The following is a 114967-nucleotide window of genomic DNA, read 5'->3' as shown; positions in this document are numbered from 1 at the left end:
CCGCACTGATCCTCGCGGGCGTCTACTTCGCGCTGTCGCAGACCATCGTCGCCGCGCCGCTCGACCCCGTCACCGTCAAACGGTTCGAGAAGAAGTCCGACGGCAGCATCGCGTACAAGCCCGGCGAACAGTTCCAGGCGGCCGACCTCGACACGGTCCAGCACGCGGTGAACTTCACCGCCCTGCAGACGCTGCGGGACTACTCGGCGGTGGCGCTCGCGGTGATGTTCCTGCTCAGCGTGGCCGTCGGCTGGTGGGTCTCCGGGCGGGCGCTGCGGCCGGTCGAGGCCATCACCCGCACCGCCCAGGAGATCGGCGCGACCGACCTGTCCCGGCGGATCGGCGCCACCGGGCCGCGGGACGAGCTGCGCACCCTCGCCGACACGATCGACGGCATGCTCGACCGCCTGGACCGGGCGTTCACCGCGGAACGCAGGCTCATCGAGGACGTGTCCCACGAGCTGCGCAACCCGGTGATGGTGGTGCAGGCGAACGTCGAGGCGGTGCTCGGCAACGAGCAGGCCGACCGGGCGCAGCGGGCGGAGGCGACCGCCGTCGTCCTGGGCGCGACGAGCCGCATGTCCCGGCTGCTGGAGGACCTGCTGGCCACCGCGCGGTTCCGCTCGGAGGCCTTCGTGGACCGGGAGGTCGACCTCGCCGCGCTGGCCGAGGGCGCCGTCCGCGACAACCGCGCGGTCGCCGAGCGGCGGGGCGTGTCGATCGTCGAGCGGACCCACTCCGGCCCGGTCGCGTACGGCGACGCGAACGCGCTGGGCCGGGCGGTCGACAACCTGCTGTCCAACGCGGTGCGGCTCGCGCCGGTGGGCAGCGCGATCACCGTGGGCGTGGGGAGCCGGCAGGGCTGGGCCTGGATCGCCGTGGCCGACGAAGGGCCGGGGGTGCCGGCCGAGGCGCGGGACCGGATCTTCGACCGGTTCTACCGGGGAGAGGACGGCGACGGCGCCGGGTCGGCGGGCGGGCACGCGGACCGGCCGGACGGCTCGGGCCTCGGCCTGGCGATCGCCCGCCAGGTCGCCGAGAGCCACGACGGGCACCTGCGGCACACCGACCACGGCACGAGCGGCAGCACGTTCACGGTCTGGCTCCCCGACCGGACGCTGGACCGCGCGACGGACCGCGGCGACACGCCGCCCACGGGCGACCCGCTGGCTTCCTGAGCTTGCTCGCGCCGACGTCGGCCCGTACATGCCTAGGATCAGGGGAGCAGAGCCGGCAGGACACAGCGAGGAGCCAAGCGATGAGTGATGTGTGTACGCACCTGGACCAGGTTGCCGTCCTGGAGCCCGCCAGCCGTGAGGGTTGCCCCGAGTGCCTGGCGCACGGTGGCACGTGGGTGCACCTGCGCAGCTGCCTCGTGTGCGGGCAGGTGGGCTGCTGCGACTCCTCGCCGGCCAAGCACGCGACCGGACACTTCCAGGAGACCGGTCACCCGCTGATGCGCTCGATCGAGCCGGGCGAGGCCTGGGGCTGGTGCTTCGAGGACGAGGCGACCCTGCGGACGGTGGAGCTGCCCGGCCGCTAGCCGACGACCTCCCGGCCCACCGCACGCAGCGCGTCCAGCACCGTCCTGACCGCTAGCCGTTCGGCCCGGTCCGGTCGCAGGATCGCGACGATCCACCGCGCGGCGTCCATCCCGTGCACCGGCCGCAGGACTATGCCCGCGCCGGGCGTGGTGCTGTACCGGGGGAGCACTGCCACGCGGTCGCCCGACGCGACGAGCGCCTCGACCAGCCGGTTGTCGCGGAGCCGCTGGACCACCCGGACGGGAGTGCCGGTCACCGTCTCGACGGCGATGCGCAGGTCGTCGAACGGGTAACCGAGCGGCACCCCGTACCACTCGTGGAGCACCAGGTCCTGGGCCGTGACCCGCGCCTTGGTCGCCAGCGTGTGGTCGGCCCGCATGGCGATGTCGAGCGGTTCGCGCAGCAGCGCCGCGGTGACCAGGTGCTCCGCGCCCGCGGGCACGGGCCCGGTAAAGCTGTGGCCGACGACGATGTCGTGGTCGGCCACCATCCCCGGATACTCCGACTCGGCGATGTCGACGTCGGTGCACTCGAGGCTGACCGGCGTGTCCGCGAGCCGGCTCAGGACCTCGGGCAGCAGGACCGCCGCCGCGCTCGGCAGCGCTGCCAGGCGCACGGTGCCGGACGCCGATCCCAGGTACGCGTCCCATCGGGCCTGCACCTGGGCGATCGTCCGCGCGAGGTCGCGGCCGCCGTCGGCCAGGAGCCTGCCCGCCTCGGTGAGCCGCACGCCCCGGCCGTGCGGCTCCACCAGCGGGATCCCGCCCAGCTCGCGCTGCGCGGTGCGCAGCTGCTGGGACACGGCCGACGGCGTCCGATGGGTCGCCTCTGCGACCGCGGTCACGGAGTGCCGGTCGGCGAGCTCGCGGAGCAGGTCGAGGTGGCGAGGGTTCATGAAGGCAACCTACAAGGACCTGTAGAAACTTTCGCTTGTCCTTCAGAACCGTCGCCGCACACACTCGGGCCATGCCGATCTCCCACCGCCTGCTCGCCGCGTCCGTCGCGGTGATGTGGGGCCTCAACTTCATCGCGATCGACGCCTCGCTCGGGCAGTTCCCGCCGTTCCTGCTCGTCGCGCTCCGGTTCGCGATCATCGCCGTCCCGACCCTGCTCCTCGTGCCGCGGCCGCAGGTGCCGGTGCGCTGGCTGCTCGGGTACGGCATCGGCTTCGGCACGCTGCAGTTCCTGTTCCTGTACTGGGGGATGGCCGTCGGCATGCCGACGGGGCTGGCTTCGCTCGTGCTGCAGTCGTCGGCGCCGTTCACCGTGCTGCTCGGCGCGGTCGCGTTCCGGGACCGGGTGACCGCGCGGCAGCTGGTCGGGCTCGGCGTGGCGACGCTGGGGCTGGCGGTGGTCGGCTGGTCCCAGGCGCAGGCCGCCGCGTTCGCACCGTTCCTGCTGGTGCTGGCCGGCGGGTTCGGCTGGGCGATCGGCAACGTGTCCAACGCGCGCGCCAGGGCGGCGAACCCGCTGCACCTCACGCTGTGGATGTCGGTGGTGCCGCCCGTGCCGATGCTCGCGCTGTCCCTGGTCGTGGAGGGTCCGGACGCGATCGCCGCGGCGTTCGTCCCCGGACCGCACATGGTCCCGGCGCTGGTCGGGCTGGCCTACACGGTGCTGATCGGGACGCTCGTCGGATCCGGGATCTGGACGTGGCTGATGGCCCGGCACCCCGCGGGCGTCGTCGCGCCGTTCTCGATGCTGGTCCCCGTGGTGGGACTCAGCGCATCGGCGGTGCTGCTGGGCGAGCACATCGAGGTCGCGACCGCGCTCGGCGCGGCACTGGTGATCGGGGGTGTGCTCTGGGGGTCGCTGCGCAAGGGAGGCGCTCGCACCTCGCCGGCGTCGGGCCGAGCTCAGGAAACTGTGACCGCGCCGCCCTCGACGCCAGAGCCGGTCGGGTCATAAAGTGTGGAGAAAGCGTGATCGACTGTAGGTCCTCTACCGGAGGCGACAATGGATGTCGTACTACTGATCGGCCGGGTGCTCTTCGTGGCCCTCTTCCTGGGAAGCGCCTTCGGCCACCTGACGCAGACGGACGCCATGGCCGGCTACGCGGCGTCCAGGGGCGTCAAGATGGCCAGACCGGCGACCCTCGCCAGCGGGGTGATGATGGTGCTCGGCGGCCTGTCCGTCCTGCTCGGCGTCTGGGGTGACCTGGGCGCGCTGCTCCTCTTCGTCTTCCTCGTCCCGACGGCGTTCCTCATGCACGGGTTCTGGCGCGAGACCGACCCGACGGCCAAGCAGACGGAGATGGTCCAGTTCAACAAGGACGTGGCGCTCGCGGGTGCTGCGCTGGCGTTCTTCTGGGCGTTCAGCCAGGATCCGGGCCTGACCGTCACGGGGCCGCTGTTCTCGATGGGCTGACCGGCAGGTACGCCCACTGCACGCCCTCTCACCACAACTCAGCTCGGAGGCAGTCGTGAAGTCAGCTCTGATGGTGCTCGGTGCCGTCCTCGTCCTCATGGGTGCCGTCTTCGCCCTCCAGGGACTCGGCTACCTCGCCGGTAGCGCGATGACGGGCGTGACGCTGTGGGCGGTCGTCGGCCCGATCCTCGCGGTCGTCGGAGTGGTGCTCATCCTCTGGGGCGCCCGAGCGGGCAGGCCCGGTAAGCACGGCTGACGCAGGGGCGCTCGGGCGCTGCCGGGAAGGCCCGGCGGGACGGCCTCAGGCGGCCGGCCCGTCGGCGTCCTCCAGCTCCTCCGGGTTGGGCAGCCTGGACAGGAACCGGAACGACACGAGCGCGACCACCGTCGCGATGCCGCCCGCGATCAGGAACGGCGCCCGCAGGTCGATCCGGCCGAGCAGCCCGCCCAGCAGCGAGCCCAGCGGCATGGTGCCCCAGAGCAGGGTGCGCCACGTGCCGTGGACCCGGCCGAGCAGGCGGCTCGGGATCGCGGCCTGGCGCAGCGACATGACGAGGATGTTCCACGCCGTCGTGCCGCCTGCCGACAAGAAGAAGCCGAATGCGACGACGCCGAGCACGGGGACCGCGCCCATCAGGACCAGCGCCGCGAGCGAGAGGGTCTGGGCGACGGCCATCACCGGTCCGGCCCCGAACCGCTCCTTGAGCCGGTTGGCGATCGACGCCGCGCCGAGCGAGCCCACCGCACCGGCCAGGATGAACGCCCCGTACCAGGCCTCCGGCAGGCGGAGCTGGTTCAGCACGTAGAGCACCATCGTGGCCGTGGCGGCCGAGAAGCACAGGGCTATCACCACGCTGATCAGCCAGAGCCTCCGCAGCATCGGGTTGCCCGCGATGTACCGGAAGCCATCGGTGAACTGCCGGTACCAGGCGACGTGCGGCACGCCGCTCGGGTCGGTGTGGTGCCTGCCTGCCGCGGCGAGCGGCAGGAACACCGCCATGACGCTCGCCACCGCATAGGTCAGCACGTTGATCCCGAGCGGCACCACCACGGAGACCGCGAACAAGGCCGAGGTGAGCGGCCCGGACAGGAACTGCTGGACGACGATCTCCCCGGCCTCGACCCGCGAGTTGGCGCGCGGCAGGTCCTGCTTGGCGGCGATGGACGGCAGGACGGCGCGGAGCGCGCCGTCGTAGACCGTCTCGAACGCCCCGTACGCGAACACGACGCCGTAGAGCCACCAGATCGTGAGCTGGTCCGTGGCGAAGAGCGTCAGCATGAGGACCGCGAGCAGCGTCCGGACGCCGTTGGCGAGCGTCATGGCGCGCCGCCGGTCGATCCGGTCCAGCAGGATCCCGGCGGGGATCGAGAAGATCAGCCACGGCAGCATCGCCACGGCCGCGATCCCGGAGACGAGCAGCGGGTCGTCGGTCAGCCGAGCCGCCAGCAGGGGAGCCGCCACCCTGGCGATGCCGTCCCCGAGGCTGGAGCTGACGTTCGCGATGATGACGTTCCTCAACGCCCGCCCGAGCGGCTGCCTGTTCCCCACGACGCGAGCCTAGGGGAGGTTGCGTGTCGGCGAACGTAGGCCTGGTCGCTCGATCCGGCCGAACGTAGGCTTCGTCGCCCTTTCGCCGGCCGAGCGTAGGTGTGGTCGCACTCAGAGGGCTGACAGAGCGACCATTCCTACGTTCGACGACGGGGCTCGACGGCGGTGGGCTGCGCCGCAGGCGTGCCCTCCGGCGGCTCCTCCGCGAGGCGGGCCGCGATCGTGCCCGTGATCTCCGCCAGGGCGTCGAGCTGCTCGGGCGTGAGCGCGTCGATGACCAGCCGCCGCGCTGTCGCGATGTGCCCGGGGACCGAGCGGATCAGCTCGCGTCGGCCGGCGCTCGTCAGGCCCACGTTGGTGGCACGGCGGTCCTCGGGGCAGGGGGCGCGGGTGATGAGCCCGCGCTTCTCCAGGCGCCCGCAGACGTGGGACAGCCGGGGCAGGGTGGAGACGGTGGCCTCGGCGAGCGCCGTCATCCGCATCGTCGGCCCGTCGCTGAGCTGGAGCCGGGAGAGCACCACGAACTCGAAGTGCGTCATCCCGGAGTCGCGCTGGAGCTGTCGGTCCAGCGCGGCCGGCAGGAGGCTGAAGACGGTGGTCAGGCCGAGCCAGGCCGCCGACTCCTGCTCGTTCATCCGGGGTACGCGTCGCTTCACCAGCCCATCCTACCGTTTGGTTGACGCGACAAGTAATCGGTGCGAGACTCGGAGTGTTGGTTGTAGGAACAACTATTTTTGGGAGCGCACATGACCACGGTCACCGTCATCGGAGCAGGAAACTTCGGCAGTGTTGTCGCGGGCATCGCGGCGAAGGGCGGGACCGGCATCCAGGTGCTCGCCCGCGACGTCGAGAAGGCGCGTGCGGTCGCCGGCCCGCTGGGCGGCACGGCAGGCACCGTCGGCGACGAGGTGACCGGCGACGTCGTCGTGCTGGCCGTGCCCTACGGTGCCGTCGCGGACCTGGTCGAGGTGTACCCGACCGCGTTCGACGGCAAGGTCCTCGTCGACGTCACCAACCCCGTCGACTTCAGCACCTTTGACGACCTCGTCGTCCCGGCCGACTCCTCGGCGGCGAAGCAGCTGCAGGACGCCGTCCCGGGCGCGAAGGTCGTCAAGGCGTTCAACACGAACTTCGGCGGCACGCTCGCGAGCGGCGAGATCGGCTCCGTGCCGACGACCGTGCTCGTCGCCGGCGACGACGCGGACGCGAAGCAGACGCTCGTCGAGCTCGTGACCGCGGCCGGGCTGCGCGGGCTGGACGCCGGTTCGCTCAAGCGGGCCCGGGAGCTGGAGGCCGTCGGCCTGCTGCAGATGACCCTCGCCGGCGCCGAGAAGATCTCCTGGGGCGGCGGCCTCGCCCTGATCTCATGAGCACGCAGAACATCGTCCCCGCGTGGCGGCAGGGCAGTGTCGCCACCGCGGGGACGGCGCCCGACGGCACCCGGATGGACACCGTGGAGCTGCTCGTGCGCGACCTCGACGCCATGACCGCGTACTACCAGGACGCGGTGACCCTCGACGTCCTCGACCAGTCGGGCGCGAACGCGACGCTGGGCCGGGGCGGCGTGCCGATCATGGTGCTCCGCCAGGAGAAGGACCTGCCGGGCGCGGACCCGCGTGGCGCAGGGCTCTATCACACGGCGATCGTCTTCGAGGACGAGCGGCGTCTTGCCGCTTCGCTCGCGTCGATGGCGCAGCGCGTGCCGGAGATCTACACCGGCAGTGCCGACCACCTCGTGAGCGAGGCGTTCTACTTCACCGACCCCGAGGGCAACGGCGTCGAGCTGTACCGCGACCGCCCCCGCGAGGAGTGGACGGTCCGCCCGGACGGGACCGTCGCCATGGCCAGCGAGTACCTCGACCCGAACCAGTTCCTGCGGCGCTGGCACGACCCGGAGGCGTCCGACGCCGGCCCGTCCGCCGCCATCGGGCACGTGCACCTGCAGGTGGGCGACCTCGTGTCGGCGCGACAGTTCTACGTCGACACGCTCGGGTTCGACGTCACCGCCCAGCTGGGGGACTCCGCCCTGTTCGTCTCGGCAGGCGGCTACCACCACCACATCGGCATGAACACGTGGCGCAGCGCGGGGGCGGCGCCGCGCGCCTCGACGCTCGGCCTCGGCGACGTCCGGATCCTCGTGCCCACCCGGTCCGACGTCGAAGCCCTCGCCGACCGCCTCCGGTTCCACGGCATCCCGACGGCCGACGACGGCGCGACGCTCCGGTTCGCGGACCCGTGGAACACGCGGCTCGCCGTATCGCCGGAGACCGAGGGCTGATCGCCGGACTGGTCGGCGGGCCGGTCGCCGGGCCACCCGGCGGGCCACGGTCGTAGCCTGGTCGTATGCCGCGCGATCCGAACATCCCCGACGCGTTCGACGTCTACACCGTGGTCGTGCTGCGGCGTCCGCCGGACGCGCCGGAGATGTCGGACGAGGAGCTGGACGCGCTCCAGACGCGCCACCTCGCGTACCGCGCCGAGCTGGCCCGGCGGGGCGCCGCCGTTGCGAACGGTCCGTTCTTCGGTCAGAGCGACGAGTCCTACCGCGGCATGTCGATCTTCGCGTGCGACGCCGCCGAGGCCGCACGGCTCTCCGATGCCGACCCGTCGGTCCAGGCGGGTCGGCTCGCCTACGACGTCATGGAGTGGTGGGTGGCCGCCGGCTCGCTCGCCTTTCCGCACGCCGGCGGCCCGGTGGGCGACCGCCGCTCGATGCCCGACGACTGACGCCCGTCCGTCCGGGCGGTCACTGGTGGGGTACCCGCACCCCCGCGGCGCGCAGCCTCGCCTCGACGAGCGCGGTGAGCCGGGCCGACGTCGGCCACTCCTCCTGGCCGTGGGTGTTGACCATCCCGTACCGCGTAGCGGTGTCGGGCTGGGCCCGGAACCCCGCGGGCATCGCGAGCAGCTCGGGCTTGGCCAGCAGGTTGTCGGCGAGCGCGGACGCCAGCTCCTCGACCCGCGGGTCGTCCGGGTCCCACGACAGCGCGTCCCAGCTGCGCTGGGTCAGGTCGACGAACTCCGGGTCCTCCAGCCGGTGCTCGAGCTGGGTCACGAAGCTGTCGAAACCCTCCGGCACCAGCGCCCGGAACAGCACCAGCGCCTCGCGCTGGCCCGCGACGTAGTCGGGGCTGAAGCCGAGCTCGCGCATCCGGTCGAGGACCGCGCAGGCGCGGTCGGGGAGCAGCGCCCGGTCGTCGGCGAGCCGGTGCAGCGTGTCCCGCCGGGCGATCAGGTCCTCGATCCGGTCGGTGAGCTGCTGCTCGACGTCGGTGAGCGCCACGGCGAACCGCTCGGCGTCGGCGTCGAGCAGGGTGCCGATGTCGGCGAGCGGGACGCCGGCCGCGGCCAGCGTCCGCACCTGGACCAGCCGCAGCAGGTCGTCCGACCCGTACCGGCGGTACCCGGAGCTGTCCCGGCCCGGCTCCTCGACCAGACCCAGCTTGTGGTAGTGCCGCACGGTCTTGATGGTGACCCCGGCGAACGCCGCCGCCTGACCGATGGTGATGCCGCCCGCCGTCCGCCCGCTCATCGCCCCAGTCTGCCCCGCGCTCGCGGGGCGGCGGCGAGCTCGCGCACGGCGTCGGCGACGGCGGGGGAGTCCTTGCGCAGGATGCTGCCGTGGTTGCTGGAGACCTTCGCGCTGACCTGCAGGTTCGCGTTGAGGGGCAGCAGCGGGTCGAGGGTCTTGCGCATCTGGTCCTGCAGGTCGTCGCGGCTGCCCAGCCCTTCCCCGGAGGCGACGACGTACCGCACGGGCACGGGCAGTTCCGTCAGGATCGGCACGAGGTCGGCGTGCAGCTGGTGGGCCTCGATGGCGAGTTCGGCGTGCACCTCCGCCGAGAACCGCCCCGCCATGCCCAGCCGGCGGGCCAGCGGCAACATCGGCTTCATCCGCCGGAACACCCGGCGGATCTCCTCGTGGCCGGCCTCGTCGGTCCAGCCGGCCGGGAACGGGCCGTCGACACCGACCACGCCCAGGGTGCGCTCCGGGTGCCGGTTCGCCCAGTGCACCGCGAGCAGCGCACCGTAGGACCAGCCCACGAGCAGGGCGCTCTCGACGCCCCGGGCCGCGAGGACCGCGTCGATGTCGCGGACGCACGCCTCGAACGAGTAGTCGGCGGAGAGCTTCGACCGGCCGCGGGCCCGCTCGTCGAAGCTGATGTGCCGGTAGCCCGACCCTAGGTCGGCGACCACGCGCTTCCAGTGCCGCTGCGAGGCGTAGGAGCCGTTGAGGTAGACGACGGGGATGCCGGGGCCGCCTGAGTCGGTGACGGCCAGCGCCGTGTCGTCGACGGGGACCATGCCGGTCCAGGAGGCGCTGTTCGGACGGGGCGAGTTCACGTTGAGGTTGCTCATGCGGCGAGCCTCCAGCTTGACCTCGGGTCAAGGTCAAGCCCCGGAATCAGACGCGTTGCTGGGCCGGCGGCTGCCAGCCGGCGCTGCGTCGGTCCAGCTCGGCGGCCAGGTTCTCGAACGCCGCCCGGACGCGCTTCTCGTCGTCGGTGACCAGGAAGTCGACGAGCAGCCCGCGCAGCGTCGAGAGCAGCGACGTCGCCAGCGCGGAGGCCTCCGGCTCCGGGCAGCCGTGCCGCACCAGGCCCGCGGCCAGCAGGGCCGTCCGCTGCTGGATCGACCGCGCCACGGCGTCGCGCAGCTTCGGGTTGTCGTGCATGGCGTGCCCGGTGATCGCGGTGAAGAGCCGGATGTAGCGGCGCCCCTTGTCCGACGTCGCCCGTCGCCAGATGGTCTCCAGCGGCTCCGGGTCGTCGTCGACCAGGTCGGGCAGTGCGAGCGTCTGGGCGAGGACCAGGTCGACGATCGCGGCGACCAGGTCGTCCTTGGTCGTGAAGTGGTGCACCAGCGTCGCATGGCTGACGCCGACCGTCTGGGCCACCTTGCGCAGCGACAGGCCGGCCAGGCCGTGGTCGAGCGCGTGCTCGGTCGCGGCACGCAGGATCTCCCCACGGCGATGTTCGAAGCGCAGCTTGCGGCCGTCCACGTGCTCGTTCACGGGTCGACCCTAGTCAACGACCGCCGTGCATCAATCTCCAGAATGTCTTGACCGAGTGGTAGAGCTACTTTATCGTCGGTCCGGTCAGTAGTTGTCTCACCGATCTCGAAGGGGCGATTCATGAGGCATCTGATCCGCAAGGCTGGTGCAGCGCTCGTGACCGGGCTGCTGCTCGCCGGCACCGCCGTCGTGGGTATGCCGATAGCGCACGCCGACGACAACCCGTACGAACGTGGTCCCGATCCGACCGTGGCGAGCATCGAGGCTCGCCGTGGTTCGTTCGCTGTCGCCGACGTGGGCGTCTCGCGTCTTGCCGTCACCGGTTTCGGTGGCGGCACCATCTACTACCCGACCAGCACCGCCGAGGGCACGTTCGGGGCGGTGGCGGTCGCACCCGGCTACACGGCCAGCCAGTCGAGCATGGCCTGGCTCGGCCCGCGGCTCGCGTCGCAGGGGTTCGTCGTCTTCACCATCGACACGAACACCACCTCGGACCAGCCGTCCTCGCGCGGTGACCAGCTCCTGCGGGCGCTGGACTACCTGACGACGCGCAGCGTGGTCAGCAGCCGGATCGACGCCGACCGGCTGGCCGTCATGGGCCACTCGATGGGCGGCGGGGGATCGCTCGAGGCGGCCAAGGACCGGCCGTCGCTGCAGGCAGCGATCCCGCTCACGCCGTGGAACACGGACAAGACGTGGCCGGAGGTCAGCACGCCGACCCTGATCGTCGGCGCGGAGAACGACTCGATCGCCTCCGTCCGCTCGCACGCGGAGCCCTTCTACCAGTCCCTCCCCAGCGGCGCCGACAAGGCGTACCTGGAGCTGCGCGGTGCCAGCCACTTCGCGCCGAACACGGACAACACGACCATCGCCAAGTACAGCATCTCCTGGCTGAAGCGCTTCGTCGACGACGACCTGCGCTACGACCAGTTCCTGTGCCCGGCGCCGTCCACGAGCACGACGATCAGCGAGTACCGCAGCACCTGCCCGTACTAGGAGCTGGGCGTCGTCGGTCGAGCCACCTCCGCTGGTCGAGCTTGTCGAGACCCACCAAGGTCTCGACAAGCTCGACCAACTAGGCGGCTCGACCGGCGAAGGGCGCTACGCCGGCCTCGGGAGCGTGAGGATCTCCGCCCCGTCCTCGGTGATCGCGATGGTGTGCTCGCTGTGCGCCGTCCGGCAGCCCGTCACGCTGCGGAGGGTCCAGCCGTCGGCGTCGGTCACCAGCTCGTCGGTGTCCGACATGACCCAGGGCTCCAGCGCGAGCAGCAGCCCGGGCCGCAGCTTGTACCCGCGGCCGGGCCGGCCCGTGTTCGGGACGTGCGGGTCCTGGTGCATCGTCGATCCGATGCCGTGCCCGCCGAACTCGACGTTGATCGGGTACCCGTCCGCGCTGAGCACCGTGCCGATGGCGTCGGAGATGTCACCGATGCGAGCTCCGGGGCGGGCGACGGCTATCCCGGCCCGCAGCGCGCGCTCGGTCGTGTCGATCAAGGCGACGCTCTCGGCGGGCCGGCTGTCGCCGACGACGAAGCTGATGGCGGAGTCCGCGGCGATGCCGTCCAGCGAGACGGCGAGGTCGAGGGTCAGCAGGTCGCCGTCGGCGAGCCGGTAGTCGTGCGGCATCCCGTGGAGGACGGCGTCGTTGACGGCCGTGCAGATGTAGTGGCCGAAGGGCCCGCGCCCGAACGACGGCGCGTAGTCGACGTAGCAGGACTCCGCACCGGCGTCGACGATCATCGCCTTGGTCCACCGGTCGATGTCCAGCAGGTTCGTGCCGACCACGGACCGCTCGCGCATCGTCTGCAGGATGGTGCCGACCAGGGCGCCCGCGCCCCTCGCCCGGACCAGTTCGGTGGCGTTCAAGATCTCGATCATGTGGTGCCCTTCGCACGTCTTCCAATAACTATCCCGGCCATACTATCCCGGTACTATGATCGGCAGCATGGTCAGGTTGCCGCTCACACCCGCGGAGGTCGAGCGCGGACAGCGTCTCGGCGCTCTTTTGCGTCGCGCGAGGGGCGAGCGCTCGATGCTCGAGGTAGCGCTCGACGCCCGCGTCTCCCCGGAGACCCTCCGGAAGATCGAGTCGGGTCGGGTGGCTACTCCCGCCTTCCCGACGGTCGCGGCGATCGCGGAGGTCCTCGGGCTCTCCCTCGACGCGGTGTGGGCAGAGATGAACCCGGCCGACGACGGCGTCGGTTCCGCCAGGGCAGGCCGCAACGCGCGGGAGTGGCTGGCGTCCTAGGGGCTATCGCCAAGCGCCGCTGGGGCTCACATCTCTCGCGACGGCCTCCGATGGGATAGGCGCCGCGAGAGATGTGGCGGGAGCTCCGTCGGGTCAGCTCCGTGCAGCTTCGAGAATGACCCTGGCGACGGCGCTGGGCTGGGTCATCATGACGACGTGCGAGCTGTCGATCTGTACCGTCGTGGACCCAGCGCGTTCAGCCATCGCCCGTTCGGCCTCTGGCGGGATGATCCGGTCCTGGTTGGCGACGATGTACCAGCTGGGGATCTCTTCCCAGGCCGGCGGGCCGGACGAGATCAGCAGGGCGCCGAGGGCGCCCGGGCGCTGGCTCGCAGCCATGAAGCGGGCCTGGTCCCGGGGCAGGTCCTGGGCGAAGAGCCGGTGGAACCAGGCGGGGTCGATGTAGGCGTCGGCGTCGTTGGGCGGAGCCCCGGGGTAGGGGCGCAGGACCAGGTGGTCGGTGACGACGGTGTGGCCGCCGCCGAGCTGGTTGGCCGTGGCCACGTTCTCGCCCTCGGCAGGTGCGTAGGCGGCGACGTAGACGAGCGCCTTGACGTCGGGGTCGCCGGTCGCGGCGTTGGTGATGACCGCGCCGCCGTAGGAGTGCCCGACCAGCACGAGCGGGCCGGGGACGGTGTCGAGGAACTGGCGCAGGTACTCGCCGTCGGACACGGGGCCGCGCAGCGGGTTGGAGAACGCCAGGACGGGATAACCGCGGTCGGTGAGGCGGTCCGCGACCGCCTCCCAGCCGCTGGAGTCGGCGAACGCGCCGTGCACGAGGACGATGGTGGGCTTCGGGCCGTGATCCGGGTAACCGCCCTGGGCACCGCGCGTGCCGGCCGGCGAGGTCGAGCCGGCCACGGGCGAGAGGGCGAGCAGCGCCGTGGCGAGCGCGGCGATCAGAACGGTGGGGCGGGTGATGCGTCTCCTGGTCATCAGGGGGCCTCCTGTCGGTGTGGGGACACAAAAGATCATCCGCACTTGGGCGGGTGAACTGGACCACGTGAACCGCGTAGTCTCTCGCCGCCGGTCCTACCGTGGAGGGCATGGAAAACGCCGATGCGCTCCTGGGTCGCGATGAAGAGCAGCGTCGGTTGGCCGCGCTCCTGGGCGCAGCGCGCAACGGGCGTGGTGGCTCCTTGCTGGTCCTGGGAGAGCCAGGAATCGGCAAGACCTACCTCCTTGCCGAAGCGGCCCGGCAGGCAAGCGTCGACGTGATCCGGCTGGATGGTTACGAGTCGGAGTCGGCGATGCCGTTCGCCGCCGCGCAGCGGCTCGTAGCCATGCTGCAGCGGCACCACGCAGCGCTTCCGGAACGGCAACGGCAGGCGTTAGAGGTGGCGTCCGGTGTAGCTGACGGGCCCGCACCCGATCGGTTTCTCGTCGGACTGGGCATGCTCGGGCTGCTGGCGGCAGCAGGAGCCGACCAGCCGGTCGTGTGCCTGATCGACGACGCGCACCTGATCGACTCCGAGAGCTTGGATGCGCTCGCGTTCGTGGCACGCCGCATCGCGGTCGAGCACGTCGCGGTCGTGTTCGCGGCCCGCGACGAGGAGGGCTTCGCGGACCGGATCGGTGGTGTGCCACAGCTCGCACTGACCGGCCTCCACCTAGACGACGCCGTCCGGTTGCTGAACCGTTCGACGACCCGGCCGTTCGCGCCGTCCGCGGCCGCTGCCATAGCGCGAGCGACCGGCGGTAACCCGCTGGCCCTGATCGACCTGGCCGGTGACGCGCTCGTGCACGAGCTGCCCGACCTGGGGCTGGCCGGGGTCCCGCTGCCGGTCGGTCGGCACCTCGAGGCACACTACGTTCGCCAGGTACGGCGGTCCGACCCCGGCGTGCAGTCATGGGTGCTGCTGGCTGCCGCGGACTCGACGGGAAATGTCGACCTGCTGGGTGCGGCAGCGGTCCAGCTGGGGCTTCGTCCCGACGGCGGTGACCGCGCCGAGGTCGCCGGCCTCGTGGAGCTGGAACCGGTCGTGCGGTTCCGGCATCCGCTGGTGCGGTCCGCGGTCTACAACGCTGCTCCGGGCGCCGAGCGCCGACGGGTGCATGGCGCTCTCGCCCGCGCCGCGGAGCAGCTCGGCCTGGTGCAGACCGAGGCCTGGCACGCCGCCCGTGCCGTCCTGGGAACGGACCCCGAGGTGGCCGATCGGCTGGCCCATTCGGCAGACCTGGCGGCTCGGCGTGGTGGCCTGGCCTCCCAGGCCACCATCCTGACCCGCGCGGCCGAGCTCAGCCCGCCCGGACCGGTGCGCGATGCACGTCAGGTCGGTGCAGCGGAGGCGGCTCTGGCTGCTGGGGCGATCCATGTGGCCCACCGCCTTGTCGAGCAGATCGATCCCTCCGCGGCCGAAGCTGTCACCCAGGGGCGGGCCGTCTCCGTGCGCAGCGCGCTGGGCCTGTTCTCCGGTAACCCGGACGGAGTGCGTGGTGCCACCGCCGGGAACCTGCAGGCGGCCGACGCGTTCCACGGGCACGATCCCGAACGGGAGCAACGAGCGCTGCTCAGCGCGTTTCACACCGCCTGCACCGCCGAACGAATGATCCTGGGCACGACCCCGGACGCCCTCGGCCACCGCATGGTCGCGGGCGTCGGAGTGGCCGACGGCCCTGCATCGGTCATCCTCCGTGGTCTCGGCGCGCTGGTCCTGGAGCCCTACGAGCAGGCGGTGGTGCCCGCCCGGGCTGCGCTGGATGCGATCCTCGCGCTTCCTGATCACGACATGATGCAGATGGGCTCGGTGATCGCCTCCCTCGGAACGTTCCTCTGGGACAACGAGGGGCGTGCTGACGCTCTCACCCGAGCCGCCACCGCCGCTCGCGATGCCGGAGCGCTGCAGCTGGTCGACTCCCTGTTGTGGATCATGGCCCTGTCCGAGCTGTGGGGCGGCAGCCTGCGCCGTGCCGTGATGTTCGACGAACTGGTCCGCGAGGTACGGAGGGCCATGGGCTACGACGCCGAGAACGTCATCAACGCCGCCGTCATGGCCTGGACCGGATCACCGCTCGAGGTCGTGGCCGCGATCGCCGACGGGGCTGACGCAACCGGGTTCGGCGGCGTCAGCTCGGCCGCGCGCGCATCGATCGCGTCACGCCACCTCGCGGACGGGAGGTACCAGGAGGCGTACGACCAGCTGACCCCGCTCCTTGCCGACAATTTCCTGCACACCACACCCACCTACTACCCCGACTACGTCGAGGCCGCTGTACGCAGCGGGCACCACGGCGACGCCGAACGGGTCGCGACGTCTCTCGCGCAGCTGGCCGACGCCAACGGTTCGCCCTGGTGCCGCGGGCTCGCCGAGCGCGGGCTGGCGCTCGTCAGTACGCAGGACGCCGAGCCGCACTACACGGCCTCCATCGACACGCTGGGCAAGACGGGAGCCGAGGTGGACCTGGCCAGGTCCCACCTCGTCTACGGGGAGTGGCTCCGCCGCACCCGGCGACGTCGCGAGGCCGGTGAACAGCTGCGGCTCGCCCTCGAGCACTTCAGGCACAGCGGCGCCGACCTCTTCGTCGCACGCGCGACCACCGAACTGGCACCCCTCACCGACCCCGGGGACATCGGCAGTGCGCCACGGCAGTTCGACCTGACCACGCAGGAGCACACCATCGCGCAGCTCGCTGCGGCCGGGCGCACCAACCCCGAGATCGCCGCGAACCTGTTCATCAGCCCGAACACCGTCGACTACCACCTCCGTAAGGTCTTCCAGAAGCTCGGTGTCTCCTCCCGGCGCCAGCTGGCCGACCGCCTCACGCCGACGCCGACCGAAGAACGCCCTACGACGTCGTAGGAGAACGACGGACTACGAGGATCACGTGGTCCGCGACCAGCAGGCCCGGCGGCAAGGTCGAGATGTCAGAGCTCGACCGAACCGAGGAGGCCCACCATGCCTTACATCACCACCGACGACGGCGCCCAGATCTTCTACAAGGACTGGGGAACCGCGGGCACGCCCGTCCTGCTCAGTCACGGCTGGCCGCTGAACTCCGACGCCTGGGACGCCGCGGCGTTGTTCCTCGCCGAGCACGGCCACCGCGCCATCGCGCACGACCGGCGCGGGCACGGACGCTCCAGCCAGACCTGGGGCGGCAACGAGATGGACACCTACGCCGACGACCTTGCCTGCCTGATCGATGCCCTCGACCTGCGGGACCTGACCCTCGTCGGCCACTCCACCGGCGGGGGCGAGATCGTCAGGTACATCGGCCGGCACGGCACCAGCCGCGTGGCGAAGCTCGTGCTGGTCTCGGCCGTCCCGCCCCTGATGCTGCAGACCGATGACAACCCCGAAGGGCTGCCGATCGACGTGTTCGACGGGATCCGCGCGGGCGAGAAGGCCGACCGGTCCCAGCTGTATCGCGACCTGGCCGACGGACCGTTCTTCGGTCACAACCGGCGGAACGACGTCGACCAGGGGTTCCGCGACGCGTTCTGGCTGCAGAGCATGGCGTCCGGCCACCGTGGAGCCCACGAGTGCATCGCCGCGTTCTCCGCGACCGACTTCCGCCCCGACCTGGCCAAGGTGGACGTCCCGACCCTGGTCATCCACGGCGACGACGACCAGATCGTGCCCTTCGACGTCGGCGGCAAGCGGTCCGCCGCGATGGTCGACGGCGCGACGCTCACCGTCTACGAGGGCAGCAGCCACGCGCTGCCCGACACCGACCGCGACCGCCTCCACGCCGACCTTCTGGCGTTCGTCGACGCCTGACCGGCGTCGACCCACTCACCGACTGACCCTTTCACCAGAGGAGCACCACCATGAACGCAGCACAGCCAGACACCGTCGTCCTGGTCCACGGCCTGTGGATGACGCCGCGCAGCTGGGAAGGCTGGATCTCCCACTACGAGGCCAAGGGCCTCACCGTCCTGGCCCCCGGCTACCCAGGGTTCGAGATCGAGGTCGAGGCACTGCGCGAGAACCCCGAGATCATCGCCGACCTGACCGTCCCCGAGACCGTCGACCACCTTGCCGGCGTCATCGAGGCGCTGGACAGCCCGCCGATCATCATGGGGCACTCGTTCGGCGGCACGCTGACCCAGCTCCTGCTCGCTCGGGGCCTCGGTGCCGCGGCCGTCGTGGTCGACTCCGCGCCGACCGAGGGCGTCCGGGTCAACCCGCTGTCCCAGGCGAGGTCCCTGTTCCCCGCGCTGAAGAACCCCGCCAACCGGCACCGCGCCGTCGGGTTCACGCCCGAGGAGTTCCACTACGCGTTCACCAACACCCTCTCGGCCGAGGAGTCCCGGCAGGTCTGGGAGCGCTACGCCATCGCAGCGCCCGGCCACTGGGTGTGGGAGTACGGCCTCTTCGCCAACTTCAAGCCCGGACCCCAGGAGACATGGGTGGATTACACCGCCGACCGGGCTCCATTGCTGTTCATCGGCGGCAGCGAGGACCACATCATGCCGACCTCGGTGAACAAGGCCAACGCCAAGCACTACGACAAGTCGCCTGCGATCACCGAGTACTACGAGTTCGCGGGCCGCGACCACTGGACCTGCGCCGCACCCGGCTGGGAGGCCGTCGCCGACCACGCCCTCACCTGGGCGCTGGAGCACGCGACGGCGAGCGACCCCGTCGCCTGACCTGCGCCGACGTACGAGGCCGAGCCGGCCCGCGGCCGGCTCGGCCCACCTCAGTCCACCAGCGCGCCGCCGGTCAGGTTCACCACCGTCCCGGTCATGGCTCCGGCGCGATCCGAGGCGAGGAAGGCGGCGGTCATCACGTACCGGCGCGTCCGCTCCCGGATCGGTGGCATCGCCGGGACCATGGGCCGACTCAACGGACGGGCTGAGGGAGCAGATCCATGGGATTGACCGGACACATCGTCGTCGCGCGGAGCGACGGGCCGCTCGAGCAGGTGCCGTTGTTCGCATCGATCGCGGCGCCTCCGTCGCCTGAGGGGGATGTGACCTCGCGATGGCCGGTCACGACGGGGTGGCAGGCCGTGGAGTTCACTGACGGCTACTGGGACGAGATCCGGTTGACGGAGCTCACCGAGCTGGTCCGGGTGACGGGTGCTCCGGCGAGCAGCGCGTGGGTCCTGGACAGCGACTGCGCGATCGTGACCGGGCTTGCGCCAGGCGGCAGGCCTTGGCGCGTAGGGCTGAACGTCGACACCCTCGTCGAGTTCGGAAAGGACGATCCAGAGGCAATCCTGTGCACGTACGACACGGACATCGACGAGTACGGAGACCGCATCCGGGCGCACGTCCCACATGGTGCGGCCGACCTCCTGGCCTGGGCAGCGGCAGCCGGGTTCACTGGAGCATCCCAGCGGCAGATCGAGGACCTGCTGCGCTCGACGTCCGTCTTTGTCGAGGACATCTGGGAGGACATCCTCGTAGCGCTCGGCTTCCCGCTGCCGTGGACCGAAGCCCCTGCATCCTCATGAGCGAGGCCAACGGGTCTGACGCCGCCACTGGGCAGAGGCCCAGCGCTGCCGCACGGCGAATCACGCAACCAGCTGCATCGTGGTGGGATGTCGCGCATGCCTGTGATCCATGTGCTGAACGCATCACCCCGCGACGCCGACACCAAGCGCGAGCTCGTGGCGGAGCTGACCGCGACCTACGCCCGCGTGATGCGGATGAAGCCCGACACGATCCGGGTGGTCATCCAGGAGATCCCGCGCGAGAACTGGGGCGTGGGCGGTGTGACGCTCGCGGACTCGGGTCAGGACGAGAACCTTCCGCGGTAGCGCGACCGTTCGGCGGGCAGGGGGCCGGAAACCGAGTATTCCGTTGCCGGCCGAGGGCGGTGCCCGTGAGGCTGTCCGTCGATGATGCCGTTGACAGAGATCGATCGTCTGAAGCGAACAGTCACCTCCGCGTGGGAGAGCCCGGTCGCTGACCAGGTCGCCCTCGCCTGGGGGTACCCAGCGGGGACCGCGAAGTGGTGGCGCTCCAGCGCCTCCCACGTGTTCGTCCTGCCCGACCCGCGGGGCAAGCGCTACCTGCGGTTCGTGCCCGACACTTACCGGGCCGCCGGCGCGGTCGAGCCGGCGAGCGTCCTCATGCACCGGCTGGCCACGGACGGCGCGGCAGTGGTGCGCCCTGTTCCCACCGAGACGGGCAGCCTGACGGCGACCTTGCCGACGGAGCTGGGCACCATGCACGCCATGGTGGTCGAGGCCGCGGCGGGACACGAGATCGACGCGGAAGACCTCACGGACGACCTGGTGCGCGAGTGGGGCCGGGCCCTTGCCCTGGTGCACGACGGCGCGGCCGCCATCGACGTCGACCTCCCAGACGCCTTTGTCGAGCTAACCGAGGTCCCGGACCGGTTCGCCGAGGATCGCGCGCTCGTGAAGGCCGCCGCCCGGCTGGCCGACCGGCTCGCGCGCCTGCCGCGTGACCGATCGCGGTTCGGGGTGGTGCACGGCGACTTCGAGCTGGACAACCTGGCCTGGGACGCGGGCCGGGCGACCGCCTTCGACTTCGACGAGGCCGCGCAGTCCTGGTACGCCGCCGACGTCGCCTACGCCCTGCGCGACCTGACCGGTCCCGACGGGGAGCCGGACCCCGCGCGCCGGCACCTCGTCCACGCGTTCGTCGCCGGGTACCGCGGCGTGCGGGCGCTCGATGACTCCGACCTGGCGAACCTGCGGCTGTTCGCCGGCGCGCACGCGGCCTGCTCGGCGGTCCGCATCGCCCGCGCTCTCGACTCGTCCGGGGCTGACGAGCCTGGGTGGAGAGCGGAGCTCCGCGCCGACCTGACCGTCATGGCGGGGGCGCAGCGGGACCTCGCGGTCGCCGTCGCCGAACGCGACTAGCCCTCGAACGTAGGCCGGGACTGGCCCCCGAACGTAGGCCTGGTCGCGCCACGAGCCCTCACCAGGCGACCAGCCCTACGTTCGGGGCGTGCCGCTCGCAGAGAGCGACCAGCCTACGTTCGGGCGCGGCCGTTGGGGTCGAATCCGGGCCCGCACGCGGCTGCCCCGAGCGTCCAGTCCTTTTCGCCGCATACGTTCCAACGTTATAGAACCGTGATTTCCAATGCTTGACCGCATGGAGGCGTGCCCCCTACCCTCATGTTCACGTTAACTTGTTATCGTTAACATGCGAGCAACGATGCTCAGCGGCCTTCAACGGAGAGTGGCGCATGACAGAGATTCCGGTCGTCGAACCGGCTGAACGGCGATGGCTATGGCAGTCACGCTGACGGGGCCGGTCGTCCGGCCCGAGACGCCGACGGTGACGGTGAAGAAGCCGAAGTCGCTGCTGAAGAGCATCGCCCGCAACAAGGTGCTGCTCCTCATGTGCCTTCCGGCGATCGTGTTCTTCGTCGTCTTCAGCTACGGTCCGCTCCCCGGCGTGTGGATCGCATTCACGAGCTTCAACTACCGGGACGGGATCTTCGGCAGCGAGTTCGTGGGGATGCGGAACTTCGAGTTCCTCATCCAGTCCGGGCAGCTGTGGCAGCTCACGCGGAACACGCTGCTCTACAACCTGGCCTTCATCGTCCTGGGCAACATCCTGCAGATCGCGCTGGCGATCATGCTGAACGAGATCAGGTCGAAGTACTTCAAGAAGATCAGCCAGGCCATCATGTTCCTGCCGTACTTCATCTCGGTGGTCCTGGTCGGCGTCATCGCGTTCAACCTGCTCAACTTCGACACCGGCGCGATCAACGCGCTGATCGAGCAGACGGGCGGCGACCCGATCAAGATCTACAGCACGGCGGGCCTGTGGCCGATCATCATCATCCTGTTCCAGCTCTGGCAGAGCACCGGGTACGGATCGATCGTCTACTTCGCGGCAATCATGAGCATCGACAACTCGTTGTTCGAGGCCGCGGCCATCGACGGGGCCTCGGCCTGGCAGCGCATCCGGTACATCATCCTGCCGAGCCTGAAACCCACGTTCATCATCCTTCTGCTGTTCTCGCTCGGCGGGATCATGCACGGCAACTTCGGGCTGTTCTGGAACCTGGTGGGCAACAACGCTGCTCTGTTCGCCACCACCGACATCATCGAGACGTCCGTCTACCGCATGATCCTCTCGCAGAACAACTTCACCTCGTCGACGGCCGTGGGGCTCTACCAGTCCCTCTTCGGGTTCGCCCTCGTGATGCTGGCCAACTGGATCGTCCGAAGGATCAACAAGGACTATGCGCTGTTCTAACCTGCGCCGTTCTGACAGAGAGGGGGCGTGATGAGTCACGTCGTCGCAGTGAAGCGGCCGAGGAAGGTCAGGCTCGACAAGAGTGACTACATGCTGCGGGGTATCTCCTACTTCACGGTCACGCTCTTCACCTTGTTCTGTGCGCTGCCCTTCATCATGATCGTCTCCGCCTCCTTCTCCAGCGAGGGCGCGATCATGAGGGAAGGATTCGGGCTGCTGCCCAAGGAGTTCACGCTCGACGCCTACGAGTACATCTTCCGGGCGCCCCGGCAGATCATCGGCTCGTACGTCGTGACCATCCTGATGACCGTGTGCGGCACGGCCCTCGGATTGTTCATCATCGCGATGACCGGATACGCCCTACAGCGGCGTGACTTCCCGTTCCGGAACTGGATCTCGTTCTTCATCTACTTCACTACCCTCTTCTCCGCGGGTCTCGCGCCCACGTACCTCTGGGTGGCACGTGATCTCGGGCTCAAGGGGAGTTATCTGGCGGTATTCCTCCAGCTCCTGATGACGCCCTGGCTCATCATCCTGATGAAGAACTTCGCGCGCTCCATGCCCTACGAGATCATCGAGTCCGGAAAGGTCGACGGCGCGGGAGACTTCCGGATCTTCCTGCAGCTCGCGCTCCCGATGATGAAGCCGGCGCTGGCCACTCTCGGCCTGTTCCTGGCCCTCGGTTACTGGAACGAGTGGTATCTCTCCTCGCTGTATCTGGGCAGCACCGTGGAGTTCAAACCGCTCCAGTACCACCTGTACAACATCATCAACACCGCGAATGCGCTCAGAAACTCGGTGGCGGGCTCGAACGTGAGCATCACCGAGCTACCGAGCAACACCCTGAAGATGGCGAGCGCCGTCGTCGCCACCGGGCCGATCGTGCTCCTGTACCCCTTCGTCCAGAAGTATTTCGTCTCCGGAATCACGGTCGGAGCCGTGAAGGGCTGACGCCCGCTTCCATGACCGTTCGAAACATCCGCAAGAACATCTGCAGTACGAACCACAATTCGAGGGAGTCTCAACGATGAGAAAGTCTTTCGCGAGGGTCGGGGCCGCAACGCTCGCCCTGGCCATGAGCACCGCAACACTGGCCGCCTGCGGTCCGGGTGGTGGGTCCGACTCCGGTGAACCGACCGAGATCACCATGCTGGTCCTGGGTGACAAGCCGGAGAACGGCCGCCTGGAGGCGATGCTGGAGGAGCTGAACCCGCGCCTGATCGAGGAGGCGAACGCCACCCTGGACTTCTACTACGTGGAGTGGGCCGACTGGCAGACGCAGTACAACACCCAGCTCCTCTCTGGTGATGACAGCATCGACCTGATCACCACCGCCACGGACTGGCTGTTCGCCTGGGAGAACGCGGAGAAGGGTGCCTTCCTGCCGCTCTCCGCGGAGATGCTCCAGGAGCACGCCCCGCGGACGTGGGAGCAGGTCGAGGCGAACGGGAACTGGGACAAGGCGACGCTCGACGGGGAGATCTACTTCATCCCTGAGGACAACTACACCCAGTGGACCAACCACGGCTTCTTCTACCGCGGCGACTGGGCGAAGGAGGCGGGCTTCGAGGACGGCACGATCACGAAGTTCGAGGACTTCACCACCTACTTCGAGTGGGTCAAGGAGAACAAGAAGGACGCCTACCCCTGGGACGTCGCGGGGGCCAACGACCACGCGCTGTCCGGGTACCTCCAGGGTCACACCGACGGCCAGACGATCCAGCAGATCACCGCGGGCAACTACTGGCCGTTCCAGACCACCGAGGCGGACCCCAACACGGTGACCTCCTGGTACATGGAGGGTGACGAGCTGCTGGAGGCCGCGGAGCTGGCGAAGGAGTGGAACGACCTCGGCGTCTGGCGCGAGGACGCGCTGAACTACGACGGCGTCACGCGGGAGCTGTTCTACGCGGGCCTCTCCGGCGTCGACCAGCACCACGCGTCGACGTTCGTCAGCGCGATCGTCGACAACATGACCAAGAAGCAGCCCGGGTCCGACCCGAAGTTCTTCTACTGGGGTCAGGAGAACGGGAACTTCTTCCGGGACATCCCCACGCACGGAGCCATGGCGGTGAACGCCACCTCGGGCAACCCCGAGAAGGCGCTGGAGGTCTACGACGTCCTGCGCAACGACGAGGAGATCTACACGCTCCTCAACTACGGCATCGAGGGCACCGACTACGTCATGACGGAGGACGGCAAGCTGGACCGGCCCGAGGGCTGGGACGAGACCACCGACGCCCTGGGGTCGAACTTCTGGGGCGGCCGGATGGACGAGTTCGAGCCGGACCGGGTCACGGACGCGCCGAACAAGCAGGAGATCTACGACGGGCTCGACGCGGCGGCGAAGGACTACCCGTACACGACGCTCATGGTGAACAAGGACCTGATCGACCCCTACCTGGCGGCTATGGGCGGCGTGCTCTCCGAGTACATCCCGCAGCTCCAGTACGGCAAGTTCGACGACCCGGCCGCGGCGATCGCGGACATGCGCGCGGAGCTGGAGGCCGCGGGCTACGAGGACGCGCGGACCGCCGTCCAGGCAGACCTGGACGCCTGGGCAGAGACGCAGGGCTAGTCACCGGACCGGTGGTCGGTAGTCCGAAGGGCTACCGACCACCGACAGCCGTACCACCGGCCACATCAAGAGACAGGGCGATCGTGAGCAAGATCTTCCACCCGGACTCACCGCTCCTGCGGTTCCTGGACAAGGTCGCGGACGTGATGATCCTCAACCTCGTGTTCATCGCGACGGCGATCCCGGTCGTCACGCTCGGCGCCGCGCTGACCGCCCTGAACTACACCGCCATGAAGATCGTGTCCGGCGAGAGCACGTCGGTGGCGGGCGACTACCTCAGGTCGTTCCGGACGAACTTCAAGCAGGCGACGCTCCTGGGCCTGGCCGTCGTGGGCCTCGCCCTGGTCCTGGCGGCCTGGTACGTGGTCGTCGACAACCTCGACGTCCCGATCATCGTGCGGATCGTCCTGCTGGTGGTGTTCTACCTCGTCGCGTTCCGGTTCGTGCTCGCGATGCTGTACGTCTTCCCGTACAACGCGACGTTCGAGAACACCGTCCTGGAGGTACTGAACAACTCGCGCCTGATGTCGCTCCGGCACCTCTTCGGGTCCCTGGCCATCGCCGCGGTCACCGCGCTCCCCGTCGTCATCACCGTCTTCTACCCGAGGGTGGCGGTGTACGGGCTGCTCTGGTTCCTCATCGGGTTCGCGGGGATCGCCGTCGTGAACGCGGTCCTGTTCACGAGAATCTTCCGCACGTACATCACCGAGCCCACCACCGAACCCGCCGAGAGCGAAGGTACGAGATGACGACGCAGACGGACACCACCGTAGGGCTGAGCCCCTCCGGGCTCGTGCTCGACGGCGCCGAGCAGGTGCACCTGTGCGCCTCGCTGTTCTACTTCAGGGTGCCGCGCGAGGCCTGGGCGGACCGCCTGGCTCAGGTGGCGGCGTCCGGCTACACGCTCGTGGACGTCTACGTCCCGTGGAACTTCCACGAGACCGCGCCCGGCCGGTGGGACTTCGCCGGACGGCGCGACGTCGGCGAGTTCCTCGACCTGGCCCGCGACGCCGGGCTCGGCGTCGTCGCCCGGCCCGGCCCGTACATCTGCTCCGAGTGGGACGGCGGCGCGCTCCCCGCATGGCTGCCCCTCGAGGACGGCCTGGCCCTGCGGCAGGCCGAGCCGCGCTACCTGCGGCACGTCGAGGCCTGGTTCGACCAGGTGATGCCGCTGCTCGCGGCCCGGCAGCGCGACCGGGGCGGCGCCGTCGTCGCCGTCCAGGTGGAGAACGAGCTCGACTTCTTCGGCACTGCTGACCGGCCCGCCTACATGGCCCGGCTGCACGAGCTGACGCTCGGCCACGGCATCACGGTGCCCGTCGTGGCCTGCGCCGGGCAGGGCGACCTCGCGGGGGCCACCGGGGGAGTCGACGGCATCACTCCCGCGTTCAACTTCTACCCCGACGACCTGTCGCCGTACATCGAGGCGGAGGTGCGGCAGTACGCCGACCTCGTCGCCGGTCGCGGCGAGCCGCTGCTGGTCATGGAGACCAACCGCCGGCACGCGACGTTGCGCAGGCTGCTGGTCAGCGGCGCGAAGGTCATCGCGCCCTATCTCCAGGCCTCGGGATTCGACTTCGGCTACACGCCCTCGGTGGGCAACTGGGGCGACCCGGGCGGGTTCATGTCCCACGACTACGACTTCGGCGGGTACCTCGACCCGGTCGGCGTGCCCCGCCCCGAGATGGCCGAGGCCCGCGTCCTCGCCCGGGTGCTGCGCACCCTCGGGCCCGCGCTCGCCCGGTCGACCACCGCGTCCGCCGACGGCGCCTTCCGGGTCGACGTCGCCACCAGCGCGTCGCCGTCCAGGCTGGTGCTCGACGGCGGGGGCGAGCTGATCGGCATCCCGAACCTGACCGACGACGCCGGGACCGCCGCGTTCCCGGCCTGGTTCGGCGGACCCGAGGTCGCGGTGCCGCTGCCGGCGGCGTCGTGCCTGCTGGTGCTGCGGGACCTGCCGCTGGACCGGTTCGGTCTGCCGGGAACCCTGCGCCTGGCGAGCGCCGACCTCGTCGGCGCCGGACCGGACGGGATAGAGCTGGCGACGGCCGGCGCGAGCGTCGTCGTGCTGGAGGCTCCGGGCGGGCGGCCGGTGCTGGTCGAGCTGGAAGCCCCCGGACCCGGCGCCCCGGTCCGCGCACGGATCGAGGCGGGGGTCGACGGCGTGGCGTGGGCGGTCGTCGTCCGCCATCCCATCGACGTGGACGCGGATGCGCCGTCGGACGGCGGTACCGCCGGGGGCGATCCGCCCGTCGAGCACCCGCCGCTCACCACCCTGACCGGGCTCGACCTCGCCGCCCGCACCGGACGCACCACGCGGCACGAGGTGCCGCCGTCGTCGGAGGAGGTGGGTGTGCACCGCGGGCGTACGCACTACTCGACAGACCTCGACGGGGCGGACGAGCTGCTGGTCGAGGGTGCGTCGGACATCGTCGACCTCGCGCTCGACGGGGTGGCGCTGCCCACCGTCGCGGGCTTCGGGGCCACCTTCCTGCTGCCGGTGGCCGGGGCGGGACGCCTCGACGCGACGGTCGAGACCTGGGGGCACGCGAACTTCGACGACGTCCGCCTCCCGGCCCTGCGCCTGGGGTCGCTCCGCGGGCTCGGCAGGGTGTGGTCGGTCGTCGGCCGGTCCGACGTGTCCGCGCTGTGGCGCGTGACCGCGGCGGGCGGCTGGCCGGGCGAGCCGGCACCGCTGCGCACGCTCGGCGGCTGGAGCAGCACCCGCGTCGGAGAGCCGACCACCTACTCGCGCGGCCTCGCCATGGATGACGACGCAGGCGAGGCGCACCACCAGGCGTTGCGCCTGGCCGGGGTAGCGGGGTCGGTCCAGGTGAGCGTGGACGGCGTGGCGCACACCGTGACCGAGGACGATCCCTGGCTGCACCTGGCCCCCGGCGCGGGGCGCACGGTCGCGATCACCGTGCCGCACCGGCCGGGAGCGGACCTGACCGCCGAGCTGTTCCGTCTGGAACCGGTCAGCGGCTGGGACGTGGAGGCGCAGTCCGACGAGGCGATCCTCGACCTGTCACGCGCCGACGCCGCGGGGGAGACCGTCGCCCTGCCGCTGGAGCTGGCACCCGGCGAGGAGCGGTGGTTCGACGCAGCGGTGCCGCCGGGCGGGCTCTCGCTCGGGTTCGAGGGCGCACAGGTGCGGGTCAGCGCGTTCGCCGGCGGGGAGCTGCTGGGCCGGGTATGGCTCGACGACCCCGCACGGCCGCGGTTCACGGGCGGCGACGCAGGCCGGCTGTGGCTGCCTGCCGCGTGGAACGACGGGACCGTCCGGCTCCTGGTCCGCGCCACGCGCGGGGCCGAGGGGCCGGTGCTCGGGGGAGTGCGGCTCACCGCGACCCGGGGCTGAGCCGGTCGCGGAGACGAGACCGCGGAAACAAGCTCGGATGTGGGGTTGACCCTGACGCAGGGTCAACCCCGCATCCTCGTCGCATGAACACAAGAACGGACATCGGAACGAGTCCCGGAGCCGGCGCGGTAGCGCCCGCGATCCGCGTCCACGGGCTGGAGAAGTCGTACAAGGACCTGCACGTCCTGAAGGGCGTGGACCTCGAGGTCACGCGCGGCAGCATCTTCGCCCTGCTCGGCTCCAACGGGGCCGGCAAGACCACCGTCATCAAGATCCTGTCCACCCTGCTCAAGGCCGACGCCGGCAGCGCGAGTGTGAACGGGTACGACGTTGCCACCCACGCGGCGGAGGTGCGCGAGTCGATCAGCCTGACCGGCCAGTTCGCCGCCGTCGACGAGATCCTCACCGGGCGGGAGAACCTGGTCCTGGTCGCCCGGCTGCGGCACCTTGCAGACCCCGGCACGATCGCCGACGACCTCTTGGCCCGCTTCTCCCTGACCGAGGCCGGCAGCCGCAGGGCCACCACGTACTCCGGCGGGATGCGCCGTCGTCTCGACATCGCGATGAGCCTGATCGGCGACCCGGCGGTCATCTTCCTCGACGAGCCGACGACGGGCCTCGACCCCGAGGCACGCGTCGAGGTGTGGCGCACCGTCAAGAAGCTGGCCGACGGCGGCACGACGGTCCTGCTCACCACCCAGCACCTCGACGAGGCCGAGCAGCTGGCCGACCGGATAGCGATCCTGCACCAGGGCCGCATCATCGTCGACGGCACGCTCGCCGAGCTCAAGGCCCTGCTGCCCCCGGCCAAGGTCGAGTACGTCGAGAAGCAGCCCACCCTGGAGGACGTGTTCTTCGCCATAGTCGGCGCAGACGGTGCCGCCGCAGGCAACGGCACGAGCAGCGAGGACCAGCGATGACCAGCCACTTCTTCAGCGACACCCGCGTCCTGACCGGGCGCTCCCTGACCCACATCCTGCGCAGCATGGACACGATCCTCACCACCGCGGTCACCCCGATCGCGATGATGCTGATGTTCGTCTACGTCTTCGGGGGCGCGATCGAGGCCGGCACGGACAGCTATGTCAACTACCTGCTGCCCGGCATCCTGATCATCACCGTCGCCTCAGGCATCGCCTACACCGCGTTCCGGCTCTTCATGGACATGCAGAGCGGCATCTTCGAGCGGTTCCAGTCGATGCCCATCGCCCGGTCGTCGGTCCTCTGGGCGCACGTGCTGACCTCGATGGTCGCCAACCTCGTCTCGATAGCCGTCGTGATCCTGGTCGCGCTCCTGATGGGCTTCCGCTCCGGCGCAGGCCTCCTGGCCTGGCTCGCCGTGGCGGGCATCCTGGTCCTGTTCACGCTCGCGCTGACGTGGCTCGCCGTCATCCCCGGGCTCACCGCGAAGTCCGTCGACGGCGCGAGCTTCTTCTCCTACCCGCTCATCTTCCTGCCGTTCCTCAGCTCGGCCTTCGTGCCGACGGAGACCATGCCCGGCCCTGTGGGGTGGTTCGCCGAGAACCAGCCGGTGACGTCGATCGTCGACACGATCCGGGCCCTCCTGGCTCAGCAGCCGGTCGGCACCGACATCTGGGTCGCCCTGGGCTGGTGCGTCGGCATCCTGGTGGTCACGTACTTCTTCGCGATGGCCGCCTACCGCCGCAAGATCTCTTAGGGCACGCTGAACAGCATGCTGACGATCGGCCAGGTGGCGTCGTACGCCGGGGTGACGGTTCGCGCGGTTCGGCACTATCACCAGATCGGGCTGCTTCCGGAGCCGGAGCGGGACCGCTCCGGCTACCGGTCGTACGACGCCGCCACGCTGGTCCGGCTGATCCGGATCCGCACCCTTGCCGAGGCCGGTGTGCCCCTGGCCAGGGTGCAGGAGCTGCTCGACGCCACCCCGGAGGAGTTCGCCCGCGGCGTCGAGGAGATCGACACGGAGCTGCGTGCCGAGATGCGGCGGCTGCGGGAGAACCGCAAGCGGATCGCCAGGCTGGCGGCCGGCGAGAGCCTCGCGCTCCCGCGGAGCGTCCTGGACTATCTCGACCGGCTGCGTGACCTCGGGGTCGAGGAGCAGTACATAGTGCTCGAGCGGGACGCCTGGATCATGATGGCCGCCCGCATACCGGACGAGATCGATGCCGTGATGGCGATGAAGCACATGCAGCTCGACGACCCCGACATGGTGCTGCTCTACAAGCTGGTCACCGAGGCCCTCCACTGGCCGGCCGACGACTCGCGGATCGTCGAGCTCGTCGACGTCATGGAGCGGCTCGCGCGCCGGGCCATCGAGGCCGGCGAGGTGGTCGGGGCCGACGACGACGGCCTCGACCAGCCGTTCGTGGAACTGCTGGACGCGCTGCCGGCCGAGTCACCGGGCGGCAGGCGGATCATCGAGCTGCTGGAGGAGCGCGGCTGGAAGGGCTGGACCCGGATCGAGCAGGTGCCGCCGAGGTAGCCCGTGGCAGAATCGCCCGGTGCAGATCGGGATGATCGGGCCGCTCGAGGTGCGTCTGGACGACGGCGTCCTCGCCGATGTGCCGGGCTCGCGGCTGCGGGCGCTCCTGATTGCCCTTGCGCTCAATGCCGGCCGCACGGTCCACAAGGCGACGCTCGTCGACTGGATCTGGGGTGAGCAGCCGCCGTCCGACGCGACGAACGCCCTGCAGCGCCTGGTCTCCCGGCTGCGGAAGGTGCTGCCGGACGGATCGATAGCGGGGCAGCCGAGCGGCTACCGGCTGCTGGTGGACCCCGACGCCGTCGACGCGCTGCGGTTCGAGCGTCTGGTGGACCGGGCGCGCGCCGCGGACGGTCCACGGCGGGTGCAGCTGTTGCGCGAGGCGCTGCTGCTGTGGCGCGGGAAGGCCATGCAGGACGTCGGTCTGGAGGGCAGCGCGGCGTTCGACGCCGCGGTCACCCGGCTCGAAGGGCTGCGCCTGACCGCCATGGAGGACCGGTTCGACGCGGAGATCAGCCTGGGCCACGGCGCCGACCTGGTCCCGGAGCTGACGGATCTGGTGGCAGCCCACCCGTTGCGTGAACGGCTCGTCGCCGCCCTGATGCGGGGTCTCGCCGCTGCCGGCCGCGACACAGAAGCGCTGCTGGTCTACGAGCGCACGCGGGAGGCCCTGGCCGACGGGCTCGGCGTCGACCCCTCACCGGAGCTCTCCGACCTGCACGTCGCGCTGCTGCGGGGCGAGGTCGGACGGCGGGACGAGAGCCGCAGGACCAACCTTCGCGCCGAGCTGACCAGCTACGTCGGCAAGGACGCCGACGTCGGCGCGGTCCGCGCCATGGTCGGCGAGCACCGGCTGACCACCCTGACCGGGCCGGGCGGTGCGGGGAAGACCAGGCTCGCCACGGAGGCCGCCCGCACGCTGGTCGGCGACCTGCCGGACGGCGTCTGGCTGGTGGAGCTCGCGGTCATCGGCGCCGACGGCGACGTCGCGCAGGCGGCGCTTGCCGGTCTCGGCCTGCGGGACACGCTGCTCGGCGAGGCGACGGACATGGAACCGGTCGAACGGCTCGTCGCCGCGCTCCGCGAGCGGGAGATGGTCCTGGTCCTGGACAACTGCGAGCACGTGGTCGAGCAGGCGGCGGCGTTCGCCCACCGCCTGCTCGGGGAGTGCCGGCGGCTGCGGATACTGGCGACCAGCAGGGAGCCGCTCGGTATCACCGGCGAGGCGCTGTGGCCGGTGCTCCCGCTGGACCTGCCGACGCCGGACGCCGACCTCGGCGAGATCGAGTCGGCACCGGCCGTCCGGCTGCTGCGGGAGCGGGCGAGGGCTGCGCGCCAGGACCTCGTGGCCGATGCCGCGACGCTGGCGACCATGGCCCGCATCTGCCGGTTGCTGGACGGGATGCCCCTGGCGATCGAGCTGGCCGCGACCCGGCTCCGCACCATGTCCGTCGACCAGCTCGCCGACCGGCTCGACGACAGGTTCCGCGTGCTGACCGGCGGCAGCCGCACGGCGCTGCCCCGGCACCGCACGCTGCGCGCGATGGTCGACTGGAGCTGGGAGCTGCTGACCGACGCCGAACGAACGGTCCTGCGCAGGCTGTCGGTGTTCGTCGGCGGGGCGAGCCTGGACGCGGCCGAGCGGGTCTGCGCCGGCGAGGCTGCCGGCGACACAGCCGGGGAGGCGGAGGTACTCGACCTGCTCACGGCACTGACCGAGAAGTCGCTGCTGATCGCCGACGCCGGCCGCAGCCCGCGCTACCGGATGCTCGGCACGATCAAGGAGTACGCCGCACAACGCCTCGTGGAGGCGGGCGAGTCGGACCTGGCCCGCCGGGCGCACCTGGACTGGTTCGTCGAGCTCGCCGAGACCACAGAGCCGCAGCTGCGCCGGCCCGAGCAGCTGCAGGGGCTCACCACGCTCGCCGGCGAGCACGACAACATCGGCGCCGCGATGCGCGGTGCGCTCGCAGCGGGCCAGGTGCGGGCGGCGATGCGGCTCGCGGCCGGGGCCGGCTGGTACTGGTGGCTCAGCGGGCACAAGACCGAGGGCCTGGAGCTCATCACCGCGGCCGCCGAGCTGCCCGGCGAGGCCGACGACCGGACCCGGGCCGCCGTCTACTCGCTCGTCGTGATGTTCGCGAGCTCCGGGCGGGCCGCCGACGAGCGGCAGGCAGCGGAGTGGATCCACAAGGCCTACGAGATCAGTCTGCGCGACGGGCCGCACAGCCCGCTGCTGGGGCTGGTCGTGCCCCTGGAGCGCATGCTGCAGGGGGCTGATCCCGTGAGCGCGTGGGAATCGGTGCTGGACAGCGACGACCCCTGGGCGCGTGCGCTGGGCCGGCTGCAGCTCGGCAAGATGCGGGTCGTGCTCGGCCGTCCCGGACAGGACGCCGACGCCTACCTCGAGCAGGCGCTCGCCGAGTTCCGGGCGCTGGGCGAGCGGTTCGGGATCTCCTTCGCCCTGACCGAGCTGGCGGACCGGGTAGCGATGCGCGGCGAGTTCGCCGCGGCGTCCGGGTACTACGAGCAGGCGGTGGCGGTGGTGGCCGAGGTCGGCGCTGTCGAGGACGTCATCCGGATGCGGTCGGGGCAGGCGCGCCTGTACCGGCTGCTCGGCGACGAGGACGCGAGCGCTGCGGCGATAGCCGAGGCTGCGCAGCTCGCGGAGCGGGTCACGTGGCCGGAGGCGCTGGTGGAGGTGGCCCTGGCCAAGGCGGAGCTCGCACGATGGGCCGGCGACTTCGAGGAGGCTCGCCGGCAGCTCGGTCTCGTGCTGACGAGGCTGGGCGACGGGGCAGCGAATCTCAGCGCGGTGACGCACCACCAGCTCGGCTACCTCGCCGACGACCTCGGCGAGGCCCGCGCGCATCGCGCCGCGGCCTGCCGGGCAGCCGCCGAGGCGGGGTACGCGCCGATGCTCGCGCAGAGCCTCGTCGGGGTCGCGGACCTCGCGCTGCGGTACGGACGCCCCGAGGAGGCCGCACGGCTGCTCGGGGCCGGCACCGAGGTGCGCGGGCTGCCGGATCGAGCGGACCCGGACCTGGCGCGGATCGAGAAGGTGGCACGGAGCCACCTCGGCGACGGGGGGTTCGCCGAGGCGGCTCGGGTGGGTGCGGAGACGGGCTGGGACCAGCTGGTCGCGGTGCTGCTAGATGAGGCCCAGGATCAGGGCCAGGGTGCCGAACGTCGACAGCAGGAGGGTCGTGCCGACGTGCATGCCGATCGAGAGGCGGAGGTCCTTCTTCTTCCAGACGAACCAGGGTCCGGGGAAGAAGAAGATGATGCGGGACAGGAACACCCACGGTGACCAGAGGTGGTACAGCGAGAAGAGGACGGTGCTGAGCACCGGGGCCCACGCGCCGAGGTGCGCGAGCCGCGGCATCAGGAACCCGCGGAAGTAGTACTCCTCGATGAGCGGGAGCGAGAACCCGGTGAACGGGATGGACGCGGCCAGCGTGATGATCATGACCGTGCGGCTGTTCCCGTCGAGGTAGGTGGTGGCGCTCGCGCCGACGTCGTCGAACGGGAGCCACGTGAAGAACGCCTCGAAGACGACGGCGTCCAGGGCGGTGAGCGCGCTCGAGACCGCGACGAACCACACGATGAGCCCCGCGACCATCGCCACGAGCCTGCCGCGCGGCACCGGCTTGTCCAGGTAGCCCAGCACGCCGCGCAGCGAGTACCGCCCGGTGCGGCGTCGCCCCAGCCAGAGCAGGCCGAGCTGGAGCGGGAAGAGCACGACGGTCAGCGCGATCGCCCAGCCCAGGAACGACGGGTAGTCGAGGGCCCGGACCAGGGGCTGAGCGAGGACGAGGTAGACGGCGACGATCAGGACGCCCGGAACCAGGTGGAGCGCTATGGACAGCGGCAGTGAATGGCGCTCGGCGAGCAGCAGATCGACCATCCGGTTCTTTCGGGTCTCTGGTGCGGAGGCTGCGAGCCCCTGTGCGTTCTCCATGCCGGAGATGTTCGCCTGGTCCGCGGACACCGCCCTGACACGGCGCTGACACCGCCCGGGTCAGCGCTCGCAGACGAGCCCGTCCTCGAGGGCCGCCAGGTTCTCCCGCATCATGTCCATGTAGTCGGCGTCCGGGTCTGCCTGGCCCTCGATGGGGTCGAGCTTGGCGGAGTCGATCCCGAGGTCCTCGGCGAGCGCCCGTGCGACCTTCGGGCTGGTGATCACCTCGAAGAAGACGGTCTGCACGTCGTCGTCCTGGACCACGGAGCGCACGGCGCGCAGGCGGGCGGGGGAGGGTTCGGCCTCCGGGTCGATCCCGGAGATGCCTACCTGGACGAGGTCGTACCGCTCGGCCAGGTACCCGAATGCCTCGTGCGACACGACGAGGGTCGCCCCGGCGCACTGCGCGAGCCCGTCGCGGTAGTCCTGGTCCAGGGCGTCGAGCTCGGCGACCAGGGCGTCGGCGTTGGCGGCGTAGTCGGCCGCGTGCGCCGGGTCGGCCTCAGCGAGGTTGGTGGCGATGCCCTGTGCGACGTCCGCGAGCCGGGTGGGGTCCTGCCAGAAGTGGGGGTCGAGCGCGGTGCTGCCCGACGGCGCCGCGGCGGTGCCGTTGGGCCCGGCCTCCAGCCCTGCCGCCTCGGCGGTGTCGAGCAGCCGGTCGGGCGGGCTCGCCTCGATGGCCTCGTCCGTCGCGGGCTGCATGCCGGAGAGGTAGACGACGAGATCGGCCTGGCCCATCTCGCGCACCCGGGCCGGCGAGAGCTCGATGCTGTGCGGGTCGGCGGCGGCGGGCGTGAGGTTCGTGACGTTCACGTGCTCGCCGCCGACCTGCTCGGCGACGTACTGCAGCGGGTAGAACGACGTGAGGACGTCGACCGTGTCTTCCTGGGCGTCGGGTGAGCACGCGGCGGTCGTGGACAGGACCAGCAGTGCGGCTGCTGCGGCGGACAGCGAGCGGGCACGGGGGCGGGAGGTCATGAGGTTCCTCGGCGGTGTGGTGAGCGGTGGAGCAGTGCTGAGGGCAGGAGTGGTGGCCGCGACACCGGCGGTGTCGCGGCCACCACTCCTGCGGGGCGCCAGGGTCAGCCCTGGTCACTCGGGTCCGAGCGGGTCGCCGTCCTACTCCTCGGTGTGGTCGTCCTCGGGGTGCTCGTCGCTCTTGCCGAACTCGGTCGACCCCTCCTCGACGTTCCCGGAGATGCCGTTGATCTCGTTGGGCTCGACCTCGAGCTCCTTGGTCAGCCAGACCTCGCCCGTCTCGATGTCCACGGCGTGGATCGACCTGGTCGCGGGGTCGGTGACGTACGCCGAGCCGTCGAGCATGAAGATCGCCGGGCGGGGGGTCTGCCACTCGATGGGCTCCTCCCACTCGTCGATGACGGGGATCGACTTGACCAGCTTCTTCTTCTCCGGGTCGATGACGTGGATCTGGCCGTCGGTGCCCAGGACGAGCCCCTCACCGTCCGTGCCGCGCGCCAGCGACCGGAAGGTGTAGCTCGAGGGCAGGTCCACGAGCGTCAGCTCGCCGGTCTCGGTGTCGGTGAGCGAGATGCGCTCGGGACGCTCCAGCTCGGCGTCCTCGTCGACCTTGTAGTCGCCCAGCACGACGCCGGACTCCTCGCTGCCGGCCTGGTTGCCGACGCGCCCGTAGGAGTCAGGGCTGTCGACCTTGGTGATCTTGCCGTCCTTGTAGATCAGGACGCCGTTCTCGCAGCCGATCAGGACTGCCTCGTCGGCGGCGACGGCCTCGCCGTGCACGCCGGGGCACTCGTCGGACGACGCGATCTCCTTGTCGTCCTTGTCGAGCACGCGGATGCCGGTGCGCGCGTCCTCGGTGCCCTCGGAGACGACGAGGGAGCCGTCGTGCAGCTCGATCGCGACACCGTGGTGAGCCTCGGGTGTGGCGAACGAGCGGGTCTCGCGCTCCGGGTCGGCGACCTCGCTCGCGTCGAAGACCGTCACCTCGCCCGTGCCGTCGTCGAACAGCGCGACGCGGCCCTCGTGGGGAACGACGTGACCGGGGATCTCGGCGTCGAACTTGACGTCGGTCAGCTGCGGCTCGGCGGTGTAGTAGTGCGAGTGGTCACCGTGCGGCTCGGCCCACGCGGCGGCGTCCAGGACCTGGAACCCGCCCGTCGTGGAGACCAGGAGATGCCGGCCGTCGCCGACGTCGTTGAGGCGGTTGAAGCCGTCGAGCTCGAACTCACCGACGGAGTCCAACGTCCCGGCGTCGAGCACCTGGATGCCGCCGTCGTAGGTGATCGCGATACGAGGGGTGTAGGTGGCCTCCTCGGTTGCCGGGTTCTCCGCGGCTTCGCTGGTGGCCGGTGAGGCCGGTTCGTCGGAGCCGGCCCCGGCCTCGCCCGAGGAGCAGGCCGCCAGTGCCGTGAGGGGAAGAACGAGGCCGAGGGCGACCAGGGTCCTTGCCTGTGAGCGGGTTCGTGCGGTGAGTTTCATGCGTTTCTGAGCTCCGCGGGGGTATCGCGAGGGCGGAGCTTGCTCCTTTCAAGAACGGTTCATGGAGCGGCCTTGGCCGCGGCGCCGACCATATCAGAAGTGAGAATCATTATCAGTAACGTTCGGCCGGCACTCCGTGCACCGGCCCCACAGCTCGACGTGCGGCTCGATGTCGTTGAAGCCCTGCTGGGCCGCGACCGCGCGGAACCAGGTCGCCAGGTCGCCTGCTGGAACCGTGGCGGCCGTGCCGCATCCCACGCAGACGAGGTACGGCCCGGCCGCCCCGGGTGGCCGAGCCGGTAGGCCTGCCCGGCCGCGGGTGGGTGGACGATCTCGACCAGCCCGGAGTCCGCGAGCAGCGTCAGCGTCCGGTAGACCGTCGAACCGCCGCGCCGCGACACCCCGGTAGGGGGTGAACTTGGGGCGCCCACTCTTGATAATGGTTCTCAGCACTGCTTCACTCCTCGCGTGCATGAGAATCGTTCTCATTTGTCCGCGTTCGGGCGTGCACCGAGATGGAGGAATCAGATGATGATCGAGCGAAAGAGCGGGCGTCGGATCGCCACGGTGCTGGTCACGATGGGTGCGACCGCTGCGATGGCTGGGGCCCTCGCGGCACCGGCGGTCGCTGCCGACCGCACCTCTGGTCATTTCGACGTCGCCGCTGAGGTCGAGTGCGATGCGTTCGGCGGGGTGACCGCCGTCGAGGTGCACGTGCACGAGCACGTCGGTGGCACCGAGGTGGAGCTGCCCGCGGGTGACTGGCTGACCTTCACCGGCACCACCGGTCCCGAGGTCGGCTTCACGGTCGAGCCCGGCGCGTCGTGTGGCGTCCTCGACGTCGAGTTCGAGCCGAACGTGCTCGCCGGATCGAGCACGGGCGGGCGGGTCTCGGGGACGGGCGGCGCCGGCAGCTTCACGGCCACCAAGACGGCCGCCTCCGGCAGCCTCGTGCTGGACGGTTCCGGGCACGAGGACCTCGCGTGGTCCTTCAGCCGCACCGGGACCTACCGGCTGTCCTTCGACGTGAGCGTCAACGGCGGTGCGTCCGTGCTGTCCGAGACGCTTCCGCTCAAGCGTTCCTGACCTAGCCGGGATGGGTGAGCAGCTCGACCCCAACAGACTGCACGCGACACGCCGAGGATGCCGCGCAGTGTGTAGGGGTCGGGCTGCTCGCCCTCCTGCACCGAGACAGCCCGCACCGAGAGGAACGCCCTTCGTGGTCAGAACGTCCGTACCGGGTCGCCGCGCCGCGGCTGCCGCATTTGCCGCAGGGCTCGTCGCAGTCGGTATGCCTGTCGCAGCATCCGCCACGGCGTGGTCGGCGCTGGCCGGCGCCGAGAGCGAACCGCTGTCGCGCACCGTCCTCGACGAGGGCAACGCCTTTGTCAACGCGCTGCTCGTGGACGGTGAGCCGGTGATCGACGTCGGCTGGTCCGCGGATCCCGGCTACGAGACGATGGCTGACCGGTACGCGCCAGGCGATGTCGTTGTCTCCATACCGCGACCGCTGGCCATCACGACATCGGACGACCCAGGCCTGGCGTCGCTCGGCCCGCCCGGGACGGAGTTGTGGGGCACGAGCCAGGACTTCCCGACGCTCGACTACACGGGGACCGACGTCGTGCCGCGCCTGAACAACTACGGCCTGCCGCGCGACCAGGTGGCGCGCAACGGCGTCGCCTGGGAGCTCACCGACGTGCGTGGTGGCGACCTGGTGTCGATCGGTGGTCCGGTCCCGATGCCCGGCGTGACAATGAACCGGGTCTGGTACGCCGGCCACGGGCTGCGCTCCGACGTCGCCTGGACGCCCACCACCACCACCGTCTCGCCGCCGCAGAACCAGGGCTGGCTCTTCTCGGACCTCGGCCTGCACTGCCTGGACCTGCGGGTCTCGGTCACCGGCACCGACGGGCAGGTGCGGACCTCGCCCGTGGTGACGGTCCGCGTGGCGGTCGGGAACGTGCCCGACGTGGCGAACGCCGAGTGCGGCGCCGCCGTCGACCCGGACCTCCCGGTGCTCCCGCCCGACGGCCCTGGCGATCCCGACCCCGACCCCGACCCCGGCACCCCGGACCCGGACGACCTGACCGATCCGCGGAACAACGTGCTGCTGCCCGCCACGCACTCCGACCTGTCCCTGCGTCCCGGCGCCGACGAGCTGCGCCTGCTGGTGCGCGAGTCCCACGGCAACACGCTCAACTGGTACGACCCGGCGACGCTCGTGGTCCACGTGCCCGACGCCGCGCGGGTCACCGTGCCGGAGCCGACGGCGTCCGCCGACTCGACGTTCCTCGCGCCAGCGGGCTCGGTGATCCACCGGCTGCCCAAGGTGCCGAAGACCGGCCTGCCGTGGCTCGGCGTCTCCTCCGAGACGTTCAGCGCGCAGGACTACGAGAGCCTGCCGATGCTGCGGCTGGAGAGCGTGACCGGCGCGGACGGCGGTCCGGCGCCCGGCGAGTTCTTCCTCGGCGCCGACGAGGACCACGTCCGCTCCGGCGCGGCCCCCTGGTTCTCGACCCGGCAGGGCCTGCCCCAGGCCCATCCGGCGCTCGCGCCCGCGCTCGCCCACCAACACCTGAGCTGGGACTTCACCGCCCCGGGCACGTACTGCGTGCGGCTCACCTCCACCGCCGCGACCGCCCAGGGCAGCGCGCGCGACGACGACGCCGTGCTCACCTTCGTGGTCGGCGGCACTGCCTACGACCCGACGTCGGCGCCCACCTGCATGCAGCGCGACCTCGACCGGACGCGCAGCCATGACGACACCCCGGAGGACGCGGTTCCCGGCGAGGTGGCGCGCCTCCCCGCCCCTGAAGAGCGGGGGAGGGCGTCCTTCGCCGCGCTCGCACCGCGCCTGGCCGACGGCGACCTGCGTGCCGACCTGGTGACCGGGGACCTGCGCGGGCACGGCGTGCGCCACGACCCGGCGGACGTGGTGCTCGCGACGGGCACCACCTCGCGCGGCCTGCACGTCGAGCGGCTGCTCGAGAACTGGCGCGACGCCGAGCAGGAGTACGTGGACGGGTACCAGCTCGGGCCGGGTTCGGGCCTGCTCAACGCGGTGGACCTCGACCTGGCGCACCTGGACCGGGACGCGTGGCGCGGGGACCTGACCTGGACGCTTGACAGTGCGACGGGTCCCGGCGGGTTCCTCGTGGTCGACGACCAGCAGGCCCTCGTGGCGGGCCACAAGGGGGCGCTGCTCAGCACGGTTCCCGGCTACGAGGCGTCGGGCTCGACCGTCAGCCCCGGCGGGGTGCACCTGTTGCGCTGGGTCTTCACGGAGCCCGGCCGGTACTGCCTGACGACCACGCTCGCGGGCACCGCTGCAGACGGGACGGCGGCAGCGGCGACCACGACGCTGACCGTCGCGGCCGGCGTCGACCCGGCAGGGGTGGAGCCGTGCCCGCCCGGCGGCGACCCCGGCGACCCGGACCCGGGCGACCCCGGCGATCCGAATGACCCTGGCGACCCGGACGGGTGGCCCGTCACGGACCGCACGGTCCTGCGCAGCGGCCACGTCGACCTCCTGGCCCGCATCACCGCCGCCGGCCTCACCACGGTGGTGCGCGACGACGCCGCTGTCCCGTCCGAGGAGCACGACCCGTCCGACGTGGCGTTCGCGGTGCCGGACGGCGCGGGCGTCGTCGTACCCGACGACGAGCGGTACGCCTTCCTCGGCGAACCCGGCGACCGGGTCTGGGTGCTGCCCGAGAGCCCGACCCCGGACCTCGTCTGGCCGGGCTGGAACCTCGACGTGGCGGACGGCGCCGCCGCGGACGCCGTCCGCTGGGCGCTGCTCTCCGTTGACGGGCCCGGCGAGTTCGTGCTGTTCGACTCCGGCGGTGACGGCTTCGGCGCGCCCCGCGTGCTGCTCGGCTCGGGCACGGACCGGCTCGACTACGCGCAGCACGCGCACGGCTCCTGGGCGTTCGACGCCGCCGGGGTGTACTGCCTGGACGTCTCGCAGACGGCGCTCGACGGCGACGGCCCGACCGACGCGACCGACGGGGCGGCGTTGCTCTTTGCGGTCGGCGTCGACGCACGCAAGGTGACCGAGGAGCACTGCGGGCTTACCGCGACGGAGTTCAACGCCGGGCCGCAGGTCCCGGGAGACCCGGACGACCCGGGTGCAGACCCGGAGGGCCCAGGTATGGATCCGGATGGCCCGGGTAGCGACCCCGACGATCCAGGTGCTGACCCGGACGGCCCGGGTGCAGGCGACGGTGACCTCACACCGACACCATCCACGTCGGGTCGGCCGTCGTCGGACGGGGGCGCCACGGGGGACCAAGGACCGCTCGCGAGCACGGGTTTCGAGGCTGGCGCGGTGCTGCTGCTCGCGGTGTCGCTGGTCGGGGCGGGCGTCGTGCTGATCGAGCTCCGGCGCCGGGCGCGGCGTCGCTCGGTCGCAGCGTGACGCCCTGACTTCGGTCTTCTGCTCGCCGCGCTGAGCCGGATTCGGTCGGTTGCTCTGAGATCGGTCACTCGATTGACCGATCTCAGAGCAACCGACCGATCTCGTAGCGGTGGGCGGTGCAAGTGACCGATCTCCGCGCTGGACAGCAAGCGGCCTTGCTCAGGGTGCTGTGCACGCCGTGGCGCCGGGTGAAATGCCACATTCGTTCTTGATAACGATTCTCAGTCCTGGTTCACTTCGATCCGTGACTGAGAATCGTTCTCATAAATTCGGAGCCCTGGCGGCCGCCGCCGCGCTGCTCAGCGCGTTGGTCGTCCCCGCGCTCGGGCCGACGGCGCTCGCTGCGGGGCCGGCGTCCGCCGCGGTGCCCGACCGCCAGTACGTCCTGGACCGCGGCCATGTCGACGGCTTCGAGACCACGTACGACGCCGACACCGGCAAGCTTGTGCTGTCGGTCCGGGACGACACCCGGATCTACGACGACGGGCCCGTCTTCCGGACCCCCGAGTCCACGACGCTCGCCTACGAGGACGCGCAGAGCCAGGTCACGCTCCCCGCGGCCGAGGGCGGCTGGGCCTTCCTCGGCGAATACGGCGGAGCCACCGTGTGGCTCGGCTCGCAGACCGGCGAGGACCAGGCGTACAACCCCTGGGTCGGCTGGAGCACCGAGCGGCTCCTGGACTCGCTGGCCGGGACCGGGATCACTCCCGCCGCGGGCCAGCCGGTGTCGCTCGACGTCGCCGTCGACGGACCGGGCGACGTGTTCACCTTCCAGAACGACTCGTTCGGGACGCCGATCAACCGCTACCTCGACACCACGACGTCCGACGGCGGGACCATCCCCGTGGCGACGAACGCGCACGTGCACACCAACTGGGTGTTCACCGCCGAGGGCGACTACACGCTCACGGTGACGCCGTCGCTCGCGACGTCGGACGGCGCGACGGTGACCGGTGACGCCGCGACCTACCACGTGCGGGTCGGCGAGCGGCCGGAGCCCACTCCGACGCCGACGCCCACCCCCACGCCCAGCGCGACCCCCACACCCACACCGACTCCAAGCCCGACGCCGACCCCGACCCCGACGCCGACGCCGACCCCCACGCCGACTCCGAAGCCCACGCCCAGCCCGACGCCGACCGGCCCGGGCACCGCCCCGGCTCCGGACCAGGACCGCCGGTTCGTGCTCGACCACGGGCACGCCGACGCGTTCGAGACCAGGTACGACGCCGCGTCCGGGCGCCTGGTGCTGTCGGTCAAGGACGACAGCCGTATCCACGCCGACCGCACGGTCTACCGCTCGCCGTCCAAGGTGACGCTGGCCTACGAGGACCCACGCGGTCAGGTGGAGCTGCCCGCGGCGACGGGTGCCTGGGCGTTCCTCGGCGAGCACGGCGGCAAGACCGCCTGGCTCGGTTCCCAGACGGGCAGCGACCAGGAGTACCTGCCGTGGGCGGGCTGGAGCACCGAACGGCTGCTTCCGTCGCTCGCGGGAACGGGGATCACGCCCGCCGCGGGCAGCCCCGTATCCCTGGTCGTGAAGGTCACTGGCCCTGGTGACGTGTTCACGTTCCAGAACAACTCGTTCGGCCAGCCGGTCAACCGGTACATCGACACGAGGGCGTCCGACGGCGGGAAGATCCCCGTCACCGCGAACGCGCACGTGCACACCAACTGGGTGTTCACCGCAGCGGGCGACTACCACCTGAAGGTGACCCCGCGCCTGCGGACCACCGATGGCCGCACCATCACCGGGCCGACCGTCGACTACCACTTCCGTGCGGGAGCGGAACAGACCGACGACCCCGACGGCGACGGCCCGGGAAAGGACCCCGGCAAGAACCCGGGCACCGATCCGGACAACGACCTGGGTAACGACCCGGGTAACGACCCGACCGACGACGGTGATCCGGGCAACGACCCGGGAGCCGGCGGGAACGTCCAGGACGACCCGCAGTGTGTTGCCCAGCCGGTCACCAGCGAGGTGAGCACGCCCGAGGTGGGCGGCATCGAGTCCGGTCACTTCGACTTCGGCTCGAAGGTGGAGGACGGCAAGCTCGTCGCCCAGGTGAAGGACGACCGCGAGCAGCCCGCATCCTGGGTCGACCCGGCGTCGCTCACCTTCAAGCTGAGCGAGGCCGCCGAGGACAAGGTTCCGGAGGGCAGCGAGTTCGCGTTCCTCGGCACCGCCGGCTCGACGATCTGGTCCGTCGGTCAGGTCCAGGAGACAGGCGTGCCGTGGATCGGCTGGAACACCCAGGACCCCAGCCTGATCGAGGCAGCGGACGGGCCGGTCACGTTCACGCTCGACGGCGTCGACGGGCCCGGCGAGCTGGGTGTCTACGCGACGGGCACGTTCGGGGGAGTGGGGGCCAAGAACTTCGGCACCCTGGAGGGGTTCCCGAGGTCCATGTCCGTGCCGCTCAACCAGCACGTGCACGCCAACTGGGCGTTCACGAAGCCCGGCGTCTACTCGGTGACCATGACGCAGTCCGTCCCGCTCAAGAGCGGCGGCACGGCCTCGGACGCGGCGACGCTGAAGTTCTCCGTCGGCGACACCGCGGGGACCACGACGAAGACGACCTACGTGGGGCGGACGGCGTCGGGCGAGGAGTGCGACCTCAGTGCCGCGCAGCGCGCCGCCCTGGCGAGCACCGGTGCGAGCGTGTTCCAGCCGCTCGCGCTGGCGGGTCTCCTCCTGCTCGCCGGTGGGACGCTCATCGCCGTCGCGCAGCGGCGTCGCCGGGCATGACCGCGACCTCACGAAGGTGGGCCGCCGCGGTCGGCGTGATCGCGGCGGGCTCGCTGGTCCTCACCGGCTGCGCGGGTGCAACCGGCGCGGCCGACGACGGCAGGCTCCACGTCGTGACCACCACCGGGATCCTTGCCGACCTGGTGCGCAACGTGGCCGGCGACGGCGTCGAGGTCACCTCGATCGTGCCGCCCCAGGGCGACCCGCACTCCTACGACCCGACGCTGCGGGACGTGCGCGACGTCGTCTACGCCGACGTGGCCTTCAGCAACTACCTGCTGCTGGAGGACCACTCGGTCGTGACCACACTCGACGCGAACCTGCCCGACGGGGCCCCCAACATCTCGCTGGCGGAGTCGGCGACGAAGTACGCCGCCGAGGTGATCCCGCTGGTCGAGAACGTCAACCTGGACACCATCTGGCTGGGGCTCCGGGTGAGCGGCGCGGGCGAGGAGCTCGGGGCGACGCGCGCCTCCGAGGTGCGCCTGCGCGCGACGGAGATGGAGGGGCCCGGACGCCTGGCGGGATACCTGACCGAGACGTTCGGCCAGCCGCGCACCTACTTCGACTCGGGCGACGGTTTCGATGCCGCCGACGGGTACGCCCGGGACACGGCGACCCTGCCCACCGACGCGCACACGCACATGAGCTGGGCGTTCACCGAGCCGGGTATCTACCGGCTGGCGCTGGAGTCCGACCTGATCGCGGAGCCGGGCGGTCAGCCGCAGGAGCTCGGGACGGCGACCGTGACGTTCGCCGTCGGCGTCGACCCGTACTCCGTGCCGGGTATGGCGGGCGCACGGGTGCTGGACGGCGGGCACGCGGACGTCACGGTGGACCTCGACGACGGCGCGATCCTGTTGCAGGCCGACGCGCCGGTCGTGGAGGCCGCGGACGAGGACCCGGGCGACCACGGCGACGTCGGGCACGCGCAGGCCGAGAGGCTGGACCCCGCCCGGACGGTGGTGTCGGTGCCGAACAAGGCGCTCGCTTCGGTGCCCGCCGAGCCGGGGTTCGGGTTCCTGGGCCGCCCCGGGGACCAGGTCTACCTGCTGCCGCAGGCGGTCCTCGGCAAGCACGTGCACGGCGAGATCGACCCGCACCTGTGGCAGGACGTCCGCAACGCGCAGGCGTACGTCGAGGTCATCCGCGACACCCTGGCCGCTGCCGCACCCGGCCAGGCGGACCGGTTCCGGGCGAACGCCGAGGCCTACCTGGCCGAGCTGCGCGAGACGGACGCCTACGTGGAGCGCACCATCGCGGAGATCCCGCGTTCGCGCAGGCACCTGGTGACCACGCACGACGCGTTCGCCTACCTCGGTAGGGCGTACGACGTCGACATCGCGGGCTTCGTGACGCCGAACCCCGCGTCCGAGCCCAGCGTCGCCGACCGGATCAAGCTCACCCGGACCGTGCAGGCGCTCGACGTGCCCGCGGTCTTCCTGGAACCCAACCTCGCCGCGCGGTCCACGGTGCTCACCGAGGTGGCCCGTGAGAACGACCTGCGCGTGTGCCCCATCTACTCCGACGCGTTCGACGACCGCGTCACCACCTACGTCGACCTGATGCGCGCCAACGCCGACAGCCTCCGCCGGTGCCTGAAAAAAACATGAAGGAGTACCTCATGACATCCCGGCTGACATCCCGGACCACGCGGCTGACATCCCGGACCACGCGGCGTCGCAGGGCGGTCGCGTACACGGCCACGCTGCTCGCCGGCCTGACCCTCGGCGTCGCGCCGGTCGCCCTGGCTGATGCCCCGTCCGCCGGCTCGGACACCGCCGATCTGGAACAGACCGTCGAGGCTGACGAGGAGGTGGTGACCGAGGACGCCGCGGTGACCGTCGGGCACGTCGACGTCGGGCCGCGGTTCCTCGACGGCGAGTGGACGATGCTCGCGCGCGACGACCGCGAGGTCCCGTCCGTCTGGCGCGACCCCGAGCGCACGGTCCTGCACCTCGGCGACGCGGCGGCGCTGCCCGCGCCCGAGGGCCCGGACTACGAGTTCCTCGGCGTCGAGCCGGGTAAGCCGCTGTACGTCGTTCCGCAGACCCAGGCACCCGATGTGGTCTGGCTCGGCTGGAACACCCAGGACCCCGAGGTCGTGGACGCGGTGGAGCAGGGTGCGTCGCTGCGGCTCGACGGCGTGGACGGTCCCGGCGAGGTGTTCGTGTTCCTGCAGGAGGGCGTCACCGGGCCGCCCAACGTGCTGTGGAACTCTGGCGAACCCCTGCCGCAGGAGCTGTGGATGGAGGTCAACACCCATGTCCACGCCAACTGGGTCTTCACCGAGCCGGGCATCTATCAGCTGGACGTGACCATGCTCGCCGAGCTGACCGACGGGACCACGGCCGAGGACGGGAGCACCCTGGTGTTCGCGGTCGGTGAGGACACCGACCCGGAGGAGGCGCTGGCAGCGGTGGCCGAGGCGGCATCCGACGATCCGACGGCGGACGGCAGCGCGTCGCCCGACGCCTCGCCGTCCGAGGTCACGGCGCCGGCGGCGACGGACGCGCCCGGGGCGAGTGCGCCGTCGTCGGACAGCGGCTCCGCCGCGCTGATCTGGGGAGCGGCGGCGGCAGGTGTGGTGCTGCTCCTGGTGCTGGTCGCCCGCGTCGTCGGTGCCCGGCGGGCGCGCGCCGCGGCCGAGCGCGACGCCGGGGACGAGTCGTGACCGCGACAGTCGCGGGCGACACGAGCACCTCGGCCCGGCCCACGGCTCCAGCGGCGCTGGAGGTGCACGACCTCGCCGTCGTCCTCGGTGGCCGGCCGGTGCTGAACGACATCCGGCTCGAGGTCGCCGAGGGCGAGCTGCTCGGTCTGGTCGGTCCGAACGGAGCGGGCAAGACGACGCTCCTGAGGGCGGTGCTGGGACTCGTGCCCTCGTCGGGCCGGATCAGCATCGCGGGCCAGGACGTGCACCGCGGCCGCAAGCGCACCAGGTCCGCCCCGGTGACGCGTTCGATCGGCTACGTACCGCAGCGGCACGAGTTCGCCTGGGACTTCCCGGTCACCGTCGAGGAAGCCGTGCTCACCGGGCGGGTCGCCCGCATCGGGTGGCTGCGCGGAGCCCGGACGGAGGACTACCGGGAGGTGCGGAGGGCCCTGGACCGCGTCGAGATGACGCACCTGCGCAAGCGGCCCGTCGGCGAGCTGTCGGGGGGCCAGCGCCAGCGGGTCCTGGTGGCTCGAGCCCTCGCCCTCGATCCGCGGATCCTCCTGCTCGACGAGCCGTTCACGGGCCTCGACGTACCTACCCAGGAGCATCTGACCGAGCTGTTCCGCGAGCTCGCGGACGAGGAACGAGCGGTGATCATGACGAACCACGACCTGGTCGGCGCCGTCCACGCCTGCGACCGGCTCTGCCTGCTGAACCGGACCGTGGTGGCGTCGGGCGCGCCTGCCGAGCTGGCCGGGCCCGAACCGTGGATGACGGCGTTCGGGGTCTCGGCCGGGTCACCGCTGCTCACGGCGATCAGCCAGGTCGCCCAGGGCCGGACGGCCGACTCGTCGGCCGGGGGTGAGCGCTCATGATCTCGCCCGTCGACTTCGTCCAGGACCTGCTCAACCCGGACCTCGCGTTCCTGCCCAAGGCCCTGCTCATGGCGGTGCTCTCCAGCGTGGTGTGCGGCGTGGTCGGCACGCACGTGGTGCTGCGCGGCATGGCCTTCATCGGCGACGCCGTCGCGCACGCGGTGTTCCCCGGCCTCGCGATCGCCTTCGTCCTGCAGGGTTCGCTCGTGCTCGGCGGAGCCATCGCGGGCATCACGACGGCGCTGCTGGTCGCGCTGTTCTCCCAGAACCGCCGGCTGCGCGAGGACTCGGTGATCGGTGTCTTCTTCGTCGCCGCGTTCGCGCTCGGCATCGTCATCATCTCGACCGCCCCCGGCTACGCGGGGTCCTTGCAGGACTTCCTGTTCGGGTCGATCGTCGGCATCCCCGACGAGAACGTGCTGATCGCCGTCGTCGTCGGGCTCGTCCTGATGGCCGTGCTGTTCGCGTTCCACAAGGAGCTCGTCGCGGTCAGCCTCGACCGGGAGACCTCGCGCGCGCTCGGACTGCCGGTGCTGCGGCTCGACCTGCTCCTCTACGTGGTGGTCGCGGCGGCGATCGTGATCTCCGTGCAGACCATCGGCAACGTCCTGGTCCTTGCCCTCCTGGTCACGCCCGCCGCCGCGGCCCGGCTCCTGACCGACAGGCTCGGCCCCATGATGCTGCTCGGCCCGACCATCGGCGGCGGATCGGCCCTGGTCGGCCTGTACCTGTCGTGGAGCCTGGACCTGCCCGTCGGCGGCACGATCGTGCTCGTCGCCACGGCGGTGTTCCTGCTCGCGTGGCTGCTCGCGCCGCGGCACGGGGTCCTGACCCGCGCCATGGCGCCCCGGCCCGCGTGACGAGATCCGGGGCCCTCGTTGCGGCCCAGTCTGCCCGGTCGGTCGAGCCGACTGGGCAGACTGAGCGGGGCATCACGTCCTGGTAGCCGCTAGGTCAGTGCCGGCCGTGTGTTCCGGGTCGCGCTCGTCGGTCTCGCGGTCTTCGTGCTCGTCGCTCGAGGGCAACAGCTCGTGCGGCTCGGTGCCGTGCAGGACCGCCCGCGCGCGGTCCATGTCGAAGTCCTTCTCCCACCTGCCGATGACGATCGTGGCCACGGCGTTCCCCAGCACGTTGATGAACACGCGGCCTTCGTTGAGGATTCGGTCGATTCCCACGATGAGCGCCAGAGCGGAGAGCGGAATCGTGCCCAGAGCGGTCAGGGTGCTCGCGAGGACGATGAAGGCTCCGCCCGCGATTCCCGCGGTTCCCTTGCTCGTGAGCATCATGACGCCGATGAGGACCAGCTGCTGCTGCCAGCTCAGGTCGATCCCGACGGCCTGCGCAAGGAACAGGGATGCGAGGGTCAGGTAGATGGCGGAGCCGTCGAGGTTGAAGGAGAAGCCGGACGGCACGACGATGCCGACGACTGGCTTTCCGGCGCCCAGGTGCTCGAGGCGACGGACCAGCTGGGGGAGTACGGCTTCGCTGGAGCAGGTGCTGAGTGCGACGAGCAGTTCTGCCTTGAGGTAGCGCATCAGTCTGAAGATGTTGACCCCAGCGGCTCGGGCGACCAGACCGAGGACCACGACGATGAACACGAGGCACGTGGCGAAGAAGATCAGGATGAGGTAGCCGAGCTGCTGCAGGCTGGTTGCTCCGTATTGGGCAACGACGGTCGCGAGTGCGCCGAAGGTGCCGAAGGGTGCCAGTCGCATCACCCAGCCGACGATCCGGAAGACGACGTCCGACAGGGCAGATATGCCGCTCACCAGAGGGGCGCCCCGCTCGCCGGACATGTTGAGCGCGATCCCGAAGGCCAGTGATACGAGGAGCGCCGAGAGGATCTCGCCCTCCGTGAGGGCGCCGAACAGCGACTCGGGGACGAGGTTGCTGATGAACCCTGTGACGGTGATGTGCGTCGACTCGACGTCGGGCAGGGTGCTGGTGTCCAGGGTGCTGGGGTCGACGTTCATCCCCGCGCCTGGCCGGAACAGGTTCCCTGCGGCCAGTCCGAGCAGCATCGCCAAGAGTGAGAAGGCCAGGAAGTATGCGAGGGATTTGAGGCCGATGCGGCCGGCCTTCCGAAGGTTGTCCATCGAGGCGATGCCTGTGACGACGACGCAGAAGACCACGGGGACGACGATCATCTTGACCAGGTCGATGAACCAGTCGTTCAGAGGCGCAAAGGTGTTGCCGACGCTGGGGAAGATGAGGCCGACTGCGATACCGAGCGCTGCGGCGACGAGCACTTGGAACCACAGTTCGCGCAGAAGGCGCCAGAAGCGCGGGGTCGTGCTTCTGGTGGGGGTAGTGGAAAGGGCCATGGTGAATCTCTCCTGTTCACGACGTTGTGACGGAAGGGCGCGCGAGGCTCGTCAGCGCCAGGGTGGCCGGCCGGTCACGCATGCAGGGCGCGGAGAACCTCGTAGAACTTCGCCTTGCCCTCGAAGCCGATGCCGGGCATCTCGGTCAGTCCGACGTAGCTGTCCTCTACGACGGCGTCGTCGGCGAAACCGCCGGTCGGCTGGAACTCGCCGGGGTAGGACTCGTTCCCGCCGAGCTTGAGCGCGGCCGCGATGTGCAGCGAGAACTGGTGGCCCCCGTGAGGGATGCAGCGGCGTGAGGACCACCCGTGCTGGGCGAGCATCTCCTGGGTGCGGAGATATTCGGTCAGGCCGTAGCTCAGAGCGGGGTCGAACTGCAGGTAGTCGCGGTCAGGGCGCATCCCGCCGTAGCGGATCAGGTTCTGAGCGTCCTGGAGGGAAAACAGGTTCTCGCCAGTCGCGATCGATCCGCGGTAGTGCTCCGCCAGAACGGCGTTCAGTCGGTAGTCGAGGGGGTCGCCCACCTCCTCGTACCAGAACAGGCCGTAAGGCTCGATCGCGCGGCCGTACTCGAGCGCCGTGGTCAGATCGAAGCGGCCGTTGACGTCGACCGCGAGACGCGACCCGTCGCCGTCGAGCACGTCGAGGACAGCCTCGATGCGCTTGAGGTCCTCCGAGAGCTCCGCGCCGCCGATCTTCATCTTGACGACGCGGTATCCCTGGTCGAGGAAACCTCGCATCTCGTCCTGCAGCTCTCGCAGGCCCTTGTCCGGGGCGTAGTAGCCACCTGCGGCGTAGACGAAGACCTTGTCATCCGGCTGGCCATCGCCGTAGCGGTCGGACAGGTACCGGTACAGGGGCTGGCCGGCGATCTTCGACGCGAGGTCGAACAAGGCCATGTCGACGACGCCGACAGCGACCGAGCGCTCCCCGTGGCCCCCGGGCTTCTCGTTGTTCATCATGATGGGCCAGGCCTTGGTGGGGTCCAGCTCGCCCGCGTCGTTGATGAGCGCGTCCGGCTCAGCTGCCGTCAGCCGCGGCAGGACACGGCGTCGAAGGATCTCGCCGGCGCTGTAGCGACCGTTGGAGTTGAAGCCGTACCCGACCACCGGCTTGCCGTCACGGATGACGTCGCTGACCAGCGCCACGATGGAGCAGTCCATGGTGCTGAAGTCGATCCAGGCGTTCCGGATCTGGGAGCTGATCGGGACCACGCCTTCGTGGACAGAAACGATCCTCATTGGGTTCCTCACTCTCGTATCTTGTATCTCACTTCTTATAAGATGTGCGGCCGATGCTAGGCTCCGTCTGGCAGGTTTGGCAAGGGTCGATGCGAGGAGGTGTTCGTCCGTGGACGGTCGCAACGTGTTCTCCAGCAAGAGCGACGTGGCGTATGCGGAACTGCGTCAACTGATCCTCAGCGGATCCCTCGAGGCCGGTGCCCGGATCGCGCAGTACGAGCTTGCCGACTCGCTCGAGATGAGCATCACGCCCATTCGTGAGGCGCTACGGCGACTGAGCGCGGAGGGCCTCATCGAGCTGGACGCGCATCGCAACGCCCGGGTGGCCTCGATGAGCGCCGCCGAGGCCCGGCACCTCCATGAGGTGCGGCTCGCCCTCGATCCCACCGCGATCGAGCTGGCGGCCGACCGGCGCACGGACCAGGATCTAGCGAGCTTGCGCGCCGCGGTCGACAAGTTGCTGCCCGTCACCAGGCGGTGGGGAGAGGAAGCGCTGACGGCACACCGTGAGTTCCACAGCCTTGTCTACCGCTCGTCCCACAACGACGTCCTGATCCGGATGCTTGACGATCTGTGGGACAAGTCGGATCGCTACCGGCGCCTCGGGATCGAGCTGCCGCCGGACGACGAGACCCGGGAGCGCGACTGGTCCGAACATCACCGGATGTTCGAGCTGATCGCTGAGCGCAAGGGCGACGAAGCCGCTGCCCTCATGCGTCAGCACATCGTCAACAGCGTGACGGCCTCGGCGATCGATGCGCTCGAGACGTTGGCCGACGTTCCTCCTGCCCGGTCCCGGGCGAAGAGGTAAGACCTTGTCTGGACCGGGGTGGTTCAGGCTGAGGTGACGGGCTCTGCCTGGCCGTACTGGTACCGCCCCTGCCGGAGGCTGGTGGACCGTCGTCAGTGCTCACGGGCGGCTACGTCCGCGCGCTCCACGGCCGCCAGGGCCTGGCGCAGGGCCACGGCTGACAGCGGTGCGGACGGCGCCTGCATCATCCGCTCGGCGGGTGTCGTGGGGTCGGCCAGGTAGAGCCTCGTGTAGCCCGCGGACTCCGGTTCGAAGCGCCAGCTGTCGGCTAGTTGCCCGGCGTCCACGGTGTCGAAGCCCAGCTGGTCGATGAGCGTTGTAGCCGTGGACTTGGCCGCGTCGTCGTCCCCGGCCAGCGGCAGGGCGGTGCGGTCCGTCGCCCCGGACGGGCGGGCCAGCTCGGGGATGTGGTGCGCCAGGATGTTGTTGAATGCCTTGACCATGCGACCGGTCGTGAAATGTCCCTGGACGAGTTCGCTCGTCGTCAGCTCGCCTGCGTCCAGGGCTGTGATGCGCCCGTCACGAGACGGGTAGTAGTTGCTTGTGTCGAGCACGATCTTGCCTGCGAGCAGCTCGGCGGGGACGGCACGGAGCGCCTGCAGGGGGATCGAGAGCAGGACGGCGTCGCCAGCGCGAGCGGCCTGTTCGGTAGTGCCTGCGCTGGCACCGGGGCCGAGCTCGGCGACGAGGTCGGCGAGGCTCTCCGGGCCGCGAGAATTCGCGATGACGACGTCGATACCGGCTGCCGACGCCAGACGGGCGACCGCCGTGCCGATGTTCCCGCTGCCGATGATGCCCAACGTCGTCATGATCCGCTCTCCGTCCGATGAGGTGCGGGCGATGCGCCCGCCAAGCCGGAGACACTCTCCGGTTGTCTCTCTGGACCGTACGGAGATAGTCTCCGTTTTGTCAATCGGAGGAGATGCATCATGGGCGGAGCGGGCGAAACGCGTCGAGCGCGCTCGGACAAGCAGCGCAACCGGACCCATATCCTCGAGGTCGCCGAGGAGTACTTCACCGAGCAGGGCGTCTCCGGATCCATGGACGCCATCGCCAGGCGCGCGGGCGTCGGGCCCGGCACGCTCTATCGGCACTTCCCCAACCGGGAGGCGCTGCTGGCGGCGCTCCTGCGGGCCCGCGACGAGGAACTGGTGTCCCGCCGCACAGCGATCGAGCGCGATGTTGCCGATCCTGTCACCGCCCTCGAGCAGTGGTTGGAGGCGCTGGGCGAGTACGTCACGGCGTTCGACGGTCTCCCGGAGCCGCTGCGTGCCGCACTGTCCGAGGACACTTCTCCGCTGGTGATCGCCTGCGAGGGTTTCATCACGGTCACTGACCACTTCCTGGTCGCGGCCCAGCGTGCCGGAGGCGCGCACCACTGGATCCGTGCGCGCGACCTCTTCCTCAGCGTCCTCTCCACGGCGTGGGCCCGGAGCGCGGTCCTGGCCGACGAGACCTCGGCCGACGCCCTGCGTGCCATCGTGCGCTCGGGGTGGGCGACCGCAGGGAACGGCGCCGGCAGGACCGGCGATGGCGTCAGTGCTACTCGCTTGCCGCCGACGGGAAGAGGCGCTGCACCGCTGTAACTGCGGTGTTCCGACGCTCCTGCAGGAAGGCGGCGCGGCTCTCTGGGTCTTCGGGCAGGAGTTCGGGTTGGCCGGCCCAGGTCCAGGCGATCTGGTTGAGGAGGGCCAGGACGTCGACTGGGTCCCAGGCACGGTCGAGGAGGCCGGACTGCTGCGCGTCGCGGAGCTGTTCGACCTTCGCGGCGTTGGCTGCGCGGACGGCGTCGTCCGGAGGGGTGCTCTCGGTGTCGAGCTCGAGCTGACCCCACACCATGAGCCGGTAGCACTCGGGGTGGGCGGCGAGGTAGTCGTGCATGCGCCCCACATAGCCGGGCAGATCGGCCGGGTCCAACCGGGTCGCCTCGGCTGCGGCTGCCAGCTGCCCTGCGGCCACTATCCGGTATAGCTCCTCCTTGCTCCGGAAGTGGGCGTACACGCGCTCCTTGCTGGTCCGCGCGGCCTTCGCGAGGCGGTCGATGCGGGCGCCGGCGATCCCGTACCGGGCGAATTCGGCCGTGGCCGCGGTGAGGATGCGGTCCTTGGTGGATTCGGGGCTGGTCGGGGTGGCCATCCGACAAGCATAGTTGACCAAACTGTTTGGTTTGACTTTCGGGGGGCCTGTCCCTAGATTCAAACCAAACAGTTTGGTTTGAGTCTAGGGAGCGCACCATGCAGCACCGCACACTCGGCACCCAGGGCCTGAAGGTCTCGGCCATCGGCTACGGGGCGATGGGCCTGACCATCGGCTACGGCCCGGGCGACGAGACCGAAGGCATCGCCACCATCCGCCGCGCCCACGAGCTCGGCGTCGACTTCTTCGACACCGCCGAGATCTACGGCATGGGCACCGGCTCCAACGAGCGGCTCCTCGGCCAGGCCGTCAAGGACTTCCGCGACGACGTCGTCATCGCCACCAAGTTCGGATTCGACTTCAGCAACCCACAGCCGGGCTTCGGCTTCCCCACGGACAGCCGCCCCGAGACGATCCACAAGGCCGCCGACACCAGCCTGCGCGACCTCGGGGTCGACCAGATCGACGTGTTCTACCAGCACCGCGTCGACCCCGACGTCCCGATCGAGGACGTGGCCGGGGCGGTCAAGGAACTGATCGAGGCCGGAAAGGTCAAGTACTTCGGGCTCAGCGAGGCCGGGCCCGAGACGATCCGGAAGGCGCACGCTGTCCAGCCCGTCTCGGTCCTCCAGACCGAGTACTCCCTGTTCGAGCGCGACGTCGAACAGATCTTCCCGCTCCTGGAGGAGCTGGGCATCGGCTTTGTCGCGTACTCGCCGCTCGGTCGCGGCTTCATCACGGGCGCAGCCAAGCCGGCCAGCGAGTACGACGAGTCCGACATGCGCAGGACCGACCCGCGCTGGCAGCCCGGCAACTTCGAGCAGAACGTCGCGGCCGTCGAACAGCTCGGCGAGCTCGCCTCCGCCAAGGGCGCCACCCTCGCCCAGCTGGCCCTGGCCTGGCTGCTCCACCAGCGCGACTATGTCGTCCCGATCCCCGGTTCGCGCAGCCGGAAGCGGGTCGAGGACAACATCGCGGGTGCAGACCTGGTCCTCACCGAATCCGACCTGGCCGCTATCGACCGAATCCTGCCGGAGGGCGCCTTTGGAGCCCGTTATGCCGACGGGCAGGTGCCCGCCTGGGTCTGAGACCCGGGTCCTTGATCTGTCCACCCTGTGCAACTGACGTCTGAGAGGACATTCCCATGAGTGATGTGCTGTACACGGCCGAAGCGCTGTCGACCGGATTAGGCCGGGACGGCCAGGTGCGCAGTGTCGATGGCTTGATCGACCTCAAGCTCGCAGTACCGGAGGCGCTGGGCGGGCCGGGCGGGGCCGCCAACCTGGAGGTGCTCTTCGCGTCCGGCTACGCGGCGTGCTTCCACTCGGCCCTCCTGGGTGTGGCGCGGAAGCGGAAGGCCTCGGTCACCGACACGTCCGTTGGTTCGCGCGTCAATCTCCTCCCCGACGGCCAGGGTGGATACATGCTGTCCGTAGAGCTTGAGGTGAACCTGCCCGGCATGGCCCACGAGCAGGCGCAGGCCCTGGCTGATGAAGCACACGGAGTGTGCCCCTATTCGAACGCGACGCGCGGAAACATCGACGTCACCATCACCGTCGTCGACGACTGATCCGGCAACCGATAGGTCCCCGTATCCAGTGAAGTGAAGTGGAGTGAGACGTCCGTCCTGGCCCTAGCCAGGACGGGCATCTCCCATACCTCCTGCAGAGCGCTCACGACCCGCGGACGGCGCCACGGCTACACCTCAGAGCGCAGCCCGCAGTGCGGTGCACAGCGCTTCGGCGCGCCCGTCCTGCGGGTCGTTGCTCGGCTGCGCCGTGTGATAGGCGAAGGAGAGACGGCGCGCGGGGTCGGCGAACGCGAGCTGGCCGCCCATGCCGTCGTGGCCGAATCCGCCGGGGCCAGCCATGGGACGCGCCGCCGAGTCGATCATGAAGCCGGTGCCCCACCGAGCGCGGGGATCCGGGCCGATGAATGGCCTGCCCGCCGACTGCACGCGTGTCGCGTCCCGCACCGTTGCGTCGAGCTGGAGATCTCGATGATCGCGGAGGCGGTCGAGCCGGACCACCCGGCCCACGACTGGGCCCAGCAGCGCCTGGACAGCCTCACCGAGGAGCTCAAGACCGAGCTGGTCAAGGAGCGCGACCGCGGACGCCTTCGGGACGGACTCGACATCGACAGCACGGCGCAACAGATCGCTGCCATGGTCCGCGGCCTGCAGCTGCACTGGCTCTACCGCAGAAGGCTGCCGACAGATCGGTTCCTGAGCGACTTCATCGACCTGATCCGAGCAGACGGCTGAAGACGAAGGACCGCAGCGATCACGCGTGTCGCTCGTCTCGGCTGGTGCTTCCTCCTACGATGCCCGGCATGCCCCACGCCGCTCTCCCTGGCCTGTCGTTCACTGCGATCGACTTCGAGACCGCCAACCCGAAGCGGGCCTCGGTCTGTGCCGTCGGGGTCGTCAAGGTGCGGGACGGCGTCGTCGTGGACGCGCTGGAGACCCTGGTCCAGCCGCCGCCCGGCCATGAGTCGTTCGGTCATTTCAACGTGGCGGTCCACGGGATCACCGCATGGGACGTGATGGGCGCGCCCACCTGGGACGTCGTCTACCCGAAGGTCGCGGAGTTCGCCGGCGGGGACGCGCTCGTCGCGCACAACGCGTCCTTCGACCGCTCGGTGCTGACCCAGGCTAGCGAGGCGCACGGGATCTCGGTGCCGCGGTCGCAGTGGCTGTGCACGCGCGACACGGCGCGGTCCGTGCTGGACCTCCCGTCCTACAAGCTGCCCGACGTCTCGCGGGCGCTGAACATCGCCGCGCACTCCCACCACGACGCCGGAGCGGACGCGCGGCAGTGCGCGCTGGTGCTCGTGGAGCTGTGCCGACGGCTCGGCCCGAACTGGATGACTCAGCTGGGGCAGCACCTCAGGACGTGGTGAGACGGCGCGTCGGGTAGCCGACCGTGGGCCAAGGCCCACGCAACCTTTGGCCCACACTCCCCGTAGTGGATGGCATGAGGCAGGAGAGCGGGGCCACCATGAGCGACTCCGGGACGAGCATGCCGCCGGACGGCGGCGGGGCGCACGACGTGCGGGTCGAGGTGTCGCGCAACCGCGACGCGGAGTTCACCGCCTTCGTCCGGGACTCCGGCGCGTACCTCCAGCGCACCGCGTACCTGCTGTGCGGGGACCGGCACCGCGCCGAGGAACTGGTCCAGTCGACGTTCGAACGGGTCTACCGCACCTGGGCCAAGGTACGGCCGGGGACACAGCGGGCCTACGCCCGCCAGATCCTGGTCAACCTGCGGATCGACGGCTGGCGGCACGGCCGACGGGAGTCCTTCCCGGGCGACGACAAGCTTCCCCTAGGCGCCGCGCCGGACCATGTAGGTCACCTGGCACTGCGGGACGAGCTGTTCCGGGGTCTGGCCCAGCTCCCGAACCGGGAGCGCACGGTCGTCGTGCTGCGACACCTGCTGGACCTGCCCGAGGCGGACGTCGCTCGCGAGCTCGGCATCGCCGTCGGCACCGTGAAGGCGGCGAACTCGCGAGGGCTCGCCCGGCTGCGCGACGTGCTCAGGGCGGGCGCGGAGGCCATCGAGACGCCAGGGCTTGACGAGAGCGCCGTGCTCGACCGGAGCCGCTCCGCGCTGCGCCGGCGCCGGACCGGGCAGGCGGTGGGCGCCGCCTGCGCGACTCTGCTGCTGGCACTTGGCATCCTGACCCGCGGCCCGGTGGAGCTGCCCTGGGTCGGGCCTGTGGTGCTGCCGGGTGGTCAGCTCATCACGGTCCTGTTCGACGCAGGCCCCACCGACGGACTGGGACCCGACCGCGGGGCGGGAAACACGCCGCTGGACTGCCCCGGACAGCTACCCGGGCCGACGCCGACCCGTGCCGCCGAGCCCGGCGACGACGTCGGCCCGCTCGATGACCCAGTCATGGTCGCCGCAGCCGACGCCCGCCCACTGGCCTGCCACGACGTCAACATCGAGGCGGTGACGGGCGGTTCCCTCGCCGGTGTGGGACCGCCGGTCACGGCCGACGGGGAACCGCTGCCCGAGCCCCGAGGGATCGCATACACGGGCAAGATCTGGCACTTCAGCTACGCGGAGCTCCTCGACGACGACGACGAGACCGACGACGCCCACATCCAGACGAGCACCTGGGCGGGCGACGGGTCGAGCTCCGCGAGCAGCCTGACGCACTACGAGGGCCGGAGAACTTTCCCGAACGGGCTCGCCGTCACCGGGGACCGTGTGGTCTGGAGCGAGTACGCGGCGGCAGGCCTGGCACCCCACATGAGCTTCCTCCGCACGCTGAACGTCTCCGGCGACGAGGTCACCACCCTGATCGATCCTCTGGCCAGCACCGAGGAACGCCTGTGGCTGCTCGCCACCACCCGGGACCGTGCCCTGTGGACGGTCGGAGTCGCTCGCGACAACACCCGCCTGTTCGCCATCACGCACGACGGCGACGGCACCCCGACGCAGCTCGCGGCCCGAGTCACGGCGCTCGCGGCGGACGACGACGAGGCGGTCGCCGCCGTCCGGACTCGTCGCGGAATCCCGACCAGCACGACATCGATCAGGCTGTTCGACGACCTGGCCGGCGGCGACGTCACCGGCACCGAGCTCTTCGAGATCGAGCACGACTCGTCGGTCGAGGTCACCCAGCTAGCCGTCTCGGACGAGGTCGTCGCGTGGACGGTCGTGCCCGTCGGCGGCGGATCCGGTGCCCTCTACGTCCTCGACCGGGTCGGTGACGGGGACAGCGTCGTACAGCTCCCTGGTGGCATCGTCGCCGACCTCCGCGCTTCGGGGAGCCTGGTCTCGTGGACCAGCACCGACCTCACTGTCGAGGAACCGACGGTCGCGTCCTACCTGTACCGCGCGACGGCGTCGGCCTCCGGATATGACGGTCCTGACCTCGCGCGCTTCCCGGGCGGATCGGTGAGGGCGAGCCTGGCCGGTGACCGCACCGCCTGGCTCGAGAGCGCCGGACCGCGCCAGTGGCTCGTGGAGGGCGCGATCGTCCCGGTCCTGGAGCGTGGTTGAGCCGGCCTCGCCCTTGGAGCCTTCGCCCATGGAACCGGAGCCCGAGCCCCAGCTCGGATCCGGTTCCAGCCCGATCCGGGCCCAGCCCCGGATCGGGTCCCGACCCGAGCCGTGACCCAGGCCTCTACCCTGAGCCGAGCCTACGTCGGAAGCCCGGCTCTCGGCCCGTCCGGAGCAGGTGAACTGCGGGTGAGAGTCAGGAGACGCGCAGCGTGGGGCCGTCGACGTCCACCGGCCCGTGCGCGACCGGATGTTCGATCTGCAGGTTCACGGTGCTGCGCGACGTCGGCAGCACAGCGAGCTGGGCTTCGTCGCCGCTGGTGTCGATGGCGCGCACGTGCAGGTGCCCGTCCTTGAGCTTGAGCGCGAACTGGTGGGCCCCGGAGACGAAGCGCACCTCGCTGTCGTCGGTGATCACGGTGGGGCCTGAGGGCAAGGTCTTCGGCATGCGTACAGCATGCCTCGCGTGGCGAGGTGCGCTCGCCGACGCCCACCGTGTGACACGTGTGGCCGGGGGTTCGGCCTACGCGTTCGCGGGCGGGAGCGCGTCGAGGATCTCCGCCCACGGAAAGTCGTCCGCTGCGTCGTCGCCCGACTCGTGCGGCTCGCTCGGGCCGATCACGACGTGCACGCCCCACTCCTTGAGGGTGGCCAGGCTTCCCTGGTAGGTCGGGTGGTTGGCGAACCTGGCGTTGACGTAGGGCCCGACGATGATGGGGACGTTGCGGCCCACCTGTTCGGCCAGGCGCGTCAGGACGTAGGTGTCGGCGATGCCCAGTGCCCACTTCGTGACCGTGTTGTAGGTGGCCGGGGCCACGATCACGGCGTCCGGGTCCGGGAGGGAGTACCCGACCGCGGTGTGGAAGTCGGTCCGCACCGGTCGGCCCAGGACCGCGGCGATCTGCGCCACCGCCTCGGTGAAGCTGCGCGCCGCCTGGTCGGTGGCGAGGACGTGCACGTCCCAGCCCTGTTCGAGAGCCGGCGGCAGAAGCCGTGTCGGCACGTGCCGGATCGCGCCGGCACCGGCCACGACGACGTACAGCACAGGTGAGCTCACGGTCCCGAGGCTACTGGTGGCGGTGGGTATCGATGTGGACGGCGAAACCGTGTGCCCGCCACACTGCACAGGTGAACGCTCCGAGCATCGGCACGTCGTCGACAGGCCCAACTGCGGCCAGGGCATTGCTACGAGTTCGGGGTCACGTCGACGAGCGTCCAGCGCAGATAGGGGTCCGGCAGGGCCGGTGCGAGGAGCTTGACGGCCGCGCCCCCGCCGTCGTCCGCGCTGGGCGTACCCAGGGTGAGCATGTTGAACCGGTTGGTCACCACATAGTCGCTCGACTCGGTGCGGGTGAGGGCCCAGTACTGCTGGAAGGCGCGTTCCTCGGCGGCCGTGCCGACGTCCGCCCCTGACGCGCGCTCCGTCCCGACGAGGGTGAGCACCTTCCGCGTCTCGAGGTTCATGACGCACCAGTAGCTGTCCTCCGCCTTACGCAGGATCCAGTGCTGCGCCGGCGAGGCCTCGGAGGCGGCCTGGGCGACGCCGTCGGGCGTGGCCGTGAGCGACAGCCCCGATCCGATGTTGTCGAACCGGACCCGACGTCCGACCAGGGGATGGCGCCGTCGGACCGGCTTGCGCTTGCGCCCGCCGATCTTGACGCCGTTGACGTTCGAGTAGCCGCCGGCGCCGGCCAGTGCGTCGAACTTCACGTAGGCGACGTCGCGCGGGGTCCATTCCAGGGTCTTGGGCCGCGGGTTCGCGCCCCATGCGGCGACGGCGACCTCCTCGTAGTGGACGCCGTCCGTCGACACCGACACGCGTGCCTGGGTGATGTCGCCGTCGGTGGTGTTGGTGCGACGCCACTGCTTGGGGAGGTACTGGAAGGTGCTGACATTGCTCCACGTGCCGCCCAGGTCCAGGATCAGCGAGGCAGGCAGGGCGAGATCGCCCGTCCCGGGCCAGGTGGACCAGCAGGTCTCGAAGTCCCGATCCCCGCGCCCGTCGATGGCGTGGTACGGCGGTTCCGGAGCCCGATAGGCCGTCGCGTGAGCGGCGACCGGGACGACGGGCCACTCCACCTTCACGGACTGTTCCGGCAGGGATGGCCGGCTCTCGTCGGGCGCCCAGACGCTGCCGACCTCGGCCAGTCGGTTCACGATGTTGTCGTCGAGCCGCCCGTCGCGGTTGGGCGGGCAGTTCAGCAGGAACGAGGTGTACTTCGGCTCGAGGTCGGCGAGGTGCTCTGTGATGTCCTCGACGGACATGACCGGCGACGTCGGCGTGCTGGGGTGCCAGAACCAGCCGTTGCTGATGGTCTGGCCCTGGAGGCCGGCGTCGGTGTTGCCGGCGGGCGCCCGGATCCCGAGCGGCTCCTCCCAGAAGATCATGTCGCCCAGCCATGGCTGGGTCACGGCGCAGATGTCGGTGAGCAGGCAGTCGGGCTGGAGCTCCTTGACCAGCTCGTGGATCCGCCGGTAGTCGACCTGCTGCATGCCCATCTGCCAGGTGTAGCCGTCGGTCATCAGGACGTCGATCGGGCCGTAGCTGGTGAGCAGCTCGGTGATCTGGCCGAGGATCACGTCCATGTCGGCGGGTTCGATGGACTTGGTCTGGTCCGAGACGTGTCCGCCGAAGGACTGGATCGGCTCGGTGCGGTCCCAGATCGAGAAGTAGAACCCGACACGCAGCCCTTCGGCGCGGAACGCGTCCACGTACTGCTGCACGACGTCGTTCTGGTAACCGCTGTGCATGACGTTCTGGGTGCCGTAGGCGGTCGGCCACAGGGAGAATCCGTCGTGGTGCTTCGTGGTCAGGACGCCGTACTCCATGCCGGCGGCCTTGGCTGCAGCGGCCCACTGCGCGCAGTCCACGCTCGGGGGCGCGAACACGGTGGGGGACTGGTTGGGCGCCGCCCACTCCTCGTCGGTGTAGGTGCCCAGGCTGTAGTGGATGAACATGCCGAAGCGCATGTCGACGAAGCGGGAGAGCAACTGCTGCATGTTGTCGCCCGGTTGGTGGGCGGCCACGGCCGATGACGCACCGGACGCGGGCGCTGGGGCCAGGTGCGGCAGCGCCGCCGCACCTGTAGCGGCGGCGCTGGCCGTGGCGATGAACTGGCGGCGAGACAGCGGGGCGGCGGACGACGACATTGTGACCCTCCCGAGGGATGCGACCGTGGTGTGCTCCACATCGTTGTAACTCGGGCGCCACTGTGTCAAGCAATACGTCCTACCTTTGGTCAGATGACCAGCTGTCTAGGGCTACGCTGCCGCCACTGGAGGCGCGCGGTTCGGCAGATTGATCTGATGTTCGGCCTGTTGCGGCCTCGTCGGCTAAGCGGCCCGAGGGTGCGGGTAGGCCGGCTTGCGATCCTGGAAGCTCAGGATGCTCGGGTTCTGGATCACGCCGTCGTGGATCTCGATCGCGCGGGAGATGGTGAGGTCCTTCGCCCACGAGGCCGGTCCTTCCATGACCGTGCGCAGGAACGGCAGGGTCGCCTCACTGATCTCCCAGGTGGCTGAGTTCCAGAGGTACGAAGGGCTGTGGTCGACGGCGTAGTACTCCACGTCTCGGCCGACCTTGAACATCGGCTCGTCGAACGTGGTGGGCCTCGCCCAGTCGAAGCCCATGCCCTCGTCGCACGAGACGTCGATGATGAGCCCGCCTGAGGTGAAGCGCTCCAGGTCCTCGGTCCGCAGGTAGGTCAACGGTGCGGCGACGTCTTGGAGCGTGCAGTTGACGACGATGTCGTGCGACGCCAGGAACTCAGGGAGTACGACGTTGCCGTCCTTCGTGAGGACCTCGCTCAGGTGGGTCGGGCCCTCGTCCGTGTTGAGCTGGGTGATGTGGGCGGTGTGGATCGGGGACCCGACCGCCGCGACACCGCGCTGCGTGAGGACCTGGATGTCGTGGATCCCGTGCGCCTTGAGCGCGGTGACGGCGCCTCGTGCCGTGGCGCCGAAACCGATGACGACCGCGCTGAGCCGCGGCCCGTAGTCGCCGGTCGAGCCGACGAGGCTCAACGCGTGCAGCACGGAGCAGTAGCCGGCGAGCTCGTTGTTCTTGTGGAACACGTGCAGGCTGAAGTCGCCCCCGCGGGTCCAGTGGTTCATCGCCTCGAAGGCGATCAGCGTGAGCCGGCTGTCGATCGCCGTCTGCGTCATCTCGGCGTCCTGCACGCAGTGCGGCCAACCCCAGAGAACTCGGCCCTCGGGGATCGCTTCGACGTCTGCCGCTTGCGGCTTGGGCAGCAGCAGGACGTCGGCGGACTCCAGCACCTCGGAGCGTTCCGCGACCCTGCCCACGCGCGACTCGAGGTAGCCGGGTTCCAGCCGGAAGTCGGCGCCGTAGCCACGCTCGACGATCATCCGGGCGCGCAGGTCCGGGTCGATCCGGTCGAGATGATGGGGGTGTATCGGCAGGCGCCGCTCGTTCTCCATCGAGGAGTTCGCGAGCAGGCCGAGGGTGAGCAGGTCGCCGCTCGGTGACTGGCTGCTCGACGACGTGGTCGGGACAGCGGAGGAGGGCTGGGTGGCGTCGGAAATCGTGATTCCCATCATTGGGGAACCGAGGTCAGTTCCTTCCTTGACTGTACGCCGGTCTCTTGCGAGCCATGACCAATAGCATCGTTCGGGTCATGGATTGGTCTTCTGGCAGGCGGGAGGTGGGATTGCCGACGGAAACACCGTGTGGGGGTGGCCGGTTTACGGCCTCCCACCTGGACTACCGGCCACCTGTGGTGCCCGTCGCCGCTGCGGGCCGTACGCCGAACCGCTGCTCCGCCGTAGGCCTCGAGACGCTCCACCTCGGTGAACCTCAGCTTCATGGCGAGGCGCACCGAGGGCTTGTTGTCGGTCTGGGTGGCGAGCACAGCCGCCTCGCCGGGAACTGCATCGGCGAACCAGTAGAGTGCGGCCGCGCACGCCTCGGCGGCGTACCCCTTTCCCCACGCCTCCGGCAGGAACAAGAAGCCGAGCTCGACCTTCCCGACCGCCGGAAGGATCTCGTATCCCGCGTCGCGCCGTTCGAGCTGGACGATGCCGATCGCGGCTCCGTCGAGATCGACCACGGAGCCGCCCGCGCGTTGCCTGGGCACTTCGGGGATCGCCCGCTCAAGCTCGTCACGCGGCCGTGGGCCGCCGATATAGGCGCACACCTCCGGCGAGGCGTTCAGCTCGATGACTGCCGCACGGTCTCGGGGTTAGGGCGCGCGCAGCACGGGTCGTTCGGCACTGATCGGGGCCGGTGGCCATGCGACGGGTCCCAGGTCTCCGGGCACGCTACCGGTTGTGTCTCTTGTCTGACGGCGACCGTCACTGTCCGGCTTTCAAACCCTCTCACTGCCTGATGTCGGACATCTCGTGGACCGACGGGCTGCGACGCTGTCTTCGACGTGGTTCCTTGGTCTCTCCCGGACCTAACTTCAGTGGAAGAGCCATCGATCCAGCAGGGCGAGGGATCACAACGGACCCGGTGGCCCCGTGACTACGTGTGCGGCGGCGCCACGACTCTGTTCGCCGGCTGGTGACGCGTTCGTGATGGGCGAGACGTTCTGCTCCGGTGCTGTCGTTCTTGCCGGGCGCCCCAAGGGTGAATATGCACCGCCGCGGTTGGCATCCTGACCGACCTCGCACCAGTGAGATCACCCGTCTGGTGCGCTCACAGCATCGGGCTCAAGTTCATCGGTGCCTGAAGGCTACGGCGTCAAGTCTGCGTTCCGGGCTGGCCGAAGCAGCGGGTCATGTCCTGGCATGGACATGACCACGACGACCTGACGAAGTCCGCAAGCAGCTATAGCGTCCGTCTCCATGCGAGGTGCTGGCATCGTCGGGGTGAACTTCGCATCGGACCCCGCAAGGGTCGGTCCGCAGCATCTATTGTGCCAACGAGCACGCACAGGCAAGCCCAACTGACCGGAGACGGTATGGAACTGCCGATCAAGTTCGAATCCGCTGTCAGGCTTCTGGCGGAGCAAGATAAGTCGCTTGCTGACCGCTTGTGGCGCTGGGCGCGCATTATCGCGACATCAGTCGAGGACCCAGCGGTCGCCCTAGTCTCAGCAGCAAAAGAACTGGGCGAGCTCAAGCGAGATGTCTTGAGCCTTGCCAGATCTGCCCTGGGGTCGAAGACTTCGAGTGGCGATGATCGTCCGCCTCGGCGAGACGTTCTGCTGGCGACACATTCCCTAATCGTACTTTCCTCGTTTTTCGAAACGCTGGACGAGCGGCTCACCCGCCCTATCCCGATTCTAAAGCTGAGCGAGCGTGAAAAGTTAACAATCGCCACCGAATCTTCCCCCAGTCGGGGTACTTTAAAATCTCTCATAGAAGCCCGGATACCCTACCCGGACCCGAGTACATCGATGGACCTCTTGGCTGATAACTGCGAGCAGTATTTCGTCAAGCTTGGGGAAATGGTGCTCCGATTCTTCAGCGGGCTGGAAGCGTGGAATCAGTTGTCTCGAGGGGCCAGGGAGGAATTAGTTCGCGAACTATCCGTCTACATACCGCAGCGCGCGCGCGATCGGTACGAACATAATTTCGCTAGGTTGTGCTCCTTGGCCCCAGAATATCTAATCTGGACTCAGTTTCGGCAACACTCGATGCTTCTGAGGCAGATCGCAGCACTCGACGAGAGTCTTCAAATTGAACAGTTGACAGAATCCCTCCAACGAGTAGAAGCGGGAATGGCGGCGACGCAGCGAACACTTCAGATACTGCAGAACGGTAGCGGCGCAGGTCGCTCGGTCAACATCGAACGCTTGAACGAAATCAATCGAATAGCTGCGAATGGGCCTCTCGTGCCGGTACGTGATACATCCGGCCTTCCGGTCGCCTCGCCATCGCTTAAAGACGCGTACCAGTCACCGATGTTCCGGGTCGATCAACATACAAGCGATGCGCGCGAGTCTGACGACTCTTGGTGGAACGAGCGCCAACTCAGAGACGATTTTGACACATTTATTACCGGATATCTCTGTCATCCTTTGAGTACTCGAGCGCCGCTGCTCGTGCTGGGTCGGCCGGGCTCGGGAAAATCTGCCTGGACAAGGGTGTGCGCCGCGACCGTCGGTGAGGGTGGCATGGTCGGCATCCGAATCGCCCTGCGTGACGTCTCGCCTGAACTAACGATCCAGCAATTGATTGAGTTTCAGCTCCGGGAAGATCTTGGACGAGCGACGAACTGGGCCGACTTCCTTGAAAGTGCGCAGGAATCGATCCCGGTCGTTCTGTTCGATGGGCTTGATGAGTACCTCCTCGTTACGGGCAGCGACGAGGTTGACTTTCTAACTAGAATTCAAGATTTTCAGGTCAAATGGGAGTCGATCGGCCACCCGATCATTGCTGTAGTTACCAGCCGGACGGTCGTCGCTGCACGGTCCCGCGTGCCCGGGGGAACTTTCGTCCTCCGATTAGAGTCCTTTGACGAGAAACGGATTGTCCGCTGGGTTGAGGCTTGGAACGTCTACAACACCGACTCCTACTTGGAAGCTGGGCGCGATCCGTTGTCGAGCGCCGCAATTCTCCGTCAGTCCACGCTTGCTCGCGAGCCGATCCTCTTGCTTATGATGGCTCTCCTGGACGCTCACGGTCCGGCGCTTGACGCGGGAGATCGCCCGCTGGCTCGATCCGAACTCTACGAGCGTCTGCTGGGTAGTTTCCTTCGACGCGAAGCTGAACGTTCCGAGCAACGAGTTAGCAGCAGGATAGAAATTGCGGTCGAAGAGCGATTCACGCAGCTCGGAGTCGCGAGTCTCGGGATGTCCGCTCGCGGTCGTCAAGGGCTATTTCATGAAGAATTGGCAGCAGATCTGGAGCGTTCGTGCATGATGGTCTCGGATAGCTATTCGCAGGTGAGCGGCGATGTGGACGCGGCAACCCGCCTCGTAGAGGCTTTCTTTTTCATTCACGAGTCGCGCGCCCACCTGCCAAGCTCTGGGTCGACGAGTCAGGTGGTTGGTCGCTATTACGAGTTCGTCCACCCGACTTTTTCGGAATATCTCTTAGCACGGCTTGTTCTCAAACAACTTTCAGTAGTTCCGATTGGTATTTCCGACGCGGAAAGCTTGGAACGTCTCGAAATGATCTTCGGGGCATCGTGCTTCTCTGCTCAGCCGGAGGTGCTAAATTTTTGCTCGGAGATTGCGGAGACTGGTGCAACTTGGGTCGATATTCCCTTCGCACTGGAGCGGGCGAAACCCATCCTTGAGGAGACGGCCGCGGTAACTTCAGCGGCAGGCAATCCGGCATTGCCTCGAAGCGGTCAGACGTTGCAACATATAGCGGTCCTAAGTGCCAACCTGGTAGGCGTGACGGTAGAACTCACCGGAAGAGTCGAGTTTGATACTTTGGTTTCGAAAGCGTCTGCTGACATTTGGCAGCGTATGGCACACCTCTGGGCGGCGATGTTGCCGTCGGCTGACTGGTTCGCATTCGCTTCACGGTACGACGTTGTGACCGAGCAAGGCGTGATCTCAATTCGCCGTCGAGAGGTAGCTTTGCCGATTTCTCGGCCGCTAGAAGCCGAACTTGCAGGTGCCTCAATCTTGCTAAATCAGAACCATGTTCGACTCCTCGAGTTCGTCATGGATCTGGACAGCAGTCCCGCACGAGACATCTCTACGGCAATATTGTCTGATTATACCGACGACAGAGCCGTTGCGCAATTCATCGTGAGGCTGGCCGGTACAGAGCCGCAGAATATCGAAACCCTGAATCGTGAACTGCCCAGGTTGAAGAATGCCGCTGTGCGTACGGGGCTTCTCGGGCGCATGCTTCGCTTCTTCTAATTTTGACAAGGGTCCTTAATCCGACCCGCGAAATGAAGTTCTTGCGAGGCATATAGTAGTGTGCGCCCCTTAACGCCTGGCCATTTACGGCGTGCTCGCCCATTGAGTTGATCGGCTGGTTAGAGGATCCGCAAAGGTCAGATCGGTGACGGTGCCAGGTCAGAGAACTCTCTGACCTCGTCTCCCTCAGCCTAAGTCGGCGACAGAAATCGGACCCGTTGGAATCCTCGGCATGCGACGTTCGAGTGAAGCCCGAAGTGGGCGAGGGGAACGTGGCTACGGTGGTTGTGGCTGACTTAATCGATCTTCCTAGGGCGCCCGGACGTGCAGCAGCAATCGAGTCCCACTGCTCAAGAATGGCCCTTGGCGGGCGAGGCTATGGCCTCGCCCGCCGCCGGCACAGCGTCAGGTAGGCATCACGAGGTAGTGATCGTCCAGACCTGGTGGGTGCTGCCGGTGTTGCAGGTGATCTGCTTCAGGCGGGCGCTGTTGGCAGTGGACGCCCCCGGGACCTCGATGCACTTGCCCGAGTTCCGGTTCTTGAACTGGTGGTCGCTGCCCACGCTGATGCGCTCCCACTGCTGGTTGGCGCCCGCGTTGCAGGTGTACTGCGTGATGCCGGCGCCGTCGGCGGTGGACGCCCCGGGAACCTCGATGCACTTGCCCGAGTGCTGGGCGACGAGGTTGTAGTAGCCGTTGCCAAGGTCGTTCAGTGCGATGCGCTGGTTCGTCCCGGTGCCGCAGGTGTACTGGGCGACCTCGGCCCCGTTCGCCATCGAGACGGCGACGACGTCCATGCACTTGCCGGAGTGCTTGGCGGCGATCGTGCCGACGCGGGACCCGGAGCCGGTGCCCCCGCTGGGGTTCACGTTGTCGCCCATGGCATACCGGTACTGGTTGGCGCCCGAGTAGTTGCGGATCGTCATGTCGAGCGCCGTGCCGCTGCCGCTCTTGATGTACATGGAGTACCAGTCGTAGCCGATGTTGCCCTGCTTGCCGCCGGCGGCCGGCCAGTACGTGCCACCCATGGAGTTGTCGCGCATGACCTGCGCGACCGCCCGCAGGTACCGGACCATGTTGTGCGTGCTGCCGCTGTCGTTGTAGTTCAGGCCGCTGTTCATCGCGGAGCCGAACTCGGTCACGACGGCGCGCGACGCGCAGTTCCCCAGGCGGGTCGTGATGTGCGACCGCCAGGCGTCGTAGGTCATCGCGCCGTACATGAAGGTGTACGTGTGAAACGACAGCAGGGTGTTGTTGAAGCGTGAGTCGTTGCAGACGTCGCGCAGGTCCTGGCTGAAGCCGGTGCCGCCGATCAGGACCCGGCCGTGGGGTGCGTTGCTGTGCGAGCTGAGCCAGGCGGCGGCCGTGTTGCGCCAATCGGACGACGAGTAGCCGTGCGGCTCGTTCATCGGCTCGAAGTAGACGAGGCTGTTCGAGGCATACTGCGACAGGACCGTGTTCCACATGGAGTTCCAGGCGGCGGTGTTGGTGACCCTGCCGCCGGAGGCGGCGCCGTCCTCCCAGTACGCGAGGATGACCTTCCAGCCGCGGGCAGTGGCCGCGTCGATCGTGCCGCGGTAGGCACCCCACCAGGCGGTGCCGACCGTGTGGGTGTTGACGGGCAGGCGGACGGTGTTGACGCCGAGCGTCGACCCCATGTCGTCGTAGAGCGCGTTGGCCTTGGCCCTGACGGTGTCATAGCTGTCCGACGACGAGAGCCCGTCGAGCACCAACGGGCTCGTCGAGAAGTTGTCGCCGGCGACCGCCCAGTTCATGCCGCGGAACTGGGAGGTGGCCGCAGCCGCGGGAGCGCTGCTCGCGACGGCGGTGAACGGCAGGAGGGTCAGGGCCAGCAGGGCGGCTGCCAGGCGGGCCCGAGGTCGTCTGGTGCGTGGGGAGGTTCTGCGGAGTGTCGTCACGGTTCAACCCATCTCGCGCTTCATTGCGCGTGTTCGTCGGTGAACTAGCAGAGGGCTTCGATGCTGATCGTTTGCACGCCAGCATCGCCGTAAGGGTTCCACCCGAACAGTAGGTGGTCAAGAGTGGGCTGTAAACGATCAGAAACGATCACGCACGGGGTGCTCGCCGTAGCCAGTACCACCCGATGACGACGCACACGAGACCGTTGAGCACCCCGATGACGACGTCGCTCGGATAGTGCATCCCCCGGTACAGCCGGGAGTAGACGACGAGCAGCGGCAGCACGAACAGCACGACGGTCACGATCACACGCAGCCACGTGCGCTCGATCCGCTGGGCCATCAGCGCCAGCGACAGGTAGAGCGCTACCGAGGCGCCGGAGTGGCCGCTCGGGAAGCTCGAGGTCGGTGGCGCATGGTCGAGCTGCTCGACGTCGGGGCGTTCGGCGCTCACGACGAGCGCTCCCAGCATGAAGACCGCGGCCTGGACGGCGACCGCGATCGCCGGGACCGCCGCGTACCACCACTGCCCGGTACGCCACCAGACGACGCCGGACACGACGAGGCAGATCCCGATGATCGTCTCGGTGGTCCCCATCACGCCCCACACCTCCGTGAGGGTGTTGAGGGTCGCCGTGCGCTGCTCGACGAACCACTCGTTGACCGCGTTCTCTCGCTCCTTGAGTCCCACCAGCGGGCCGGTGAGCAGGAGTCCGAGCCCGACGACGACCACCCACCACACCGCTGCCGGTATCCCGACACGCAGGCCGAGGTCGCGCCGCGCCTCCCGCCCGCTGGGCGCCGAGGTGTCGTCCGCCCACCGCTCGAGGTCGACCATCAGGACTCCTTACCGGGCTCGGAGCGCGGTGGCGACCAGTGCCGGTAGGCGAGGTACGACGCCAGCACGAAACCGGTCCCGAAGAGGATGCCGGCCACTACGTCGGACGGGTAGTGGACGCCGAGCATGACCCGGTCGATCGCCGTGGCGACGGTGAGCACTGCGGCCCCCGCTATTGCCGTGACCCGCAGGGCACGCGACCGGAGCGACGGCCACAAGAGGACCACCAGCGCCGTCGTCATGGCCGCCGTGTTTGCGGCGTGTCCCGACGGGAACGAGTAGCCGGCCGCGCTCTCTACCGGCTGGTCCAGCACGGGCCGCGCGCGTCGCACGATCTCCTTCAGCAGGTTGGACAGCCCCCAGGCGATGAGGATCGTCGAGATGGCCCACCAGGTGCGCGTGACGTTGCCGGTGCGCCACCAGTAGGCGAGGCAGATCGCGGCGACGGGCACGAGCAGGTGGATTGCGAGGAAGGCCCACTGCCAGAGGATGAGCGCCCGGAGCAGCTCGGGGTGCTGCGCGGCGATCGCTACGCCCTCGGTCACGGCGCGCTCGTCGAACTGGACGAGAGGTGGCCACTGCTCGCGTATGAGAAGGGCGATGGCGATGAGGGCGACGCCGGTCGTGATGCCGGTCAGTGCGGCGCGGAGGAGGCGGCGGGCGCGGCCTGCGGGTGCTCGTGGTGGCGTGGCGGTCTGCGGGTCGCGGCCGGGACTTCGGTGCAAAACGGGCCTCATGTAGACACGCTGCCACAGAGCGCTGCCACTGGCCCATCGCGACGCGTGCTGCCCAGGGGACACAGGGGACCATGGGAGACTGGATCCCGCACCGTCGACCCCATCGGAGACCGCGTACGACCCGTGAGCAGCACCGCAGAGAGTCTGACCCAGCGTGAGCGCCACCGCCAGGAGGTGCTGAGCGGCGCGATCGCCGCGGCGCGGCGCCTGCTCGCGGAGGGCGGGCTCGAGAGCGTGACGATGCTGGCGGTCAGCCGGGCAGTCGGGATCACCGGTCCCGCCCTCTACCGGTACTTTCCGAGCCGTTCCGACCTGCTGCGAGTGACCTACCGGCACGTGCTCGACGAGCTGGTCGCACGAGTGCGCGAGGCGGCGGCCCGCCAGCCGGCCGGTGACCGCGCTGCGGAGCTGCACGCGATGACGTACGCGATGTTCGCGTGGTGCGTGGCGAACCCCAGCGAGTTCGACCTGCTGCTCGGAGCCGGCCTGCGGCTCGCCGAGGAAGGTGCACCGGTCGGTGGAGAGGTCGGCGGCGGTACGTTCAACGAGGTGGCCGCCCTCATGTTCCCGCCGGTCGCCGCGCAGTGGGCCGACGGCGCGGTCCAGTTCGACAAGTCCGTTCCCCTGGGGCTCGAGGCAGACCTGGCCGCCCGCCGTGACCGTCTGCTCGCGGTGTTCCCGGATGCTCCGCGGGACGTGCCGCTGGGGCTGGTCGCTGCGGTCCGCGTCGCGTGGCAGCGCACCTTCGGCCTGCTGTGCATGGCGGTGTATCACCACATCACCGGACCCGACGAACCGGTCAGGCGTGACTACATCACCGCCCTGCTCGACGACCTGATCGCCCGAAATCTCTTGCTCTTCGGCATGGAGCCCAGCCCTGGTGTCGTCCTGGAGCCCGCCTTCGCCGACATGGCCGAAGGAGAGCCGACATGAACGCGTCGGAGACCACGAGTCGTCGCGAACGACTGCGCCGCGAGCTGCTGACGGAGGCCCTGACCTCGTCGCGACGCCTGCTGGACGAGCACGGCCCGGACGGTGTCACGATGCAGGCTGTCGCGAAAGATATCGGGATCGCTGCCCCCGGGCTGTACCGCTACTTCGACGGTCGCCCGGGCCTGTTGCACGCCACGCACCAGCACGTCGTCGACGAGCTCCTGGCCTTTGTGGACGAGGCCAGGGTGCGGCAGGCTCCGGACGATCCTGGCGCGCAGTGTCACGCCGTCATCGACGCACTGTTCCGCTGGTGCCTCGCGCACCGCAACGAGTACGACCTGCTGATGTCAGGGCGGCTGCGCATCTCCAGCCCGGGTGAGGCTCCGTCCGACGAGGTCCGCGACGCGCCCCTGATGGCCCTCGACCGTGTGGGCGCAGTGTTCGCACCGATGGCCGTGGCGTGGTGGCTGGCAGGTTGCCGGGTGATCCCCGACGAGGAGATCCTGCCGGCCCTCTTGCCTCATCTGCGGGCGGCACGGGACATGATGCGCGCGATCCCGGGTTTCCCTCTGGACGTCCCGCTCGGGCTGCTGCACGCGATGAACCTGTGCTCGGCGCGACTCTGGGGCGTGCTCACGCTGACCGTCTATGGCCATGTGGGCGACGTCGACGGTCCGGGGACCGCAGCGCACGTAGAAGCGCTCGTGCACGATCTCGTCATCGACGTCCTTGCCATCTTCGGCCAGGAGGTCTCTGCCGGCGTCGTGCTGATGCGGGACGCCGTCGTCCGCCAGCCGTGATCCGCGGCCCGACGGCGATCGCCGTCGGGCCGCGGGCCTGGGCGAGCGACTACCCCAGGGACGCCGCGCCGAGGCGGTCGGCCACGGCCACGAGCACGAGGAAGTTCGGGACGTCGTTGGCCAGCACGGACGACCGGAAGAGCTTGCCCTGCCGCTTCACCTGCAGGTACCCGTTGTCGATCCGCAGGCTCGTGATCTCGGACCAGGGGGTCGGCTTCTTCCCGAGGACGAGGCCGTCCGGCGTCGCCGTCGCGGGCCCGAATTCGACCGACCGGCCGGCAGCGAGGTCGGCGAGGACGCGAGGCGCGTTGGCGCGTGTGATCCCGTCCTCGAGCGCTGGGCCCCAGACGTCGATCTGCTCGAACTCCGCGGCGCGGGTGATATTGCCGAGGTCGACGCCGTCGCTGTTGGCGATCATCGTGCTGAAGGCGACCGTCTGCCCCATGACCACCGGAGGTGTCGTCGCGTTCAGCAGCCCGTACGACCACCTGGCCTCGGCGTCTGACTCCCACGAGGCCCTGACGCCGACCCGGACCAGCCGGGTCTCGTCCCAGCGGTAGGGCAGCACGCGACCCTTCGCGCCGAGGATGACCACGCCCTCGTCGAAGATGTGCATCGCCTGGTCGCCCTTGGTCTCGTTGGCCTTGATCGTCATACCTGCGACGGCGCCGCCGATCAGCACGACGAACAGGACGACGAAGCCGATCCCGATGATCGACGCGAGCAAGCCTGTGGCGGCGAGCATCCAGAGGACGAGGCCGAAGAGGATGAGCGGCGGGATCAGCATGACGGCGGGGCTCCGCGTCGGCTTGTTTCCTGCTGCCGTGAACTCCGCGCGGCGCTTGCCCAGCCGCAGCTCTTGGGCGGCCTCGTCGATCGAGCGGTAGGTAATGGGGCTGGGCATGGCAGGTGTCTCCTCGGGCAGGGTCGGCGTGTGCTCGAACGCTAGCGGAGTCGCAGGCAACTTTCAAAGACGCCCTAATCATGCGAGGGGGTGTAACGGATCCGCGCGAAGTGGCCGCCGCGCGTTGCCGCAGGTGACTTGTCAGCGTGGGTTACACCCTCTAACGTTTCGCGCGGTGTCACACGGAACGCCACACGGAAGGAAGTCGTTGAACGAGCAGTTCCCGGGCAAGCAGTCATCCGGGCAGGGCGAGCAGCTGAGTCCTGCCCGGCAGACCCTCGGGTGCGTGGTCGCCCTGCTGATCGTGGTGGGGGTCCCCGCCGCGGGTATCTACGCGTTCGTCCAGTGGACGAGCCGACCACTGCACCAGGTGGCGGAGAACGTCGACGACTACGACACCCTCTGCAACGGCCGCGAGATTCCCGGAGCGCCCGCGTACACGCCCGGCTCGGGGCCACACCCCATCGTCGTGTTCGAGAGCGTCCGAGAGGGCGACGAATACCTGTCGAAGGTGTCGATTCACGCGGGGGAGCAGGGCGATCCGTTCAACCCGGCTGATCCTGGCGACGTGGAGCTGGTCGCATGCGCGGAGCGTACTGACGCCGGTGAGGAGGTCGCCGCCTGCGAGTTCACGAGCGAGTCAGTCGGGATGCGGAGCGCGACCACGGAGATCAAGGTGTACGAGGCGCGTACCGGCAAGCAGGTCGGAGAGCCGGTCGAGGTGGTCGGCGAGGACACCAGCTGCCCGGGCATGGTCACCTTCAAGGGATCACTGAGTCTGTACTCCACCCCGTCGGAGAGCCAGTACCTCGGGGTGCTCGGGTCTGTTGTGAATGGCTGACCGAGTGATGGTCAGGGGGGTGGCCCCGTGGGGCCGGCGCTCCCGATGCTTTGGGGAGTCCAGGGCGCCAGGATGCGGACCTCGATGGAGGGGGCAGCCCTTCAGAATGCACGAAGCCCAGGTCGGAAACACTCTCTGACCTGGGCGTCCGCACTCTGGGCGGGCGACGGAATCGAACCCGCGTAATCAGTTTGGAGGCCTTGCCGGATGGCGTTCGGATGATGTGGGCCAGTCGGCCGAAAATGGCTGCTGACCTGGTCTTATTGTAATGCTGGAGTGGGTTCGTGTGGGGTCAGGGCTGGCCCTTATTGGCCCTAACTAGGGCCAATTTGGCGGAAGTTAGGGCCAATAAGGGCCAGTCTCGGTGGCCACTGTGATCATCGCCATGCCCAAACAGGAGGAATGATGGCCGGGACTCGACCAGTGCAGAGTGCGGCTGCGCCAAGGTCTGCGAACCTGACTGACGATCGTTCGTAGAGCATCGGCGTGCTCGCCCGATCTCCCGCAACCGGACTGACGGCTCGTGACCAAAATCTCCGCGAGGGCCCTCCGGGCCAAGTCTTGATCCCTGTGTCACCCGAGACCGCTGCCCAAGGTACGCTCCCACGGCATGTGAGCAGTAAGGGTCGACCTCGCGAGCCCTACTGGGTGACCAGGCCGTGAGCCGGGACGTCGGCCTGCTGTCAGATCTGCTGTTCGTCGATCATCTCCAGATAGCGGTCGTACTGCTTGTCGGTCCGAGCAGGAATGCTGACGAGAGTTCCCTCTTCCATGCGATATGTGCGGTCGGGATCTCCGCGGAAAGACAGCCAGTTGAAGCTCGTGCTAACCCAGTGATCATCGAAGATCAAGATCTTGGCATGGGTGTTCTTGAGGCGAACGAAATTAAACTTGGAAGAATAACGCGAAGCGAGGTTCTGAAGTTTCCGGAGTGCATCCGTGTCTGACCCGGAGTCGTCGCCCCCGTATCCGTGAGCGATTGTCAATGCGACGCCACGCCGGAGCCGCCCCTCAATCTTCGCGAGGAAGTCAGTGTTTACGACTGCTCGTCGGATCCACGGTGAGATGATCAGGAGACGCTTCGTGGTGGTGTCCAGTGCTTCGGCTAAGAGATCCGGATGCTCGAAGACGCTCACGCTCCGGACCTGAGAGGTCGATGCTAAATCTTCTGACAGCGCCGGATCGAGTACGTCGCCTGGAACATGTGCAGGCTTCGCACCTTCTCGTTGTTCTTCAAGGTCTGCATCAAGTGTTGGGCGCGGGGTAGGTTCGCCGATCGACATCCGAAGGTGCTTGACGACTTCAGTGCGGTCCAGTGCATCGCCGTGCGCGTCGGAGATCTGGTCGTCAATGCATACGGCGAGCTCGATCTCACCTCGGATTTGATCTGCGTACACAAGGAGCTGTACCGGCAGGTACAGATTCTTCTTCGTCGAGACCTTATGGATTTGAAGAACTTGAAGGCTCTGGAGGTTCCCGCTGCGTAGAAGTGCATTGAGTGTCGGAGCAGTTACGTCACCCAACCCGATACGTGCCTTGCGCTCTGCCGGCAAGCGGATATGCCCAAGATCGTCAACCACCTTTTTAGGAATCAACGAGTTCTCCGAATAGTCCGTTGGCTGCCAAACTACTCGGTCGAACTTCACGGGCAGATTGCGGAATGTCGGACGAATAGTCGCTGCGTTCCGCACGACCTCTGTTCCGATCGGCGTCAAAGTGAGGCTTTTGCCGTCAGAACGGCGCCGGAGGCTGTTCTCACCTAATTGTGCCGCGGCCGCTTCAAGCACGTGCGCAGAGTCGAGGCCTAGAAAGGCTGCAATTTCCTCGGGCGACTCGACGCCGTGCTCGACGAATAAGAGCGTGAACTCGTCGGTGATAGGAAGTTCTTTGCGCTCCTGTGCTAGGACGTCCGCGCGGAGAACTGAGACTGGGATGGCGGCGTCCTCGACGGCGACAAGCTGGAGGCCCGGACGAGCATTGCCGAATCGTCGCTGAAGCAACTGGAATCGTTTAGTCACGGTCGGCCGCCCTTACCACGCAGTCGTTCGGGTGAGACTCGATGTATTCCAATACGTTTCGCAGTGACCCGTTCGTGCCACGGATAAAGTCGGCGTCGCCAATGATTGTCAGACCGAACCGGGCACGAGATAAAGCAACGTTGATGCGCCGCCAGTATTCTGCGCCGAGAAATCCGAGCCGACCTTGCGTGTTACTGCGTGTAAGCGAAATCAAGGCGAGATCAGCCTCGCGGCCTTGGACGGCGTCAACGGACAAGACATCAACAAGGAGATGCTTGAAAGGGTCCTTGAAGTCGCGCTGTGCTACACGACGACGTAAGGTCTCAACCTGACTTTTGTACGGGGCGATCGCTAGCACCGCGAGCTTCTGACTGTCAGGTGGCGAAATAAGTCCAAAGCTGATTGCTCGATCGATTGATTCAAGCTGGCGGAACAATTGGTCTGCCTCTGCACGGTTCGCATAACTAGTTTCACCGTGTTCACGTCGCCGATCCCCTAGCCTGGACGTGTCGATCCAGGTAACCGTTTTGCCGGCGATCGCCTCGTACCCTTCGAGGCCTTCGACGCGTGGAGACCTTAGAACACCGCCGTAGAAGCAGGTGGAAATAAGGTTTCCGATTGGGCGGATCATTCGGTATTGCTCATCGAGCATCAATTTTGAATGATCCGGGAGGTTGTCGACGAGTCGTTGGAAAAGCGTCTCTTCTATGTCGCCCTTGGTGAGATCGTGCTCGTTGAGGATGGTCGTCGAGCGCAGCAAGTCTTCATCAGTTGGGGGAAGTTGATGCGTGTCTCCGACGAGTATCCACCTCTTGGAGCGGGACATTGGCACAAGCGCCTCAGTAAGCGTGGCCTTCGATGCCTCATCGACGATGCAAAGGTCGAACTCAAGCTCGCCGACGGCCCGCTCTCGGAGGAATCCGGTGCAGGTCCCGGCGACGACGGACGTCCCGGAGAGATATATCGCTGCGAGACTGTCTTCGGCTCCGATGCGTTCGAGCCATTGTGCCTGAAGTTCCAGCCTCTTTAGGAGTTCAGCAATCTCCGGGCTATCCCCGAGCAGGGCTCCGATAGCGCTGCGGGCCTCTTGGCTCCCTATGCTTGACGGCAAGGTAAGTGCACCCGCGAGGTGGTCTTGTGCTTCGCCGACTAGGACCGTCCGTCGGTCCCAGAGTTGGTCGATCCGATCCTGGAACTCTTCAGCCGGGTCTGTGCCCGTTACGGCGGTAACTAGGTCGGAGTCGGCTGCCTGTAGCGCGCGAAGCTCCTGAGCGCGTCCTTCTACCTGTTCCAGCTCGTTGGTAACCGCTACAAGCTTCTCCAGCGTGAGTGCGGCGTGAAGGAAGTTCGGTTCGACCCCGTGTTGAGAGGCCAAATGCTCAAGATGCGCCTCTGCGCGACGGCGCACGGACTCTGACCAACGCCGGATTTGTTTGTCGAGGAGTAGTTCCCGCACGCCTGGCTGCACCGCGGATTCGTTGCCGGCGAGGCGAACTAGGCCCCTTACGCCTGCTGAGTCTAGGCGTTCCACCGCATTGTCAACGGCAACGTGCGTCTGCGAGGCGATCAGGATACGTGCGTCCGGGCGCTTCTTGAGCAGTTGGGTCACAGTCTCCGTGATGAAGCGAGTCTTGCCCGTGCCAGGTGGGCCTTGGATGACCAGAACCTCCGGCGCCCCCAGGGCAAGTTTGACTGCCTTCTGCTTGGTGGCATCCAACTGGGACGTCCACTTGACAACAGCCTCGAGTGTGGGTGCTGCGTTTGTTCCAGGGTCGACGAGAATGCCTCGCAAGGCTGGCGCTGGAATAGTGCCGTTTCTGATCGCGGTAACGGCACTTCTCTGGCGCTCCAGGGCGATAGCCGATGGTCTGTCGTATGGCACAAGGGTTGCGGTTGGGGGAACGCCTCGCAGAGGCTTGTGCGACAGGAGAGTCACAGTGTCAGACTCTTGCTCAATGACCTCGCCGTGCCCGCCTCGCCGTCCTGCCTGCTGGTCGAGAATCTGCCAGTCTGTTCCGATCAGGTCGCCCTCAGTCGGATTGGTGAGCGTGAACACGGTGCGTCTTCCGTCGAATCCGACCTTCTTGTAGTTGAGCGGTTGGTGGTCGCCGCGGCCCAGGTCTGCGCGGGCCTCAAGGATCTCCAACCACTTGTCGAAGGCCTCATCCCCATCCTGATCCTGGGGCTCAACCTCGGGATGGTCCTTGCGGAAGTAGTAGTCATCAAGGAGTTCTAGGAGCTTCACCCGGGCCTCCTCAGCGATCCGGGCATCTACTGGTTGCCGGACCTGCCAGTTGAAGATGGGCGGAAGTTCGAAAGCGTTGTGACGACCTCCCTCCAGCTTCTCAAGTTCCGGAGCTGGTGCTGCGGTGACCACAAATCCTGGACCACCACGACTGTCCAGTTTGAGCGTATAGCGATGTTCTGACCCGAACAGTAGAACCGTTCGTGGATCGCGTTTGCCGGTGGCACTGTCCAGTCCATAATGTGCGAAAACCGTTCCGCGGAGATCCGCGAGGAACTTTGCTTCCGCCGCCGCGCGATCTGGCGGTTCGCCAACAAGATGGTTCTGTGCGGCTCTCGTTAGCCCGAAGACGATCGGGTTTCTCGGCGCTTCTTCGCGTATCACCTGTTGACGAGCGAGTTTCGCCAACTCTGCTGCGAGTTCACTGCCATTCGCGGGCCGGTCCAAATGGTCTGCGCTGACGCATGACTCGAGGAGAGCACGAACGTCTGGTGGAACCCGGACGGACTCCAGCGCTGAGAGCACATCTGGATAGTCCTTGATGTTTGTTTCGTGCAGGCACTGCAGCAATACGACGCCGATGCTGTAAACGTCTCGCACGTAGCGAGCCGGAGCGTCTCGCTCGGGTGGTGCGTACGGACCGGAGCGGAAGTGTTGGACGGTCAACTCGGAATGTGTCTGATCCTCGCGCAACTTGGCGATCCCGAAGTCCGCCAGCAAGGGCTTGCCCGCCGAATCGATCAGGATGTTCCTCGGCTTGATGTCACGGTGCTCAAGTCCTTTGAGGTGTGCGTACGCGAGCCCGTCGACCAGCGGCTTACCGAGCGTCGAGTAGAGGGAGTCCCAGTCTGACCACGGGGGTGACTCGAGCAGGTCGTTGAGGTTTCGTTCAACCCAGTCCAAGACGATGTAGAACGTGCCGGTGTCATCTGTGCCAGCGTCGCGAAAACCGACGATGTTTGGATGGCTCAGCTTCCGGAGGGCTCCGACCTCTCGTTCGAAGAACTTACGGGCCAGTTCGTCGTTGGGGCCGGCCACGAGCTTGACAGCAATATTGGTGCCGTCACGCGTGTCTATGCCCTTCCTCACCGTCGAGAGCCCTCCGGGCCGGTTGCCCCCACTGATCAGTACGTAGTGACTGCCTACCTGATCGACCACCTGTTTGCTCCATTCGTCCAGCTTTCTGGCAGCGTACCCGTGGGGCGTGCTGTGATTCAGTCGGCGCCCGGGTGAAAGCGGGGTGAGACCGCCGCCGAAAGCTCGTCGCGGCGTGGGTGGTACGAGAGTCCGTGTTCCAGAGGGGTTGGACCAGAACCGGAGCGTGAGCCTGGCAGGGCCAGAGCACCGGCCGCTCGTTCCGTACCTGGCACCTCACGCTCGACGAAGCTATGGCGGCACTGCTGCATGAGCTCGTCTGCCCGCTGGACGAAGGGCTGGCGGGTGTCGAGGGTTTGGACACCTCGTTGCACCAGAGCGAGGCCGTCATCCCTCTACGAGGGATAGCGGCCTTTCGTTGCCCCGGGGAGAGATCGCTGGGGAATCCGCCGCATCCCCCGGTTTACTTGGCGACACGGGCACGCGGTCAACGAGGGCGCGACGACGGCGCACACGTGTGCGCACGCGACGATGCGAGCCGCGACGGACATACGCGGCTGCGCGGCTGGTGCTGGCGGGCAGCAGACAGCGGGTCCCGCGGACCGCCTCGACGAAGACCACACACCTCTTGCACAACGTGAGTGGTGTTTCGTCCGTACGAAAGGGGTGATCGGCATGAGCGTCGACAAAGGTTCTGGAACGCTCGGGGACATCGAGTCTCGTACGCTCACCGAGCGAGGGCCGGCTGGACACCGTGCAGGCACCTCGGGCATGTGTCTTCGTTGTGGAAGCCTGATCCCGGTCAGGACTACGGGGAGGCCCGCGAAGTGGTGCTCGCAGGCGTGCCGACGCGCGGCGCACGAAGAACGCCGAGCCGCAGTCGCCGGGGCCATCGCCGTCGAGGTCGTGGAGAACGTCACGACGATCGAGCACGGGCTCGATGAGTGCGTCAGGCGGGTGCAGGCTTCTCCCGTAGCGGCACGCAAGGTACTGACTCACCTGACCAAACTGCTGACAGAGGATGGCCTGTGTGACCCGAAGTGGGCATCGACGGTGGACTCTGCGGTAGTTCTGGCACGTGCAGTTGGGACCGGCGGTCGAACTTCCGCTCGCCTCTTCCCGAGGGAATACGTCCAGCCAAGTTGGTAGAAGTTCAGACACGGTTCGGCGCCTCAAGCGTCGCGCTCGGGCCGGGGTGTGTGTCACCTGACCGTGCTGCAGTCCCTCATGTTCGCCAGGCGGTAAGACTTGCTCGCGCGGTAAGCGCCAACCGCAGACCGTCCATGATGCTCCATGACGAACACCCACTCGAGGAGACCATCCATGACGACCCCTGAGCTCTGGCACGAAGGCTCCCTGACGGGTGATCTTTGCGACGCAGCGGACACGCCTACCTGGAGAGACGCTCCTGTATCGGTAGAACGGAGATATGGCACAAGTGAATCCTTGGGATGACCCGATCTGGCACGGGTTCTCTCGCGAGTCGAGTCTCGCATCTAGCCTCATTTGCTCCGGTATCAACGGGCTGGGAAGAGCCGATTATGCTGACCGGGCTGGCGAATATTATGTGGCGTTCTTTGCCTTGTCGGCGGGGATTGAGCGCCTCGGAAAGATTATTTGGTCAGCCGATCGTTTCGTCGCCACCGGCAAGCCGCCGGAGGACCGAGAACTTCGTTCGATCGGACACGACATATCGTCGCTCGTGCGCGTCGTTGGGGAGATAGCTGACCGGCGTGTACCGCGAAGGTTCGAGTACCCGGATGACTTGCTTACGGGTGGGATAGTCGATTTTTTGGACTCTTTCGCAGCGGCGTCTAAAGGGCGATACGCCAATTTCGCAACCATTTCCGGCGAGGCTAACGGTTACGAACCAGTCGCGCTGTGGTGGACGAAGGTCGTTACCCCGATCCTGAACAGACATTTCGCAGGAACAGCGGCCGAAGATAAGGCAGAGATGTACGCCCATATCACGCATGCGATGTTGAACGATAGGGCATCTATCGTCCACTGGAACGAGACTGGAGACCAGATGACGAGCATTCACGAGTTGTCTATGCGATCGGCAAGGAATGAGGTCGCGCAGAAATACGGACGCTTCTACACATTGAGGCTCGTGCGATGGATGTCAGACGTATACAAGGAGACAACCAATATGGCGCACTCATCGCCGCATCTATATGCGCTCTTTGGGCATCACGAATGGTTCTCGACTTTCCTCGTCGAAGACAGGTTTTTGCGCGAGCGAAAGGTGTGGCCCCTGCGTTAGGTGGTTAAGTTGGTGCCTGGACATGCCCGCCAGTGGCGGACTTGCTGCTGGGCATGTGGAGTGCTGCGGTATGAGGCTGCCCAGCCGCAAAATCTAAGGGAGTGGTTACAGGTCGCTCAGGGGGAGTTCGAACCCTGGCGGTCCGTCACCGGTGACGCTGCGCCATTGGGCACGACGGCGGCCTTCGTCCCCTCGGGGATAAGCCAGGCCAGCCTCCAACGTGGCGGCTTCGATGGCCCGCATCGTGGTCCCGATTCCGGACGGGATTGGTGCGTGCCTGACCCAGCGACCGGTCTGGAGGGTCCAGACCTCGCAGCAGGCCAGTTGCGGTCCGACACCGTGCCACACCCGCAAGACGACCGGCCCGGCCGCGGTCTGCTCAGCTGTCGCGATCTGTGCGGCGAGTTGCGATATCACGCGATCCACAGCCGGGATCAGGGAGGCCAGCACGGGCAGGACTCCGGCCTGGTCGATGGTGCCGGTGGTCTGAACCGCGGCGCTGCGCACAATCGCTGGTGCCTGTCCCATCGCGACCGAGCGCGCGGCCCAGGCCAGCATATCGAGGTCGTTGATGCCGTCGCCGACTGCCACCGTGCGATCAGCGGAGATGCCCAGGTGGGTGCGGACGACGTCGAGCGCGACGGCCTTGTTCACGCCAGGCGCCGTGACGTCGAGCCAGTCCGGTCCTTGCGGAGCCACGGTGATCCCGACGGCTCGCAGGACATCGGTGTAGCGGCAGATGCCGGGAGCGACGAGCGCGACCCGAGTCGCAGGCTCGGCCATCAGGTCTGCCAGCGGGACCGTCTTCTGTCGGCCGTTCAGCTCACCGGGCTCGAACTGGCTGCCGGTGCGCCATCCCCACCCGACATCCTCGACCGCGACACGCACATTCGGTGCCACGTCTAGTGCGCGGCGGATCACGGGTGTGGCGTCGAACGTTCGGGTCTCGACGACGTCGTAGCCAGACGGTGCGGTCCGGTTCAGGTGAACAGTCACGGCTCCGTTCGAGCACACCGACCACCCGGTGGTGAGTCCGAGCCGGGTGGCGATCGGCAGTAGCCCCGCTAAGGACCTCCCCGTAGCAGGCACGATTTCGTGCCCCGCAGCGCGAACCAGGTCCAGCGCTTCCACCGTTCCGGGCGGCACCCGGCTCTCGCTGTCCACGATCGTCCCGTCGATATCCAGGGCCACCAGGCGGCGAACGGTGGTGCGGGTACTGCTGAGGTGCGTCGTCACTGATCCGCTTTTCTTGGGTGCATATCGTGGTCGCTCAACGATTGGCGACAGGTGGCTGATGTCGGACGGGTTCAACGGGGGACCCCCGCGTGCTGTCGCGGCGCGGACCGGATCTGGACTTCGAGCCCGTCGACAATCCCAGTCCACAACGTGTGTCCCGGCACGAACATTCGATGGTCCAGAGGGAAGTCACATCCGAAGCCGCGAGCGATCTGCTCGCTCTCCGTGAGGTCCACAGGATGAAGGCAGATGCGGTCGCTGGTGAAGGTGACCAGTTCGATCCGGCTCATACCGATGTCCGCCAGCAGACGTGCGGTCAGAGCGTGCGCGCGGCCGATCGTTCCTCCGATATCCGCGCTGGCGCTTGTGCCGAACGAGTTCAACGTGACCACCGTCCTTTCCTGCCCCGACTGAGGGGTGCCGTGCAGCTAGAGACCACTGTTGCTGGCGCGCCACGCTGCGGGAGGGGCACACTGGGCGGCAGACTGGCGATCCGGATCAGGTGGGAAGCCGATCACTACACGGCAAATTTGCGAGACTGGGGGTGGGGGCAACGGTGGCAACCCCCAATGAACGTCTCCGCCGTCTCCGCACCGAAAAGGCCTCTCACGCGGACGCTGCACGGCCCATGAGCCGCGCTGAACTCGCCGAGCTGGTGAACCTGCACCTCTGGCGGACCACGGGTCGCCGAGCGGCGCTCGAAGCGGACGCGATAGCCCGGTACGAACGTGGGGTTGTCAGCTGGCCGAGCAAGGCCTACCGCGCTGCGTTCCGTGCAGTGCTCGACGTGGCGACCGACGCCGAGCTTGGTTTCTACCCGAGCCCACGCGGACCAAAGGCGCGGGTGGACTCGGCCGATGATGACTTGATGGACTGGCTGCAGCGTGCGTCGTCGGTCGACCAGGCGACCATCGCGACCTTGGCCGTTCGGACGGAGGAGATCCGTCTGGGTGACCGCGGGCAGTCCAGCGTCGCGACGAGCAAAGCACTCAAGGAGCACCTGGACGTCCTGTGGTCCCTGCGCGCATACAGCATGGAACCGACGATGCGCGAAGCACTGGCGAGCGTCTACAGCGACACCGCGTCGTTGGCCGGCTGGGTGTACCTGGACGGCGGCAACATCAAGGAAGCCTGGCGTCTACACGAGGCCGCGAAGGACGCCGGCCGGGAGAGCTCGGCCAGAGCTGATCTCGCACACGCCACCGCGCAACAGGCATACGTCCTTGTTGACACGGATCAGCCCCACTACGCGCTGCGCATCGCGGAGCATGCGATCACTGTGGGTGCGACGGCGCTGTCCGGTCCAGTGCGGTCCTGGCTCCATGGGGTGGCCGGCGAAGTCGCCGCCATCGTCGGAGAGACGACCGCAAGCATGGATCACTTCGACCGGGCCGTAGCCCTGTTGTCCGGCGACACTCGTGATCCGGCTGCGCCCTACATCATGCTCGATGAATACAGCCTCGCCCGCTGGCGCGGAGCAGCCCTCGCTCGCCTCGGAGACGAAGAAGCGATCGCCGATCTCCACTACGCCCTCAGCGGGATGGACCCCAACCATCTACGCGCCGGAGCGCAGCTCAACGTAGACCTCGCCCACTCGCTCGTCGCGGCAGGCCACAAATCAGACGCAGTCCAGGCTCTCGACACGGCTCACGGGCTTGCTCGGCGAGCCGGATCGGTGCGGCAAGACCGCCGCATCAAGAGCCTTCAGTCACGCCTCGGCATCCAGGCCGGCTAGGACCGCCAGGAGACCGACGAGAGTTCCAGAGCCCAGCACTTCTCTGGTCTGGATGAGGCCGGTGATTCGTGTCAGGGGAACCCACTCGATCAGGGCTGCCTCTTCGGCGTCTGTCGGCTCGCCGATCTGCTCCGCGCCGTGGAAGACGAAGACCTCATGCGGAGTGTCCACCATCCCCGGCATCGGCTGAAAACCCGCGACCGGACGGCCCTCGCCACGGGGCTTCCACCCTGTCTCCTCGATGGTCTCCCGCACGGCAGCGGCTTGCGGCGACTCGTCGCTTCCGACGATTCCGCCCGGAGCGTCCCAGCCAATTTGATTCGTAGCGAATCGGTGACGCCGCATCAGCAGGACACGTTCACCAGCGTCATCCACGACGATTGCGGTGGAGACGGTCTGGAGCCGCACCACGTGGTGCCAGAACCGGTGTCCGTCGGGCGGCTCGATCTCCACCTGGACGAGCCGAACCCACGGGTTGTCATAGAGCACCCGCTCGCCGAACACCTGCGTCAGCGGCACACCCGTCTCGTCTTCGCTCACATGGTCACTCTGACACGGCGACCGCGGCAGCCAGAATGCCGTCCAGAATGCCCACCCCTCAGAGGGCGGCTGCGAGCCAGGGTGAGCCCATGAGCACACCCAGCTCCACGGACTCTGCCGAGGCCTACGCGACGTGGATCGCGCCGCAGGCCAGTCTGGTCGTGCTGCAGCCGACGACCTTGTGCAACCTGGATTGCTCCTACTGCTACCTGCCGTTCCGCAAGAAGCGCTTGGAAATGTCGGTCGAGGTGACGCAGGCTGTGGCTGATTCCCTTGCCGAGCAGCAGCCTGGCCACGTCACGGAGGTCTGCTGGCACGGTGGTGAACCATTGGCCATCGGGCCTGAGAAGCTCGCGGCTCTGATGGCGCCGTTCGAGGAATTGCGCCGCGCCGGAAGGGTGCGACACAGCCTGCAGACGAACGCCACACTGATCAACGAGCCCTGGTGCGACCTGTTCATTGGGTACGACGTCGCTGTCGGTGTGAGCATTGATGGGCCAGCCGATCTCAACGCCGAACGAGTCGACTGGGCTGGGCGGCCTGCATTCGACCGCATCGTCACCGGTATCGGGAAACTGGTCGAACGGCAGATCAGGTTCTCCCTGATAGCGGTCGTCGGTGAAGGGATCGGGCGAGCAGCGGACCTGCTCGACTTCCTGACTGGATTAGGCCCAACGTCGATCGGGCTCAACATCGAAGAGCTGGAGGGTGTGAACACCTCCCGGTCTCAGCCCGCACCGGAGCGAGCTCGCGCCTTCTGGGAGGCGGTGTTCGCTTGGTCGGCCCAACATCCGGGCGTCGAAGTCAGAGAACTCGACCGGCTGGCGCACTACCTGCGGACCATCCGTGGTGGCGAACGGGAGTCATGGGAGGCGCACCGGTACGACCCGCTGCCGACCGTGGCGGTGAACGGGGACGTTGTACTGCTGTCTCCCGAATTGGCGGGCATCCGTGACGAGTACTACGGCGACTTCCTCGCCGGAAACGTCGTGACGGAGCCTCTGTCCGAGATCCTGGCCGCCGCGCACCGGCTGCCGTACGTGTCTGAGTTCTTGGACGGGCTCGCCGCGTGTCGTGAGACCTGCGCGTTCTTCGACTTCTGCCGTGGAGCGCAGGCCGGGAACCGATACTTCGAGAACGGCTCCTTCGACTCCACCGAGACCAACTACTGCCGAGCATCCAAACAAGAACTAGTGCGGGCGCTCGCTGGCATTACCAACACGACCGGCATCTCAAGCAGCACTCGATCGATGGAGGAAGCGACATGACCACAGCGACGAAGCAAACGACCGACCTGCTTGCCAATCTGGTCGAGTCCGACCACGAGGCCGTCACCACTCTGGTGGGTTCGGGGCGCAGAGGAGGGGACTGGGACAACAGGCCCGGCTGGGACAACTGGAAGAAGACGCCAGGCCCGTGGGACAACCGGCCGAGCTGGGACAACTGGAAGAAGCGGTAGCTCCGGTGCCCAGCGCCTTCGTCCGTTCGCGACCTTACTGTGGAGCACCATGGAGACCCTGACGATCCGCGACACCACCGCAGACTTGCCCGTCCTGGCCGCGGATGAACTCACGGATCTTTCGATGCTTCGACCCGAGGACGGGCGCCTCTCGCTGTTCAGCTACGGCGGTAAGGATCTGCGAGCGCTCGAGCTGACCAACACCCAGCTCTACGACGGCCGCATCAACGAGGTCAGTGCGGAACGGGCGGACTTCGATCAAGTGCGCATGTCGTCGGTGGAGTTCACCGGGTGCGACCTGGCCTCGCTGACGCTGAGCAACAGCCGATTGTCGCGGGTGCGGTTTACCAACTGCCGGCTACTCGGCGCGCGCCTGAAAGACCTGGTCCTGGAGGACGTCGTCTTCCAGGACTGCAAGATCGACTACGCGACACTGACCAACGTCACGGCCAAGGGACCTGTCGTGTTCGTCGGCTGCTCCCTGATCGAGACCGACCTGGACGGCTGCGACCTGTCCAGCGTGGCGTTCGAGGATTGCGTCCTGCGTGGCACATCGTTCCAGGCAGGCACCTACCGGGGTACGGACCTTCGAGGTAATAACTTGTCTGGGATCAGCGGTGCAGGCAACCTCAAGCGGGTCACCATCGACCGGTACCAGCTTGCGGACCTGTCGCTTGTCCTGGCCAACGAACTCGGCATCACGATCGCCGACTAATCGGTCGACTTGGAGTCGCAAACCGCGCTGATCTATGCGGCTGTGCACATTGCACCGATCGCTCCGAACTGCCCGGCGCTTACCCTCATCGCCGTTGAGGGTACTCCGCTTGACGGCTGAACTAAACGTCGGGCTAGAGGCCGGGCCACACAGTTGCTTCTTCGCACAGGCATGGGAGATCGCAATTGCACGCTGACGAGTCACTGGTGGATAGATCGCGGAAGCCGGGGGAGGGGCGACTGCTCTTGGTGCGGCGGCGAGATGAGGGCCGGCCTGAGGGAGCTCGCGAAGGAGCCCGTAGGCACCTCACGGTCTGATCGAACATCTGCGGCAGGCCGAGGTGCGCCGGGACACAGGCATGAACTGCCGCAGCTTCGCCGGCTCCGTGCTACCGGACTATCTGGTGGGAGACACCGAGCTGGTTCCAGAAGATTGTCTGGCCGGAGATCGAGCGTCGGCTGCCGCAGTGGGAAGAGAAGAGCGTTTCGCCCAGCTCAAGGATGCTGGCCAGCGTGAGGCCAAGGCTTCACCCACGCACACCGGGTCGGATGCTAGTCGTCGCGACCATACTCGTGACATGACGCTGAGGAACTTGCGGCGGGTGGGGCCAGACCACAGAGGGAGCGGTTGCGCTGCACGAGGGCATCGATATGGCGACTTTGTTGGAGGTGTGATCATTCCGCCTTCGCCCGACAAGGGGTCTCTCGAGTCGCGTCTTGAACACGCCGAAATTTAAGACTGACTAGTTCAGGAGAATCATGTCCGAGTCACCCGGCGGCTTCGTCCCGTCCCGTCATGCCCGCCCGGTGCTCGTCGCTGACTGGCGCGATGCAGAAGAGCTGGCTGAGTGGCACATGCGTGGTCTCGGCTTTGCGGACGCGCGACTCACCAGATCCGGGGCGGACGGAGGCGTCGACGTCGAGGCGGCCGAGGCGATCGGGCAGGTCAAACACCTCGCTGGTGCTGTTGGCGCGCCCGAAGTTCAGCAGGCGCGTGGGGCGGCTCACGGAAGGGCCCACGCGCTGTTCTACGCCCTTGCGGGCTACACCTCCGCTGCTCTCGCGTTCGCCGCCGATGCTGTCGTTGCTCTCTTCACATACAACGTCTACGGGGACGTCGAGCCCGCGAACGAGCATGCGGTCGAACTTGCAAGGGGCGGCCACCTCGCCGAACAACGCGCTGGTGTAACAGTCGAGCCGGCCACACTAGGGGAACGAATCGATGGTGCTGCTCCTCTCACATCCGGTCAAAGCCACGACCTCCGGCTTTTCGTGCTCCATGTGGCCACCTTCGTCACGTATCAGGCAGCCGAGAAGGCCGGCCCTGGGTTCGGCCACGAGCATCTTGCGCCGATCCGCCTGGAGGTCAGCGATCGCGCCATGAGACTAATCAGCAGCGTGCGAGCGGTGTTCGCTGCACCGCCACGGTTGTGGTCTGACTGGTTCAGGCACATGGACTCATGGGTCGACGGTCTCCACGGCGTGCTCGCCCTCGATCTCGCTCATTCACAGGCGGACAAATACGCGAGCATCGACGAGGTCGTTGAGAATGCCGCGACCTGGGGAACTCAAATACAAGTCCGAGATATCGAGTCACTTTGGTTCACGCGAGACCCGACCACGTGGTGGTTCCCTCCGGATGACGGCGAGCTAGACATCATGGCTCTCCGTCGTGGGGCGGATGACGAGTACTGGGTAGGGCGTGATGCGAGCCCACCCGGACCGTCCATCCGCAGCATGGTTTCATCGGGCGAGGGCGGACACATCGAAACCTGTTTTGCGATCGTTGACATGAAGCCATTCGGGCTCGGTGCGCTCCAAACGATCGATCTCCTGCGAGAGATAGCCGAGTCAAGTGCGTACGCGGAGGGGCGCCGAGCAGTGGTCCCAATGCCGGGCAGTTAGCGCGCCGCGTCCTGCGGCATGAGAGTGCGCGGGCACGTCTTGGAGGATATGGCGTCCGTAACGGACTTCCGCCGCTACCGGCGCGACGGCGCGCGGGACTGGGCCCTGAAGGCGTTGCGGCATCGATCGGGAAGCTCGCCAGCTTCTGTTTCACCCGGAAACAGAAGGAGATAAGTGAGAGTTGCCGAGTGCTGTGGCTACCCTGGCAGCATGCCGCTGCCTCCGCATGTCTTGAATCTGATCGAAGTTAAAACCCCTGTGGTTTATCACTACACTGATGCTGCGGGCCTTCTTGGTGTAGCTGGGGACAATGAACTATGGGCCACCGAGTCGCACGGGATGAACGATAAGGCCGAGGTTCACCAGGGCTGGCGGTTCATCGAGCAGTGGCTCAGTGCACAAGATCAGAACGATCTGCTGGTGGGCGAACTCAAGACAGCTCTGGGCTGGGCTGCGAACGGCTGGGCCTCTAGCGATATCTGGGGTCGGGCCTACTTCCTTTGCGCTTCCGTCGTACAAGATGATGCGAACCAGTGGCGAAACTACGGGGATGCGGCCCGAGGTTTTTCGATCGCTTTTGATGCAACGGTTCCACTAGGCGTGGTAACGGGCGAGCCCGGACCCAGCGAACCGGAAGCCGACACCGGCGGCCACGAAGTAGCGCGGGCGCACACAAAACTTATCGAGTGTGTCAGTGTCTTCCCGTGGAGTCGTGTTCTCTACGCTGCGAATGACAAAAATGCCGTGCTTGAGGCTTACCTTGCTGGATCTCGCGAGCGCGCACATCGAGCGAGAAATGCTGAGTGTGGCAGTGGGAGAGATTTGCGGCTTTCGGAGTATGCTACAGATTTCGAGGTTTTGGCAAAACTCATGAAGTCGCCCGGGTTTGAAGGTGAGCATGAAGTCCGGCTGATTGTGTCGAGTTATAGCCAGCGCCATGCGAGTTTCCGAGCCGGGCGCTACGGCATTGTTACCTTTCAGCGATTGGTGCGCAGGATGGACGACCGTGCTGGGTTGCGGTATGGGGTTGCCGTCGGTAAGTCTGGCACTACCCTGCCGATCACACAGATTATGACTGGTCCACTGGTCGACTACGAGCACAACCGGATAGCGATTGAAGCGCTCTTGGAGCGTCATGGCCATGAGGGCGTCACGATCGAGTTCTCGAAGTTACTTATGCGATGAGTCCCTTGTCGCTTCAGCTGTCCGGACGTGCGGGTCACATGAACAGGCGGAATTGATAGCTGCCGTCCGGGAGCGCTGGCACCCGGCCAATCATTCGCGAGAGCCGCTGGCTGTACGAAACAGTGACCGGCGTAAGCCCGTATAGCGCGTCATTGTTCCAGTCGAGCTTGGACAGCGCCAGCATCTCCTTGGCCGGAACTTCTAGTGGCCCTTGCCCGGCCCAGCGACGGAACGAGATAGGCGTCGGGAGGCTCTTCACGGACTGGTTGTAGTTGCTGCCGTGCAGACTGACGTTCGGCGCTGTTCCAGAGACCCACAGCAGAGCCTCAGTTCCGGACAAGTACTGCAGCGAACCTCGGGTGACCGGCCAGGTGTCGGGTACCGGCCGTGAGCGGCTCCCGCTCGGCTTTAGCGCGACACCGGTCCATCCCGGGTTGGAATTCACTTGCAGGCACTCAATGTCCGGGACTGCACCCCAGGCGTCGAAGACTCCGTCGATCTCGTCCTCGCGCCACGTGTACGGCTTGTGTACAACGAGCCGAGCTGGCATCGCGCCGGCACGGCGGCGCTGATACAGACGCGCGCTGCGAGCCATGACGGTGCGCATCTCCTCGCGCGTCAGGTGCGGGTTATCCAGGTCGCGGTCTGCTCCGACGTTGTACGCGATGAACTCGAACCCGCCACCCTCGGTGTCGAATACCTGCGAGCAGCAGGTGACAAAGTCTTTCGACGTGCCGCCGCGGATGGCGTACGCAAGTCCGACGTAGGCCGTATCCGCTTCAGTCGGCTGGACCATCCGGAATGGCACCCCGCCCGCCTTGGTCAACATTGCGATGCTGAGCCGCCAAAACATCGAGCACTCATACCCGAACTGCAGCGCAGAGGCTTCACGGACCATCTGAATCGGGCACCCAAGCGGTGCCGCTGCCGCCTTGAGCCGGTCATGCAGGTCGAAGGCACCGTCCGAACTCTTTCGCAGCGGCTCCCACATGCGGGGCAGGAGCAGCACGATAACGTCCCAGTTGTCGCGCATGTTCTGCAGTTGCGTGACGGCGCCCGCCAAAGCCAACGACAGGCGCTCGTGCGCTTCTGGACCGTCGCCTGGGGCATCGGCACGCAGGTTGATATGCGCCGACCGCTGCGGCAGTAGATCGACTCCGAACAACTCCTTGAACCCTGGGTACTGCGGAACGTAGGACCTGCGGTCGCGCGGCTCGTGCGCCCAAGTGAGCTTCCGGAGGAAGTTGTAGAGGATTTCCTGTTGGCCTTGCACAGTGATGGTCGCGATCCTGATGTCGCCGGTCGGCGGTGGCGCGTACGGCCCAAACTCCGTCAGCCCGAGGAGTGGGTGCGTGTGCCGTTCCCTAGCTGAGGAACTGTCGAACTTTAGGTCAGGTTCGGGCAGAGTCGTGTGCGGCGCCCACGCGTCACCGGGTTCAAGCTTCCGAACGGGGTGGTCGTTCATTTCGCTCTCCTGGAGTACGCGGAGGTCGGGCCGAGGGTGAACCGGCCGAACCGGCGTCCGTCCAGCGCTTTTGTGAGCGGGAGGTTGCTGGGTCGCGGCTCCGGGGCCATTGCCGCAGTCCAGGTCGCAATCAGTCGTGACCAGGTCTCGTTCTGTTTTCGCGCAACCCAGCGTTGACGTTTCCACTCACCGACACCGGCTATCGCCTCTTGCTCGTCATCGGCGGTCTCCCAACGCTCGACCCACGTGAACGGGGTGAACGTAAGCCACGCCAGGCCCCAGCGATGCTCGAGATGAAGCCGCACCGCCTCGGCGTACTCCCGTGGCTCGCCATCACGATTCAGGCCGTACTTCTTGGCCAGTCGCCCGGTGATTTGACCGCCGTACGCTTCACGGAACGCGGTCAGCGCTTTGGCACGTTCCGGAGTCAGCTTGTCCCACTCGACCAGCCTGACCACATAATCGCGGCGGGTGACGAGCGACCGTGCCGGGAGCGCGACCCCGAGGGCCTTGGCTAGCCCTTCGAGAGCCAGCGCGTGCAGGCCAGGTTCCAACGGTCCAGATGTGAGGTCGATGGTCCGTTCCTCGGCGGTAGCCCCGGCGAGCTTGGTGAAGATCTCTTCATCACCCCAGCCCCAGATAGAACCACCCGCATTGACCGCGACACCGCGGTAGCCAAGTGCGCGTACCCGTTTCCGGAACTCGGTGCGGGTGAGCCCGCTCAGCGGGGCGTGAAGCGCAGTGGTCGGTGCTTCGAGTACTGGCAGAGCGTTGAACCGGATGACAGGACCGAACTGGGCTGTCTCAGTAGGGGGCGATGCCTCGGCAAGGCGATTCTGAGGCCGCAATGCGTCGACGAAAGCGCGGCTCTCAGCTGGCAACTCGGCCTGGAGAGCGAGGCCGCCCATCAGTTCGTCGAACGTACCCAGCCGGACTAGGTGGGCTGCGCGGCCATTGTCGGAGGCGATCTGCAGGAGGCGCCGGACCCGCTCCGGGATCGCGTCTGGGTCCCGTGCGAACCACCACAACCCCGCTGGCCAGGCTGCGTCGACGCGGGAGGCGGCCTCAAGCATCTCCATGATCGAGTCGTCACGACCGCTGTATCCGACCACCGCGATTCCGTACCGACGGCTAAGGTCGATCACCGCTTGGCGAAGCACTTCGTCCTGGCTGGCAAGTTCGCTGTCGAGGTTCTTCAGCGAGGTCTCGCGAAAGTCGCCATGGAGCTTGATGAGCATTGGGGTCGACTCAACTTCCAGGACACCGCGAGCCCGGTCGCGGCTGCCGAGTGCAGCGACATTCAGCCTCCTCCGGCCGTCAGCTGGCTTCACCGCTGAGTACGCGTCTGCCGCGGCTTCCTCAATGAGCTCATCGAAGTTCGTGGTGACGACCAGGTCGGCCTGGCCACCGCTGAGGAGGGCACCGAGGATGCGCTGCCCGTAGCTGGGTTGCTTGTCGGCCAACTTGTGTTGGAGGTACCGATGGCGAGCAGGTTCGTCAGGCAATGCCAGCTCGAACGCGCGGGAGTAGTCGTTGGGTGCGCCGAACGCGACCATACCGTTGCGGTCGTTGAAGTACTCGAGTAACTTCGCGGCGATGACCGGGTCGTTCGGGTGGAGGTCCTCGCGGCGCAACTGGTGACGCTCCGCGTAGACGCGGAGCAGGAGGTCGTCGCGGATCTGGGTCGCCGTGGGCAGGCCCGCCGAGGCGCTGGCTCCGGCTCCGAAGAACCAGGCGCAGCGTTGCATTTGCACGGCCCATGCCCGCACAAACGCTCCTTGATCAACGATGCCCACCACCAGATTCTGACTCGACGCCGTCGGTCAGTCTGATGGGACACGCCGTCCGCTGGATCCCCTCTTGCGCAGTGCAGGGTCCTGAGACGGCTGCACCGGAAGGTGACGGTGTTCTTTCCATCGGGCGCTGGGGCATGAGGGGTCGCAATCACAACTGGCCAGTAGGTTCTTGCGGCACCTTCGATTCGGCTCGCAGAGGTCGAGGCCTGCCGCTGGTTCGGCAGCATGTAGAGCACCACCGGGGAGAGGATCACGGCTGGGCCTCGACCTCAACGTTTGTGACGAGGTCGAGCGGGTCCTTCCAGAGGTCCCCTTCACCGCCAAGTGGTCGGGTGCGAAGGATCCAGGTTTCAGCCGGGCGCGGCCTGTCGATCGCGCCCTGTTGCGGGTGACATCGCACCGTCCTCGCCGTGCCTTCTTACGGATGGCAACGTCGCGCGCAGACTTGTTGCATGGCCGTACGCGTGCTTCCCGATCTCACACCTGAGCGAGTAGAGGATCTGCTGGACTCGCTCCTGGCCAACGCCGACGCTCTCCTGACCTCAGCGGTAGCGGTGCTAGACCTGGGCCACGTTGCGCTGGGTCGGTCGTTGGCCTTGCTGGGGTTGGAGGAGTCAGGGAAGGCGATCGCAGTCCATGAACGTCGGATACAGATGGCGTTCGCTCCCGAGGGCGAACTATTTCGATGTACGTGGCTGGACGAACTGTGGGCAAGTCACCAAAAGAAACTGGAGAAGGTCCACGCCTTCCTCGTAGAGGAGCGGTACTGGTTCGGGATCGAGCCTGCCGATCCAGTCCAGAATGCCGCCTCACTGGGTGCCGTAAGGGCGTGGTCACGCCGCCATGATCGGTCCAAGCAGCGTGGCTTCTACGTGGATCTTGGGAAGACAGGTAACATCCTGGCTCCCACGGATCTGTCCGTCGAGGGGCCGCTGCGCGAAGTCATCGCGCACGTTCACCAGATCGGTTGGCAACTCCGCCTCGGCGAGCACATCGAGGGCCAAAGGCAGGACGAGCGGGAAGCCGGATCGCCACCGCTGACCGACGAGGCTTTGGGCCGGATGAACGGCAGCCATGCCACTCGTCTGCCTCCGGAAAGCCAGCGGATCGTGCTCGAGCTGATCGAGTCCATGAAGAAGGGCACACCGGGTGAGCCCTTGAACAACACTGCTTATAGGTTCAATCGACCCGGTAAGGATCGCGGATCTTTCGTCAACCTAGGCAAGCCTGGGTATGAGGCGGAAACGCGAGAGCTGCTGCGCATGGCTGACGAGCTCGAACGGAATGCTGAGTCAGGAGGCATTGCCTTCCCGGATGCGAGTGAAGACTGAGCGACAGAACCGAAGTCTCCTAGACCGAACCGATGCCACCCACGGCAGGTTGATCGAGCCGTTCGCGCCCCGTCGAACCTGACGTGTTCCTCGGCGAACCGGGCAAGAGTGCAACCGCCGCGGGACCGCTGGGCGTCGAAGTGGTGTGCGCATCTGACCTGCGCTGATACCGCTGCACACCCTGGTGTGCGGCGTGCTTGGTGTGCGCAGAGCGTGCGCTCGTTTGTCACCATCGGCGCATGGATGAGTACTCGCGCGCTGGCCGCCCAGTGGAGGCCGATGGGCCGAGCCAGCCGGCCCAGTCGTGGGGCGATGCCAACGCACGAACACTCTCCGCTTTCGACGTTCCCCCGGCGATCAATACCCAGGAGTTGGGGGACATGCGTTCGCCCTGTTCGCTGCCATGTCCCCTACCTGGAACGTATCTCGAAAGGCTGCATGGGGGACGCCAAGTAGTACCTCGACGGGTACAGGTGGCGTGCACAATCGTGAGCATGGGGCAGGCAGGTGCAGATGTATGCGGGCTAACTCGGACATGCGCGGTGGTGGCAAATTGCCACCACCGCGCGGCCTGCGGGTTCGCTTCGGCATGCCGTGCGGTCGGCGCCGAGCTGCCGACGGCATCAGGGCTAATCTGGACAGCCGCGGTGGTGCCAATTTGGCACCACCGCGTGACCGGGGCTTCTACCTGAACGACGTGCCCGGTACAGCCCGCTCCGGCCCTGGAGAACAAAACGGATAATTATGGTTCCGCCAATTTGGCAGGACCATACGACCCGGGCAAACGCTGCGGCGCCCAACGAGGAAGCTACCGCGTGCAGGCCTCGATGTAGGCCTCCACGACCGACCGCCGCACCACGATCTTCCGCCCGATCCGGGTACCGGCAAGCAGTCCACGGCGCACCAGCTCCCCGGCCGTCCACGACGAGACGCCGAGGTAGACCCCGATGTCTTCGTACGTCAGATACGGGTCCCGTGGGTCGCCCGCTTGCTCGGCCCGGTACCGGTCCAGCACCGACCGCCGCACTCGAAGCCGGCCGCCGATCCGGGCACACGGTCCAACGCGCCCTCGGCGCACCAGTTCGCCGAACCACCAGCGTGACACTCCCAGCACCTCGGCGGCTTCGGCCGCCGTGAGCAGGGGATCGTCGAAGGCAAACGGCAGCGCACCCTGGGTATCCATCTCTCGCTCCTGTCCGATCGCGGTCATCGACAGGTAGGTGTGCACCAACTTCCAAGCACCCGCCGCCCGGCCCCGCAGAAAGCGCCGGGCAGCGGCAGGCTCAGGTCACCTGCTCAGCCCAGGGAAATCCACGACATTCGATGCTCGCCTCGCCGCCTGGTTCTCGGCCATCCGCGCCGCCAGCCGCTCGTCACCGTCATCGGTGGCGTGCTGGTAGACCATGGCAGCGGCGACTGTCGAGTGCCCGATGCGCCGCTGCAGTTCGGCCAGCGTCGCTCCGGCCTCGGCGGCGCGCGTCGCAGCTAGGTGTCGCAGGTCGTGCCAGCGCAGCTCGGCGGGTGCGCCAGCGCGCCTCTTTGCCCGAGAGAACATCGACGACCGGTTCCCGCCGCGCACCGGTCGCCCGGCAGAGGTCGCGAACACCAGAGCTCGCGGACCGAGTCCGGTGTAGCGCTCCAGATGAGCCAGGAGGGCTCGGGCGGCTTCCGGTGGGAGGTGCACCTTGCGGCGTCCAGCGTCCGACTTGGGCGGGCCGAACGCGACGGGCTTGCCCGGCACGTCCACGAGTGTCTGCCGGACGTTGAGCCGCACGCCGCCCTGTGGCGTCCGCTCGACGTGCTGGCGTTCGAGCGCGAACAGCTCGCCCGCACGCAGCCCGGAGTGCGCCGCGACGATCACGGCCGCGCGATACCGCTCCGACTGTCCGTCGAAGGCCGCCGCGATCGCGTCGACCACGGAGTCGCCGGGGACCACTCGTTCCGCCGGCCGGGTCTGGCCCGCACCGCGAATGCTGCACGGGTTCGCCTCGATGAGCCGGTCACGCACGGCGTCGCCGCAGATCGTTCGCAGCAGCGCGTAGGCGTGCGCCGCCTGGGTCCGGCCGGTCACCGTCCCGGCGTGCCGGGACTCGACCAACGCGGCGGCGGGCGAACCGGCAGACCGCCACGCCTCCCACAACGCGGCTGGCATCCGCCCGGAGTCACCGACCGGCAGGCCGGTCGCACGCGCCCACCCCCGCACGTGAGCCGCGTCGCTCGGCCCGCCCCCGCGAGCAAGCCACGCCGCGGCGGACTCCGCCGTCGCCACCAACAGCGCCGCGTACCACTCGCTCACCATGGTGTGCGAGATCGAACGCAGCGGGAGCGAGCCGAGGTCGAGCTGCCGCGCGCCGCCCGGGCTCCGCAGCGGTGTCAGGATCCAGCGCCGCAGCAGCCGCTCGTAGCCGTCGAGGGTGGAGGGCTTCAGGTCCCGCGTGGCGAGCCAGCGCTGCGCGTACTCGCGCAGCGGCACGTCGCCCGTCTCGGGCTCGCGGTAGGTGCCCTGGTAGACGTCGCTGAGCACGCGGGCCAGGGCGGCGTTCGCCGCCTTCTCGGACTCGAACGTGCCGATCGGACGGCGCACGCCGTCGGGTCCGGTGTACCTGGCCTCCCAGCGGCCGGCCGTGCGCTGGCGGACGTTGCCGTAGGACCGGCGGCTGTTGCGACGGTTGCGTGGGGACATGCTTCGAGGTGCGCGTGCGGCTCCACGGGCGCGCCCCTGCGGATCGGGTGAAGCGGACATCTTGGCTCCAGGTCCTGACCCGTCGCGAGCGACTTAGGGTCAATAAGGGCCACTCGGCGCCGCTTCCAGCCCTCCAGAATGCACGAAGCCCAGATCAGAAACACTCTCTGACCTGGGCTTCCGTACTCTGAGCGGGCGACGGGAATCGAACCCGCGTAATTAGTTTGGAAGACTAAGGCTCTACCATTGAGCTACGCCCGCATGGCCCCGCGCGATGCGCGGTGCGGGGAACACACTAGCAAACTTCGGCCCCTCGCCGACCCCGCCGACACGCGCCCGCGCAGCACCACCGGCCGCCACGCCCTCAGCTCAGGGCGCAGGAACCAGCACGTCCCGAACCAGCGCATCCAGCTGCGCATCCGCCTCAAGGAACTGGCGCAGTGTCCGCCGGGACGGACCGAACCCAGCGAACTGCTCAGGCGCCAGCCCATCAGGCTCGTACGCGGCCCGGAAGTCCGGCAGCGAACGCGAAAGCGTCTCGAGGATCTCCGGATCCACCGGCGAGTCAATCCGAGACGGCAGCGCCAGAGAGTTCCGGTTGATCGAGTCCTGCCACTCGAACGGCGGTGAGATCACGAGGTCACCGCCCACCAGCTCCGACAGATGCAGATGCGTCCGGAACGCCGCCGACAGCACTCGAGTCCGATAGCCCCGCTCGACGAAGATCCGGTAGGCATTCTTCAGAGCAGCCACCCCCGCCCAGTCAAGAACCCCCGGCGGCAGCAGCAGACCATCACGAGCCGCCACGATCTTGAGCCAGTCATCAAGCCGCCCGCCCATGATCGTCGCGACGGCCCCCATCTCCTCGACCGGCAGCCCCTCCCGCTCGCGACGGTCGAGCCCACGCTCCACAGCCTCGGCAACAGCCACCGCCTGCGCCACGGTGAACGACACCGTCGCGTTGACGCTGATGCCGCGATAGGTCACTTCCTCGATGGCCTCGACGCCCACCTGCGTCGCGGGGATCTTCACGATGATGTTCGGCGCCAGCGCCGCGAACTGTTCGGCCTGGCGCACCAGGGCGCCGGCGTCCCGGTGCAGGCGCGGGTCGGTCTGGATCGACAGCCGCCCGTTCCGGCCACCGGACGCCTCGAAGGCCGGCAGCAGCAGGCGGGCCGCCTCGACGCTCAGCTCCTGGACCACCAGCCAGCCCAGCTCCGACTCAGTGGCGGTAGGCAGGTCGTCGGCGAGCGCGCCCAGCCGGGCCGTCCAGCGCGGCAGGTCCGCCTCGATCGCCGCGAGCGCGATCACCGGGTTGCAGGTCGCGCCGACGGCGCCCCAGGCGATCGCGCGGCCGAGCTGCACCGGGTCCGCCGAGTCGTTCCACAGGGCCGTCTGCGGGTGCTCGCGCGTCATGCGCGCCAGAGGGGTCTCCCCGCCAGCGCTGTCAGGTGTGGCGGTGTCGAGCGTCTGGGTCACGAGATCCTCCGGAGGCGTAGGCCGACAGTGCGCGTCCGCACCCGAGCCCGCGTCGTCGCAGGGTTCGGCGTGACTCCATTCGACAGTGCGTCCAGGCAACCTGTCAACCGAATGTCAGGACAAAGCAGCGCAACACAAGGGCCCGGCCGCGAAGAATCAGCCGGTCAGCTCGCGAACAGCATGGTGTCGAACATGTACCGGGACGCACGGTAGATGTGCTGCCCGAACTCGATGCCCTTGCCGTTGTCGTCGTACGCCGTGCGCTCCATGGTCAGCAGCGCCGCCCGCGGCTTCTCGCCGAGCGTGCGGGCCTCGGCCGCCGTCGCCGAGCGCGCACCGATGCGCTGCCGTGCGACCTTGGGCTTGGCGCCGCGCGAGCGCAGCAGGTCGTACAGCCCGCTCGTCGCGAGCTCCTCGACGGTCGGGGCGATGTCCAGCGGGACGTAGTTGGTGAGTACGGCCAGCGGCTCGCCGTCGGCCATGCGCAGACGGCGGATCATGACCACCTCGGTGCCCTCCGGCAGCTCGAGCGCCTCCGCGACCTCGGCACTCGCCGACACGGTCCGGTGCTCGAGCACCTCGGTGCTGGGCTTGCGGCCGGACTTCGTCAGGTCGTCGTGCAGGCTCGTCAGCTCGACGGGCCGGCGCACGCGCGCCGGGGCCACATGCGTCCCGACCCCGCGCTGGCGCACCAGGCGTCCGCGCTCGACCAGGTCCTGCAGCGCCTGGCGCGCGGTGGGCCGCGAGATGCCGAGGCGCGCGGCCAGCGCGACCTCGTTCTCGAGAAACTCGCCGGGCTGCAACCGCCCGTCCTCGATCGCTGCGTCGATAGCGGTGGCAACCTGGTGGTACAGGGGCACCGGGCTCGACCGGTCGAGGTCGATGCGCAGCGTCTGGGGCACGGAGAGCCTCCTCGTTGGGGTCTTCTTGTCGCTGAGAGTCTAGCCGTCGGTGGTATTGAGGACGGGATGTTCAAATGTCAGGACAAAGTATTGACAGGAGAGCGCGGCGGAGGCAGGGTCGAGGTATCTGCCGCACGAGTGGTGCGCGCGGATCCGCAACGATGGGGATGGGGCAGCATGACACGACGCGTTGAGGCGTGGGCGCCGGACGTGCTCGCGATAGGCCGCATCGGGGTCGACCTGTACCCGCTGCAGAGCGGCGTGGGCCTGGAGGACGTGCAGTCGTTCGGCAAGTTCCTCGGCGGGAGCCCGACGAACGTCGCGGTCGCCTCCGCCCGGCTCGGCTATGCCACCGCCCTCGTCACCGGCGTGGGAGAGGACCCCTTCGGCCGGTACGCGCGCCGCGAGCTGCGCGGGTTCGGCGTCGACGACCAGTACGTCGTCGTGGTGCCCGAGCTGCACACCCCCGTCACGTTCTGCGAGATCTTCCCGCCTGACGACTTCCCGCTCTGGTTCTACCGGTCGCCGTCCGCCCCCGACCTGCGGGTCACACCGGAGGACGTCGATATCGACGCCGTCCGCTCGGCCCGCCTGTTCTGGCTCACCAGCACCGGCCTGAGCCAGGAGCCCAGCCGGTCGGCGCACTTCGCGGCCCTCGAGGCGCGCGGCCGGTCCGGTCACACGGTGCTCGACCTGGACTACCGCTCGATGTTCTGGCCCGACGTCGAGACGGCGCGCGAGCAGATCCGCGCAGCGCTGCCGCACGTGACGATCGCCGTGGGCAACCGGGAGGAGTGCTTCGTCGCCGTCGGCGAGAAGGATCCCGACCGGGCCGCCGACGCGCTGCTCGCCGCCGGGGTCGAGCTGGCAGTCGTCAAGCAAGGGCCGCGCGGGGTGCTGGCCAAGACTCGCGACGAACGAGTCGTCGTGCCGCCGGTCGCCGTCGACGTCGTCAACGGGCTCGGCGCGGGGGACGGGTTCGGCGGGTCGCTGTGCCACGGGCTGCTGCAGGGCTGGTCGCTCGAGCGGACGCTGCGCTTCGCCAACGCCGCCGGAGCGATCGTCGCGGCCCGGCTGGAGTGCGCGGCGTCGATGCCGACGGTCGCCGAGGTCGAGTACCTGCTGGCCACGGGCCGGGTGCCGGAGCAGCGGACCGATGCCCCCCTCGAGATCCGTGAGCGCGCGGCCGCGCCGTCCGACACGAACGACACGGACGACGACGGCGCCGCGTCCGAGAGCACCGCGCGGCCCGCCCTGACCGTCGACGACGTCGCCGAGCTGCGGCTGAGCGACCCGCGCGCCCTGCGCGAGCGGCTCTTCACCCGGCCGCGGCATCCGGGTTCGGTCCCGGGCGAGCGGTTCCTCGTCATCGCCGCCGACCATCCGGCGCGCGGCGCCGTGGCGGTGGGCGGCGACCCCATGGCGATGGCGGACCGGCGCGACCTCCTGCGCCGGACGGCGATCGCGCTGGGCCGGCCGGGCGTCGGGGGCTTCCTCGGCACCGCCGACCTCGTCGAGGAGCTCGCCGCGATGGGCGCGCTGGACGGCAAGCTGGTCTACGGGTCGATGAACCGGGGCGGCCTGGCCGGCTCGTCGTTCGAGCTGGACGACCGCTTCACCGGCTACGACGCACGCGGCATCGCCGAGGCAGGCCTGGACGGCGGCAAGATGCTGCTGCGCATCGACCCGCAGGACCCCGCCTCCGTCGCCACGCTGGAGGCGAGCGCCCGCGCCGTCGACGAGCTCGCCGACCGCGGCCTGGTCGCGATGGTCGAGCCGTTCATCTCGCGGCGGGTCGAGGGACGCGTGCGCAACGACCTGACGCCCGACGCCGTGATGCGGTCCATCGCCATCGCGTCCGGCCTGGGCCGCACGTCGGCCTACACGTGGCTCAAGCTGCCCGTCGTGGACGAGATGGAGCGGGTTCTCGCGGCGTCGACCCTGCCCGCGCTCATCCTCGGCGGGGAGGTCAGCGGCGACCAGGACGCCGCCATGGCCGGCTGGGCCAAGGCCCTCGCCCTGCCGACGGTGCGCGGCCTGGTGATCGGCAGGTCCCTGCTGTACCCGCCGGGCGGCGACGTCGCGGCGGCCGTGGACGAGGCGGTGAGCCTGCTGTGACCGAGAACGATCTGATCCTCAGAGCGAGCGTCCCCGACGCGCGCACCGGCGGCGCCGTCGCCGAGGTCACGCCCGAGCGGGCCGGCTGGGGCTACAGCGGCCTCCTGGTCCACGAGATCGCCCCGGGCGGGCACCTCGACCTCGAGCTCACCGCCGACGAGGCGGTCGTCGTACCGCTGCGCGGGAGCCTGCGCCTGGACGTGACCGACCCGAGCGGCGAGCACCACGACCTGCGGCTGACCGGCCGCGCGAGCGTCTTCGAAGGCCCGGCGGACGTCGCCTACCTGCCGGTCGGCTCCACGGTGACGCTGCGGCCCGACGGCGGCGACGCGCCCGACGGCGAAGACGCCTCCAACGGCGGCGGCGCCCGCGTAGCCATCGGCACCGCCCGCGCCGGCCGAGTGCTGCCCGTCCAGGTGCTGCGGGCGAGCGAGGTGCCGGTCGACCTGCGCGGCGCGGGCCGGGCCAGCCGCCAGGTGCACAACTACACGATCGGCACGGCCGTCGACGTCGACCGCATCCTGGTGTGCGAGGTGCTGACCCCGGGCGGGAACTGGTCCAGCTACCCGCCGCACAAGCACGACGCGCACAGCGACGTCCCCGGCCACGAGGAACGTGAGCTGGAGGAGATCTACTACTTCGAGGTCGCCGACGGTCCGGCCGGCCCGGGGCTGGCGCACCACCAGGTGTACGGCACGGCGGACCGGCCGATCGAGGTACTGGCCGAGGTCCGCACGGGCGACACCGTGCTGGTCCCGCACGGGTACCACGGGCCGTCCGCGGCGGCCCCCGGCTACGACCTGTACTACCTCAACGTCATGGCCGGTCCGGCCGACGACGGCACCTGGCTGTCCGTCGACGACCCGGCCCACCACTGGGTGCGCGAGACGTGGGCGTCGGAGCCCGTCGACCCGCGCCTCCCGCTCGGCGCGAGCCCCACCCCCGCACGCACCACGACCCCGACCACGGAACTCACCGAGGAGCCCACGTGAGCAGCACGACCCCCAGCGACACCCCCGCCGAGGCCGCCACCGTCCGCCTCACCGTCGGCCAGGCCCTGGTCCGCTTCCTCGCGCACCAGCACACCGAGCGCGACGGCGTGACCCAGCGGCTGTTCGCCGGCGCGTTCGGCATCTTCGGGCACGGCAACGTCGCGGGGTTCGGGCAGGGGCTGCTGCAGGCGCACGTCGAGGCCGCCGAGTCCGGCGTGCCGGCGGGCGAGACCGGACCCGACGAGCTGCCCTACCTGCTGGCCCGCAACGAGCAGGGGATGGTGCACGCCGCCGTCGGCTACGCCCGCACCAAGGAGCGGCTGCAGACCTTCGCCTGCACCGCGTCGATCGGCCCCGGCTCGACCAACATGATCACGGGCGCCGCGCTGGCGACCATCGACCGGATCCCCGTGCTGCTGCTGCCCTCCGACGTCTTCGCGAACCGGCTCCCGGACCCCGTGCTGCAGCAGCTCGAGCACCCCGGCGGCCCCGACGTGACGGTCAACGACGCGTTCCGCCCGGTGTCACGGTACTTCGACCGGATCTGGCGACCCGAGCAGCTCCTGTCGAGCGCCCCCGCCGCCATGCGCGTGCTGACCGACCCCGCCGAGACCGGCGCCGTCACCCTCTGCCTCCCGCAGGACGTGCAGGCCGAGGCCTACGACTGGCCCGTCGAGTTCTTCCGCGACCGCGTGTGGCACGTCGCGCGCCCGGTCCCGGAGCCCGCCGCGCTGGCGCGCGTCGTCGAGGTGATCCGCTCCGCGAAGCGGCCGCTCGTGGTCGCGGGCGGCGGCGTCGTCTACTCCGAGGCGAGCGAGGCGCTGCGCACCTTCGCGACGGCGACCGGCATCCCCGTCGCCGACACGCAGGCCGGCAAGGGCGCGATCAACTGGGACCACCCGCTCGCCGTCGGGGGAGTCGGCGCGACGGGCAACGACGCCGCCAACGCGCTCGCGGCCACCGCCGACGTCGTCATCGGGGTGGGCACCCGCTACACGGACTTCACGACGGCGAGCCACACCGCCTTCCGTGACCCGGGAGTGCGGTTCGTCAACCTCAACGTCGCCGCCTTCGACGCCGCCAAGCACTCCGCCGAGATGCTGGTCGCGGACGCCCGCGAGGGCCTCACCGCGCTCACCGAGGCGCTGGCCGGGCACCGTACCGACGCGGACTACCGGGAAGAGATCACGCGCCGCGTGGCCGGCTGGCAGGAGGTCACCGAACGCTGCTACCACCTGGGCCACGGCCCGCTGCCCGCCCAGACCGAGATCTTCGGGGCGCTCAACGAGCTCATGAGCGACGAGGACATCCTCATCAACGCCGCCGGCTCGATGCCGGGCGACCTCCAGGCGCTGTGGCGCGCGCGGACGCCGTCGCAGTACCACCTGGAGTACGGCTACTCCTGCATGGGCTACGAGATCCCCGCGGCCATGGGCGCGAAGCTGGCGGCGCCCGACCGGGAGGTCGTGGCGATCGTCGGCGACGGCACGTACCAGATGCTCCCGCAGGAGCTCGCGACCATCGTCTCCGAGCGCATCAAGGTGATCGTGGTGTTGCTGCAGAACCACGGGTTCGCGTCGATCGGGGCCCTCTCGGAGTCGCGCGGCTCGCAGCGGTTCGGCACGAGGTACCAGATGCGCAACCCCGAGACCGGCCTGCTCGACGGCGACGACGTGCCCCTCGACCTGGTGCGCAACGCCGAGAGCTTCGGCGTCGACGTGCTGGTCGCCAAGAGCGTCGAGGACTTCCGCGCGGCCTTCCGCACCGCCGTCGCCTCCGACGCCGCGACGCTCATCCACGTCGAGACCGACCTGTACGGGCCCAACCCGCCCGGTTCGAGCTGGTGGGACGTGCCGGTGAGCGAGGCCTCCACCCTGCCCAGCACCCGTACCGCACGCGCCGAGTACGAGGCGGGCCGCGCCGCTCAACGGCACTACCTGTGACGGCGCGCCCCACCGTCGCGACGGAACCGACAGACCCCACCCAGCCCGAGCGAGGTATCTGATGTCCCTGATCACCCACTGGATCGACGGCAAGCCGGTCGAGTCGTCCGGCGAGCGCACCCAGCCCGTCTTCAACCCCGCGACGGGCGCCGAGATCGCACGCCTCGGGCTCGGCACGGCCGCCGACGTCGACCGCGCGGTCGCCTCGGCCGCCGAGGCCTTCGAGGCCTGGTCGCGGTACCCCCTCGGCAAGCGCGCAGCGGTGCTGTTCCGGTTCCGCGAGCTGCTCGCCGCCAACACCGACGAGCTGGCGCGCCTGGTCAGCCGGGAGCACGGCAAGGTCGTGTCCGACGCCGCGGGCGAGGTGGGCCGCGGCCTCGAGGTCGTGGAGTTCGCCTGCGGCCTGCCGCACCTCCTCAAGGGCGAGTACTCGGAGCAGGCCGCGACCGGCGTCGACGTCTTCTCGTTCCGGGAGCCGCTCGGCGTGGTCGCGGGCATCACGCCGTTCAACTTCCCGGTCATGGTGCCGCTGTGGATGAGCCCCATGGCGATCGCCACCGGCAACACGTTCGTGCTCAAGCCGTCCGAGCGCGACCCGTCGGCCTCGCTGTTCCTGGCCGACCTGTGGCAGAAGGCCGGTCTGCCCGACGGTGTCTTCAACGTGGTCCAGGGCGACAAGGAGGTAGTGGACGCGATCCTGCACCACGACGACGTCGCGGCCGTCTCGTTCGTCGGCTCGACCCCCATCGCCAAGTACATCCACGCCACCGCGTCGGCGGAGGGCAAGCGCGTCCAGGCGCTCGGCGGGGCCAAGAACCACGGCGTGGTGCTGGCTGACGCCGACCTCGACGACGCCGTGAACCACCTGACCGCCGCGGCCTTCGGCGCGGCCGGCGAACGCTGCATGGCGATCTCGGTAGCGGTCGTCGAGGACTCGGTGGCCGACGCGCTGGTCGAGAAGCTCGCCGCCAAGGCCCGCGCGGTCAAGGTGACGTCCGGCGACCAGCCGGGGGCCGACATGGGCCCCGTCATCACGGCCGCCGCGAAGGAGCGCATCGAGGGCCTCATCGGCTCGGCCGAGCGCGACGGCGCCGAGCTCGTGGTCGACGGCCGCGGCCACACCGTGCCGGGCTACGAGAACGGCTTCTTCGTCGGCCCGACCGTCATCGACCGGGTCGCTCCGGCGCACGAGGTCTACCGCGAGGAGGTCTTCGGGCCGGTCATCGACGTCGTGCGCGTGTCCGGCCTGGCCGAGGCGATCGACGTGATCAACGCGAACCCCTACGGCAACGGCACCGCCGTCTTCACGAGCTCTGGCGAGTCCGCCCGCACCTTCCAGCGCGAGGTGAAGGTGGGCATGATCGGCGTCAACGTCCCGATCCCCGTCCCGGTCGCCTGGCACTCGTTCGGCGGGTGGAAGGACTCGCTGTTCGGCGAGAGCCACATCTACGGTCCCGAGGGCATCAAGTTCTACACGCGCGGCAAGGTCGTCACGCAGCGGTGGCCGCACCGTGAGCAGCGCGCCGACGCCTCGTTCCACTTCTCCGGGGACTCCCAGAAGTAGGGGTTTGACCGGTAGTAAGTATGTCTTGACATGGGCTCTCGCAGCGGTAGCGTGGGTCACTCAGATCCTTCACAACGACGTGACCCAAGGAGCCCAGACGTGAACAGAACACACCTCGCCCGTGCGCTCGCCCTCGGCGGCGCACTGGCGCTGTTCCTCACCGCATGCTCGGAGGGCGGCAGGCAGCAGGCGGACGACGCCGCTCCTGCCGCCGCCGAGAAGACGATGACCGCGGTGATGGTCACCCACGCCGGGCCCGGGGACACGTTCTGGGACATCGTCCGCCGCGGCGCGGAGGCCGCGGCGGAACGGTACGGCGTCGACCTGCAGTACTCGGGCGACCCGGACGCCGCCCGCCAGAGCCAGCTCGCCCAGCAGGCGGTGGACCAGGGGACGGACGGGCTGGCGCTGACCTTCTCCAAGGGCGAGGCGATGCAGGGCGTGACGCAGAACGCCGTCGACGCCGACATCCCCGTCGTCGGCTTCAACGGCGGCATGGACGACGCGCTCGACTTCGGCGCGTTCACGTTCATCGGCCAGGACGACGGGCTCGCCGGCGAGGCGCTCGGCGACCTGCTCACCGAGCAGGACTTCACGCACCCGATCTGCGTGATCCACGAGCAGGGCAACGTCGGCCTGGAGGCGCGCTGCGCCGGGGTCAAGGAGAAGCTGCCCGACACCGAGACGCTGTACGTGCAGGGCACCGACATGACGCAGGTCAGCTCGACGGTCACCGCCAAGCTCCAGTCCACTGCCGACGCCGACGTCGTCATCGGCCTGGGCGCGCCCTTCACGCTCACCATCGTGGACGCGGTGGCGGAGACCGGTTCGGAGGCGAAGGTCGCCTCGTTCGACCTGAACGCCGACCTTGCCCAGGCGGTGGCCGACGGCGACGTCCTCGCCACCGTCGACCAGCAGCCCTACCTGCAGGGCTACATGGCGATCGAGTCGCTGTGGCTGCAGCACAACGGCGGCTTCGTGCTCGGCGGCGGCCAGCCCGTCTTCACCGGCCCGGCGATCATCGACCAGGACAACGCCGCCGACGTCCTCACGGGTGCCCAGGACGGCATCCGCTGATGGTCGCGGAAACCACCCCCGCGCAGGAGGCGCCGCCTGCGGCCGACGAGCGCGTGGTGCGCCGCTCGCCGGTCGCGCGGCTGCTCGTGCGGCCCGAGATGGGCGCCGTCGTCGGCGCGGTCGCGGTCTTCGCGTTCTTCGCGACCGTCGCCCCGGTGTTCACGCAGCTCTCGTCCGTCGCGACGGTGCTGTACGGGGCGTCGACCATCGGCATCATGGCGGTAGGCGTCTCGCTGCTCATGATCGGCGGCGAGTTCGACCTGTCCACCGGCGTCGCCGTCGTGTTCTCGGCGCTGACCGCCGCCCAGTTCTCGTGGTTCCTCGGCACCAACGTGTGGGTCGGCGTCGGGGTGGCCCTCGTCGTGTCGCTCGGGCTCGGGTTCCTCAACGGCTACCTGCTGATCGTGACCAGGCTGCCCTCGTTCATCGTCACGCTCGCGACCTTCCTGATGATCACCGGCGTCAACCTCGGCGTGACGCGGCTCGTGGCGGGCGGGGTCTCCAGCCCGTCGATCGCGGCGATGGACGGGTTCGAGTCGGCACGCTCGCTGTTCGCCGCCAAGATCAGCTTCCTCGGCGTGCACTGGAACGTGACCATCGTGTTCTGGCTGGCCCTCGTCGTGATCGCGACCCACCTGCTGGTCCGCACCCGGGTCGGCAACTGGATCTTCGCCGCGGGCGGGGACGAGCTGGCGGCGTCCGCGGTGGGCGTCCCCGTCGTCCGCACCAAGATCGGCCTGTTCATGGGCGTCGGGCTGTGCGCGTGGCTGCTCGGCATGCACAACCTGTTCGCGTTCGGCACGGTGCAGTCCGGCGAGGGAGTGGGCAACGAGTTCCTCTACATCATCGCCGCGGTGATCGGCGGCTGCCTGCTGACCGGCGGCTACGGTTCGGCGGTCGGCGGCGCCCTCGGCGCGCTCATCTTCGGCATGGTCAACAAGGGCATCGTCTACGCGCAGTGGAACCCCGACTGGTTCAAGTTCTTCCTCGGCCTCATGCTGCTCGTGGCCACTATCGTCAACCTCGTCGTCAAGAAGCGGGCGGAGCAGCGATGAGCACCACGACCGGCGGCTCCCTCGTCCGGATGCGCGGCGTAGGCAAGCGGTACGGCAACATCCTCGCCCTGCAGGACGTCGACCTCGACGTAGAGGCGGGCAGCGTCACCTGCGTGCTCGGCGACAACGGCGCGGGCAAGTCGACGCTCATCAAGATCATCGCCGGCCGCCACCAGCACTCCGAGGGCGTCCTGGAGATCCACGGCGAGGAGCGCACCCTCGGCTCGCCGCGCGAGGCTCTCGATCTCGGCATCGCCGCCGTCTACCAGGACCTTGCCGTGGTCCCGCTCATGCCCGTGTGGCGCAACTTCTTTCTCGGCTCCGAGCTGACCAAGGGGCGCGGCCCGGCCCGCATCCTCGACGTCAAGGCGATGCAGCGCATCACCAAGCAGGAGCTGCTCGACATGGGCATCGACCTGCGGGACGTGAACCAGCCGATCCACCAGCTCTCGGGCGGCGAGCGGCAGTGCGTGGCGATCGCGCGCGCCGTCCACTTCGGCGCCCGGGTGCTCATCCTCGACGAGCCCACGGCCGCGCTCGGCGTCAAGCAGTCCGGCGTGGTGCTGCGCTACGTGCTGCGGGCCCGCGACCGGGGGCTCGGCGTCGTCTTCATCACCCACAACCCGCACCACGCGTACCCCGTGGGCGACCGGTTCCTGCTGCTCAAGCGTGGCCGCCCGCTCGGGTACCACGCGAAGAAGGACGTGACGCTCGACGAGCTGACGTCGCAGATGGCAGGCGGCGCCGAGCTCGCGGCGCTGGCACACGAGCTGGAGCAGTGACCCCCACGTAATGAACCAAGGAGAAACCATGCGCATCGCGCTCATCGGCGCCGGACGGATCGGCGCCGTCCACGCCCGCTCGATCGCCGCGTCACCCGACGCCGAGCTCGTGCTCGTCGCGGACCCGGTCGACGGCGCCGCGGCGCGCCTCGCCTCTGCCCACGGCGCGGCGGCCACCACCGAGGTCGGCGACGTGTTCGCCGACGACACGGTGGACGCGGTGGTGGTCGCGTCCCCGACCGCGCACCACGTCGAGCAGATCCTCGCGAGCGTCGAGGCGGGCAAGGCCGTGCTCGCCGAGAAGCCCGTGGACCTCGACCTGGCCCGCGCCGACCGGTGCCTGGCTGAGGTCGGCGACCGCGCGCACCGCGTGATGCTCGGCTTCAACCGCCGGTTCGACGCGGGCTTCGCGGAGATCCACCGCCGCGTGGCCGCCGGCGAGATCGGCGACCTCGAACAGCTCACGATCATCAGCCGCGACCCCGCGGCGCCGCCCGTCGGCTACCTCGCGGGCTCGGGCGGGATCTTCCGCGACATGACCATCCACGACCTCGACATGGCGCGGTTCTTCCTCGGCGACATCGTCGCCGTCCAGGCGGTACCGCAGCGCCTGGACCCGGCCTTCGCGGAGATCGACGACTACGACGCCGCGATCGTCACCCTCACCGCCGCCTCCGGCGCCGTGGCGACGATCATCAACAGCCGGCACTGCGCGGCGGGCTACGACCAGCGGCTCGAGGCGTTCGGCCCGCGCGGCGCGCTGCGCGCGGAGAACCACACGGCGACGTCGGTGGTGCTCGACGCCGCGGGGACCTCGGGCGCCCGCGGCCCGTACCTCGACTTCTTCCTCGAGCGGTACGCCGCCGCGTACACGAGCGAGCTGGCCGCGTTCGTGGCCGCCGTGCGCGAGGGCTCCGCGCCGACGCCGTCGCTGCTCGACGGGCGCCAGGCGCTGGCGCTGGCCGACGCCGCCACCGAGTCCGCACGCACGGGCCGCAGCGTGGCCCCCGCCCCGGTGCCGTCGGCGGCGTCGTCGGCCGCCGTCTGACCCCTGCCGGCCCCACACCCCACCCCGGACGAGAGAGAACGAGATGACCAGCGAGACGACGTCCTCCGGCGCCCCCACCAGCAAGGCGCGCAACACCGACCCGCGGTTCAGCAAGCTGACCGTCGGCGTCTGCCCTGACCAGTGGGGCGTGTGGTTCCCCGACGACGAGAAGCAGATCCCCTGGGAGAAGGCGCTGGCCGAGATGGCCGAGGCCGGCTTCGAGTACATGGAGACGGGCCCGTACGGCTACTTCCCGACCGACCCCAAGCGCCTGCAGAAGGTGATGGACGACAACGGCTTCACGGTCGTCGCCGGAACCGGCTGGGGCATCCTGCACAAGGCCGAGGCGTGGGCCGAGACCGAGAAGACCTTCCGGGCCATCGCGGAGACCCATGCGGCCGTCGGCGCGGAGTACATCGTCCACCTGCCCCCGCTCTTCCGCGACGACAAGACCTGGGAGTGGACCGACGACCGCGTGCTGACGCCGGACGCCTGGAAGCTCTACACCGAGAACGCCAACCGGCTCGGCCAGATCCTCAAGGACGAGTACGGGCTGAAGATGGTGCTCCACCCGCACGGGGACAGCCACATCGAGACGCCGGAGGACATCGCGCGGGTGTTCGACGCGACCGACCCCGACTACGTCAACCTGTGCCTCGACACCGGCCATATCGTCTACGGCGGGGGAGACCCGCTGGAGATGATTCGTACCTACCCCGACCGCATCGCCTACGTGCACATCAAGGCCTTCGACGTCGAGCTGACCGAGCAGGCGCACAAGGAGGACTGGCCGTTCGGTGAGGCGGTCGCGCGCGGCGCGTCGGTCCGGCCCCCGGCGGGCGCCCCGGACATGAAGTCGCTCGTCGCCGCGCTGGCCGGCCTGGACAAGGACCTGTACGTCATCACCGAGCAGGACCTGTACCCGTGCGACCCGCGGCTGCCGCTGCCGAACGCCGTCATGACCCGCCAGTACCTGGCGTCGTGCGGCCTGGGTCTGCTCTGACCGGGGAAGCTCTGACTGATCTGCTCTGACTGGGGAAGCTGGGACGGGGTGCTGACATGACGGGACGACGACGGATCGGCGTCGGGCTGATCTCGGCGGGCTGGATGGGCGCCGTCCACTCGCACGCCTACCGGGCGCTGGGGGAGCGGTACCCGGAGCTCGACGTCGACGTCGTCCCCGTCATCGTCGCCGACACCTCGGCGCCGAACGCCGACGCGGCGCGACGCCGCTTCGGCTACCGGTCGATAACAGCCGACTTCCGTGAAGTGCTCGCGCACCCCGAGGTCGACGTCGTGTCGATCTGCAGCCCCAACTACCTGCACCGCGAGCATGCGCTCGCGGCCGCTGCGGCCGGCAAGCCGTTCTGGGTGGAGAAGCCGATGGGCACCTCGGTCGGGCAGTCCCAGGACATCGCCGACGCCGCGCGGGATGCCGGGCTGGTCACCGCCGTCGGGTTCAACTACCGGCACGCGCCGGCGGTGGAGCACCTGCGGTCGCTGGTCCGCTCGGGCCGGCTCGGGCGGGTCAGGAACGTTCGCGTGGTGCTGGACGCCGACTACTCGTCCTCGCCGTCCGGGCCGCGGACCTGGCGGTTCGTGCGCGAGACGGCGGGGTCGGGGGTGCTCGGTGATCTGCTCAGCCACGGGTTCGACCTGGCACAGTACGTGGTGGCTTCGGTGCGGGAGGTGACGGCGCTGACCGAGACGTTCATCGGCTCGCGTCCGGCGCCGGTGGGTGGCGGCGTCGGGCACCAGGCCCATGGTGATCTCGACGGGGACCTGCTGCCCGTGGAGAACGAGGACTATGCGGCGGTGCTCGCGCGGCTCGACGGCGGTGCGGTGGCGACGTTCGAGTCGTCCCGGGTGGCCGTGGGGCCGCGGTGCGGGTACGGGATCGAGGTGTTCGGGAGCCTGGGCAGCGCGCGCTGGGACTTCGAGCGGATGAACGAGCTGGAGGTCTGCCTCGGGCCGGGGGATGCCGGGTACGGGTTCACTCGGGTGCTGACTGATGGGGCGCACGGGGAGTTCGGCCGGTTCAACCCTGGCGGGGGTATGGGGCTGAGCTTCGAGGACCTCAAGGTCATCGAGGGGGCGCAGTTCGTCACCTCCGTGCTGACCGGGGAGCAGCTGGCGCCGTCGGTGGCGGACGGGCTCCAGGCGGCGCGGGTGGCGGCGGCTGCGGAGGCTTCTGCTGTGGACGGGCTATGGCATTCCGTGGTGCCTCGGGGCGGCGTCGAGGGCCGGTAACGACTGGCGTCACTGTCGTACCTACCGGATATGATGGGGCGTCGCTCCGGAGGACCGAGGTCACCCTTGGTTTCCGTGTCGGCATGACGGGCTGTGGCGCAGCTTGGTAGCGCATCTGCTTTGGGAGCAGAGGGTCGCTGGTTCGAATCCAGTCAGCCCGACACGTCTGGCCTGGTGAGCCTCTGGTTCGCCAGGCCAGAACGGACCCGGGACCCTGCGGACCTCAGCGTCGCCCGTCCAGCTGCGGGACGTCGGTGCCTTCGTCCGCGCGTCGCGCGTGGGAACGGGCGTGTGCGACGGCGTCGTCCAGCGTGAGGAACAGGTGGCTCTCGTGGCGGAGCTCGTCCAGCACCCCGACGGTGGTCATCAGCTTGCGGTGCCGGGGCTGGACGCCCTTGACCAGGACCGTGATGCCGCGCTGCTCGAGGGCGCCGACAAGCTCTGCCAGCGCCCGCGCTCCGGTGGCATCGACCATGCCCAGCTGGGACAGGCGCAGGATGACGACCAGGACGTTCTCCCGTACCGAGGTGTCGGTGACCTCCGTGAGGATCCTGTCCGAGGCTCCGAAGAACATGGCGCCGTCCAGCCGGAAGAGCGCGATGTGCTCGTCGCCCTCGTGCGCGACGCCGGGTAGCGGCTCGCGGTGCACGGACGAGGCGCGGGCCACGCGCCGCAACGCGAAGAACGCGGCCACGACCAGCCCGATCTGCACTGCCTCGACGAGGTCGAACGCGACGGTGATGACGGCCGTGACCACGAACGTGGCCGCATCCGAGCGAGTGGAGCGCAGGACCGCGCGGATCGTGCCGGCACCGATCATGCGGAACGCGGTCACCATGAGCACGCCGGCCAGCGCTGCCAGCGGGATGCGGCTCACTGGCCCGGTGGCGAGATAGATCACGGCGAGGATGACCAGCGCGTGGACGACGGCGGCCAGGCGGGTGCGGGCTCCGGAACGCACGTTGACCGCGGTGCGCGCGATGGCGCCGGTGGCCGGCATGCCGCCGAACAGGCCGGAGGCGAGCGAGGCCAGACCCTGACCTACCAGCTCCCGGTCCGGGTGGTACACGGAGCCTCCGGGCACCATCGACGCGGCGACCCGGGCGGACAGCAGGGACTCGATAGCGGCCAGCGCCGCGATAGCGATGGCCGCACCCAGCAGGTCGCCCAGCCCGGTGGTGCTGACGCCGGGCAGTGCCGGGACCGGGAGCCCGTCGGGCAGAGTCCCGATGCGGGCGACCGGCGCCCTGGTGACCTCGGCGAGCACGGTGGCGGCCACGACAGCGACCAGCGAGGCGGGGATCGCGGCATGCAGCCGGGGCAGGACGAGCATGAGGGCGGCGACCAGCGCCACCGTCGCGAGCGACCACAACGTGGTCGCGTCCAGGGCGAGCGCATCGAGGGCACC

98 protein-coding genes, 2 tRNA genes and 2 pseudogenes (2 of these 102 only partly in view) are annotated in these 114967 nt (G+C 68.6%); 63 read left to right on the top strand and 39 right to left on the bottom strand.

What is annotated here, in order from left to right; all coding sequences use genetic code 11:
* A protein-coding gene (locus ACFO6V_RS18170) for a sensor histidine kinase (RefSeq protein WP_377137636.1) crosses the window boundary here: on the top strand, positions 1-1178 show its 3' portion. The gene continues 85 nt to the left of window position 1, outside the view; 1178 of the gene's 1263 nt are visible here — the last part of the coding sequence; its start codon lies off the left edge, out of view; the stop codon is at positions 1176-1178.
* Between the two features lie 80 nt (positions 1179-1258).
* Positions 1259-1543 (top strand): UBP-type zinc finger domain-containing protein, encoded by a 285-nt coding sequence (locus ACFO6V_RS18165; RefSeq protein ID WP_377137634.1) that lies wholly within the window; start codon positions 1259-1261, stop codon positions 1541-1543.
* On the opposite strand, the gene ACFO6V_RS18160 is transcribed toward ACFO6V_RS18165, so the two are convergent.
* Entirely contained in the window at positions 1540-2439 is a 900-nt protein-coding gene (locus ACFO6V_RS18160; protein WP_377137632.1) for a LysR family transcriptional regulator, read from the bottom strand. The two genes, ACFO6V_RS18165 and ACFO6V_RS18160, sit on opposite strands and share 4 nt — an antisense overlap.
* 71 nt (positions 2440-2510) lie before the next feature.
* Between ACFO6V_RS18160 and ACFO6V_RS18155 the strand changes: the two genes are divergently transcribed.
* Genes ACFO6V_RS18155 through ACFO6V_RS18145 form a run of 3 tightly spaced genes read left to right on the top strand, consistent with a single transcriptional unit; the run spans position 2511 to position 4167 of the window.
* Entirely contained in the window at positions 2511-3452 is a 942-nt protein-coding gene (locus tag ACFO6V_RS18155) for an EamA family transporter (RefSeq protein WP_377137630.1), read from the top strand.
* 48 nt (positions 3453-3500) lie between these two features.
* Positions 3501-3911, top strand: coding sequence for a DoxX family protein (locus ACFO6V_RS18150; protein WP_377137628.1), 411 nt, complete (start codon positions 3501-3503; stop codon positions 3909-3911).
* A gap of 55 nt (positions 3912-3966) precedes the next feature.
* Positions 3967-4167 carry a hypothetical protein gene (locus tag ACFO6V_RS18145; RefSeq protein ID WP_377137626.1) on the top strand — a complete coding sequence of 67 codons (201 nt, stop codon included), beginning with the start codon at positions 3967-3969 and terminating at the stop codon, positions 4165-4167.
* Positions 4168-4212: 45 nt separating this feature from the next.
* Here the strand turns inward: ACFO6V_RS18145 and ACFO6V_RS18140 are convergent, their stop codons facing one another.
* Positions 4213-5460 carry an MFS transporter gene (locus ACFO6V_RS18140; protein ID WP_377137624.1) on the bottom strand — a complete coding sequence of 416 codons (1248 nt, stop codon included), beginning with the start codon at positions 5458-5460 and terminating at the stop codon, positions 4213-4215.
* A gap of 137 nt (positions 5461-5597) precedes the next feature.
* Positions 5598-6116 carry a MarR family winged helix-turn-helix transcriptional regulator gene (locus ACFO6V_RS18135; protein ID WP_377137622.1) on the bottom strand — a complete coding sequence of 173 codons (519 nt, stop codon included), beginning with the start codon at positions 6114-6116 and terminating at the stop codon, positions 5598-5600.
* 90 nt (positions 6117-6206) lie between these two features.
* On the opposite strand from ACFO6V_RS18135, the gene ACFO6V_RS18130 reads away from it, so the two are divergent.
* The 3 genes from ACFO6V_RS18130 (at position 6207) to ACFO6V_RS18120 (ending at position 8187) form a co-directional block, all read left to right on the top strand.
* Complete coding sequence (locus tag ACFO6V_RS18130) at positions 6207-6830, top strand: NADPH-dependent F420 reductase (protein ID WP_377137620.1); 624 nt, start codon at positions 6207-6209, stop codon at positions 6828-6830.
* Entirely contained in the window at positions 6827-7738 is a 912-nt protein-coding gene (locus tag ACFO6V_RS18125; protein WP_377137618.1) for a VOC family protein, read from the top strand. Before ACFO6V_RS18130 ends, ACFO6V_RS18125 begins: the two co-directional genes overlap by 4 nt.
* A gap of 65 nt (positions 7739-7803) precedes the next feature.
* A complete protein-coding gene (locus ACFO6V_RS18120; RefSeq protein ID WP_377137616.1) occupies positions 7804-8187 on the top strand; it encodes a YciI family protein in 384 nt (127 codons plus the stop codon).
* 19 nt (positions 8188-8206) lie between these two features.
* Here the strand turns inward: ACFO6V_RS18120 and ACFO6V_RS18115 are convergent, their stop codons facing one another.
* The 3 genes from ACFO6V_RS18115 to ACFO6V_RS18105 are packed head-to-tail and all read right to left on the bottom strand — an operon-like array spanning position 8207 to position 10474.
* Entirely contained in the window at positions 8207-8992 is a 786-nt protein-coding gene (locus ACFO6V_RS18115) for a MerR family transcriptional regulator (RefSeq protein ID WP_377137614.1), read from the bottom strand.
* Positions 8989-9819 carry an alpha/beta fold hydrolase gene (locus ACFO6V_RS18110; RefSeq protein ID WP_377137612.1) on the bottom strand — a complete coding sequence of 277 codons (831 nt, stop codon included), beginning with the start codon at positions 9817-9819 and terminating at the stop codon, positions 8989-8991. The genes ACFO6V_RS18115 and ACFO6V_RS18110 overlap by 4 nt, the downstream gene beginning before the upstream one ends.
* A gap of 46 nt (positions 9820-9865) precedes the next feature.
* A complete protein-coding gene (locus ACFO6V_RS18105) occupies positions 9866-10474 on the bottom strand; it encodes a TetR/AcrR family transcriptional regulator (RefSeq protein ID WP_377137610.1) in 609 nt (202 codons plus the stop codon).
* 120 nt (positions 10475-10594) lie between these two features.
* Here ACFO6V_RS18105 and bdeA point away from each other — a divergent pair, with 120 nt between their 5' ends.
* Entirely contained in the window at positions 10595-11470 is an 876-nt protein-coding gene (gene bdeA, locus ACFO6V_RS18100; RefSeq protein ID WP_377137608.1) for a bis(hydroxyethyl) terephthalate hydrolase, read from the top strand.
* A gap of 105 nt (positions 11471-11575) precedes the next feature.
* Here the strand turns inward: bdeA and map are convergent, their stop codons facing one another.
* Positions 11576-12352, bottom strand: a complete 777-nt coding sequence (gene map / locus ACFO6V_RS18095; RefSeq protein ID WP_377137606.1) for a type I methionyl aminopeptidase — start codon at positions 12350-12352, stop codon at positions 11576-11578.
* 67 nt (positions 12353-12419) lie between these two features.
* Here map and ACFO6V_RS18090 point away from each other — a divergent pair, with 67 nt between their 5' ends.
* A complete protein-coding gene (locus ACFO6V_RS18090) occupies positions 12420-12722 on the top strand; it encodes a helix-turn-helix transcriptional regulator (protein WP_357447364.1) in 303 nt (100 codons plus the stop codon).
* A gap of 93 nt (positions 12723-12815) precedes the next feature.
* Here ACFO6V_RS18090 and ACFO6V_RS18085 read toward each other — a convergent pair whose 3' ends face one another.
* Positions 12816-13658, bottom strand: a complete 843-nt coding sequence (locus tag ACFO6V_RS18085; protein WP_377137603.1) for an alpha/beta fold hydrolase — start codon at positions 13656-13658, stop codon at positions 12816-12818.
* Positions 13659-13768: 110 nt separating this feature from the next.
* Between ACFO6V_RS18085 and ACFO6V_RS18080 the strand changes: the two genes are divergently transcribed.
* From ACFO6V_RS18080 to ACFO6V_RS18070, 3 genes are all read left to right on the top strand, one after another.
* Complete coding sequence (locus ACFO6V_RS18080) at positions 13769-16522, top strand: helix-turn-helix transcriptional regulator (protein ID WP_377137601.1); 2754 nt, start codon at positions 13769-13771, stop codon at positions 16520-16522.
* A 96-nt stretch (positions 16523-16618) separates the two neighbouring features.
* Complete coding sequence (locus ACFO6V_RS18075; protein WP_377137599.1) at positions 16619-17443, top strand: alpha/beta fold hydrolase; 825 nt, start codon at positions 16619-16621, stop codon at positions 17441-17443.
* Between the two features lie 50 nt (positions 17444-17493).
* Positions 17494-18318 carry an alpha/beta hydrolase gene (locus ACFO6V_RS18070; protein ID WP_377137597.1) on the top strand — a complete coding sequence of 275 codons (825 nt, stop codon included), beginning with the start codon at positions 17494-17496 and terminating at the stop codon, positions 18316-18318.
* Between the two features lie 50 nt (positions 18319-18368).
* On the opposite strand, the gene ACFO6V_RS18065 is transcribed toward ACFO6V_RS18070, so the two are convergent.
* Positions 18369-18491, bottom strand: coding sequence for a hypothetical protein (locus ACFO6V_RS18065; protein ID WP_377137595.1), 123 nt, complete (start codon positions 18489-18491; stop codon positions 18369-18371).
* 48 nt (positions 18492-18539) lie between these two features.
* Between ACFO6V_RS18065 and ACFO6V_RS18060 the strand changes: the two genes are divergently transcribed.
* The 12 genes and pseudogenes from ACFO6V_RS18060 to ACFO6V_RS28795 form a co-directional block, all read left to right on the top strand.
* On the top strand, positions 18540-19127 hold the full coding sequence (locus ACFO6V_RS18060) for a hypothetical protein (RefSeq protein WP_377137593.1): 588 nt from the start codon (positions 18540-18542) through the stop codon (positions 19125-19127).
* Between the two features lie 96 nt (positions 19128-19223).
* Positions 19224-19433: a tautomerase family protein gene (locus tag ACFO6V_RS18055; RefSeq protein ID WP_377137591.1), complete on the top strand. Its 210-nt coding sequence runs from the start codon at positions 19224-19226 to the stop codon at positions 19431-19433.
* A gap of 81 nt (positions 19434-19514) precedes the next feature.
* Positions 19515-20507 (top strand): phosphotransferase enzyme family protein, encoded by a 993-nt coding sequence (locus ACFO6V_RS18050; RefSeq protein WP_377137589.1) that lies wholly within the window; start codon positions 19515-19517, stop codon positions 20505-20507.
* A 373-nt stretch (positions 20508-20880) separates the two neighbouring features.
* Entirely contained in the window at positions 20881-21858 is a 978-nt protein-coding gene (locus tag ACFO6V_RS18045) for an ABC transporter permease (RefSeq protein WP_377137587.1), read from the top strand.
* A 30-nt stretch (positions 21859-21888) separates the two neighbouring features.
* The gene (locus ACFO6V_RS18040) at positions 21889-22809 is read left to right on the top strand and encodes a carbohydrate ABC transporter permease (RefSeq protein ID WP_357502970.1); all 921 of its coding nucleotides are present in this window, start codon (positions 21889-21891) and stop codon (positions 22807-22809) included.
* Between the two features lie 124 nt (positions 22810-22933).
* Positions 22934-24436 carry an extracellular solute-binding protein gene (locus ACFO6V_RS18035; RefSeq protein ID WP_377137585.1) on the top strand — a complete coding sequence of 501 codons (1503 nt, stop codon included), beginning with the start codon at positions 22934-22936 and terminating at the stop codon, positions 24434-24436.
* Between the two features lie 83 nt (positions 24437-24519).
* On the top strand, positions 24520-25185 hold the full coding sequence (locus tag ACFO6V_RS18030; RefSeq protein WP_377137583.1) for a YesL family protein: 666 nt from the start codon (positions 24520-24522) through the stop codon (positions 25183-25185).
* Positions 25182-27797 (top strand): beta-galactosidase, encoded by a 2616-nt coding sequence (locus ACFO6V_RS18025; RefSeq protein WP_377137581.1) that lies wholly within the window; start codon positions 25182-25184, stop codon positions 27795-27797. Before ACFO6V_RS18030 ends, ACFO6V_RS18025 begins: the two co-directional genes overlap by 4 nt.
* Before the next feature lie 83 nt (positions 27798-27880).
* The gene (locus ACFO6V_RS18020; protein WP_377137579.1) at positions 27881-28717 is read left to right on the top strand and encodes an ABC transporter ATP-binding protein; all 837 of its coding nucleotides are present in this window, start codon (positions 27881-27883) and stop codon (positions 28715-28717) included.
* The gene (locus tag ACFO6V_RS18015; RefSeq protein ID WP_377137577.1) at positions 28714-29475 is read left to right on the top strand and encodes an ABC transporter permease; all 762 of its coding nucleotides are present in this window, start codon (positions 28714-28716) and stop codon (positions 29473-29475) included. Before ACFO6V_RS18020 ends, ACFO6V_RS18015 begins: the two co-directional genes overlap by 4 nt.
* Positions 29476-29490: 15 nt before the next feature.
* The gene (locus ACFO6V_RS18010) at positions 29491-30261 is read left to right on the top strand and encodes a MerR family transcriptional regulator (RefSeq protein WP_377137575.1); all 771 of its coding nucleotides are present in this window, start codon (positions 29491-29493) and stop codon (positions 30259-30261) included.
* A gap of 31 nt (positions 30262-30292) precedes the next feature.
* A pseudogene (locus ACFO6V_RS28795) lies at positions 30293-32053 on the top strand (BTAD domain-containing putative transcriptional regulator); the annotation flags it as partial.
* A gap of 1359 nt (positions 32054-33412) precedes the next feature.
* On the opposite strand, the gene ACFO6V_RS18000 reads toward ACFO6V_RS28795, so the two are convergent.
* The 3 genes from ACFO6V_RS18000 to aztD all read right to left on the bottom strand — a co-directional run bounded on the left by ACFO6V_RS18000 (position 33413) and on the right by aztD (position 36679).
* Positions 33413-34222: a CPBP family intramembrane glutamic endopeptidase gene (locus tag ACFO6V_RS18000; RefSeq protein WP_377137573.1), complete on the bottom strand. Its 810-nt coding sequence runs from the start codon at positions 34220-34222 to the stop codon at positions 33413-33415.
* A 60-nt stretch (positions 34223-34282) separates the two neighbouring features.
* Positions 34283-35200 (bottom strand): metal ABC transporter substrate-binding protein, encoded by a 918-nt coding sequence (locus ACFO6V_RS17995; protein WP_377137571.1) that lies wholly within the window; start codon positions 35198-35200, stop codon positions 34283-34285.
* Between the two features lie 141 nt (positions 35201-35341).
* The gene (aztD, locus tag ACFO6V_RS17990; RefSeq protein ID WP_377137569.1) at positions 35342-36679 is read right to left on the bottom strand and encodes a zinc metallochaperone AztD; all 1338 of its coding nucleotides are present in this window, start codon (positions 36677-36679) and stop codon (positions 35342-35344) included.
* Positions 36680-37207: 528 nt separating this feature from the next.
* Here aztD and ACFO6V_RS17985 point away from each other — a divergent pair.
* From ACFO6V_RS17985 to ACFO6V_RS17955, 7 genes are all read left to right on the top strand, one after another.
* Positions 37208-37765, top strand: coding sequence for a hypothetical protein (locus ACFO6V_RS17985; RefSeq protein ID WP_377137567.1), 558 nt, complete (start codon positions 37208-37210; stop codon positions 37763-37765).
* 205 nt (positions 37766-37970) lie between these two features.
* On the top strand, positions 37971-41102 hold the full coding sequence (locus ACFO6V_RS17980) for a choice-of-anchor M domain-containing protein (protein WP_377137565.1): 3132 nt from the start codon (positions 37971-37973) through the stop codon (positions 41100-41102).
* Positions 41103-41346: 244 nt separating this feature from the next.
* Positions 41347-43854 (top strand): TIGR03773 family transporter-associated surface protein, encoded by a 2508-nt coding sequence (locus ACFO6V_RS17975; protein WP_377137563.1) that lies wholly within the window; start codon positions 41347-41349, stop codon positions 43852-43854.
* Positions 43851-45467, top strand: a complete 1617-nt coding sequence (locus ACFO6V_RS17970; protein ID WP_377137561.1) for an anchored repeat ABC transporter, substrate-binding protein — start codon at positions 43851-43853, stop codon at positions 45465-45467. The genes ACFO6V_RS17975 and ACFO6V_RS17970 overlap by 4 nt, the downstream gene beginning before the upstream one ends.
* An 11-nt stretch (positions 45468-45478) precedes the next feature.
* Complete coding sequence (locus ACFO6V_RS17965; RefSeq protein WP_377137559.1) at positions 45479-46528, top strand: choice-of-anchor M domain-containing protein; 1050 nt, start codon at positions 45479-45481, stop codon at positions 46526-46528.
* The gene (locus tag ACFO6V_RS17960; protein WP_377137557.1) at positions 46525-47388 is read left to right on the top strand and encodes an anchored repeat-type ABC transporter ATP-binding subunit; all 864 of its coding nucleotides are present in this window, start codon (positions 46525-46527) and stop codon (positions 47386-47388) included. The genes ACFO6V_RS17965 and ACFO6V_RS17960 overlap by 4 nt, the downstream gene beginning before the upstream one ends.
* Positions 47385-48248, top strand: a complete 864-nt coding sequence (locus ACFO6V_RS17955; protein WP_377137555.1) for an anchored repeat-type ABC transporter permease subunit — start codon at positions 47385-47387, stop codon at positions 48246-48248. Before ACFO6V_RS17960 ends, ACFO6V_RS17955 begins: the two co-directional genes overlap by 4 nt.
* Positions 48249-48320: 72 nt before the next feature.
* Here ACFO6V_RS17955 and ACFO6V_RS17950 read toward each other — a convergent pair whose 3' ends face one another.
* Entirely contained in the window at positions 48321-49712 is a 1392-nt protein-coding gene (locus ACFO6V_RS17950; RefSeq protein ID WP_377137550.1) for a cation:dicarboxylate symporter family transporter, read from the bottom strand.
* Between the two features lie 74 nt (positions 49713-49786).
* The gene (locus ACFO6V_RS17945; RefSeq protein ID WP_377137548.1) at positions 49787-50953 is read right to left on the bottom strand and encodes a mandelate racemase/muconate lactonizing enzyme family protein; all 1167 of its coding nucleotides are present in this window, start codon (positions 50951-50953) and stop codon (positions 49787-49789) included.
* Positions 50954-51062: 109 nt separating this feature from the next.
* On the opposite strand from ACFO6V_RS17945, the gene ACFO6V_RS17940 reads away from it, so the two are divergent.
* Positions 51063-51764 (top strand): GntR family transcriptional regulator, encoded by a 702-nt coding sequence (locus tag ACFO6V_RS17940; protein WP_377137546.1) that lies wholly within the window; start codon positions 51063-51065, stop codon positions 51762-51764.
* A 92-nt stretch (positions 51765-51856) separates the two neighbouring features.
* Here ACFO6V_RS17940 and ACFO6V_RS17935 read toward each other — a convergent pair whose 3' ends face one another.
* Positions 51857-52573, bottom strand: coding sequence for an NADPH-dependent F420 reductase (locus ACFO6V_RS17935; RefSeq protein ID WP_377137544.1), 717 nt, complete (start codon positions 52571-52573; stop codon positions 51857-51859).
* Between the two features lie 120 nt (positions 52574-52693).
* Between ACFO6V_RS17935 and ACFO6V_RS17930 the strand changes: the two genes are divergently transcribed.
* The gene (locus ACFO6V_RS17930; protein WP_377137542.1) at positions 52694-53350 is read left to right on the top strand and encodes a TetR/AcrR family transcriptional regulator; all 657 of its coding nucleotides are present in this window, start codon (positions 52694-52696) and stop codon (positions 53348-53350) included.
* Here the strand turns inward: ACFO6V_RS17930 and ACFO6V_RS17925 are convergent.
* Positions 53307-53900 (bottom strand): TetR/AcrR family transcriptional regulator, encoded by a 594-nt coding sequence (locus ACFO6V_RS17925; RefSeq protein WP_377137540.1) that lies wholly within the window; start codon positions 53898-53900, stop codon positions 53307-53309. The genes ACFO6V_RS17930 and ACFO6V_RS17925 overlap by 44 nt on opposite strands.
* Before the next feature lie 98 nt (positions 53901-53998).
* Here ACFO6V_RS17925 and ACFO6V_RS17920 point away from each other — a divergent pair, with 98 nt between their 5' ends.
* Both ACFO6V_RS17920 and ACFO6V_RS17915 read left to right on the top strand, forming a co-directional pair.
* Positions 53999-54988 carry an aldo/keto reductase gene (locus tag ACFO6V_RS17920; RefSeq protein WP_377137538.1) on the top strand — a complete coding sequence of 330 codons (990 nt, stop codon included), beginning with the start codon at positions 53999-54001 and terminating at the stop codon, positions 54986-54988.
* Between the two features lie 56 nt (positions 54989-55044).
* The gene (locus ACFO6V_RS17915; RefSeq protein ID WP_377137536.1) at positions 55045-55470 is read left to right on the top strand and encodes an organic hydroperoxide resistance protein; all 426 of its coding nucleotides are present in this window, start codon (positions 55045-55047) and stop codon (positions 55468-55470) included.
* A 135-nt stretch (positions 55471-55605) separates the two neighbouring features.
* Here ACFO6V_RS17915 and ACFO6V_RS17910 read toward each other — a convergent pair whose 3' ends face one another.
* Positions 55606-55875: a serine hydrolase gene (locus ACFO6V_RS17910; protein WP_377137534.1), complete on the bottom strand. Its 270-nt coding sequence runs from the start codon at positions 55873-55875 to the stop codon at positions 55606-55608.
* 24 nt (positions 55876-55899) lie between these two features.
* Between ACFO6V_RS17910 and ACFO6V_RS17905 the strand changes: the two genes are divergently transcribed.
* From ACFO6V_RS17905 to ACFO6V_RS17895, 3 genes are all read left to right on the top strand, one after another.
* Entirely contained in the window at positions 55900-56163 is a 264-nt protein-coding gene (locus ACFO6V_RS17905) for a hypothetical protein (protein WP_377137532.1), read from the top strand.
* A gap of 68 nt (positions 56164-56231) precedes the next feature.
* Complete coding sequence (locus ACFO6V_RS17900; protein WP_377137530.1) at positions 56232-56801, top strand: exonuclease domain-containing protein; 570 nt, start codon at positions 56232-56234, stop codon at positions 56799-56801.
* Between the two features lie 98 nt (positions 56802-56899).
* Complete coding sequence (locus ACFO6V_RS17895) at positions 56900-58915, top strand: SigE family RNA polymerase sigma factor (RefSeq protein WP_377137528.1); 2016 nt, start codon at positions 56900-56902, stop codon at positions 58913-58915.
* 196 nt (positions 58916-59111) lie between these two features.
* Here the strand turns inward: ACFO6V_RS17895 and ACFO6V_RS17890 are convergent, their stop codons facing one another.
* The 5 genes from ACFO6V_RS17890 to ACFO6V_RS17870 all read right to left on the bottom strand — a co-directional run bounded on the left by ACFO6V_RS17890 (position 59112) and on the right by ACFO6V_RS17870 (position 64071).
* Positions 59112-59363, bottom strand: a complete 252-nt coding sequence (locus ACFO6V_RS17890; RefSeq protein ID WP_377137526.1) for a hypothetical protein — start codon at positions 59361-59363, stop codon at positions 59112-59114.
* Between the two features lie 75 nt (positions 59364-59438).
* A complete protein-coding gene (locus ACFO6V_RS17885; RefSeq protein ID WP_377137524.1) occupies positions 59439-59972 on the bottom strand; it encodes a flavoprotein in 534 nt (177 codons plus the stop codon).
* A 128-nt stretch (positions 59973-60100) separates the two neighbouring features.
* Positions 60101-62065 carry an alpha-L-fucosidase gene (locus ACFO6V_RS17880; protein WP_377137522.1) on the bottom strand — a complete coding sequence of 655 codons (1965 nt, stop codon included), beginning with the start codon at positions 62063-62065 and terminating at the stop codon, positions 60101-60103.
* A 183-nt stretch (positions 62066-62248) separates the two neighbouring features.
* The gene (locus tag ACFO6V_RS17875; protein WP_377138180.1) at positions 62249-63355 is read right to left on the bottom strand and encodes a N(5)-(carboxyethyl)ornithine synthase; all 1107 of its coding nucleotides are present in this window, start codon (positions 63353-63355) and stop codon (positions 62249-62251) included.
* A gap of 116 nt (positions 63356-63471) precedes the next feature.
* Positions 63472-64071: a GNAT family N-acetyltransferase gene (locus ACFO6V_RS17870; RefSeq protein ID WP_377137520.1), complete on the bottom strand. Its 600-nt coding sequence runs from the start codon at positions 64069-64071 to the stop codon at positions 63472-63474.
* A gap of 768 nt (positions 64072-64839) precedes the next feature.
* Between ACFO6V_RS17870 and ACFO6V_RS17865 the strand changes: the two genes are divergently transcribed.
* On the top strand, positions 64840-67704 hold the full coding sequence (locus ACFO6V_RS17865; RefSeq protein ID WP_377137518.1) for an NACHT domain-containing protein: 2865 nt from the start codon (positions 64840-64842) through the stop codon (positions 67702-67704).
* 416 nt (positions 67705-68120) lie between these two features.
* Here the strand turns inward: ACFO6V_RS17865 and ACFO6V_RS17860 are convergent, their stop codons facing one another.
* The 3 genes from ACFO6V_RS17860 to ACFO6V_RS17850 form a co-directional block, all read right to left on the bottom strand.
* The gene (locus tag ACFO6V_RS17860; protein WP_377137516.1) at positions 68121-69623 is read right to left on the bottom strand and encodes an RICIN domain-containing protein; all 1503 of its coding nucleotides are present in this window, start codon (positions 69621-69623) and stop codon (positions 68121-68123) included.
* Positions 69624-69771: 148 nt separating this feature from the next.
* Positions 69772-70461, bottom strand: a complete 690-nt coding sequence (locus ACFO6V_RS17855) for a phosphatase PAP2 family protein (protein WP_377137514.1) — start codon at positions 70459-70461, stop codon at positions 69772-69774.
* The gene (locus ACFO6V_RS17850; protein WP_377137512.1) at positions 70461-71198 is read right to left on the bottom strand and encodes a phosphatase PAP2 family protein; all 738 of its coding nucleotides are present in this window, start codon (positions 71196-71198) and stop codon (positions 70461-70463) included. The genes ACFO6V_RS17855 and ACFO6V_RS17850 overlap by 1 nt, the downstream gene beginning before the upstream one ends.
* Positions 71199-71321: 123 nt before the next feature.
* Here ACFO6V_RS17850 and ACFO6V_RS17845 point away from each other — a divergent pair, with 123 nt between their 5' ends.
* Both ACFO6V_RS17845 and ACFO6V_RS17840 read left to right on the top strand, forming a co-directional pair.
* The gene (locus tag ACFO6V_RS17845; protein WP_377137510.1) at positions 71322-72131 is read left to right on the top strand and encodes a TetR/AcrR family transcriptional regulator; all 810 of its coding nucleotides are present in this window, start codon (positions 71322-71324) and stop codon (positions 72129-72131) included.
* Positions 72128-72931 carry a TetR/AcrR family transcriptional regulator gene (locus tag ACFO6V_RS17840; RefSeq protein WP_377137508.1) on the top strand — a complete coding sequence of 268 codons (804 nt, stop codon included), beginning with the start codon at positions 72128-72130 and terminating at the stop codon, positions 72929-72931. The genes ACFO6V_RS17845 and ACFO6V_RS17840 overlap by 4 nt, the downstream gene beginning before the upstream one ends.
* Before the next feature lie 49 nt (positions 72932-72980).
* On the opposite strand, the gene ACFO6V_RS17835 is transcribed toward ACFO6V_RS17840, so the two are convergent.
* Positions 72981-73835, bottom strand: coding sequence for a DUF6585 family protein (locus tag ACFO6V_RS17835; protein ID WP_377137506.1), 855 nt, complete (start codon positions 73833-73835; stop codon positions 72981-72983).
* 208 nt (positions 73836-74043) lie between these two features.
* Between ACFO6V_RS17835 and ACFO6V_RS17830 the strand changes: the two genes are divergently transcribed.
* On the top strand, positions 74044-74676 hold the full coding sequence (locus ACFO6V_RS17830; RefSeq protein WP_377137504.1) for a hypothetical protein: 633 nt from the start codon (positions 74044-74046) through the stop codon (positions 74674-74676).
* A 683-nt stretch (positions 74677-75359) separates the two neighbouring features.
* Here ACFO6V_RS17830 and ACFO6V_RS17825 read toward each other — a convergent pair.
* Positions 75360-76694, bottom strand: a complete 1335-nt coding sequence (locus tag ACFO6V_RS17825; protein WP_377137502.1) for a phospholipase D-like domain-containing protein — start codon at positions 76692-76694, stop codon at positions 75360-75362.
* Positions 76687-80097, bottom strand: coding sequence for an AAA domain-containing protein (locus tag ACFO6V_RS17820; RefSeq protein WP_377137500.1), 3411 nt, complete (start codon positions 80095-80097; stop codon positions 76687-76689). The genes ACFO6V_RS17825 and ACFO6V_RS17820 overlap by 8 nt, the downstream gene beginning before the upstream one ends.
* A 1366-nt stretch (positions 80098-81463) precedes the next feature.
* Between ACFO6V_RS17820 and ACFO6V_RS17815 the strand changes: the two genes are divergently transcribed.
* The gene (locus ACFO6V_RS17815; protein WP_377137498.1) at positions 81464-82300 is read left to right on the top strand and encodes a hypothetical protein; all 837 of its coding nucleotides are present in this window, start codon (positions 81464-81466) and stop codon (positions 82298-82300) included.
* Positions 82301-82405: 105 nt separating this feature from the next.
* On the opposite strand, the gene ACFO6V_RS17810 is transcribed toward ACFO6V_RS17815, so the two are convergent.
* Both ACFO6V_RS17810 and ACFO6V_RS17805 read right to left on the bottom strand, forming a co-directional pair.
* Positions 82406-83536 (bottom strand): HAD family hydrolase, encoded by a 1131-nt coding sequence (locus ACFO6V_RS17810; protein ID WP_377137496.1) that lies wholly within the window; start codon positions 83534-83536, stop codon positions 82406-82408.
* 71 nt (positions 83537-83607) lie between these two features.
* Positions 83608-83928 carry a hypothetical protein gene (locus tag ACFO6V_RS17805; protein WP_377137494.1) on the bottom strand — a complete coding sequence of 107 codons (321 nt, stop codon included), beginning with the start codon at positions 83926-83928 and terminating at the stop codon, positions 83608-83610.
* 236 nt (positions 83929-84164) lie between these two features.
* Between ACFO6V_RS17805 and ACFO6V_RS17800 the strand changes: the two genes are divergently transcribed.
* Entirely contained in the window at positions 84165-85271 is a 1107-nt protein-coding gene (locus ACFO6V_RS17800; RefSeq protein ID WP_377137492.1) for a hypothetical protein, read from the top strand.
* Here ACFO6V_RS17800 and ACFO6V_RS17795 read toward each other — a convergent pair.
* The gene (locus ACFO6V_RS17795) at positions 85245-85790 is read right to left on the bottom strand and encodes an NUDIX hydrolase (protein WP_377137490.1); all 546 of its coding nucleotides are present in this window, start codon (positions 85788-85790) and stop codon (positions 85245-85247) included. The two genes, ACFO6V_RS17800 and ACFO6V_RS17795, sit on opposite strands and share 27 nt — an antisense overlap.
* A gap of 110 nt (positions 85791-85900) precedes the next feature.
* Here ACFO6V_RS17795 and amcB point away from each other — a divergent pair, with 110 nt between their 5' ends.
* The 5 genes from amcB to ACFO6V_RS17770 all read left to right on the top strand — a co-directional run bounded on the left by amcB (position 85901) and on the right by ACFO6V_RS17770 (position 91074).
* The gene (gene amcB, locus ACFO6V_RS17790) at positions 85901-87079 is read left to right on the top strand and encodes a cyclophane-forming radical SAM peptide maturase AmcB (protein ID WP_377137488.1); all 1179 of its coding nucleotides are present in this window, start codon (positions 85901-85903) and stop codon (positions 87077-87079) included.
* Entirely contained in the window at positions 87076-87270 is a 195-nt protein-coding gene (gene amcA, locus ACFO6V_RS17785) for a multiple cyclophane-containing RiPP AmcA (RefSeq protein WP_377137486.1), read from the top strand. Before amcB ends, amcA begins: the two co-directional genes overlap by 4 nt.
* Positions 87271-87319: 49 nt before the next feature.
* Positions 87320-87985: a pentapeptide repeat-containing protein gene (locus ACFO6V_RS17780; protein ID WP_377137484.1), complete on the top strand. Its 666-nt coding sequence runs from the start codon at positions 87320-87322 to the stop codon at positions 87983-87985.
* A gap of 758 nt (positions 87986-88743) precedes the next feature.
* Positions 88744-89889 (top strand): restriction endonuclease, encoded by a 1146-nt coding sequence (locus ACFO6V_RS17775; RefSeq protein ID WP_377137482.1) that lies wholly within the window; start codon positions 88744-88746, stop codon positions 89887-89889.
* A 210-nt stretch (positions 89890-90099) separates the two neighbouring features.
* Positions 90100-91074 carry a DUF2971 domain-containing protein gene (locus ACFO6V_RS17770; RefSeq protein ID WP_377137480.1) on the top strand — a complete coding sequence of 325 codons (975 nt, stop codon included), beginning with the start codon at positions 90100-90102 and terminating at the stop codon, positions 91072-91074.
* Between the two features lie 34 nt (positions 91075-91108).
* Here the strand turns inward: ACFO6V_RS17770 and ACFO6V_RS17765 are convergent, their stop codons facing one another.
* Complete coding sequence (locus tag ACFO6V_RS17765; RefSeq protein ID WP_377137478.1) at positions 91109-92539, bottom strand: argonaute/piwi family protein; 1431 nt, start codon at positions 92537-92539, stop codon at positions 91109-91111.
* Positions 92536-94335, bottom strand: a complete 1800-nt coding sequence (locus tag ACFO6V_RS17760) for an SIR2 family protein (protein ID WP_377137476.1) — start codon at positions 94333-94335, stop codon at positions 92536-92538. Before ACFO6V_RS17760 ends, ACFO6V_RS17765 begins: the two co-directional genes overlap by 4 nt.
* 452 nt (positions 94336-94787) lie before the next feature.
* Here ACFO6V_RS17760 and ACFO6V_RS17755 point away from each other — a divergent pair, with 452 nt between their 5' ends.
* On the top strand, positions 94788-95666 hold the full coding sequence (locus ACFO6V_RS17755) for an AbiV family abortive infection protein (protein WP_377137474.1): 879 nt from the start codon (positions 94788-94790) through the stop codon (positions 95664-95666).
* Positions 95667-96474: 808 nt separating this feature from the next.
* On the opposite strand, the gene ACFO6V_RS17750 is transcribed toward ACFO6V_RS17755, so the two are convergent.
* From ACFO6V_RS17750 to ACFO6V_RS17730, 5 genes are all read right to left on the bottom strand, one after another.
* Positions 96475-96849 (bottom strand): helix-turn-helix domain-containing protein, encoded by a 375-nt coding sequence (locus ACFO6V_RS17750; protein WP_377137472.1) that lies wholly within the window; start codon positions 96847-96849, stop codon positions 96475-96477.
* Between the two features lie 105 nt (positions 96850-96954).
* On the bottom strand, positions 96955-98349 hold the full coding sequence (locus ACFO6V_RS17745) for a site-specific integrase (RefSeq protein WP_377137470.1): 1395 nt from the start codon (positions 98347-98349) through the stop codon (positions 96955-96957).
* Positions 98350-98539: 190 nt separating this feature from the next.
* Positions 98540-98610, bottom strand: a tRNA-Gly gene (locus ACFO6V_RS17740).
* Positions 98611-98718: 108 nt separating this feature from the next.
* Entirely contained in the window at positions 98719-99828 is a 1110-nt protein-coding gene (locus tag ACFO6V_RS17735; RefSeq protein WP_377137468.1) for a transaldolase family protein, read from the bottom strand.
* Between the two features lie 164 nt (positions 99829-99992).
* The gene (locus tag ACFO6V_RS17730) at positions 99993-100730 is read right to left on the bottom strand and encodes a GntR family transcriptional regulator (protein WP_377137466.1); all 738 of its coding nucleotides are present in this window, start codon (positions 100728-100730) and stop codon (positions 99993-99995) included.
* A gap of 177 nt (positions 100731-100907) precedes the next feature.
* Between ACFO6V_RS17730 and iolC the strand changes: the two are divergent.
* The 12 genes and pseudogenes from iolC to ACFO6V_RS17670 form a co-directional block, all read left to right on the top strand.
* Positions 100908-101864 (top strand): annotated as a pseudogene (gene iolC / locus ACFO6V_RS17725) (5-dehydro-2-deoxygluconokinase); the annotation flags it as partial.
* A gap of 168 nt (positions 101865-102032) precedes the next feature.
* On the top strand, positions 102033-102848 hold the full coding sequence (locus ACFO6V_RS17720; RefSeq protein WP_465264117.1) for a Cgl0159 family (beta/alpha)8-fold protein: 816 nt from the start codon (positions 102033-102035) through the stop codon (positions 102846-102848).
* Positions 102845-103840 carry a 5-deoxy-glucuronate isomerase gene (gene iolB / locus ACFO6V_RS17715; protein ID WP_377137464.1) on the top strand — a complete coding sequence of 332 codons (996 nt, stop codon included), beginning with the start codon at positions 102845-102847 and terminating at the stop codon, positions 103838-103840. Before ACFO6V_RS17720 ends, iolB begins: the two co-directional genes overlap by 4 nt.
* Positions 103837-105783, top strand: coding sequence for a 3D-(3,5/4)-trihydroxycyclohexane-1,2-dione acylhydrolase (decyclizing) (iolD, locus tag ACFO6V_RS17710; RefSeq protein WP_377137462.1), 1947 nt, complete (start codon positions 103837-103839; stop codon positions 105781-105783). Before iolB ends, iolD begins: the two co-directional genes overlap by 4 nt.
* 61 nt (positions 105784-105844) lie before the next feature.
* A complete protein-coding gene (locus ACFO6V_RS17705) occupies positions 105845-107347 on the top strand; it encodes a CoA-acylating methylmalonate-semialdehyde dehydrogenase (protein ID WP_377137460.1) in 1503 nt (500 codons plus the stop codon).
* A gap of 99 nt (positions 107348-107446) precedes the next feature.
* Positions 107447-108424: a substrate-binding domain-containing protein gene (locus tag ACFO6V_RS17700; RefSeq protein ID WP_377137458.1), complete on the top strand. Its 978-nt coding sequence runs from the start codon at positions 107447-107449 to the stop codon at positions 108422-108424.
* Entirely contained in the window at positions 108424-109479 is a 1056-nt protein-coding gene (locus tag ACFO6V_RS17695; RefSeq protein ID WP_377137456.1) for an ABC transporter permease, read from the top strand. Before ACFO6V_RS17700 ends, ACFO6V_RS17695 begins: the two co-directional genes overlap by 1 nt.
* A complete protein-coding gene (locus ACFO6V_RS17690) occupies positions 109476-110261 on the top strand; it encodes an ATP-binding cassette domain-containing protein (RefSeq protein WP_377137454.1) in 786 nt (261 codons plus the stop codon). The genes ACFO6V_RS17695 and ACFO6V_RS17690 overlap by 4 nt, the downstream gene beginning before the upstream one ends.
* A 28-nt stretch (positions 110262-110289) precedes the next feature.
* Complete coding sequence (iolG, locus tag ACFO6V_RS17685; RefSeq protein ID WP_377137452.1) at positions 110290-111309, top strand: inositol 2-dehydrogenase; 1020 nt, start codon at positions 110290-110292, stop codon at positions 111307-111309.
* Positions 111310-111352: 43 nt separating this feature from the next.
* Entirely contained in the window at positions 111353-112312 is a 960-nt protein-coding gene (locus tag ACFO6V_RS17680; RefSeq protein ID WP_377137450.1) for a TIM barrel protein, read from the top strand.
* Between the two features lie 56 nt (positions 112313-112368).
* A complete protein-coding gene (locus tag ACFO6V_RS17675) occupies positions 112369-113559 on the top strand; it encodes a Gfo/Idh/MocA family protein (protein ID WP_377137448.1) in 1191 nt (396 codons plus the stop codon).
* An 87-nt stretch (positions 113560-113646) separates the two neighbouring features.
* A tRNA-Pro gene (locus ACFO6V_RS17670) sits at positions 113647-113720 on the top strand.
* 62 nt (positions 113721-113782) lie between these two features.
* On the opposite strand, the gene ACFO6V_RS17665 is transcribed toward ACFO6V_RS17670, so the two are convergent.
* On the bottom strand, positions 113783-114967 hold the 3' portion of the coding sequence (locus ACFO6V_RS17665; RefSeq protein WP_377137446.1) for a SulP family inorganic anion transporter. 534 nt of this gene lie beyond the right edge of the window; only the last 1185 of its 1719 coding nucleotides appear in the window; its start codon lies off the right edge, out of view — the gene reads right to left on this strand; it ends in the stop codon at positions 113783-113785.

The sequence above is a fragment of the Promicromonospora alba genome (genome assembly GCF_042654905.1).
Taxonomy (GTDB): domain Bacteria; phylum Actinomycetota; class Actinomycetes; order Actinomycetales; family Cellulomonadaceae; genus Promicromonospora; species Promicromonospora alba.
The sequence above is the reverse complement of the archived record's forward strand: the minus strand, read 5'-3'. Positions and strand labels throughout refer to the sequence as shown.

Bases quoted from the DNA above. Each gene is read 5' to 3' on its own strand.
- ACFO6V_RS18165 (WP_377137634.1), top strand. From the start codon at position 1,259: ATGAGTGATGTGTGTACGCACCTGGACCAGGTTGCCGTCCTGGAGCCC.
- ACFO6V_RS18160 (WP_377137632.1), bottom strand. From the start codon at position 2,439: ATGAACCCTCGCCACCTCGACCTGCTCCGCGAGCTCGCCGACCGGCAC.
- ACFO6V_RS18155 (WP_377137630.1), top strand. From the start codon at position 2,511: ATGCCGATCTCCCACCGCCTGCTCGCCGCGTCCGTCGCGGTGATGTGG.
- ACFO6V_RS18150 (WP_377137628.1), top strand. From the start codon at position 3,501: ATGGATGTCGTACTACTGATCGGCCGGGTGCTCTTCGTGGCCCTCTTC.
- ACFO6V_RS18130 (WP_377137620.1), top strand. From the start codon at position 6,207: ATGACCACGGTCACCGTCATCGGAGCAGGAAACTTCGGCAGTGTTGTC.
- ACFO6V_RS18125 (WP_377137618.1), top strand. From the start codon at position 6,827: ATGAGCACGCAGAACATCGTCCCCGCGTGGCGGCAGGGCAGTGTCGCC.
- ACFO6V_RS18120 (WP_377137616.1), top strand. From the start codon at position 7,804: ATGCCGCGCGATCCGAACATCCCCGACGCGTTCGACGTCTACACCGTG.
- ACFO6V_RS18115 (WP_377137614.1), bottom strand. From the start codon at position 8,992: ATGAGCGGGCGGACGGCGGGCGGCATCACCATCGGTCAGGCGGCGGCG.
- ACFO6V_RS18110 (WP_377137612.1), bottom strand. From the start codon at position 9,819: ATGAGCAACCTCAACGTGAACTCGCCCCGTCCGAACAGCGCCTCCTGG.
- bdeA (WP_377137608.1), top strand. From the start codon at position 10,595: ATGAGGCATCTGATCCGCAAGGCTGGTGCAGCGCTCGTGACCGGGCTG.
- map (WP_377137606.1), bottom strand. From the start codon at position 12,352: ATGATCGAGATCTTGAACGCCACCGAACTGGTCCGGGCGAGGGGCGCG.
- ACFO6V_RS18090 (WP_357447364.1), top strand. From the start codon at position 12,420: ATGGTCAGGTTGCCGCTCACACCCGCGGAGGTCGAGCGCGGACAGCGT.
- ACFO6V_RS18085 (WP_377137603.1), bottom strand. From the start codon at position 13,658: ATGACCAGGAGACGCATCACCCGCCCCACCGTTCTGATCGCCGCGCTC.
- ACFO6V_RS18080 (WP_377137601.1), top strand. From the start codon at position 13,769: ATGGAAAACGCCGATGCGCTCCTGGGTCGCGATGAAGAGCAGCGTCGG.
- ACFO6V_RS18075 (WP_377137599.1), top strand. From the start codon at position 16,619: ATGCCTTACATCACCACCGACGACGGCGCCCAGATCTTCTACAAGGAC.
- ACFO6V_RS18070 (WP_377137597.1), top strand. From the start codon at position 17,494: ATGAACGCAGCACAGCCAGACACCGTCGTCCTGGTCCACGGCCTGTGG.
- ACFO6V_RS18065 (WP_377137595.1), bottom strand. From the start codon at position 18,491: ATGCCACCGATCCGGGAGCGGACGCGCCGGTACGTGATGACCGCCGCC.
- ACFO6V_RS18060 (WP_377137593.1), top strand. From the start codon at position 18,540: ATGGGATTGACCGGACACATCGTCGTCGCGCGGAGCGACGGGCCGCTC.
- ACFO6V_RS18055 (WP_377137591.1), top strand. From the start codon at position 19,224: ATGCCTGTGATCCATGTGCTGAACGCATCACCCCGCGACGCCGACACC.
- ACFO6V_RS18050 (WP_377137589.1), top strand. From the start codon at position 19,515: ATGATGCCGTTGACAGAGATCGATCGTCTGAAGCGAACAGTCACCTCC.
- ACFO6V_RS18045 (WP_377137587.1), top strand. From the start codon at position 20,881: ATGGCAGTCACGCTGACGGGGCCGGTCGTCCGGCCCGAGACGCCGACG.
- ACFO6V_RS18040 (WP_357502970.1), top strand. From the start codon at position 21,889: ATGAGTCACGTCGTCGCAGTGAAGCGGCCGAGGAAGGTCAGGCTCGAC.
- ACFO6V_RS18035 (WP_377137585.1), top strand. From the start codon at position 22,934: ATGAGCACCGCAACACTGGCCGCCTGCGGTCCGGGTGGTGGGTCCGAC.
- ACFO6V_RS18025 (WP_377137581.1), top strand. From the start codon at position 25,182: ATGACGACGCAGACGGACACCACCGTAGGGCTGAGCCCCTCCGGGCTC.
- ACFO6V_RS18020 (WP_377137579.1), top strand. From the start codon at position 27,881: ATGAACACAAGAACGGACATCGGAACGAGTCCCGGAGCCGGCGCGGTA.
- ACFO6V_RS18015 (WP_377137577.1), top strand. From the start codon at position 28,714: ATGACCAGCCACTTCTTCAGCGACACCCGCGTCCTGACCGGGCGCTCC.
- ACFO6V_RS18010 (WP_377137575.1), top strand. From the start codon at position 29,491: ATGCTGACGATCGGCCAGGTGGCGTCGTACGCCGGGGTGACGGTTCGC.
- ACFO6V_RS18000 (WP_377137573.1), bottom strand. From the start codon at position 34,222: ATGGAGAACGCACAGGGGCTCGCAGCCTCCGCACCAGAGACCCGAAAG.
- ACFO6V_RS17995 (WP_377137571.1), bottom strand. From the start codon at position 35,200: ATGACCTCCCGCCCCCGTGCCCGCTCGCTGTCCGCCGCAGCAGCCGCA.
- aztD (WP_377137569.1), bottom strand. From the start codon at position 36,679: ATGAAACTCACCGCACGAACCCGCTCACAGGCAAGGACCCTGGTCGCC.
- ACFO6V_RS17985 (WP_377137567.1), top strand. From the start codon at position 37,208: ATGATGATCGAGCGAAAGAGCGGGCGTCGGATCGCCACGGTGCTGGTC.
- ACFO6V_RS17980 (WP_377137565.1), top strand. From the start codon at position 37,971: ATGCCTGTCGCAGCATCCGCCACGGCGTGGTCGGCGCTGGCCGGCGCC.
- ACFO6V_RS17970 (WP_377137561.1), top strand. From the start codon at position 43,851: ATGACCGCGACCTCACGAAGGTGGGCCGCCGCGGTCGGCGTGATCGCG.
- ACFO6V_RS17965 (WP_377137559.1), top strand. From the start codon at position 45,479: ATGACATCCCGGCTGACATCCCGGACCACGCGGCTGACATCCCGGACC.
- ACFO6V_RS17955 (WP_377137555.1), top strand. From the start codon at position 47,385: ATGATCTCGCCCGTCGACTTCGTCCAGGACCTGCTCAACCCGGACCTC.
- ACFO6V_RS17950 (WP_377137550.1), bottom strand. From the start codon at position 49,712: ATGGCCCTTTCCACTACCCCCACCAGAAGCACGACCCCGCGCTTCTGG.
- ACFO6V_RS17945 (WP_377137548.1), bottom strand. From the start codon at position 50,953: ATGAGGATCGTTTCTGTCCACGAAGGCGTGGTCCCGATCAGCTCCCAG.
- ACFO6V_RS17935 (WP_377137544.1), bottom strand. From the start codon at position 52,573: ATGACGACGTTGGGCATCATCGGCAGCGGGAACATCGGCACGGCGGTC.
- ACFO6V_RS17930 (WP_377137542.1), top strand. From the start codon at position 52,694: ATGGGCGGAGCGGGCGAAACGCGTCGAGCGCGCTCGGACAAGCAGCGC.
- ACFO6V_RS17925 (WP_377137540.1), bottom strand. From the start codon at position 53,900: ATGGCCACCCCGACCAGCCCCGAATCCACCAAGGACCGCATCCTCACC.
- ACFO6V_RS17920 (WP_377137538.1), top strand. From the start codon at position 53,999: ATGCAGCACCGCACACTCGGCACCCAGGGCCTGAAGGTCTCGGCCATC.
- ACFO6V_RS17915 (WP_377137536.1), top strand. From the start codon at position 55,045: ATGAGTGATGTGCTGTACACGGCCGAAGCGCTGTCGACCGGATTAGGC.
- ACFO6V_RS17905 (WP_377137532.1), top strand. From the start codon at position 55,900: ATGATCGCGGAGGCGGTCGAGCCGGACCACCCGGCCCACGACTGGGCC.
- ACFO6V_RS17900 (WP_377137530.1), top strand. From the start codon at position 56,232: ATGCCCCACGCCGCTCTCCCTGGCCTGTCGTTCACTGCGATCGACTTC.
- ACFO6V_RS17895 (WP_377137528.1), top strand. From the start codon at position 56,900: ATGAGCGACTCCGGGACGAGCATGCCGCCGGACGGCGGCGGGGCGCAC.
- ACFO6V_RS17890 (WP_377137526.1), bottom strand. From the start codon at position 59,363: ATGCCGAAGACCTTGCCCTCAGGCCCCACCGTGATCACCGACGACAGC.
- ACFO6V_RS17880 (WP_377137522.1), bottom strand. From the start codon at position 62,065: ATGTCGTCGTCCGCCGCCCCGCTGTCTCGCCGCCAGTTCATCGCCACG.
- ACFO6V_RS17875 (WP_377138180.1), bottom strand. From the start codon at position 63,355: ATGGAGAACGAGCGGCGCCTGCCGATACACCCCCATCATCTCGACCGG.
- ACFO6V_RS17865 (WP_377137518.1), top strand. From the start codon at position 64,840: ATGGAACTGCCGATCAAGTTCGAATCCGCTGTCAGGCTTCTGGCGGAG.
- ACFO6V_RS17855 (WP_377137514.1), bottom strand. From the start codon at position 70,461: ATGGTCGACCTCGAGCGGTGGGCGGACGACACCTCGGCGCCCAGCGGG.
- ACFO6V_RS17850 (WP_377137512.1), bottom strand. From the start codon at position 71,198: ATGAGGCCCGTTTTGCACCGAAGTCCCGGCCGCGACCCGCAGACCGCC.
- ACFO6V_RS17840 (WP_377137508.1), top strand. From the start codon at position 72,128: ATGAACGCGTCGGAGACCACGAGTCGTCGCGAACGACTGCGCCGCGAG.
- ACFO6V_RS17835 (WP_377137506.1), bottom strand. From the start codon at position 73,835: ATGCCCAGCCCCATTACCTACCGCTCGATCGACGAGGCCGCCCAAGAG.
- ACFO6V_RS17815 (WP_377137498.1), top strand. From the start codon at position 81,464: ATGGCACAAGTGAATCCTTGGGATGACCCGATCTGGCACGGGTTCTCT.
- ACFO6V_RS17800 (WP_377137492.1), top strand. From the start codon at position 84,165: ATGAGCCGCGCTGAACTCGCCGAGCTGGTGAACCTGCACCTCTGGCGG.
- amcB (WP_377137488.1), top strand. From the start codon at position 85,901: ATGAGCACACCCAGCTCCACGGACTCTGCCGAGGCCTACGCGACGTGG.
- amcA (WP_377137486.1), top strand. From the start codon at position 87,076: ATGACCACAGCGACGAAGCAAACGACCGACCTGCTTGCCAATCTGGTC.
- ACFO6V_RS17780 (WP_377137484.1), top strand. From the start codon at position 87,320: ATGGAGACCCTGACGATCCGCGACACCACCGCAGACTTGCCCGTCCTG.
- ACFO6V_RS17775 (WP_377137482.1), top strand. From the start codon at position 88,744: ATGTCCGAGTCACCCGGCGGCTTCGTCCCGTCCCGTCATGCCCGCCCG.
- ACFO6V_RS17770 (WP_377137480.1), top strand. From the start codon at position 90,100: ATGCCGCTGCCTCCGCATGTCTTGAATCTGATCGAAGTTAAAACCCCT.
- ACFO6V_RS17765 (WP_377137478.1), bottom strand. From the start codon at position 92,539: ATGAACGACCACCCCGTTCGGAAGCTTGAACCCGGTGACGCGTGGGCG.
- ACFO6V_RS17755 (WP_377137474.1), top strand. From the start codon at position 94,788: ATGGCCGTACGCGTGCTTCCCGATCTCACACCTGAGCGAGTAGAGGAT.
- ACFO6V_RS17750 (WP_377137472.1), bottom strand. From the start codon at position 96,849: ATGGATACCCAGGGTGCGCTGCCGTTTGCCTTCGACGATCCCCTGCTC.
- ACFO6V_RS17745 (WP_377137470.1), bottom strand. From the start codon at position 98,349: ATGTCCCCACGCAACCGTCGCAACAGCCGCCGGTCCTACGGCAACGTC.
- ACFO6V_RS17705 (WP_377137460.1), top strand. From the start codon at position 105,845: ATGTCCCTGATCACCCACTGGATCGACGGCAAGCCGGTCGAGTCGTCC.
- ACFO6V_RS17695 (WP_377137456.1), top strand. From the start codon at position 108,424: ATGGTCGCGGAAACCACCCCCGCGCAGGAGGCGCCGCCTGCGGCCGAC.
- ACFO6V_RS17690 (WP_377137454.1), top strand. From the start codon at position 109,476: ATGAGCACCACGACCGGCGGCTCCCTCGTCCGGATGCGCGGCGTAGGC.
- iolG (WP_377137452.1), top strand. From the start codon at position 110,290: ATGCGCATCGCGCTCATCGGCGCCGGACGGATCGGCGCCGTCCACGCC.
- ACFO6V_RS17680 (WP_377137450.1), top strand. From the start codon at position 111,353: ATGACCAGCGAGACGACGTCCTCCGGCGCCCCCACCAGCAAGGCGCGC.
- ACFO6V_RS17675 (WP_377137448.1), top strand. From the start codon at position 112,369: ATGACGGGACGACGACGGATCGGCGTCGGGCTGATCTCGGCGGGCTGG.